89 protein-coding genes, 2 tRNA genes and 4 pseudogenes (1 of these 95 cut by a window edge) are annotated in these 115343 nt (G+C 60.9%); 58 read left to right on the plus strand and 37 right to left on the minus strand.

The window, feature by feature from the left end; all coding sequences use genetic code 11:
* A protein-coding gene (locus tag SJQ66_RS20140; RefSeq protein WP_407691565.1) for a hypothetical protein crosses the window boundary here: on the minus strand, window positions 1–312 show its 5' portion. The gene continues 153 nt to the left of window position 1, outside the view; 312 of the gene's 465 nt are visible here — the first part of the coding sequence; its start codon is at window positions 310–312; the stop codon falls past the left edge of the window.
* Between the two features lie 352 nt (window positions 313–664).
* On the opposite strand from SJQ66_RS20140, the gene SJQ66_RS20145 reads away from it, so the two are divergent.
* Entirely contained in the window at window positions 665–2254 is a 1590-nt protein-coding gene (locus tag SJQ66_RS20145) for an AMP nucleosidase (protein ID WP_051504214.1), read from the plus strand.
* A 1-nt stretch (window position 2255) separates the two neighbouring features.
* Here the strand turns inward: SJQ66_RS20145 and SJQ66_RS20150 are convergent, their stop codons facing one another.
* Window positions 2256–3014 carry an LOG family protein gene (locus tag SJQ66_RS20150; protein ID WP_046153994.1) on the minus strand — a complete coding sequence of 253 codons (759 nt, stop codon included), beginning with the start codon at window positions 3012–3014 and terminating at the stop codon, window positions 2256–2258.
* Here SJQ66_RS20150 and polA point away from each other — a divergent pair, their 5' ends adjacent.
* Entirely contained in the window at window positions 3015–5792 is a 2778-nt protein-coding gene (polA, locus tag SJQ66_RS20155; RefSeq protein WP_024902136.1) for a DNA polymerase I, read from the plus strand. It abuts the gene before it with no gap.
* A 24-nt stretch (window positions 5793–5816) separates the two neighbouring features.
* Here polA and SJQ66_RS20160 read toward each other — a convergent pair whose 3' ends face one another.
* Window positions 5817–6710, minus strand: coding sequence for a sulfurtransferase (locus SJQ66_RS20160; protein ID WP_096349214.1), 894 nt, complete (start codon window positions 6708–6710; stop codon window positions 5817–5819).
* A 125-nt stretch (window positions 6711–6835) separates the two neighbouring features.
* The gene (locus SJQ66_RS20165; protein WP_024902138.1) at window positions 6836–7939 is read right to left on the minus strand and encodes an aromatic ring-hydroxylating oxygenase subunit alpha; all 1104 of its coding nucleotides are present in this window, start codon (window positions 7937–7939) and stop codon (window positions 6836–6838) included.
* 579 nt (window positions 7940–8518) lie between these two features.
* Here SJQ66_RS20165 and SJQ66_RS20170 point away from each other — a divergent pair.
* Window positions 8519–9448 carry a polyprenyl synthetase family protein gene (locus tag SJQ66_RS20170; protein WP_036007790.1) on the plus strand — a complete coding sequence of 310 codons (930 nt, stop codon included), beginning with the start codon at window positions 8519–8521 and terminating at the stop codon, window positions 9446–9448.
* A 149-nt stretch (window positions 9449–9597) separates the two neighbouring features.
* A complete protein-coding gene (dxs, locus tag SJQ66_RS20175; RefSeq protein ID WP_024902140.1) occupies window positions 9598–11547 on the plus strand; it encodes a 1-deoxy-D-xylulose-5-phosphate synthase in 1950 nt (649 codons plus the stop codon).
* 163 nt (window positions 11548–11710) lie between these two features.
* Here the strand turns inward: dxs and tsaD are convergent, their stop codons facing one another.
* On the minus strand, window positions 11711–12862 hold the full coding sequence (gene tsaD, locus SJQ66_RS20180) for a tRNA (adenosine(37)-N6)-threonylcarbamoyltransferase complex transferase subunit TsaD (protein WP_024902141.1): 1152 nt from the start codon (window positions 12860–12862) through the stop codon (window positions 11711–11713).
* 118 nt (window positions 12863–12980) lie between these two features.
* Between tsaD and SJQ66_RS20185 the strand changes: the two genes are divergently transcribed.
* The 12 genes from SJQ66_RS20185 to SJQ66_RS20240 all read left to right on the plus strand — a co-directional run bounded on the left by SJQ66_RS20185 (window position 12981) and on the right by SJQ66_RS20240 (window position 30471).
* The gene (locus tag SJQ66_RS20185) at window positions 12981–14384 is read left to right on the plus strand and encodes a BaiN/RdsA family NAD(P)/FAD-dependent oxidoreductase (protein ID WP_320535230.1); all 1404 of its coding nucleotides are present in this window, start codon (window positions 12981–12983) and stop codon (window positions 14382–14384) included.
* 83 nt (window positions 14385–14467) lie between these two features.
* Entirely contained in the window at window positions 14468–14914 is a 447-nt protein-coding gene (locus SJQ66_RS20190) for a GatB/YqeY domain-containing protein (RefSeq protein ID WP_320535231.1), read from the plus strand.
* A 49-nt stretch (window positions 14915–14963) separates the two neighbouring features.
* Complete coding sequence (locus tag SJQ66_RS20195; RefSeq protein ID WP_024902144.1) at window positions 14964–17039, plus strand: DNA primase; 2076 nt, start codon at window positions 14964–14966, stop codon at window positions 17037–17039.
* 656 nt (window positions 17040–17695) lie between these two features.
* Window positions 17696–19762, plus strand: coding sequence for an RNA polymerase sigma factor RpoD (gene rpoD / locus SJQ66_RS20200; protein WP_024902146.1), 2067 nt, complete (start codon window positions 17696–17698; stop codon window positions 19760–19762).
* Window positions 19763–19843: 81 nt separating this feature from the next.
* A tRNA-Ile gene (locus tag SJQ66_RS20205) sits at window positions 19844–19922 on the plus strand.
* A 277-nt stretch (window positions 19923–20199) separates the two neighbouring features.
* A complete protein-coding gene (locus SJQ66_RS20210) occupies window positions 20200–21768 on the plus strand; it encodes a methyl-accepting chemotaxis protein (protein ID WP_320535232.1) in 1569 nt (522 codons plus the stop codon).
* 791 nt (window positions 21769–22559) lie between these two features.
* Complete coding sequence (locus SJQ66_RS20215) at window positions 22560–24002, plus strand: circularly permuted type 2 ATP-grasp protein (protein WP_024902149.1); 1443 nt, start codon at window positions 22560–22562, stop codon at window positions 24000–24002.
* Window positions 24003–24098: 96 nt separating this feature from the next.
* Window positions 24099–25052, plus strand: a complete 954-nt coding sequence (locus SJQ66_RS20220) for an alpha-E domain-containing protein (RefSeq protein ID WP_024902150.1) — start codon at window positions 24099–24101, stop codon at window positions 25050–25052.
* An 18-nt stretch (window positions 25053–25070) separates the two neighbouring features.
* Complete coding sequence (locus SJQ66_RS20225) at window positions 25071–25946, plus strand: transglutaminase family protein (RefSeq protein ID WP_024902151.1); 876 nt, start codon at window positions 25071–25073, stop codon at window positions 25944–25946.
* Between the two features lie 97 nt (window positions 25947–26043).
* The gene (locus SJQ66_RS20230) at window positions 26044–27102 is read left to right on the plus strand and encodes a proteasome-type protease (protein WP_024902152.1); all 1059 of its coding nucleotides are present in this window, start codon (window positions 26044–26046) and stop codon (window positions 27100–27102) included.
* A gap of 191 nt (window positions 27103–27293) precedes the next feature.
* Window positions 27294–28541, plus strand: coding sequence for a formate-dependent phosphoribosylglycinamide formyltransferase (gene purT / locus SJQ66_RS20235; RefSeq protein ID WP_320535233.1), 1248 nt, complete (start codon window positions 27294–27296; stop codon window positions 28539–28541).
* Window positions 28542–28752: 211 nt separating this feature from the next.
* A complete protein-coding gene (locus tag SJQ66_RS20240; RefSeq protein WP_024902154.1) occupies window positions 28753–30471 on the plus strand; it encodes a DEAD/DEAH box helicase in 1719 nt (572 codons plus the stop codon).
* A 260-nt stretch (window positions 30472–30731) separates the two neighbouring features.
* Here the strand turns inward: SJQ66_RS20240 and gluQRS are convergent.
* Window positions 30732–31574, minus strand: a pseudogene (gluQRS, locus tag SJQ66_RS20245) (tRNA glutamyl-Q(34) synthetase GluQRS); the annotation flags it as partial.
* A 34-nt stretch (window positions 31575–31608) separates the two neighbouring features.
* Window positions 31609–32385 carry a sulfurtransferase gene (locus tag SJQ66_RS20250; RefSeq protein WP_024902156.1) on the minus strand — a complete coding sequence of 259 codons (777 nt, stop codon included), beginning with the start codon at window positions 32383–32385 and terminating at the stop codon, window positions 31609–31611.
* A 162-nt stretch (window positions 32386–32547) separates the two neighbouring features.
* On the opposite strand from SJQ66_RS20250, the gene dnaE reads away from it, so the two are divergent.
* Both dnaE and SJQ66_RS20260 read left to right on the plus strand, forming a co-directional pair.
* The gene (gene dnaE / locus SJQ66_RS20255; RefSeq protein WP_320535234.1) at window positions 32548–36276 is read left to right on the plus strand and encodes a DNA polymerase III subunit alpha; all 3729 of its coding nucleotides are present in this window, start codon (window positions 32548–32550) and stop codon (window positions 36274–36276) included.
* Between the two features lie 26 nt (window positions 36277–36302).
* The gene (locus tag SJQ66_RS20260) at window positions 36303–37460 is read left to right on the plus strand and encodes a glycosyltransferase family 4 protein (RefSeq protein WP_024902158.1); all 1158 of its coding nucleotides are present in this window, start codon (window positions 36303–36305) and stop codon (window positions 37458–37460) included.
* A 4-nt stretch (window positions 37461–37464) separates the two neighbouring features.
* Here SJQ66_RS20260 and SJQ66_RS20265 read toward each other — a convergent pair whose 3' ends face one another.
* Both SJQ66_RS20265 and SJQ66_RS20270 read right to left on the minus strand, forming a co-directional pair.
* On the minus strand, window positions 37465–38367 hold the full coding sequence (locus SJQ66_RS20265; protein ID WP_082102609.1) for a glycosyltransferase family 2 protein: 903 nt from the start codon (window positions 38365–38367) through the stop codon (window positions 37465–37467).
* Window positions 38368–38386: 19 nt separating this feature from the next.
* Entirely contained in the window at window positions 38387–39913 is a 1527-nt protein-coding gene (locus tag SJQ66_RS20270) for an O-antigen ligase family protein (protein WP_046152889.1), read from the minus strand.
* Between the two features lie 250 nt (window positions 39914–40163).
* Here SJQ66_RS20270 and msbA point away from each other — a divergent pair, with 250 nt between their 5' ends.
* A complete protein-coding gene (gene msbA / locus SJQ66_RS20275) occupies window positions 40164–41969 on the plus strand; it encodes a lipid A export permease/ATP-binding protein MsbA (protein ID WP_320535235.1) in 1806 nt (601 codons plus the stop codon).
* A gap of 334 nt (window positions 41970–42303) precedes the next feature.
* A complete protein-coding gene (locus SJQ66_RS20280; protein ID WP_320535236.1) occupies window positions 42304–45960 on the plus strand; it encodes a hypothetical protein in 3657 nt (1218 codons plus the stop codon).
* A gap of 186 nt (window positions 45961–46146) precedes the next feature.
* Here the strand turns inward: SJQ66_RS20280 and SJQ66_RS20285 are convergent, their stop codons facing one another.
* The 12 genes from SJQ66_RS20285 to SJQ66_RS20340 form a co-directional block, all read right to left on the minus strand.
* Window positions 46147–47094, minus strand: coding sequence for an ABC transporter substrate-binding protein (locus tag SJQ66_RS20285; RefSeq protein WP_024902163.1), 948 nt, complete (start codon window positions 47092–47094; stop codon window positions 46147–46149).
* Between the two features lie 118 nt (window positions 47095–47212).
* Window positions 47213–48247 (minus strand): ABC transporter permease subunit, encoded by a 1035-nt coding sequence (locus tag SJQ66_RS20290; RefSeq protein WP_024902164.1) that lies wholly within the window; start codon window positions 48245–48247, stop codon window positions 47213–47215.
* A gap of 41 nt (window positions 48248–48288) precedes the next feature.
* On the minus strand, window positions 48289–49839 hold the full coding sequence (locus tag SJQ66_RS20295; RefSeq protein ID WP_320535237.1) for a sugar ABC transporter ATP-binding protein: 1551 nt from the start codon (window positions 49837–49839) through the stop codon (window positions 48289–48291).
* Complete coding sequence (locus tag SJQ66_RS20300) at window positions 49826–51076, minus strand: ROK family protein (protein ID WP_024902166.1); 1251 nt, start codon at window positions 51074–51076, stop codon at window positions 49826–49828. The genes SJQ66_RS20295 and SJQ66_RS20300 overlap by 14 nt, the downstream gene beginning before the upstream one ends.
* Before the next feature lie 196 nt (window positions 51077–51272).
* Window positions 51273–52739, minus strand: coding sequence for a ribonuclease G (rng, locus tag SJQ66_RS20305; RefSeq protein ID WP_024902167.1), 1467 nt, complete (start codon window positions 52737–52739; stop codon window positions 51273–51275).
* Window positions 52736–53530 (minus strand): Maf family protein, encoded by a 795-nt coding sequence (locus SJQ66_RS20310; RefSeq protein ID WP_024902168.1) that lies wholly within the window; start codon window positions 53528–53530, stop codon window positions 52736–52738. The genes rng and SJQ66_RS20310 overlap by 4 nt, the downstream gene beginning before the upstream one ends.
* A gap of 47 nt (window positions 53531–53577) precedes the next feature.
* Window positions 53578–54048 carry a 23S rRNA (pseudouridine(1915)-N(3))-methyltransferase RlmH gene (gene rlmH, locus SJQ66_RS20315; RefSeq protein ID WP_024902169.1) on the minus strand — a complete coding sequence of 157 codons (471 nt, stop codon included), beginning with the start codon at window positions 54046–54048 and terminating at the stop codon, window positions 53578–53580.
* Between the two features lie 33 nt (window positions 54049–54081).
* On the minus strand, window positions 54082–54783 hold the full coding sequence (rsfS, locus tag SJQ66_RS20320; protein ID WP_024902170.1) for a ribosome silencing factor: 702 nt from the start codon (window positions 54781–54783) through the stop codon (window positions 54082–54084).
* Window positions 54784–54828: 45 nt separating this feature from the next.
* Window positions 54829–55521 carry a nicotinate-nucleotide adenylyltransferase gene (locus tag SJQ66_RS20325; RefSeq protein WP_024902171.1) on the minus strand — a complete coding sequence of 231 codons (693 nt, stop codon included), beginning with the start codon at window positions 55519–55521 and terminating at the stop codon, window positions 54829–54831.
* A 7-nt stretch (window positions 55522–55528) separates the two neighbouring features.
* Window positions 55529–56512, minus strand: a complete 984-nt coding sequence (gene hemF / locus SJQ66_RS20330) for an oxygen-dependent coproporphyrinogen oxidase (RefSeq protein WP_253462870.1) — start codon at window positions 56510–56512, stop codon at window positions 55529–55531.
* Window positions 56513–56525: 13 nt separating this feature from the next.
* Window positions 56526–57833, minus strand: a complete 1308-nt coding sequence (purD, locus tag SJQ66_RS20335) for a phosphoribosylamine--glycine ligase (RefSeq protein WP_046152884.1) — start codon at window positions 57831–57833, stop codon at window positions 56526–56528.
* A 43-nt stretch (window positions 57834–57876) separates the two neighbouring features.
* Complete coding sequence (locus tag SJQ66_RS20340) at window positions 57877–58605, minus strand: YebC/PmpR family DNA-binding transcriptional regulator (RefSeq protein WP_024902174.1); 729 nt, start codon at window positions 58603–58605, stop codon at window positions 57877–57879.
* 274 nt (window positions 58606–58879) lie between these two features.
* Between SJQ66_RS20340 and upp the strand changes: the two genes are divergently transcribed.
* From upp to SJQ66_RS20355, 3 genes are all read left to right on the plus strand, one after another.
* Window positions 58880–59530, plus strand: a complete 651-nt coding sequence (upp, locus tag SJQ66_RS20345) for a uracil phosphoribosyltransferase (protein ID WP_024902175.1) — start codon at window positions 58880–58882, stop codon at window positions 59528–59530.
* 295 nt (window positions 59531–59825) lie between these two features.
* The gene (locus SJQ66_RS20350) at window positions 59826–60494 is read left to right on the plus strand and encodes a DUF4126 domain-containing protein (RefSeq protein WP_024902176.1); all 669 of its coding nucleotides are present in this window, start codon (window positions 59826–59828) and stop codon (window positions 60492–60494) included.
* A gap of 128 nt (window positions 60495–60622) precedes the next feature.
* Window positions 60623–63265 (plus strand): ABC transporter permease, encoded by a 2643-nt coding sequence (locus SJQ66_RS20355; protein WP_253556530.1) that lies wholly within the window; start codon window positions 60623–60625, stop codon window positions 63263–63265.
* 94 nt (window positions 63266–63359) lie between these two features.
* Here SJQ66_RS20355 and SJQ66_RS20360 read toward each other — a convergent pair whose 3' ends face one another.
* The 6 genes from SJQ66_RS20360 to SJQ66_RS20385 all read right to left on the minus strand — a co-directional run bounded on the left by SJQ66_RS20360 (window position 63360) and on the right by SJQ66_RS20385 (window position 68783).
* On the minus strand, window positions 63360–63944 hold the full coding sequence (locus SJQ66_RS20360) for an LOG family protein (RefSeq protein ID WP_024902178.1): 585 nt from the start codon (window positions 63942–63944) through the stop codon (window positions 63360–63362).
* Window positions 63945–64020: 76 nt separating this feature from the next.
* Window positions 64021–64833 carry a TetR/AcrR family transcriptional regulator gene (locus SJQ66_RS20365; RefSeq protein ID WP_024902179.1) on the minus strand — a complete coding sequence of 271 codons (813 nt, stop codon included), beginning with the start codon at window positions 64831–64833 and terminating at the stop codon, window positions 64021–64023.
* A gap of 123 nt (window positions 64834–64956) precedes the next feature.
* Window positions 64957–66621 (minus strand): dihydrolipoyl dehydrogenase, encoded by a 1665-nt coding sequence (locus tag SJQ66_RS20370; RefSeq protein WP_082102586.1) that lies wholly within the window; start codon window positions 66619–66621, stop codon window positions 64957–64959.
* Window positions 66622–66742: 121 nt separating this feature from the next.
* Window positions 66743–67729 (minus strand): DUF3106 domain-containing protein, encoded by a 987-nt coding sequence (locus SJQ66_RS20375; RefSeq protein ID WP_024902181.1) that lies wholly within the window; start codon window positions 67727–67729, stop codon window positions 66743–66745.
* Between the two features lie 26 nt (window positions 67730–67755).
* Entirely contained in the window at window positions 67756–68217 is a 462-nt protein-coding gene (locus SJQ66_RS20380) for a DUF3619 family protein (RefSeq protein ID WP_024902182.1), read from the minus strand.
* A complete protein-coding gene (locus SJQ66_RS20385; protein WP_320535238.1) occupies window positions 68214–68783 on the minus strand; it encodes an RNA polymerase sigma factor in 570 nt (189 codons plus the stop codon). The genes SJQ66_RS20380 and SJQ66_RS20385 overlap by 4 nt, the downstream gene beginning before the upstream one ends.
* Before the next feature lie 478 nt (window positions 68784–69261).
* Here SJQ66_RS20385 and SJQ66_RS20390 point away from each other — a divergent pair, with 478 nt between their 5' ends.
* The 5 genes and pseudogenes from SJQ66_RS20390 (at window position 69262) to pssA (ending at window position 74850) form a co-directional block, all read left to right on the plus strand.
* The gene (locus tag SJQ66_RS20390; RefSeq protein WP_081764785.1) at window positions 69262–71136 is read left to right on the plus strand and encodes an acetolactate synthase 3 catalytic subunit; all 1875 of its coding nucleotides are present in this window, start codon (window positions 69262–69264) and stop codon (window positions 71134–71136) included.
* 134 nt (window positions 71137–71270) lie between these two features.
* On the plus strand, window positions 71271–71762 hold the full coding sequence (gene ilvN / locus SJQ66_RS20395) for an acetolactate synthase small subunit (RefSeq protein WP_024902185.1): 492 nt from the start codon (window positions 71271–71273) through the stop codon (window positions 71760–71762).
* Window positions 71763–71852: 90 nt separating this feature from the next.
* Window positions 71853–72869 (plus strand): ketol-acid reductoisomerase, encoded by a 1017-nt coding sequence (gene ilvC / locus SJQ66_RS20400; RefSeq protein ID WP_024902186.1) that lies wholly within the window; start codon window positions 71853–71855, stop codon window positions 72867–72869.
* Between the two features lie 246 nt (window positions 72870–73115).
* Window positions 73116–73751 (plus strand): annotated as a pseudogene (locus SJQ66_RS20405) (phosphatidylserine decarboxylase); the annotation flags it as partial.
* A 247-nt stretch (window positions 73752–73998) separates the two neighbouring features.
* A complete protein-coding gene (gene pssA / locus SJQ66_RS20410) occupies window positions 73999–74850 on the plus strand; it encodes a CDP-diacylglycerol--serine O-phosphatidyltransferase (protein WP_046152914.1) in 852 nt (283 codons plus the stop codon).
* 92 nt (window positions 74851–74942) lie between these two features.
* On the opposite strand, the gene SJQ66_RS20415 is transcribed toward pssA, so the two are convergent.
* The gene (locus SJQ66_RS20415; RefSeq protein ID WP_244141663.1) at window positions 74943–75533 is read right to left on the minus strand and encodes a hypothetical protein; all 591 of its coding nucleotides are present in this window, start codon (window positions 75531–75533) and stop codon (window positions 74943–74945) included.
* 382 nt (window positions 75534–75915) lie between these two features.
* Here SJQ66_RS20415 and rpsO point away from each other — a divergent pair, with 382 nt between their 5' ends.
* From rpsO to SJQ66_RS20530, 23 genes and pseudogenes are all read left to right on the plus strand, one after another.
* Complete coding sequence (gene rpsO / locus SJQ66_RS20420; RefSeq protein WP_024902191.1) at window positions 75916–76185, plus strand: 30S ribosomal protein S15; 270 nt, start codon at window positions 75916–75918, stop codon at window positions 76183–76185.
* Window positions 76186–76451: 266 nt separating this feature from the next.
* Window positions 76452–78578, plus strand: coding sequence for a polyribonucleotide nucleotidyltransferase (gene pnp, locus SJQ66_RS20425; protein ID WP_320535239.1), 2127 nt, complete (start codon window positions 76452–76454; stop codon window positions 78576–78578).
* A gap of 608 nt (window positions 78579–79186) precedes the next feature.
* Entirely contained in the window at window positions 79187–79930 is a 744-nt protein-coding gene (gene tpiA / locus SJQ66_RS20430; protein ID WP_046152912.1) for a triose-phosphate isomerase, read from the plus strand.
* Window positions 79931–79974: 44 nt separating this feature from the next.
* Entirely contained in the window at window positions 79975–80355 is a 381-nt protein-coding gene (secG, locus tag SJQ66_RS20435) for a preprotein translocase subunit SecG (RefSeq protein ID WP_046152881.1), read from the plus strand.
* A 433-nt stretch (window positions 80356–80788) separates the two neighbouring features.
* Window positions 80789–80873, plus strand: a tRNA-Leu gene (locus SJQ66_RS20440).
* 179 nt (window positions 80874–81052) lie between these two features.
* Complete coding sequence (locus SJQ66_RS20445) at window positions 81053–81412, plus strand: NADH-quinone oxidoreductase subunit A (RefSeq protein WP_024902195.1); 360 nt, start codon at window positions 81053–81055, stop codon at window positions 81410–81412.
* A 341-nt stretch (window positions 81413–81753) separates the two neighbouring features.
* Window positions 81754–82233: a NuoB/complex I 20 kDa subunit family protein gene (locus SJQ66_RS20450; protein WP_024902196.1), complete on the plus strand. Its 480-nt coding sequence runs from the start codon at window positions 81754–81756 to the stop codon at window positions 82231–82233.
* 183 nt (window positions 82234–82416) lie between these two features.
* The gene (locus SJQ66_RS20455) at window positions 82417–83019 is read left to right on the plus strand and encodes an NADH-quinone oxidoreductase subunit C (protein ID WP_024902197.1); all 603 of its coding nucleotides are present in this window, start codon (window positions 82417–82419) and stop codon (window positions 83017–83019) included.
* 83 nt (window positions 83020–83102) lie between these two features.
* Window positions 83103–84356, plus strand: coding sequence for an NADH-quinone oxidoreductase subunit D (locus SJQ66_RS20460; RefSeq protein WP_024902198.1), 1254 nt, complete (start codon window positions 83103–83105; stop codon window positions 84354–84356).
* On the plus strand, window positions 84340–84561 hold the full coding sequence (locus SJQ66_RS20465) for a hypothetical protein (protein ID WP_024902199.1): 222 nt from the start codon (window positions 84340–84342) through the stop codon (window positions 84559–84561). Before SJQ66_RS20460 ends, SJQ66_RS20465 begins: the two co-directional genes overlap by 17 nt.
* Window positions 84562–84576: 15 nt before the next feature.
* A pseudogene (gene nuoE, locus SJQ66_RS20470) lies at window positions 84577–85047 on the plus strand (NADH-quinone oxidoreductase subunit NuoE); the annotation flags it as partial.
* A gap of 146 nt (window positions 85048–85193) precedes the next feature.
* Window positions 85194–86582, plus strand: coding sequence for an NADH-quinone oxidoreductase subunit NuoF (nuoF, locus tag SJQ66_RS20475; protein ID WP_024902201.1), 1389 nt, complete (start codon window positions 85194–85196; stop codon window positions 86580–86582).
* A 12-nt stretch (window positions 86583–86594) separates the two neighbouring features.
* Window positions 86595–88961: an NADH-quinone oxidoreductase subunit NuoG gene (nuoG, locus tag SJQ66_RS20480; protein ID WP_024902202.1), complete on the plus strand. Its 2367-nt coding sequence runs from the start codon at window positions 86595–86597 to the stop codon at window positions 88959–88961.
* Window positions 88962–90026, plus strand: a complete 1065-nt coding sequence (gene nuoH, locus SJQ66_RS20485; protein WP_024902203.1) for an NADH-quinone oxidoreductase subunit NuoH — start codon at window positions 88962–88964, stop codon at window positions 90024–90026.
* A 4-nt stretch (window positions 90027–90030) separates the two neighbouring features.
* Window positions 90031–90519 (plus strand): NADH-quinone oxidoreductase subunit NuoI, encoded by a 489-nt coding sequence (gene nuoI, locus SJQ66_RS20490; RefSeq protein WP_024902204.1) that lies wholly within the window; start codon window positions 90031–90033, stop codon window positions 90517–90519.
* 72 nt (window positions 90520–90591) lie between these two features.
* A pseudogene (locus tag SJQ66_RS20495) lies at window positions 90592–91236 on the plus strand (NADH-quinone oxidoreductase subunit J); the annotation flags it as partial.
* A 223-nt stretch (window positions 91237–91459) separates the two neighbouring features.
* The gene (nuoK, locus tag SJQ66_RS20500) at window positions 91460–91768 is read left to right on the plus strand and encodes an NADH-quinone oxidoreductase subunit NuoK (protein ID WP_024902206.1); all 309 of its coding nucleotides are present in this window, start codon (window positions 91460–91462) and stop codon (window positions 91766–91768) included.
* 97 nt (window positions 91769–91865) lie between these two features.
* Entirely contained in the window at window positions 91866–93914 is a 2049-nt protein-coding gene (gene nuoL / locus SJQ66_RS20505) for an NADH-quinone oxidoreductase subunit L (RefSeq protein ID WP_024902207.1), read from the plus strand.
* 14 nt (window positions 93915–93928) lie between these two features.
* Window positions 93929–95407 carry an NADH-quinone oxidoreductase subunit M gene (locus SJQ66_RS20510; RefSeq protein ID WP_024902208.1) on the plus strand — a complete coding sequence of 493 codons (1479 nt, stop codon included), beginning with the start codon at window positions 93929–93931 and terminating at the stop codon, window positions 95405–95407.
* Window positions 95408–95443: 36 nt separating this feature from the next.
* Entirely contained in the window at window positions 95444–96919 is a 1476-nt protein-coding gene (gene nuoN, locus SJQ66_RS20515) for an NADH-quinone oxidoreductase subunit NuoN (protein ID WP_036007839.1), read from the plus strand.
* 6 nt (window positions 96920–96925) lie between these two features.
* Window positions 96926–97234 (plus strand): DUF2818 family protein, encoded by a 309-nt coding sequence (locus SJQ66_RS20520; protein ID WP_024902210.1) that lies wholly within the window; start codon window positions 96926–96928, stop codon window positions 97232–97234.
* Window positions 97235–97266: 32 nt separating this feature from the next.
* Window positions 97267–97890, plus strand: a complete 624-nt coding sequence (locus SJQ66_RS20525; RefSeq protein WP_024902211.1) for an NUDIX domain-containing protein — start codon at window positions 97267–97269, stop codon at window positions 97888–97890.
* 106 nt (window positions 97891–97996) lie between these two features.
* A complete protein-coding gene (locus tag SJQ66_RS20530) occupies window positions 97997–98572 on the plus strand; it encodes a DUF1178 family protein (protein ID WP_024902212.1) in 576 nt (191 codons plus the stop codon).
* On the opposite strand, the gene SJQ66_RS20535 is transcribed toward SJQ66_RS20530, so the two are convergent.
* From SJQ66_RS20535 to SJQ66_RS20545, 3 genes are all read right to left on the minus strand, one after another.
* Window positions 98538–99416 carry a dioxygenase family protein gene (locus SJQ66_RS20535; RefSeq protein WP_222102710.1) on the minus strand — a complete coding sequence of 293 codons (879 nt, stop codon included), beginning with the start codon at window positions 99414–99416 and terminating at the stop codon, window positions 98538–98540. The two genes, SJQ66_RS20530 and SJQ66_RS20535, sit on opposite strands and share 35 nt — an antisense overlap.
* Before the next feature lie 148 nt (window positions 99417–99564).
* The gene (locus tag SJQ66_RS20540; protein ID WP_024902214.1) at window positions 99565–100737 is read right to left on the minus strand and encodes a pyridoxal phosphate-dependent aminotransferase; all 1173 of its coding nucleotides are present in this window, start codon (window positions 100735–100737) and stop codon (window positions 99565–99567) included.
* Window positions 100738–100900: 163 nt separating this feature from the next.
* The gene (locus SJQ66_RS20545; protein WP_046152910.1) at window positions 100901–101365 is read right to left on the minus strand and encodes a putative toxin-antitoxin system toxin component, PIN family; all 465 of its coding nucleotides are present in this window, start codon (window positions 101363–101365) and stop codon (window positions 100901–100903) included.
* A gap of 158 nt (window positions 101366–101523) precedes the next feature.
* Here SJQ66_RS20545 and yaaA point away from each other — a divergent pair, with 158 nt between their 5' ends.
* Together yaaA and SJQ66_RS20555 are read left to right on the plus strand one after the other, a co-directional pair.
* Window positions 101524–102306 carry a peroxide stress protein YaaA gene (gene yaaA / locus SJQ66_RS20550; RefSeq protein ID WP_024902216.1) on the plus strand — a complete coding sequence of 261 codons (783 nt, stop codon included), beginning with the start codon at window positions 101524–101526 and terminating at the stop codon, window positions 102304–102306.
* 15 nt (window positions 102307–102321) lie between these two features.
* The gene (locus SJQ66_RS20555; protein WP_046152877.1) at window positions 102322–103518 is read left to right on the plus strand and encodes a M14 family metallopeptidase; all 1197 of its coding nucleotides are present in this window, start codon (window positions 102322–102324) and stop codon (window positions 103516–103518) included.
* A 142-nt stretch (window positions 103519–103660) separates the two neighbouring features.
* Here the strand turns inward: SJQ66_RS20555 and SJQ66_RS20560 are convergent, their stop codons facing one another.
* The 3 genes from SJQ66_RS20560 to SJQ66_RS20570 all read right to left on the minus strand — a co-directional run bounded on the left by SJQ66_RS20560 (window position 103661) and on the right by SJQ66_RS20570 (window position 106995).
* Complete coding sequence (locus tag SJQ66_RS20560; RefSeq protein WP_024902218.1) at window positions 103661–104440, minus strand: BspC domain-containing protein; 780 nt, start codon at window positions 104438–104440, stop codon at window positions 103661–103663.
* Window positions 104441–104747: 307 nt separating this feature from the next.
* A complete protein-coding gene (locus SJQ66_RS20565) occupies window positions 104748–105482 on the minus strand; it encodes a hypothetical protein (protein WP_024902219.1) in 735 nt (244 codons plus the stop codon).
* Window positions 105483–105657: 175 nt separating this feature from the next.
* On the minus strand, window positions 105658–106995 hold the full coding sequence (locus tag SJQ66_RS20570; protein WP_320535240.1) for a helix-turn-helix transcriptional regulator: 1338 nt from the start codon (window positions 106993–106995) through the stop codon (window positions 105658–105660).
* Between the two features lie 534 nt (window positions 106996–107529).
* Here SJQ66_RS20570 and SJQ66_RS20575 point away from each other — a divergent pair.
* The 4 genes from SJQ66_RS20575 (at window position 107530) to SJQ66_RS20590 (ending at window position 112590) form a co-directional block, all read left to right on the plus strand.
* Window positions 107530–108390, plus strand: coding sequence for a fumarylacetoacetate hydrolase family protein (locus tag SJQ66_RS20575; protein WP_024902221.1), 861 nt, complete (start codon window positions 107530–107532; stop codon window positions 108388–108390).
* Between the two features lie 319 nt (window positions 108391–108709).
* Window positions 108710–110539, plus strand: a complete 1830-nt coding sequence (locus tag SJQ66_RS20580) for an SUMF1/EgtB/PvdO family nonheme iron enzyme (protein ID WP_253462885.1) — start codon at window positions 108710–108712, stop codon at window positions 110537–110539.
* A 32-nt stretch (window positions 110540–110571) separates the two neighbouring features.
* Window positions 110572–111654 (plus strand): L-histidine N(alpha)-methyltransferase, encoded by a 1083-nt coding sequence (locus tag SJQ66_RS20585; RefSeq protein ID WP_096335523.1) that lies wholly within the window; start codon window positions 110572–110574, stop codon window positions 111652–111654.
* Window positions 111655–111723: 69 nt separating this feature from the next.
* The gene (locus SJQ66_RS20590; protein WP_236693470.1) at window positions 111724–112590 is read left to right on the plus strand and encodes a 5'-methylthioadenosine/adenosylhomocysteine nucleosidase; all 867 of its coding nucleotides are present in this window, start codon (window positions 111724–111726) and stop codon (window positions 112588–112590) included.
* Here the strand turns inward: SJQ66_RS20590 and SJQ66_RS20595 are convergent.
* Complete coding sequence (locus SJQ66_RS20595) at window positions 112551–112766, minus strand: heavy-metal-associated domain-containing protein (RefSeq protein WP_024902225.1); 216 nt, start codon at window positions 112764–112766, stop codon at window positions 112551–112553. The genes SJQ66_RS20590 and SJQ66_RS20595 overlap by 40 nt on opposite strands.
* A 153-nt stretch (window positions 112767–112919) precedes the next feature.
* Here SJQ66_RS20595 and cueR point away from each other — a divergent pair, with 153 nt between their 5' ends.
* Entirely contained in the window at window positions 112920–113402 is a 483-nt protein-coding gene (gene cueR, locus SJQ66_RS20600) for a Cu(I)-responsive transcriptional regulator (protein WP_024902226.1), read from the plus strand.
* Here cueR and SJQ66_RS20605 read toward each other — a convergent pair.
* Window positions 113390–114259 (minus strand): 23S rRNA (adenine(2030)-N(6))-methyltransferase RlmJ, encoded by an 870-nt coding sequence (locus tag SJQ66_RS20605; protein ID WP_024902227.1) that lies wholly within the window; start codon window positions 114257–114259, stop codon window positions 113390–113392. The genes cueR and SJQ66_RS20605 overlap by 13 nt on opposite strands.
* 202 nt (window positions 114260–114461) lie before the next feature.
* The gene (locus SJQ66_RS20610) at window positions 114462–114917 is read right to left on the minus strand and encodes a universal stress protein (protein ID WP_024902228.1); all 456 of its coding nucleotides are present in this window, start codon (window positions 114915–114917) and stop codon (window positions 114462–114464) included.
* Between the last annotated feature and the right edge of the window lie 426 nt (window positions 114918–115343).

Consider the following 115343-nt stretch of genomic DNA (forward strand, 5'->3'; position numbering starts at 1 on the left):
CGTGATCTCGGTGCCCGAGCGGTCTCGCGTATGGAAGCTTGGCTCGCGGACCGTATTGAGCTCGACGCGCGACGATACCACGGCGCCCGGGCGGTTGATCTGTGCCAGATCAGGCAGGCCGGCCGCTTCGTTTGCCGACATCGGATGGGCTGCTGCTGCTTGACGCGCAGCGGCGGCGTTCTCGGCGGCCGCCGCGCGCTCGGCGGCGGAATCCGCTTGCAATGGGCTTTCAGAGAGCGTCGGTGGCGCATCGGAGACGCCCGATGTGACAGAGGTGGCGGGGGATTGTGCGAAAGCAGCACCTGAACACATCAAAGCGCCGACGATGAGGCCGGCCGCGAGGGATTTCATAGCGTATCTCCAGAAGCTTGCGGAATTCTAGCAAACTGTGGGCCTCTTGCGATGGCAGTCACGACAGCGATCAATGCCATCACGGTCAGATGTCGTGTTCGCGTCACGGTGCTACCCGGATAATGGATGGTTGGGGCTAGCACGATCTCAGTGGCTTCCGTGTTACTGTGGCGCCAGTGGGCGCCGGTGCGGGACGGTATGTCCGAGCCTGCGCAAGGCCCGCCGTGGTCGCGGGCCGGAACAAGCAAAAGCAAGGCAGAACAAGGATCATGAACCAATGAAGGAAGAGGCGCACAAGCATACGGCGATGCCCATGACATCGTCCCTCCCTGCCGTCGGCACGACCTCGAAGGGTGTCGACGCCGCTACGTCGCGAGAAACCGGCGGGGCACCACCGACCGGCGCTTGGGCACGTTTCGATGACCCGGCCAGTGCACTCGCGCGCCTGAGCGCGCTCTACGAGGAAAGCACGCACAGGCTGCAGTCTGCTTTTACGCGCTTCAAACGAGGGGAGGCGTTGCCGCCGGGCAAGATCCGGGCGTGCTATCCGATGCTGCGAGTGACCGTGGACGCGGCGAATGAGCTGGATTCGCGCCGGTCGTTCGGTTTTGTCGCCGGACCGGGTGTATTCGAGACCACGGTGACGCGCCCGGACCTGTTCGACCACTATTACACGCAGCAATTGTCATTGTTGCGACGTAATCATCCTGAAGGCCTCATCGAAGTGGGGATGTCGGATCAACCAATGCCGTTGCACTTCGCCTTCGCCGAGGGTATTCACCTCGAAGGCGAATTGGACCAGGCGCACTTGCGGACGCTGCGGCGGCATTTCGATACACCCGACCTGGCGCAACTCGACGATGCGATCGTCAACGGGACCTATGATCCAGGTCCCGACGCGCCGCGGCCACTGGCGTTGTTCACCGCGCCCCGCGTCGATTTCTCGTTGCATCGGCTGCGCCACTATACGGCCACGTCGCCAACGCATTTTCAGAACTACGTGCTGTACACGAACTATCAGTTCTATATCGACGAGTTCGTTCGCATGGGGCGCGCATTGATGGAGCGGGGCGACGATGCTGACGAGCGGTCAAGGCGTGCGGCCTATACGGCGTTTGTCGAGCCCGGCGATGTTGTTACGCCGAATGCGAACCGGATCGACGAATCCGTTCCGGCGGATTGCGAGGCGAGCGGCATGCCACCGCCGCGCTTGCCGCAGATGCCGGCCTATCACCTGAAGCGCCCGGATGGCAGCGGCATCACGATGGTCAATATCGGTGTCGGGCCATCGAATGCCAAGACCATTACTGATCATGTCGCGGTGCTGCGGCCTCATGCCTGGTTGATGCTTGGTCACTGCGCTGGACTACGCAACACGCAGCGCCTTGGGGACTACGTGCTGGCGCACGGCTACGTTCGAGAGGATCACGTTTTGGATGCTGACCTGCCGCTCTGGGTGCCGGTGCCGCCGCTCGCTGAAATCCAAGTGGCGTTGGAGCAAGCCGTGGCCGACGTGACGCGGCTCGAGGGACGAGAATTGAAGCGGGTGATGCGCACCGGGACCGTCGCAAGCGTCGACAATCGGAATTGGGAGTTACGCGATTATCGCGAGCCGGTGCAACGGCTGTCGCAAAGCCGTGCCATTGCACTGGATATGGAATCCGCGACGATCGCCGCCAATGGTTTTCGCTTCCGGGTGCCGTACGGCACCCTGCTTTGCGTCTCCGACAAGCCGTTACACGGCGAGTTGAAGTTGCCGGGGATGGCCGATTCCTTTTATCGCGAACAGGTGAATCAGCATTTGAAGATCGGCATGCGGGCAATGGAGTTGCTGCGCGAAAATGGCTTGGAAAAGCTGCACAGCCGCAAGCTGCGCAGCTTTGCCGAAGTCGCGTTTCAATAGATCAGAGATAGAACATCTGGTCGTCTTCGGACTTTGCTTTCGTGCGTTCGTTCTCGGCCTTGGCGTCCTTGCCGCTTTCGTAGAACTGCACGATGGCGGCCAGGATCTCGTCCGGCTCGTCGATGACCTGAATCAGCTCTTCCACGTCTTTTTCACCAATCAGCTTGCGTGTTTCCAACGTGTTCTTGAACCAGTCAAGCAGGCCTTGCCAGAACTCGGCACCCACCAGAATAATCGGCACGCGTCGTGATTTTTTTGTCTGAATCAGCGTCAGCACTTCGGCCAATTCATCGAGCGTGCCAAAGCCCCCCGGCATCACGATCACGGCGTCTGAATTCTTGACGAACGTCACCTTGCGCGTGAAGAAATGCCGGAAACGCAGCGAAATATCTTGAAAGGCATTGCCTGACTGCTCGTGCGGCAGTTCGATATTCAGTCCAACCGACGGCGATTTGCCGCGATGCGCACCACGATTCGCGGCTTCCATGATGCCCGGCCCGCCGCCCGAAATCACCGCGAAGCCGGCATCCGACAGCTTTTTCGCGATCTTCTCGGTGAGCTTGAAATAGGGGTCTTTCGCCTTGATGCGGGCGGAGCCGTAAATGCTGACGGCGGGACGCAATTCGGACAGGTATTCGGTGGCTTCCACGAACTCTGCCATAATCGTGAACATCTGCCAGGAGGCGCGTGCCTTCTTGGCCGTCGCGCGGTCGAGATCCGCGATGGAGCGCAGACTCGGAATCACTTTTCTATCGTTCATATGTCGGAACAACACACTCTGGACGGCAAGGTCCTGTTATTGGTCGATGGATCGAGCTACTTGTACAGGGCCTTTCACGCGATGCCTGATCTGCGCGGCCCCGGCGGAGAACCCACCGGCGCGCTGTACGGCATCATCAACATGTTGCGCCGTTTGCGGCGCGAGTACCCCGCAGAGTATAGCGCGTGCGTGTTCGATGCAAAGGGAAAGACGTTTCGCGATGTGATGTATGCGGAATACAAGGCGCACCGGCCTTCCATGCCGGAAGACCTTTCCGCGCAGATCGAACCGATCCATCATGTCGTGCGATCGCTGGGGTGGCCTCTCCTGATGGTCGACGGCGTGGAGGCCGACGACGTGATTGGTACCCTGTGCCGGCGGGCGGCGGCGCAGGGAATGAAAGTGATCGTTTCCACCGGTGACAAGGACCTGGCGCAGTTGGTCAACAGCAGCGTGACGCTGGTCAATACCATGAGCAACGAGACGCTCGACGTGCCGGGAGTCGAGCAAAAATTCGGCGTGCCGCCGGAGCGGATCGTCGACTACCTGTCGTTGATCGGGGATACCGTCGACAACGTGCCGGGTGTGGAAAAGTGCGGGCCGAAGACCGCCGTCAAGTGGCTGAGTGCGTATGGGGACCTCGATGGCGTGATCGCGCATGCCGATGCCATCAAGGGCGTGGTGGGAGATAACCTGCGGCGTGCCTTGCCGTGGCTACCCACCGCGCGCAAACTCGTCACGGTGGACACCGATTGCGATCTCGCGGCCCATATGGTTTCGATCGATGCGTCTCTGCTGGCGCGTCCCGAGGCACGCGATGAACTGCGCGACGTCTTCGGCAAATACGGTTTCCGGACGTGGTTACGGGAGGTGGAGGCGGCAGACGGGGGCACCGGCGCGGCATCGGCCGATAACGCGAAGGGTGCCGATGTCGATGCGGTATTGCCAGCGCCGATCGTCGGCGTGGAGATCGACCGTCACTATGAGACGATCCTGGATTGGGAGGCGTTCGACCGCTGGTATCACCGTATCGATGAAGCGGATCTGACCGCTTTCGATACGGAGACGACGGCGCTCGATCCGATGGTCGCGCGCTTGGTCGGCATGTCGTTCTCGGTGTCGCCGGGACAGGCGGCCTATTTGCCGCTCACTCATCGAGGGCCTGGCGCACCGGACCAATTGCCGCTCGACGAGGTGTTGGCGCGCCTCCGGCCCTGGTTGGAAGATCGGGACAAGCCGAAGGTTGGCCAGCATATGAAGTACGACGCGCAGGTATTGGCGAACTACGGCGTCGCGCTGCAAGGTGTGGTCCACGACACCTTGCTGCAATCCTACGTGCTCGAATCGCATCACAAGCACGATATGGACTCACTCGCGAGCCGGCATCTCGGCGTTACAACGATCAAGTACGAGGCCATCTGCGGGAAGGGTGCATCGCAGATCGGCTTCGACGAAGTGGACGTGCAACAGGCGTCGGACTATGCCGCGGAAGACGCCGATATTACATTGCGCTTGCATCAGGCGATGTACCCGCGGATCGCATCTCAGCCGGGCTTGGATTACGTCTATCGGCAACTCGAGGTTCCGGTTTCACGCGTCTTGCGCCGCATCGAGCGCAACGGCGTGTTGGTCGATACGGCGTTGCTCGGCAAGCAAAGCCACGAGATCGGCATGAAGCTGCTCGATCTCGAAAAGCAGGCTTATGAACTGGCCGGGGGTGAATTCAATATGAATTCACCAAAGCAGATCGGCGAGATATTTTTCACGAAATTGCAGTTGCCGGTGGTGAAGAAGACGCCTAGCGGTTCGCCCTCGACCGATGAAGAAGTACTGCAAAAACTGGCGGAAGACTTTCCGTTGCCGAAAGTGCTGCTCGATTATCGTGGCCTGGCGAAACTGAAGTCCACTTACACGGACAAGCTGCCGCGCATGGTCAATCCGGAGACACATCGCGTGCACACCACGTATGCGCAGGCGGTGGCGGTGACGGGGCGCCTGGCATCGAACGAACCGAACCTGCAGAACATTCCGGTGCGAACGGCGGAAGGGCGTCGTATTCGTGAAGCCTTCGTAGCCTCACCAGGATGCCGGATCGTTTCGGCCGATTACTCGCAGATCGAGTTGCGCATCATGGCGCATATTTCGGAGGATGAGGGACTGCTACGCGCGTTCGCTGCCGAGGAGGATATCCACAAGGCGACGGGCGCTGAAATTTTCAACGTGCCCGTGTCCGAGGTGCAGCCCGACCAACGTCGCGTGGCGAAGATGATCAACTTTGGTTTGATCTACGGCATGAGCGCCTTTGGGCTGGCGGCGAATCTGGATATCACACGAGAGGCCGCGAAGCTGTATATCGATCGCTATTTCGCTCGGTACCCGGGCGTTGCGCGTTATATGGAAGAAACGCGGATGCGCGCGCGCGAGGACGGCTTTGTGGAGACGGTGTTCGGTCGCCGTCTCTGGCTGCCGGAGATCAACGGCGGCAATGGACCACGTCGCCAGGCTGCGGAACGTGCCGCCATTAATGCGCCGATGCAGGGGACGGCCGCCGATCTGATCAAGTTGTCGATGATCGCGGTACAGGACTGGTTGGATAAGGAGCAAAGGCAGACCCGCATGATCATGCAGGTACACGATGAACTGGTCCTCGAAGTCCCGGAGAATGAGTTCGAGTCGGTCCGTACGACGTTGCCGGCGCTGATGTGTGGCGTGGCCACGCTCAAGGTTCCGCTGGTTGCCGAAGTGGGCGCTGGCGCGAACTGGGAGGAGGCGCACTGAGAGGGCGCGCGCGTGTCGGGCACTTCAGCGCGGCGTGGCGCCGGTGACAACGGGGCGGCTCGGATCGGCGATCCACTCGCTCCATGATCCGGCATAGAGCGCAGCGCCCGGAAGCCCGGCTACTTCCATTGCCAGCAGGTTGTGGCAGGCGGTCACGCCCGACCCGCATTGCATGATTGCGGCGTCCGGGGGCGTACCGTCCAATACGGACAGGAAAGCGCTGCGCAATGCGGCGGGTGACTGAAATTGACCTTGTTCGTCGAGGTTGTGCTTGAAGAAGCGATTCCGTGCGCCGGGAATATGTCCGCCCACTGGATCGATCGTCTCGTTTTCGCCGCGATAGCGGTCGGAGGCACGGGCGTCGATGACGAGATGGTCACCGCTGTCAATATTGCGCAACACGGTGGCTGTATCGACAGCCGATACCAACGGCGTGCCGGCAGCGAAATCGCCCGGCACGGTAGGGCGCGGCGCGCTGAACTCGACCAAGCCGCCATGAGACTCCCAGCGTGGCATGCCGCCGTCGAGTACCGCCACCGCTTCATGTCCAAGCCAGCGTAATAACCACCAGAGACGTGCCGCATACATCCCGCCTTGCGCGTCGTAGGCGACGACTTGCGTGTCCGCGCGCATGCCGAGCCGGGCTAACGTGGCGGCAAGCGTTTCGCGGTCGGGCAACGGGTGTCGTCCGCTACCCTGTGTCTTCGGGCCGGACAGGTCCGATTCGAGGTTCAGATGATGTGCACCCGGTAGGTGCCGTTCGGCAAAGACGCGGGGCCCCGCTTCGGGGTCCAACAAGTCGGCTCGACAGTCGATGATCAACAGCGAAGCCGCATCGGCGACGATGCGCGCGGACAGCGCTGCGGCGTCGATCAAGGTCGTGTAGCGTGGCAGGGCTTGCGTCTGGCTGCTGGGCATACGTTGTTCTCCGGTAGCGTGGCACGGCGGCGCGCTTGCACCGGGACAACGACCGATCGACGTCAGGGCATTCGACGAAGGAACGGATGCCAGCCGGCTTCGCATTGCGCGTCCACCGCGCGGTCTCAATACGTCAGGCGATTGCGCAGGTATTCATGGAAGCAGCGCATGCCGTCTTCCATCGGGGTTTGATACGGTCCCACTTCGGATTCACCGCGGTCCATCAGGGCTTTGCGGCCGGCATCCATCCGTTCGGCGATTTCATCGTCCTCGCGCGCGGTTTCCATGTAGGCTGCCCGTTCTGCCTCGACGAATTCACGCTCGAATAGCGCGATTTCCTCAGGATAATAGAACTCGACGATATTCGTCGTATGCTGCGGTCCGCGCGGAATCAGCGTGGAGACAACGAGCACGCCTGGATACCACTCAAGCATCAGGTTCGGGTAGGCGAGCATCCAGATCGCGCCGTGTGGTGGCTCCTTGCCTTGATGGAACGACAATACCGCGTCGTGCCATTTCCGATACGTTGGCGAACCGGGTTTGGATAAACTCTTGTGGACGCCGACGGTCTGGACGCTGTATTCGCGACCGAATTCCCATGTCAAGTCATCGCAGGACACGAAGCTGCCCAGGCCTGGATGGAAAGGCACCACATGGTAGTCTTCCAGATAGACCTCAACGAAGGTCTTCCAGTTGTAGCGGCATTCATGAACCTCGACGTGATCGAATCGATAACCGTCGAAGTTGAATTGGCGCACAGGGCCCAGGCCGGCAAAATCCGCATGTATATCGTGACCATTTGCCTCGAATAGCAGGCCGTTCCAGTTGACGAGCGGCGTGCTGCCCAGGTTCAGGCATGGCTTCTGCGGAAAATGAGGCGCCCCCAGGAGTTCGCCTTTCAAGTCATAGGTCCAGCGATGTAGCGGGCAGACGATGTTCTGCGCGTTGCCGCGGCCGTTGAGCATGATGGCCTGGCGGTGGCGACACACATTGGACAGCAGCGCGATCGTGCCGTCCTGATTGCGTACCAGCACACGACCTTCGTTTTCGCCTGGTAGCGCAAAGTAGTCGCCAGGTTCCGGCACCATCAATTCGTGTCCGATGTATCGGGGTGCTCTGGCGAATAACGTTTGTTTCTCCCGCTCCAGCAGTGCTGCATCAAAGTATGCCGAAACGGGAAGTTGCGACGGAACCGCTTTCAGTTCCGGGGTATTGCTGAGATTGGACATTCCCACTCCCATAAAACGTGGAAAGCAGCGAACAACCCAACCATCGAAAAATCGATTTAGGGAACCAGAGATTGTAGTCGTAATGGTGTAGATTGGCTATGTATTTCTGTCCGAAAGTGCCATGAAATGCGGTATTGCTGGATTTTTATCGGTGCTGCGGCAATATTTGTTTGTATGATGTCGCACCGTTACGCGTGGGAAGCAGGGTGAGGTCGAAATCGACTGCAATCGGTTGTTATATCGGAAAGCTTCGTGCAAACGCACGGCAAGCGCCCGTTTGCCGTAAAATGCCGGACTTATCCCTTACTATCCGTCAGGATTGCCCGTTTCCAATGACTTCGCGCTGTGATGGCGCAAGACCGATGGGAGCGCTCTATTCGGTCTGATAGTCGTGCGTCCATACGAGGCAGGCTGCGGAAACGCGCAATATACGGCGGTGCGATGCGTACGGCCGGCGCAATAAAAAACAGGCAAAAGAGGCGGTATGAGCTGCGCGACGACGCGATGCGAGCCGAGACGGGTGTGCGCACCATCGTCGACGTGGCCTACCGAAGCAACGACGAGATGACCCAAGAGACAATGCAATCCAGTGAGGCGCATACCGGCCAGTCTTTCGATGACTGGATGAAAGCGGTGCAGGCACGAACCGAGATGGCGCTGGACCGCTATCTGCCGCCGGCGGCCCAGGCACCCGAACGGCTTCATGAAGCAATGCGTTATGCGGCGCTGGGCGGCGGCAAGCGCGTCCGGCCGCTGTTGTGCCATGCGGCGGGCGAGGCGCTTGCCGCGCCTGTGGCGGCGTTGGACGCGGCAGCCGCGGCGCTTGAAATGATCCACGTGTATTCGTTGGTGCATGACGATCTGCCGTCGATGGACAACGACGCCATGCGTCGCGGCAAACCAACGGTGCATGTGCAATACGACGATGCCACTGGCCTGCTGGTTGGCGATGCGCTGCAGACCCAGGCGTTCCTTACCCTGTGCGACGAGGCGGTGCCGGCGTCGCGCCGGGCGGCGCTGGTCGCGGAGCTCGCGCGTGCCAGCGGTTCGCGGGGAATGGCGGGCGGACAGGCGATCGACCTGGCGTCGGTCGGGTTGAAGCTGCGCCGCGACGAGTTGGAAAACATGCACCGGCTCAAGACCGGCGCCCTGTTACGGGCGGCGGTCCGGTTGGGCGCAATGTGCGGGGCATTGTCGCTCGATGGCGACGATCAGGCCGCGGTAGCCAGTCGCGCCGCATTGGATGTCTACGCGGATGCGATCGGCTTGGCATTCCAGGTGGTGGACGACATCCTGGATGTGACCGCTGATTCGGCAACGTTGGGTAAGACGGCGGGCAAGGATGCCGCGGCGGACAAGCCAACGTATGTATCAATCCTCGGGCTGGATGCGTCACGCGATCTGGCCCGCCAGTTGCAGGCCGAAGCAACTCGGGCGTTGCAGCCGTTCGGCGCGCGTGCCCGGCGTTTGTCGGAACTGGCCGAATTGGTGGTTCAGCGCGCATACTAGGCGCAGATCGCCTCTTGCGGCATGTCGCCGCTGGCATATCCAGCGGCCGGCGATGTGCCATGCCTTGACAGGGTGGTCCTGCAGGTGCAGCACAACGCAGGTCCCTTGCTTTACAGCCGCCGAGACGGCGGCGTCAAACGAAAATTGTCATGTACGACTTGCTGAAAACCATCGACGACCCGGCTGCCTTGCGCCAATTGGACCGCGACGCGCTACGCCCCCTCGCCGACGAATTACGCGAATACGTGCTTCAGAGCGTGTCGCAGACCGGCGGGCATTTGTCGTCGAATCTCGGCACGGTTGAATTGACCATCGCGTTGCACTACGTTTTCAACACGCCGAATGATCGGATCGTATGGGACGTGGGGCACCAGACTTATCCGCATAAGATCTTGACCGGCCGTCGCGAGGCCATGCCGACGCTGCGTCAGTGGGGCGGGATCTCGGGTTTCCCGCGTCGGGTGGAGTCCGAGTACGACACGTTCGGCACGGCGCACTCGAGTACGTCGATTTCGGCGGCGATCGGGATGGCGGCCGCGAGCGTGCTGAAAGGCGAGGATCGACGGGCAATCGCGGTGATTGGCGATGGCGCGATGACCGCCGGGATGGCGTTCGAGGCCTTGAACAATGGTGGCGTATCGGATGACCTGCCCCTGCTGGTGATCCTGAACGACAACGACATGTCGATCTCGCCGCCGGTAGGTGCGCTGAATCGTTATCTTGCGCGCTTGATGTCCGGTCAGTTCTATGCCACCGCACGCAGAGGTGTGGAGCGGGTGCTGAGCGTGGCACCCCCGGTGTTGGAGCTTGCCCGTCGCTTCGAGGAGCATGCGAAGGGCATGGTCGGTCCGGCGACGATGTTCGAGGAATTCGGTTTCAACTACATTGGTCCGATCGACGGGCACGACCTCGATTCGCTGATTCCGACGTTGCAGAACATCAAGGCGCTGAAGGGCCCGCAGTTCCTGCACGTGGTGACCAAGAAGGGTCAGGGCTATAAGCTAGCCGAGGCCGACCCGGTGGCCTACCATGGACCCGGCAAGTTCAATCCAGCCGAGGGCCTGAAGCCGGCGCCGGCGGGCAAGAAGACGTACACCCAGGTGTTTGGCGAGTGGTTGTGCGACATGGCCGAGCTGGATAAGCGCATCGTCGGCATCACGCCGGCGATGCGTGAAGGCTCGGGCATGGTCGAGTTCGAGAACCGCTTCCCGGCGCGCTATTTCGATGTCGGTATCGCGGAACAGCACGCGGTGACGTTCGCGGGCGGTATCGCCACCGAGGGCATGGTGCCGGTTGTCGCGATCTATTCGACTTTCCTGCAGCGCGGCTACGACCAGGTGATCCACGACATCGCGTTGCAGAATCTGCCCGTGGTCTTCGCGATCGATCGCGCGGGCCTGGTGGGTGCGGATGGTGCGACGCATGCGGGCGCCTACGACATGGCCTTCATGCGGTGCATTCCGAACATCACGGTGATGGCGCCGGCGGATGAGAACGAATGCCGTCAAATGCTTTATACGGCGGTGCAGCTCGGGACGCCGGCGGCGGTGCGCTATGCGCGCGGCGCCGGCGCGGGCGTGGCCACGGTCAAGCAAATGACGGGCGTGCCTGTCGGCAAGGGGGAAGTGCGCCGCGAGTCGACTCTGCCTCAACGTGGTGCGAGCGGCAAGGCGGCAGCGCCCGTGCCGCGCATCGCGATCCTGGCGTTCGGTACGATGGTCACGCCGAGCGTTGCCGCCGGTGAGGCGATCGATGCGACAGTGGTCAACATGCGCTTCGTGAAGCCGATCGATGCGGATCTGTTGACGTCGTTGGCGGCTACGCACGATGCGATCGTCACGGTCGAGGAAGGCTGTGTCATGGGTGGGGCAGGTTCAGCTTGCCTGGAATTCTTGGCATCGATCGGTGCGGCATTGCCGGTATTACAACTCGGTCTTCCTGATCAGTTCATCGATCATGGCGATCCGGCAAAGCTGTTATCGATGGCGGGCCTGGACGCTGCCGGTATCACGGCATCCATTCGCGCGCGCTTCATCGAAACACCGGGTGCGACGGATAAGGGCGCCGATCAAGGCAAGAAAGCGAAGCTTGTCGCATGACGACCCGATCTGGGTAAGACGGGGCGCGACTGAGAAGAGGAAAGGCCGGATCGCCACGCACGATCCGGCCTTTTTCAATTGAGAGGGGGACGCGGTTGATCGCGATAACGACGTACGCGGTCTCATCGATGCATTACCGGATCCGCTCACCGGATAGTTGCATTCACCCGCGATTTTGTTCGCGCGGCTGTCCCAATTCCCATCGCGGACTGACGGAAAACCGGTAGTCGTGTACCGCTTCGTCTGGCCAGCGGGCGAGCCGAAGGGCCCCCGCCAATGCAATCATCGCGCCGTTATCGGTGCATAACGCCAACTCAGGATAATGGACGGTGAAACCGCGTCGTTTTGCCGCCAGGTTCAATCCGTCACGCAACTGCCGATTTGCACCCACGCCACCGGCCACCACCAGGCGCTTCATGCCGGTGCGCTTCAATGCGGCGATCGATTTTGCGACCAACACGTCCACTGCCGCGTCGACAAATCCTCGCGCGATGTCGGCGCGCGCCCGCGAATGGGGATGACTGTCGTCAACGGACGCCACCACGTGATCGACGTTGCCGCGGTTGTCGATCGCGCCGATGCGTTGCTTTACTTGCGTCAGGACGGCTGTTTTCAGCCCGCTGAAGCTGAAATCCAGGTCGCCTGAATGCAGCATCGGTCGGGGCAAGACGACGGCGCCAGGCGTTCCGGTCATCGCGAGCGCTGACACTGCCGGACCACCCGGATAGCCGAGCCCGAGCAGCTTGGCGGTCTTGTCGAACGCTTCACCTGCGGCATCATCCAGCGTTTCACCGAGAATCTCGTATTCCCCCACGTCGCGCACACTCATCAGTTGCGTATGGCCGCCTGATACCAGGAGGGCAACGAAAGGGAAAGCAGGGGGCACTTCCGCCAGCAGTGGTGACAGCAGATGCCCTTCGAGGTGATGGATCCCGATCACCGGCTTGCGCCAGGCAAAGCCCAGGCCATTGGCCACGCTGGCGCCTACGAGTAATGCGCCGGCCAATCCCGGCCCGGCGGTATAGGCGATTGCATCGATATCGGTGCCGGTGACGCCAGCTTCCCGCAACACGGTTTGCAGCAGTGGCAACGCGCGCCGGATATGGTCACGCGATGCCAGCTCCGGGACCACGCCGCCGTATTCGCGATGCATGTCGATCTGCGAATGCAGCGCATGCGACAGTAAACCAACCCGCATATCGGGCAGCGTCGCCGATTGCCCCGGCGCCTGCGCCTGCGTTGCGTCTACAGCGGGATGGCGGTACAGGGCGATGCCGGTCTCGTCGCAGGAACTTTCTATGCCAAGTACTAACATTGGGAAAACCGGAGCGGGGGGCAGCGAAAAAAACGAATTGGAAAGCAGAAAGAATCAAGCGTCGCCAGTATAGCAGCGGGCCACCCCGGTTTTCGTGCTTGGCGGCTACAATCCGGACATGGAATATTTTGATATCGCCGTGATCGGCGCCGGGGCGGCCGGCATGATGAGCGCCGCCGTTGCCGGTCAGCAAGGGCGGCGTGTGGTGCTGCTCGACCATGCCGAGCGCATCGGCGAGAAAATCCGGATATCGGGCGGTGGTCGCTGCAATTTCACGAACCAGGATGCGACGCCGGCGAACTACCTGTCGCGTAATCCGCATTTCGCCCGTTCCGCCTTGAGTCGCTATACGCCCGCCGATTTTCTGACATTGTTGCGCCGCCATCACGTGAAGTGGCACGAGAAACATCGTGGGCAATTGTTCTGCGATGACAGCAGCCAGGACATCATCGACGTTCTATTGCGCGAATGCGCGACCGGACGCGTGTCGGTGCGGCATCCTGTGCGGATCGCCGACGTTCGCCCAGTAGCGGCTGGCGCATCGTCGGGCGCGGCAGCGGGCGGGCGGGCGCCAGTCCGTTTCGTCATCGCCACCGATGGCGGGGAGCTGGGCGTCCATTCGGTGGTGATCGCCACCGGAGGGTTGTCGATTCCGAAAATCGGCGCGACGGGGTTTGCTTTCGCGCTCGCCACGCAATGGGGATTGCCGGTGGTGACCCCTGAGCCAGCGTTGGTGCCCCTGACGTTCACGTCCGCGCAGTGGTCCGCGTTTTCAGCGCTTTCGGGGTTGTCGCTTGAAGTGGGAATCACCGTCGTTGATGCGGGTATCCCGGACATCGCATCCGGGACGCGCCGAGGTACACGTGGCACGTTCAATGCACCCCCGCGCTTTATCGAGGACCTATTGCTGACGCATCGTGGGCTATCTGGCCCCGGCGTGTTGCAGGCGTCCAGCTACTGGCGCGCACCGGGGACATTGTCGATCGATCTGTTGCCAGGCGTGGATGCCGCCGAAGCCTTGCTCGCGCAGAAATCGGGTTCGCGACGGCAACTGGCGACGGTACTGGCCGAATGGCTGCCTGCCCGACTGGCGAATGCGTGGATAGACGACTGGCGCGGCGATGGTGTGTCCTCCGATACGCATGCAGGTCGTATCGCGAGCAGCGAGGGACGCGAGGGCGCCTGCGCGCAGGCCATGGGGCTTGCGGCTGACGCACGGCTTGCCGATATCGGGGACAAGGCGTTGCGTGATCTGGGTCGTCGGCTCAATGACTGGCGCGTCTTGCCGGCCGGCACCGAAGGGTGGCGCAAGGCCGAAGTGACGCGGGGTGGGGTGGATACAGAGGTGCTGTCCTCCGCGACGATGGAAGTCAAATCGATGCCTGGCGCTTATTTCATTGGGGAGGCGGTGGATGTCACCGGCTGGCTAGGCGGCTATAACTTTCAATGGGCCTGGGCTTCCGGCGTTGCGGCGGGACGGGCGGCGGCGGAAAGCGCCGCCGTGGCCGTGGGTCCCGTGTGATAACATAACGCGGCCTGATACCGCGCCGTGAGGGCATGGGTCACCGGTTTCCGTTGGATTTCTGTTTGCAAGGTGGATGCGCGATGAGCTTGAAGGATCAGATCACGGAAGACATGAAGGCGGCGATGCGCGCACGCGATACCGGGCGCCTGGGCACGATCCGCCTGTTGCTGGCCGCCATCAAGCAGCGCGAAGTCGACGAGCGGATCACGCTGGACGATGCGGCCGTTACGGCCGTGGTCGAGAAACTGATCAAGCAGCGCCGCGATTCGATCGCGCAATATACTGACGCCGGGCGCACCGATCTGGCGGAAATCGAGCAGGCCGAGATGGCCGTGCTGGAAGGGTATATGCCGGTCCAGCTGGATGACACCGCGATCGACGCGGAAGTGGCGGGTGCGATTGCCGCGCTGAGCGCCGCCGGTCCGCAGGACATGGGTAAGGTAATGGGCCGCTTGAAGCCGGCGCTTGCCGGGCGCGCGGACATGACCAAGGTCTCCGCACGGGTCAAGGCCGCTCTGGCCAGTTGACTCGGCTGAAGGGTTCACTTTTTCCTGGCCCGGTGCCATTGGTTGAGACGTGATTCCGCACGCTTTCCTGCAGGATTTGATCGACCGCGTCGACATTGTCGAAGTGGTGGGCCGCTACGTGCAGTTGAAGAAGACCGGTGCGAATTACTCCGGCCTGTGCCCCTTCCATAACGAAAAAAGCCCGTCATTCACGGTCAGTCCGACGAAGCAATTTTTTCATTGCTTTGGTTGCGGCGCGCATGGAACCGCCATCGGTTTCCTCATGGATCATGCCGGCCTGCCGTTCCCTGAAGCGGTGGAGTCGCTGGCGCAATCGCTCGGCATCAGCGTGCCCAACGAGCCGGGCCCGAATCAGGGGCCTGGCTATCGAGGAGGCGGCGGTGGCGCATCGCCGAACGATAGTCGGCAGGAAGCGCGAAAGTTGTCCGATGTCATGCGCGTCGCTTGTGACTATTACCGTGCGCAACTGCGGCAGTCGCCCGTGGCGATCGATTACCTGAAGGGGCGGGGCCTGACCGGCGAAATCGCGTTGCGCTTCGGCTTAGGCTATGCACCAGGCGGTTGGCAGAACCTGGAGTCTGCATTCGATGACTACCGCGATCCTCGCTTGGTCGAGACCGGACTTGTCATTGTTTCGAACAAGCGTGACGGTCGGGATGTCGAACCGCATGCAGTCACATTGGACCATGGGGCTGGCGGCGCGGAGGCGCGCTCCGAAGGGTCGCCAGGCGATCTCGACAAGAACGGCGATCCGCACGAGGCGGCACCGCCAGACCGCAACGCACGCCGTTATGATCGCTTCCGTGAACGGATCATGTTTCCGATTCGCAATGCTGCCGGTCACATCATTGGTTTTGGCGGTCGCGTACTGCACAAAGGCGAACCCAAGTACTTGAATTCACCGGAAACGCCGCTATTCAGCAAAGGTAATGAGTTGTACGGCCTTTTCGAGGCGCGGTTGGCGATTCGCGAGCGTCGTTTCGTGCTGGTGGTGGAGGGCTACATGGATGTCGTGGCATTGGCGCAATTGGGTTTTCCCAACGCGGTGGCGACACTCGGCACTGCCTGCACGCCTGTACACGTGCAAAAGCTGGTCCGCCAGACCGAGCGCATCGTGTTCAGTTTCGATGGGGATGCGGCAGGGCAGCGTGCCGCGCGCCGGGCGCTGGAAGCGAGCTTGCCGCACGCGGCGGATAACCGGGAAATGGCGTTCTTGTTTCTGCCGGACAAGCACGATCCCGATAGCTATATCCGTGAACATGGCGCCGATGCATTTGGCGAGGCCGTGGCTCGTGCAATGCCGCTTTCCGAATTTCTGTTGTCGGAAATAAGTGGCGACAAGGACCTGAGAACGCCGGAAGGGCGCGCCAAGTCGATGTACGACGCCAAGCCGCTGCTGCAGGCCATGCCGGCGAACGCGCTACGCTTGCAGATCATGCATGCGCTGGCGGATCGCCTTGGGGTGTCCGTGGGCGAGGTGGCGGCGTTGTGTGCTGTTGACGCCCGCGCGGTGCCCGCGCGGCCGCAGGCCCCTCCCGTGTCTGCACGGCGACGCGTTACCGGCAACGAACAGCGCGCATTGCGCAATCTGGTGATGTATCCGCGTATCGCATTGGCTCTGGACCAATCGGCCCTGGACATCATCGCTGATTGTGCTCAGCATGGGGCGCTCTTTGCAGAGGTGATTACCCATGCGCGCGCGTTGGGTCCACAAGCGGAATTCCGGTTTTTATCCGATGTCTTGCGCGAGTCCGAATATGCCCCCATGTTCGATGATGTATTCAAGGAAATCCTGCATTACGACGAAAACGTCCGCGATTTGATGGGTATTGTCAGCACCGGCCGTACCGACGATGCCGACGACGACCAGTCGCTTGTGTCAGCGGCACGACGGGCGGATGCGGCGCGGGAACGCATGGAAGCGGCGGAAGCCGGGGCGCAGGCGGAAGTGATGGCGGCGCTGGCGAACATGCGCGTGGACAGCGTGGCGAAACGGCTTGATCAACTGTCCCGTCAATCGCCGCTGACACCGGAGCAGATGGCCGAAATGTCTTCATTGTTCCGGTTAATGGCGGAGTTGAAGCAGGCCGCGGCGTCGGGTGCGAACCCGGAAGGAAGCGCTTGAACGGAAGGGCATGCCAGAAAGTGAAGATCCCAATTCATGCTATATAGGCGATATGGTGCTATACTTTCGGGTTTACGGTGCTGGTAAAATCACAAGCTTGCTGAATAAACCAAAGCAACTACTTGTTTTTACAGAATTTGGCACTATTTAGAACAATGCGGTTGTAGCAAGAAAGATGAACCAGAAACGCATGCTGGAACCCCGACAGCCTACAAATCAGGCCGGGTTCTTATAGGCAATGGGCGTGCCGCGGTCCCCCCGTGGCGCATCGAAGGCGTAGCAGGCGCCGCCCCGCGTTTCCGATATCTGCGAAAGATTTGCCGGCGGGCTTTGGCCTGTGTGGCGTCGTATGCGGCGTGGTCCTCGCCGGTACGGTGACCACGCGGGTCGAAGCCACTCATCAACGCAACGCGCGGACTGTCTGCGCGCCATCCCGTAAAGCGCGGGGTTGGCGACAGGTCGAGGCGCACGGCAAGTCCGTCACGCGGCGGCTGACGACGCGTGCGGCGGCACATTTTCGAATGGACGGCACAGCGGTGCGAAGCATTCGGTAAATGGGCGGCTGCAGCGATTCGCGGCACGTGCAACCCAAGGAACCCAGGGCCAATCGACGTACGCGACAGGCGTATGGAAGGCGGGCCGCTATGGCGAACTCCATGAAAAAAACGTTGAACGAAGTGTCCACTGTAGAAGATGTCGCGGCTGTTGAGGAACCCTCCAAAAGCGAAAAACCGGCATCTCCGACTCCTGCCAAGGCGCGTGATCGTCGTGCGAAAGAAAAGACGCTGCTGAAGGATGCACTGGCATCGCATCAGCCCGGCACGGCCGAGGAGCTTGAGGAAAGCCGTACGAAATTGCGCGCGCTGATCAAGTTGGGCAAGGAGCGTGGCTTCCTGACGTTCTCGGAAATCAACGACCATTTGCCTGACGGCATTGTTGAAAGCGATGCGATAGAAGGCATCATCGGCACGTTCAGCGATATGGGCGTGCGCGTGTACGAGCAAGCGCCCGACGCCGAAACGCTGCTGCTGAACGACAACGCCCCTGCCGCCAGCAGCGATGACGAAGTCGAGGAAGAAGCAGAAGTCGCACTGTCTACGGTGGACTCCGAATTTGGCCGCACGACGGACCCGGTCCGGATGTACATGCGTGAAATGGGCACGGTTGAACTGCTCACGCGCGAAGGCGAAATCGAGATCGCCAAACGGATCGAGGAAGGCCTGAAGCACATGGTGCAAGCCATCTCGGCATGCCCTACGACGATCGCGGATATTCTCGGCATGGCCGAGCGTGTGGCGAACGACGAGATCCGCGTGGACGAACTGGTTGATGGTCTGCTGGACGCGGAAGCCGCTGAAGCCGCCGCCAACGAAGCGGAGCTGGCCTCTGAAGACTCGGACGACATGGACGAGGAAGAAGAGGAGGAAGAGGACGACGCGGAAGATGACGAAGACGAGGAAGATGGCGACGAAGGGGCGCGCCAGGCATCGGCGAACGCAGCGCAGCTGGAAGCATTGAAACGCGCTGCGTTGGAGAAGTTTGGCAAGATCAGTACGGAATTCTCGGCGATGCGTGATGCTTACGAGAAGGAAGGCTATCAATCGCCGGCCTATCTGCACGCGCAGGAAGCCATTCAGCAGGAGTTGACATCGATTCGCTTTACCGCACGTACCGTCGAGCGTTTATGCGATACATTGCGTGCGCAGGTCGAGGAAGTGCGCAGCGTCGAGCGCCAGTTGCTGGCTACCGTGGTTGATCGTTGTGGCATGTCGCGCGCGGAATTCATCCAGCGCTTCCCGGGCAACGAGACAAACCTGGAATGGGCGCAAGCGATCGTTGACGAGCGTCATCCATATAGCGCGGTGCTGGAGCGGAATATTCCGGCAATTCGCGAACAGCAGCAGAAACTGATCGACTTGCAGGCCCGCGTCGTGTTGCCGCTGGGTGACCTGAAGGAAACGAACCGGCAGATGGCGTCCGGCGAGTTGAAGGCACGCCAAGCCAAGCGCGAGATGACGGAAGCGAACTTGCGTCTCGTGATCTCGATCGCGAAGAAATACACGAACCGTGGCCTGCAGTTCCTGGATCTGATTCAGGAAGGCAACATCGGTTTGATGAAGGCCGTTGACAAGTTCGAGTACCGTCGAGGCTATAAGTTCTCGACGTACGCGACATGGTGGATTCGTCAGGCGATTACGCGGTCGATCGCGGATCAGGCGCGGACTATCCGGATTCCGGTGCACATGATCGAGACGATCAACAAGATGAACCGGATCTCGCGTCAGATTCTGCAGGAGACCGGGCTCGAGCCGGATCCGGCGACGCTGGCCGAGAAGATGGAGATGCCAGAGGATAAGATCCGCAAGATCATGAAGATCGCGAAGGAGCCGATCTCCATGGAAACGCCTATCGGCGACGACGACGATTCGCACTTGGGCGACTTCATCGAGGACAGCAATACCGTGGCGCCGTCTGATGCGGCATTGCATTCCGGCATGCGTGATATTGTCAAGGATGTGCTGGACTCGCTGACGCCGCGCGAGGCGAAGGTGCTCCGGATGCGTTTCGGTATCGAAATGAGCTCGGATCACACGCTCGAGGAAGTCGGGAAGCAGTTCGACGTCACCCGTGAGCGAATCCGTCAAATAGAAGCCAAGGCGCTGCGCAAGCTGCGTCACCCGAGCCGTTCTGACAAGCTGAAATCGTTCCTCGAAGGAAATTGATGTCCGTTGTGAGCTGATGGCCGATTCGCAGAGGGAGGGCGCTTGGAAATTAGGCCTACCCCGTGCGATAATGCGTGCCCCGGGCCTCTAGCTCATGCTTGGTTAGAGCAGCGGACTCATAATCCGTTGGTGCCGTGTTCGACTCACGGGAGGCCCACCAAACACAGTAAGAAAAGCCACCTTCGGGTGGCTTTTTGCTTTGAGGCGTATTTGTGGCCCCCGTGGCGTCCTCCGGCGAGCCGATATCGACCGGACGGTAAGTGTTTTTCAGATACCTTTTTTATCTCATTACAGCGATCTTGCTGTTCGTGACAGGTGCATTGCGCCAGTCATTGTCTGCGCTCTTATACATATAAACCCTAAAGAAAAATTGCTCCAGCATTCAATTGGAAATGCCGTTAAGGAACCAAACAATTCTACTTGGCTTGGGGACGGCAATGCGCAATATGAAGGTATCCACGCGTCTTACTATCGGTTTCGGTTTGCTAACGGCGCTGGTGCTTACCGTGGCGGCAATCGCCTTCTATGGTTTGTTGCGGTTGGATGCCCAATTCGATGCCGTTGCACGCGTACACAACGCCGAAACGCGATTGGCCAACGAACTGCGTGCATCCATTCTGGATCGCGCGATTGGCGTCCGGAACATGGTCCTGGTTACCGACCGACGGGATAACGCGCAGGACGCCGAGCGCATCAAGAAACAGGAACAGGCCTACGCCGACGCGTACGAGAAATTATCGCGTCTGTTCGCGGAGGAACCCACGACAACGGAACGCCAACGCGCCCTTCTTGTGGCACTGAAGCAGGACGAAGCTGCGGCGTTGCCCCCGATGCGAAAAGCGATTGAACTCGCCCAGTCTAATGATTTCGCGGGCGCTACCCGAGAACTCCTTCAGAATGCGCGTGCCCCGCAACGCGTTTGGCTCGACCGCACGATCGAATTGGCCAGTATCGAGGATCAGTTGAATGTTAAAGCGCAGCAGCAAGCGGAGGAGACCCTCTCGAGCGTTCGCAAATCTATTGCCCTTATCGTGACGATTGCCGTGGTAATTGCGAGCGTGACCGCAACGTTGATCACCCGTAGCATCTTGCGGCAGCTCGGTGGTGACCCCGCACTCGCCCAGCATGCTGCAGCACAGATCGCAGAGGGCAACCTGATGATTGATCTGCATTTGACACGCGGTGATTCCCGCAGTCTCATGGCCTCACTGGAGGCGATGCGTGTCAGGTTGACGTCGATTGTCCAGGACATCAAGATCTCCGCCGAGTCGATTTCAGTCGCGGCGGGCGAAGTGGCGCAGGGAAATGTCGATCTGTCGCAACGCACCGAAGAGCAGGCTGCGTCGCTGGGTGAGACCGCTGCCAGCATGGAGGAGCTGACCGCCACGGTAAGGCAAAACACCGATAATGCCCGTCAGGGCAGTACGCTGGCGGTGACCGCATCCCAGACGGCGCTGTCGGGAGGGGACGTGGTCAAGCAGGTGGTCAGCACGATGGACGATATTTCCACGAGTTCGAGCAAGGTCACTGAAATTATCTCCGTGATCGAAGGTATTGCATTCCAGACAAATATCCTGGCGCTCAACGCCGCTGTCGAGGCGGCACGCGCCGGCGAGCAAGGCCGGGGGTTTGCCGTGGTCGCTGGTGAGGTGCGCACCTTGGCGCAGCGCAGCGCGGTGGCGGCGAAGGAAATCAAGGAGCTGATCGAGAAATCCGTATCGGATGTGAACAATGGCTCCGGGTTGGTGCGGGACGCCGGGCAGACGATGGGTGAAGTCGTACGGTCAGTGAAACGCGTCACCGACATCATGGGCGAAATCGCTTCTGCATCAACGGAGCAAGTAACGGGTATCGAGCAAGTGAACCAGGCGGTGGCGCAGATGGACAGTGTCACGCAGCAGAACGCAGCGCTGGTCGAGCAGGCATCGGCGGCGGCGCAGTCGATGGCCGATCAGGCAAAAAACCTGAAAGCCGTGGTCTCCGTGTTCAAGGTCGATGCAAGGTGACGTGCGGTATAGACGCCTGGTTGTTGGTGTGAAATGGTTTCACGTCGATGCGAGATGCCTGCCGGTTCCTGGCTTCGACAAACAACATGAAGTGACGTATAAGGCACCTGGACGGGTGCCGTGGCAGTACGACTGTCAGGTCACGTTGACCGAATTGGAAAAGCATGGGCATGCTTACCGATCGCATCCTACGCGGAAAGGCTGATCAGCCTTTCCAATGATCTATCCGGGAAAATTCTTGCTCTCTCCTGAATTGCTTCGTTATCCTCTATAAATGAGGTGCGCCGTCACAGCGTGCCGTTTAGGCGTCGTGGGCCGATCGATCCGCGCGTGCAGGCGACGGCAATAAGCAAATGAGAGGCCGACGGACGGGATGCAGATTTACGGTGCCATAATGGGCTACCTGATAGCCATGCGCGGCTTTACCCGCGCAGCCTGGCAGCGTTTGAAGGCGAGGGGGCGCAACAGCCGGAACCATGTCAATCCATGGCGTATTGGCACGTTGATTCTGCAAAATGACGATATCCGGCCTGCCCTCTTTGGATAGCGCCCGGGAAACGATGGCGCGGTACGATGCCGCCCAGGTTCGCGCCAAAATGGTGCGGCAAGGCGCTGCGTCTTGTCGGAATTTGCCGTAAATTGGCGAGATGCGATGATCGGATGGGATAAGGTTGGCTAAAAAATCTCAAAATTGCCCCATCTTGGTGAATGACGGGCTCGTCCAGGCGGGCATGCCTTTCGCTTAGACAGGACTCTCCATGCAAGGCAGGCCACAGGCCAAAGGCGTAACGATGCGAATTTACGACGAAATGCAGGAGACCGGCGCCGCCATGATCGCGGGCCATGTGAACACGGAAGGAGGGATCAGGCGGCACTACCAGCGTTTCCATCAGTGGTTGCAAGCGCAGCCTGCCGAAACGATTGCCCGGAAACGGGCCGAGGCGGATCTGCTGTTCCGCCGCGTAGGTATCACGTTCGCGATGAACGGGGACTTGCAGGGCACTGAACGCGTCATTCCCTTCGATATGATTCCGCGGATCATCCCGGGTGACGAGTGGCGCCGACTGGAAGCGGGGCTGCGGCAACGTGTCAAGGCGCTGAACCTGTTCATCCACGATATCTATCACGACGCCAATATCGTCAAGGCGGGTATTGTTCCCGCGGATCAGGTCTTCACCAACGCGCAGTATCGCCCCGAGATGCAAGGTGTGGATGTGCCTCTCGGCATTTACGCCCATATTGCGGGTGTCGACGTTGTCCGCAACGGCGATGACGGCGAGTTCTATGTGTTGGAAGATAACCTGCGGGTGCCGTCAGGTGTCTCGTACATGTTGGAAAATCGCAAGATGATGATGCGGTTATTCCCCGAGCTGTTCGTGCAGAACCGTGTTGCACCCGTGGCCCATTATCCGGATCTGTTGCTCGAAACGCTCCGGTCCGTTGCGCCGCCTGGCGTCGACGAACCGGTAGTGGTCGTGCTGACGCCGGGCATGTACAACTCGGCGTATTTCGAGCACTCGTTCCTGGCGCAGCAAATGGGCATCGAATTGGTCGAAGGCAAGGACCTATTTACCGAGGATAACTACGTATTCATGCGGACCACGCAAGGTCCGCGCCGCGTGGATGTGATTTATCGCCGGATCGACGATGATTTTCTCGATCCGCTCGGGTTCAGACCGGACTCCGCACTCGGGGTGCCGGGACTGCTGACATCCTATCGCGCCGGGAAGGTGGTTCTAGCGAACGCGATGGGAACCGGTATTGCCGATGACAAGTCGATCTATCCGTATGTTCCGGAGATGATTTCGTTCTATCTGAACGAAGCACCGATCCTGAAGAATGTGCCGACGTTTCAGTGCCGCAAGCCGGAAGATCTGGCATACACGCTTGCGCATTTGCCCGAACTCGTCGTCAAGGAAGTACACGGCGCGGGTGGCTACGGCATGCTCGTCGGCCCGGCATCGACGCACGAGGAAATCGAGGCGTTTCGTGCGCTTTTGCTGGCAAAGCCCGCCGGATATATTGCGCAGCCGACGTTGTCATTGTCAGCTTGCCCTACCTTCGTCGATGCCGGCATCGCACCGCGGCATATCGATCTGCGACCGTTCGTGTTGTCGGGGCGTGATGTGACGATGGTCGCCGGCGGCTTGACCCGTGTCGCGTTGAAGGAAGGGTCTCTGGTGGTGAATTCGTCGCAAGGGGGCGGAACGAAAGATACCTGGATGGTCGACTGAGCCGATTCGCGACGCCGCTCACGCCTTACGCACGCAGCGGCAATACGCGCGCTATTCTGCGCACCGACAGCAAGAACAGAGACAGGAAAGACGACCATGCTGAGCCGAACAGCGGACCACTTGTTCTGGATGGCGCGCTACATGGAGCGCGCTGAAAATACCGCCCGGATGCTCGACATCCACTTGAAGGGGGCGCTGTTGCCACAAACCGCGGAAGCGGAAGCCGAAGCCCAGCGCGAAATGCTGCGGATATCGGAACTCGAGGGCGCGTTTGCCGAGCGCCACGGTGATGCCCCGCCGACGTTGGCGGCGGTATTGGAGTTCATGGTCGCCGATGCGTCGAATCCGTCGAGCATCCGTTCGTGCCTGTATGCGGCACGTGAAAACGCCCGCGCGGTGCGGGGGTCATTGACGACGGAAAGTTGGGAAACGCTGAACTTCACCTGGCTGGATTTCTCGGACCGCCTGGTGCGTGACGAACTGACGGCCAATCCGGAGGCGTTGTTCGAATGGGTCAAGTATCGCTCCCACCTGACCCGCGGCGTGATTTCCGCAACGGCGCTGAAGGATGATGCGTTTTATTTCATACGACTCGGTATCTTCCTGGAGCGGGCCGACAACACCGCGCGTATCCTCGATGTGCGCTTGTCGGACAGCACCTTGACGCGCGACAACGCGCGTCAATTGGAGGATTTTTACTATTGGACGTCGGTGCTCAGTTCCGTGTCGGCGCTGGAGATTTACCGAAAGGTGTACCGTGATGTGGTGACGCCGTCGCGCGTGGTGGAATTGTTGATTCTCAACGCGCAGATGCCGCGCTCGCTGCTGGCGTCGCTCGACGACGTATGCGAAATGTTGGCCCTGCTTCGGACGCCGGGTTCCGCGGAGTGCGAACGTTTTGCCGGAAAGCTCCGCTCGGAACTGTTGTACGCGGATATCCAGCAGATCTATGCCACCGGCCTGCACACCTACCTGACCCAGTTTCTGAAGCGTGTCGATGAACTGGGCATGCGTGTGATGCAAACCTACTTGATGTTGCCGCTGGTGTAAGCGGCAGGAGACGGAACCATGCAGTTGAACATTCGTCACGATACGCGTTACCGTTATGCCACGCCCGTCCAATACTCTATCCAGCAATTGCGCCTGACGCCGGAAACGAACAGCGCACAGCATGTACGGCACTGGTCGATCGACGCGCCCGGAAAGCTGGACGCCACGCGCGATGCCTATGGCAATATCCTGCACACCCTGGTGTTGAACCGTCCGCATGAACAGATCGTCTTTGCGGTCAGTGGCGAAGTGGAGACGGTGCCGCTGCGTGACGGCTGGCTATCGGACGGCCCGGGTCGCATCCCGATCGCGCACTACACCTGTGCCACGCCTTTGACCGAAGCCGACGATGCCATCCGGGCGATGGCAAGTACGCATTCGTCGCTGCGCACGCCGGCGGATCTGATCGCGCTCGCCGAAACGATCTCGGGGCGCGTGCGCTACATGCCAGGCGTCACGATGGTCACCAGCACCGCCGCGCAGGCCCTGGCGTTGGGTAACGGCGTCTGTCAGGATCATGCGCATTTGATGTTGGCATGTTGCCGGGAACGGGGCGTGCCGGCACGCTATGTCAGTGGCTATATCGATCCGGGCGATGTGCCCCATGCCGCAAGTCATGCATGGGTCGATGTCTGGCTTGACGGCGGTCCACAGGGCGCGGGTTGGGTGACCGTGGACGTGACACATGCGGTATTTGCCAGCGAACGCTATTGCCGCCTTGCGGTAGCACGCGATTTCCAGCCCGCCTCGCCGGTGCGAGGCTCGCGCATCGGTGGAAGGGATGAAACACTTGAGGTGGCAGTGTTCGTCGACGTCGGAGGGGCGGCGCGCAATCCCGCCGCGAACGGCCTGGGCAACGGGATTGGCAGTAGCGTCGGCATGGCGCAACAGTGATCGCTTCACGCGAACGGCAGTTGCGCATCGCGCCTGTGATGCATCGGCGCGCCGTTCTACAATACCGGATTGAACGAAGGCGGCGAGGTAGGCGGAGATGACATATTGTGTGGCGCTGTGTGTGGATGAAGGGCTGGTCTTCCTGTCCGACACGCGCACCAATGCGGGCGTGGACAATGTAAGCGCGGCGCGAAAGATGGCTGTGTTCGAGCAGCCCGGTGACAGGGTGCTGACATTGTTGTGCGCCGGTAACCTCGCATTGACGCAGGCTGTCGTGCAGCGGTTGACCGAGGGCGCTTCTCCGGAAGCGTTGCAGGATGGCGAGCGGGCAATGCGCCGGACTGGGCAGGGCAATGCGCCGGTGTCGATGGCACCATTGGGTCAGCAAGCGATCCCGACGGAGGCGGTCACCGTGGCGGTCAGCACCACGGATGCCTCGTCTTCCCTCCCGGCGACCCCGGTGACGTTGTGGACGGCTTCGTCGATGTTTGAAGCTGCCCGGGTCGTGGGGCAGGCCGTTCGCGATGTCTATAAGCGTGATGCGCAAGCGCTATCCGAATTCCAGGTCGAATTCAACTGCAGTTTTATCCTGGGCGGCCAGATCGGTAGCCAGAAACCCCGTTTGTTCATGATTTACGCCGCGGGCAATTTCGTCGAGTCCACGGACGCCTGCCCGTTTTTTCAGATCGGCGAGTCCAAATACGGCAAGCCGATCATCGATCGCGTGGTGACGCCGAAGACTTCATTGGACGAGGCCGCCAAATGTGCGCTGATCTCCATGGATTCGACGCTGCGCTCGAATTTGTCGGTAGGTTTGCCGTTGGACCTGCTGGTCTACGAGCGCGATGCGTTGCGGGTCAGCCGATTTGCGGTATTGGACCAGGACAACGCGTATTACCAGATGATTCATCGCAGTTGGGGCGAGCGACTGCGACAGGTGTTTGGTGAAATTCCCAATCCAGTCTGGACCGATGTCGACAGCGCACCGTTCCATGAACGACTTGACGGCGGTGTCAGCCAGGCACTGCGCTCTCACACCGGCCATGCACCGCAGGATCCCGCGGTACCAGGCGGTGCCCTGGCGAACGGCGGTGAAGAGAGTGCCCCGGCGCAAACACTGGCGCAATCCGAGCGGGGTCTGCCCACGCAGAGTTGAGCAATCGTCATCTGGTCGATCGCCTTCGATTACCCATGGGCAATGCTATCGAGCCCGCCGCGAGCGTGTCAAAAGGCGGGGTGCCTTGTCGGTGGCCTCGCGCCAGCGGCGACGACGCGCATACGCCCACACGCGTCGACCGGGTACAATCCCGCCATTCCGAACCCTTCCTTGATCACGCTATTGTCGCCATGAGCCAATCGACCCTTTCCGCCGCTCCCACCCCATCCGTCTTGCCCGCGTTTGGCACACCATTGAGCGGGTCCGCGTTGCGCGTCATGCTGCTTGGTTCCGGTGAATTGGGTAAGGAAGTGGTCATTGCGCTGCAGCGCCTGGGCGTGGAAGTGATCGCGGTCGATCGCTACGAGAACGCGCCGGCCCATCAGGTCGCCCACCGGTCGCATGTCATCGCGATGACCGACGGCGCGGCGTTGCGCGCGGTGATCGAAGCGGAGCGCCCCCATCTGATCGTGCCGGAGATCGAGGCAATCGCCACCGACATGCTTGCCGAGATCGAGCGTGAAGGGCTGGCGCGCGTGGTCCCTACCGCGCGTGCCACGCAATTGACGATGAACCGCGAGGGGATTCGCCGCTTGGCCGCCGAGGACCTGGCGTTGCCGACCTCGCCTTATGCGTTTGCCGATACGCGCGAAGCGCTCGAAGCGGCGATCGACGCCGGCATCGGCTATCCGTGCGTGGTGAAGCCGGCGATGTCGTCATCGGGCAAGGGGCAATCCGTGCTGCGCTCCGCGGCCGATCTGGACCCTGCGTGGGCGTATGCGATGGCAGGTGGACGCGTTGCCGGTACGCGGGTCATCGTCGAGGGCTTCATCGACTTCGATTACGAAATAACGCAACTGACGGTACGCGCGGTAGGGGCGTCGGGTGCCGTTGAAACCTTCTTCTGCGAACCGATCGGGCATCGCCAGGTGGACGGCGACTACGTGGAATCCTGGCAGCCTCAACCCATGAGTCCGGTCGCGCTTGCCAAGGCCCGTGATGTATCGCACAAAGTAACCGAGGCACTGGGTGGCTGCGGTCTATTCGGCGTGGAAGCGTTTGTAAAAGGCGACGATGTCTGGTTCTCCGAAGTCAGTCCGCGTCCGCATGATACCGGTCTGGTAACGCTGTGCACGCAACGCTATTCCGAGTTTGACCTGCATGCACGCGCGATCCTGGGCTTACCGGTGGACCCGTCGCTGCGTGAGGCTGGCGCGTCCGCGGTGATCTATGGCGGCATGGAAGCGCAAGGGATTGCCTACGATGGCGTCGCCGATGCGTTGAAGGTGCCAGGCGCGGACCTGCGGTTGTTCGGCAAGCCGGAAAGCTTCAAGAAGCGCCGCATGGGCGTGGCGGTTGCCACCGGGTCGACGACGGATGAGGCACGCGAGCGTGCCCGCACTGCCGCGGCTCGGGTCAAGCCGCGCCGTGTCGAATGACGCCAGCGCGGGGCGGGGAATACCCCCGCGCGCAAGTATTTGAAATTCCCGGTGTTACAATAGCCTCCATGTGCCGCATGCCACCGGCATGCCCGCGGCCGTCCACCAGGACAGCGCGCGATTTTGATGATTTCAGGGCCGGCGCCGATCTTTTCACGCTTCGACTGTGAAGCGTCGTTGATCCACCGCTGACCGCCCTATACCTATTTCCATGTCCGAGTCAGGAATTTTTCCGGTTCACGGCAGCGGCGAGAACGCCACGCCGTCCGAGACCGATAACACGAACGCCGCATCCGCATCGTTTGTAAAGGCCGCTCCGTCCACGGTTGCTCCTCCACCAGAGACGGGTACCGAACTGCCTGCCAGTCCGGCCGCGGATGACGTGGCGCCAGTGATCTCGCACGTTGGGGACGTGGTGGAAACCGTCCCGGCGGTGGTGCCCGATGCGGTGACGTTCGCAACGTTCGGCTTGCATCCGAAACTGCTCCAGGCGGTGACCGAGCAAGGCTACACGAAGCCCACGCCGATCCAGGCGCGCGCGATCCCGGTGGTGCTGACGGGCAGCGACCTGATGGGCGCGGCGCAGACGGGTACCGGCAAGACGGCCAGTTTCTCGTTGCCGATCATCCAGCGGTTGATGCCGCAGGCGAACAACAGCACCTCTCCCGCGCGCCATCCGGTGCGCGCGTTGATCCTGACGCCGACGCGTGAGCTCGCGGACCAGGTGGCGGACAATGTCGCGGCCTATGCAAAGCATACGGACCTGCGCAGTCTTGTTGTGTTCGGCGGTATCGACATGCAGGGCCAGGCGCAGGCACTGCGAGGCGGTGTCGAGATCCTGGTGGCAACGCCGGGTCGCCTGCTTGATCACGTGCAGCAGCGTAATGTGCAATTGGGCCAGGTACAGATGCTGGTGCTGGACGAGGCGGACCGGATGCTCGACATGGGCTTCCTGCCCGACCTGCAGCGCATCCTGAATCTGTTGCCTGAAAACCGCCAGACCTTGTTGTTTTCAGCAACCTTTTCGAACGATATCAAGAAGCTGGCGTCGACTTACCTGCGTAATCCGACGACGATCGAAGTGGCGCGTAATGCGACCGCATCGACGGTCCGCCAAATACTGTTCGAGGTGGACGAAGCGGACAAGCCGCGGGCGGTGACGCAGTTGATCCGCGCGCGCGATCTGAAGCAGGTCATTGTGTTCTGCAACAGTAAGCTGGGAGCGGGTCGTCTGGCGCGGACCCTCGAGCATGACGGCATCGTTGCTTCGGCGATCCACGGCGATAAGTCACAGAGCGAACGCATGCAGGCGCTGGAAGCGTTCAAGAAAGGCTCGTTGGCGGTCTTGGTCGCCACCGACGTGGCGGCACGTGGACTGGATGTGACCGATTTGCCCGCGGTTATCAACTACGATTTGCCGTTCAATGCGGAAGATTATGTGCACCGGATTGGCCGCACCGGTCGCGCCGGTGCGTCGGGCGACGCGTTGTCTTTGTGTTCGAGCAAGGATCTCCGCCTGCTCGCGGACATTGAAAAAATGATTGGACGTCCGCTCCAACGCGAGACGCTCATGCTGCCCGCATCGCCTGCGCGTGAGCGCGGTGATCGATCACCGCGCGATGGCCGAGCGAGCAGTCTGCGCGAACCCCGTGACGGCGCCGATGCCCATTCGCGCCGCGAGGGTGCGTCTGGGCATCAAGGCCGTGGCCTCTACGGGGATGGGTCGGGCCGTGGGACGGATCGTCGTCCGCGACGTCACGCTCCCATCGACGACATCTTCACTCGGCCGTATGAGCCGATGGTGAAGCCAACGGATGCATCCAGTGCAACAGCGTCTGACGCGTCGCTGGATCACGGCAAGCGCACCACCGCGAAGCGGCCGCTGGCGGCCTTGCTCGGCGGCCTGGGTATGCCGCGCAAGCCGGACTGATCGGCGCTTCGCCGCCGGGTTCCGATCCATTTCGCGGATGCGGGCTGCAACGCCCCTTCTGATCACGCCGAGGGGGAAGGCATTGGGGGGGGTGTCTCCCCGGATGACCTTGGTATTGCCACGACGGTAGCACCTCCGAAGCGTTGTCGCCATGCGATAACGGCTTCGTCCAGTAGACGCGTTCGACCCTCCGCCATAATTGCTTCAGCATGGGGTGGCGTGTTCGCGTTCCATTCCTCTAGCAACGGTATCGTCGGCAAGCCCATTTCCTGCTGTAGAAAACGCAATGCGTCGCGTAATGCCGCATCAATGCCGGTGGCGTCTCGCGGTAGCGCCTCGGCACCTGTTTGCTTGCTCAATTTCTCGCCGCGTGCGTCGTTCAGCACTGGCACATGAAGATAACGTGGCGTGGGGACGCCCAGACATTGCTGCAGGTAGATCTGCCGGGGCGTGGAATCGAGCAGGTCGGCGCCTCGGACCACATCGGTCACACCGGCGGCCGCATCGTCGACAACGACTGCCAATTGATAGGCCCACAACCCGTCGCCACGCCGCAGCGCGAAGTCGCCAACCTCGGCGGCGAGATCCTGTGACTGCGCGCCATGCCAACGGTCGACGAAGTGAAAGCATGCCGCGGTGCCTTCCGGTACGCGCAAGCGCCAGGTACGCGGCGCGCGACCATGCAAGCCATGGCGGCATGTACCCGGATAAGCCAGCGTTGCGTGTCGATGGCGCGTGTCATGGTGCGCCAGCGCATCCGCGATCTCGCGTCGGGTGCAGCCGCAGGGATAAAGCAGGCCGCTCGCGCGCAATTGCGCAAACGCGGTTTCATAGGCCTGGTCGCGATCGTGCTGCCATACTGGCGGGGCGTCGGCGTGCAGCCCGTAGGCGGCCAGCGTGGCGAGGATGTCGTCGGCGGCACCAGGGACGCTGCGCGGTTGATCGACGTCCTCGATGCGCACCAGCCAGGTGCCGTCGTGTGATTTTGCATCAAGCCAACTGGCAAGCGCGCTGATCAGTGAACCGGCGTGCAATGGCCCTGTCGGGGAAGGGGCGAAGCGTCCACAATAGGGGCGCGGCGCGGTAGACCGCGATGACGGCATGCGGGCCCCCGGCACGCCGTCATCGCGGTGCGGATTACTGTTCGAATGCATCCGAGGTTGCCGCTGCGCGGGAGACGGGTTGCAGTGCCGGCGTCAGCGCTTCCCGCTCATCGAAGACAAAGCAGGCGCCGTTGTAATGCGCGCCGCCGACGTGTTCGAAATAACCGAGAATGCCGCCTTCAAGCTGGTACACGTCATTGATGCCGTTGTTAGCCATATGAATCGCAGCCTTTTCGCAGCGAATACCACCAGTACAGAAAGAGACGACCGTTTTGCCGTCGAAGGTGTCCCGATGCGTCTCTACCGCGTCCGGGAAGTCACCGAATTTCTCCAGTCGCCAGTCGATCGCGCCCTCGAACGTGCCGTGATCGATTTCAAAGCCGTTACGCGTGTCTAGCAGGACCACGGGCCGGCCGTTGTCGTCGTGTCCGCGATCGAGCCAGGTGCGTAACGTCTCAGGCGACACGGACGGTGCACGACCGGCTTCGGGGCGAATCGTTGGGTGCCGCATCGTAATGATTTCACGCTTCAGCTTGACCCGCATTTTTCCAAAAGGCGGATGTTCCGAAAGGCTTGTCTTGAACGTCAACGGCGTGAGACGGCCTTCGAACAGCGGATCGTCGCGCAGGTAGCCGATCAGGGCATCCGTCTGCGGCTGCGCGCCGGCGATAAAAAGATTGATGCCCTCGGGGGACAGCAGGATCGTGCCGCGCAGTTGCAAGGCATCACAGCGTTCGCGCAGCGGCGCGCGCCATGCGGCGGGGTCCGGAATGGACACAAAGAGATAGCCGGCGAGGTTGACGGTACGCATCGGTAAGAAGCAGTAAACGGGGTTCAATTCGACATTATCTCGCAACAAGACCACGCATGGGATCGGATTGGAGCCCTACGCGCTGTCCCGGCGTCGGTACGCCACGCGCGCATCACGCTGAAAGTATGTTCCGGTGATGTGCCGGCAGGTACAATACGCGCTATGTCAGAACCTCGTTTTATTCATCTCCGCCTCCACTCCGAATATTCGATCGCAGACGGTATCGTCCGCCTCGATGACGCGATCGCTGCTGCCGCGAAAGACGGCCAGGGCGCGCTCGCGCTGACGGATCTCAGCAACGCGTTCGGTCTCGTTCGCTTCTACAAGGCCGCGCGCAGTGCGGGTGTCAAGCCGATTGCTGGCGCCGACGTCTGGATCACGAATCCGGCCGATCGGGACAAGCCGCATCGGCTGCTGCTCCTGGTACGCAATCGGCAGGGATATCTGAACCTGTGTGAGCTGCTGTCACGAGGCTCACTGACGAACCAGTATAAAGGCCGTGCCGAGATCAGGTCGGAATGGCTGGCGAACGGTTTTGCCGAGGGTCTGCTGGCGTTGTCCGGCGCGCAGGGCGGCGATATCGGGGCGGCGTTTGCCGCGGGCAATCCCGAGGCGGCGCGGCGTTGCGCGACATATTGGCAAACGGTGTTTCCGGATGCGTTTTATATTGAATTGCAGCGTGCCGGACAGCCAGGCGAGCAATCGTACATCGCCCAGGCGCTCGCCCTTGCCGCCTCGCTTAATCTGCCCGTTGTCGCCACGCACCCGGTGCAGTTCATGACGCCGGACGATTTCACGGCGCATGAGGCACGTGTCTGCATCTCGGAAGGCGATCTGCTGGCGAATCCAAAGCGCGGCAAACGCTTTACGCAGACACAGTATTTCCAGACGCAGGCCGCTATGGCGGCGTTGTTCGCCGATTTGCCGTCCGCGCTCGACAATACGGTTGAAATCGCCAAGCGGTGTAATCTGACACTCGAACTCGGCAAACCGAAGCTGCCGCTGTTCCCTACCCCCGATGGCGTGTCTCTCGACGACTTTCTCGTGGCGGAGTCGCGCGCGGGCCTAGAAAAGCGGCTGGCGTTCCTGTATCCAGATGAAGCGCGGCGTGAATCCGAGCGCCCGCGCTATGCGGCGCGTCTCGAATTCGAGGCGAATACCATCATCAAGATGGGCTTTCCGGGTTACTTCCTGATCGTTGCGGACTTCATCAATTGGGCGAAGACCAACGGCGTGCCGGTGGGACCGGGTCGAGGATCGGGTGCGGGTTCGCTGGTCGCGTACGCGTTGGGGATCACGGACCTCGATCCCCTCGAATACAACCTGCTGTTCGAGCGGTTCCTGAATCCGGAGCGGGTATCGATGCCCGACTTCGACATCGATTTCTGCCAGGAAGGCCGCGATCGTGTGATTCAGTATGTCAAGCGCAAGTACGGTGCCGACGCGGTGTCGCAGATCGCCACTTTCGGGACGATGGCGGCAAAGGCCGCCGTGCGCGACATCGGGCGGGTGCTGGATCTCGGCTACAACTTCACCGATAGCGTCGCCAAGCTGATACCGTTCAAGCCGGGCAAGCACGTCACGCTAGAAGACGCGATGAAGGAAGAGCCGCAATTGGCCGAGCGGTATGACGCGGAAGAAGAGGTGCGCCAGCTGTTCGACCTTGCCCAGCGCGTCGAAGGACTGACCCGAAATGTCGGCATGCATGCGGGCGGCGTCTTGATCGCGCCGGGCAAGCTGACGGATTTTTGCCCGCTTTACACGCAGGGCCCCGCCGGCGAAGGCGAGGAGAGCGGGGTCGTCAGCCAATACGACAAGGATGACGTCGAAGCGGTGGGGTTGGTCAAGTTCGACTTCCTGGGTCTGACCACGCTGACCATCCTGGATTGGGCAGAGCGCTATATCCGCCGACTCGACCCGTCGAAGGCAGATTGGTCGTTGGCACAGGTGCCGCTGACGGACCCTGCGTCGTTCCATATCCTGAAAAAGGCGAATACGGTCGCCGTATTCCAGCTGGAAAGCCGCGGCATGCAGGGCATGCTGAAAGATGCGCAGCCGGACCGTTTCGAGGACATCATCGCGCTGGTGGCGCTGTATCGTCCGGGCCCGATGGATCTGATTCCGAGTTTCTGCGCCCGAAAACACGGTCGCGAGAATGTCGATTACCCGGACCCACGCGTGGAGTCCGTGCTCAAGGAGACCTATGGGATCATGGTCTACCAGGAGCAGGTGATGCAGATGGCGCAGATCATCGGAGGCTACTCGCTGGGTGGCGCCGATCTGCTGCGTCGGGCGATGGGGAAGAAGAAGGCCGAGGAGATGGCGGAGCATCGGGCATTGTTTGCCGATGGTGCCGCGAAAAACGGCCTGAGCGCGGAAAAGGCCGGTGAAATTTTCGATTTGATGGAAAAGTTCGCCGGCTACGGTTTCAACAAGTCGCATGCCGCCGCCTATGCCTTGCTGGCCTATTACACGGCATGGTTGAAGGCGCACCATCCGGCCGAATTCATGGCGGCCAATATGAGCCTCGCGATGGACGACACCGATAAGGTGAAGATCCTGTACGAGGACTGCATCAGCGCCACGAACAACTTGAAGGTGCTCCCGCCGGACATCAACCTTTCCGCCTATCGCTTTGAGCCTGTCGCGGAGGCGCAGGACGCGGATGGCAAGCTGCAACGGTCGCGAACCATTCGATACGGTCTGGGTGCGATCAAGGGTAGCGGGCAAAACGCCATCGAGGAAATTATCCGTGCGCGTGATGAACGGCCGTTCCGCGATCTGTTCGATTTCTGCGAGCGCGTGGACCGACGCGTCGTCAATCGTCGAACCGTTGAAACGTTGATCCGCGCGGGCGCCTTCGATGCATTGCACGACAACCGGGCGCAGCTACTGGCTTCCGTCCCGTTGGCGATGGAAGCCGCCGATCAGGCGGCGGCCAACGCCTTGCAGGTTGGGTTGTTCGATCTGGGCGGGGAAGCGCCGCCGCACGAACTGATTAAAACCGCGCCATGGAACGACAAGCGCCGCTTGCAGGAAGAGAAGTCATCGCTTGGCTTCTACTTGTCGGGGCATTTGTTCGACGCGTACAAGACGGAGGCGCGTCGGTTCACGCGTCAGACCATCGGCGAGTTGACCGAAGGGCGCGACAAGATCATTGCCGGGATCATCGTCAGCTTGCGTACCCAGATGACGCAACGTGGAAAAATGGTGGTGGCGCTGCTCGATGACACCACCGGTCAGTGCGAAATCACGATTTTTAACGAGCTTTTCGACGCAAATCGTGAACTGTTGAAAGAAGACGAGTTGCTGGTGGTCAGCGGCACTGCACGCAATGACGCATTCACGGGTGGTCTTCGCTTTACCGCGGAGTCGTTGATGGATCTCGAGCGCGCACGAAGCCGCTATGCCCGGGCAGTACGCCTGTCGGTGCGTGGTATCGGCGCCGCAGGCGAAGCATGCAGCATCGGTGGCAAATGCACCACAGTGGTGAATGGCGAGGTGGGAAGTCGATCGGGGAGCGGAAACGTGCAGCCGACCGCGGACATCGCACGTCTGAAGGATATTCTTGTCACCTATCGCGCGCCCGACATGATGGTCACGGCAACAGAGGGTACGTTCGCCAAGGCGGATGCAGGCGGCTATCGAGCCGGTGGGAATGGGTTGGGTGGCAGGCAGGGGGGCGGCTTTGGTGGCGGGGCGGGACGTGGCCGACAGTCGCGCGATGTTGCGCCGGCGCGCACGGGTTTGCGGGTTGAGATACGCTATGTAGGCAAAGACGCTTATACGGAGCTGGCGCTCGGCCACGCGTGGTGCGTGAAACCGAACGATGAATTGATGTCGGCGCTGGCGGTGGCATTCGGCCGGGATGCAGCGGAAATATCCTATTGACCCCCTCTCGGATCCGCGAGGCACGCATGAATATTGCAATCGCATGCAACGCTTTCAAACAAAGCGGTGGGCTTGAACGTTATGCGTTGGACGTGGTGCGCGGGTTGAATCGCGCAAACGTTCGACCGATCGTCTTCGCGCGCAGCTTTGATGACAGGCTCCTTCGCGAGTGCGCCGTGGACCCTGTGCCGATCAATGTGCGATGGCTGCCCGGGAAGCTACGTGACCAATTTTTCGCCCGCCGCGTTGCTGCGCTGCGACAGCAATATCGGGTCGATCTTCTGATCGGTGTCAATCGGACCGACTGTGCTGAAATTGCGATTTGCGGTGGCACGCATCGGGGCTATCTGCGCTCGCTCGATCGAGAGCCAACGTGGAGCGATCGACGGCAGATCGCCCTAGAGTCGTCACAATACGCCCACGCCCATACGGTGGTTGCCCACTCGGAAATGATGGCGCACGAACTCCGTAGTCTCTATGGTATGCCGGATGAGAAGGTCAAGGTGCTTTATCCGCCGGTCGATCAAGTAAATTTCCGAACCCTCGATAGCGTGGCGGGGCAAGCCGAACGTCAGGCTTGGCGCGCCCGGCATGGCATTGGTGACGACAAGATTGTCTTCCTGTTTCCCTCGAATAGCCACCACCGCAAGGGCTATGCTCGCCTTGCCGCGTTTTTTGCGAAAACCTCGCTGCCAATTGTGCTGGCGGTGGTGGGCCGACCGATACCGGACACATCCGACGCCATCCGGTATCTCGGTTATGCATCGGATATCGCGGAAGCCTACCGCGCCGCGGACGTGACGATCCTGGCATCCCGTTACGAACCTTTCGGCCTGGTCGGTGTCGAATCGTTATTATGCGGTACGCCGGTTGTGCTGGATCGCCGTATCGCATGTACCGAGGTGTTGCCATCGTCCGATTGCTACGTCTTCGATGGTGACATTCCGGATGATCTGGCGCGCGCGGTCACCGCGGCAATGCAGCGATGCCTCGCCCGTCGCACGAAGGTGCGTGATATGGATACCCAGGCATCGTTGGACGATTCGACAAGCCTGCCGGTGGGATATGACCCCAATATCGATCAGCACGTCGCCGCCTTGCTGTCCTTGATTCCGCCGCGTCGACATACTCCTGTGGGGCATCACGGTGAATCGAACGCATTCCGGCCACGTGCCACCGCTTGACGTACTAAGACATCGACTTTTTATCGTCTTTCAGTTTGGGCACGCTCTCCGCGCTGGGGTCGATGCCGGACGCATCGGGATGAACAGGCGACCTGACCGCGATCAGTTGCTCGCGTAAGCGCAGGAAACGATAGAAAACCGTCTGCGCGTTCATTACCGCAATCGTCAGTCCCGCGCCGCCATCGAGAAATCCTCGCTTCAAAAGATAGGTACGGGTGAAGGCCCACACCGCGCGCCACCACGCTTTGCCGATGCTCGGTGGGCGTGCCCCCGGCGCACGTTCGAAACGTTGGCGAGCGCCTTCCGCTGCGTATTGGTCGATCTTTCGTAATACGGTGTCGACATTGTCATAGCTGAAGTGCAGCAATTCGCCATCGAGCGTCCGGACAGGGGCGTCGTACAGCAAGCGCTCGTGTACACGGTCGTCGGAAAAACAGGCATTTCCACGCCGGAATACGCGCGGGATGACGTCAGGACGCCACCCGGAATGCTGAATCCATTGGCCGCAAAACGACGACACGCGATCCAGTGCATAAACAACAGGCGGCGCGTTGTCCGGTACCTCCATCGTGGAGTGGACGGACTGACAGTGTTGCTGTAACGAAGCGCGGAGCGTCTCAGAGACGATTTCATCGGCATCGAGGAGGAGAATCCAGTCGGTTGCGAGTAAAGCAATCGCGCGGTTCTTCTGTACCCCAAAGCCTGGCCAGTCCGGGGCCGTGATCACGCGTGCGCCACGGGTCCTGGCGATGTCCACGGTGTCGTCGGTACTCGATTGATCCAGCAGGACGATATCATCGGCGAAGTCAATCGCGTCCAGGCAGGCGGCAAGGTGCCGTGCAGCGTTACGGGTAATCAGCGCCACACCTAACGTGCTGCGTTCCGGTGCGCTCGCGGGCACTTCCATCGGTGGCGTCGGCATCGGCTTACCGGGGGTGTCGCGAGGATTCGACAGCACCAGCGTCGTGCGCGGCATCGCTATCGTGATAGGCCTGCACGGCGGTGAAGCGCCCCTCGCGATCACTGCCGGAATGGGCGATTTTTTCGAGGGTCGCGGTCATCGTCGTTCGCGCCACGGCGAGGAAGACAGCTGTCATGAAGACAAATATGGCGGTTTCCATCGAAATGATGAACATCGTCTCGGTCAACCCGAAGATGAGGTAGGAGAGTGGCGTGACCACGCCCATGGCCATGACGCATCGGACCTGACGAAATCGCGCATCCAGCAGCCAGCGCAGGCATGTCGCAAACGGCACGAGATACAGACATAACAATCCCAGGCCCCCGAAAGCGCCCGCCGTCGACAAGGCGAACAACATGTCGTTATGCGAATGTGGCAATCCGAGCAGCACGTCTGGAACCCGTCTGGCATGAACCATTTCGTTCAGCACGGGTATGAACTGATCGGTGCCAATGCCAAAAAGAGGATGCGCGGCGAACATCATCACGGAGGCGTGCCATACTTCGAAACGGATGCCGACGGGTGTGTCGAAGTGGTCGTAATGCAGAAATACCGCGATGTTGGAGAACGCCTCCGTCAGTCGCGGCCAGGCATGCCAGACACCGAGCGCTATCAGCGCGAGGATGGCGGCCGCAAGTCCGGCGCGTTGCACCCGAGCGTAGGTTGACGACGCGTGCGTACCGCTGCCGCCCTGATGCTCCGCATCACGGGAGCCAAGTGCCGCCAGCGCATACCAGCACAGCAAGCCAAGGAAAGGAATCGTCAACCAGCCGCCACGAGAGCCGCTTGCGATCGAACCACCCAGGGCCAACGCGAACGCAAGCAGTTTGAGTGTGTTTTCCACGAAGACGAGCCAAGGGCGGCGCTGATCCGCCAGCGTCCACCCAAGCGTCAGCAGGGAGAGGAAGCCGAACATCAAGGCGATATCGCTATACGGGATCGTATTGATCAGACCGATCTGCGCGACCCGGTCGACACCGTAATTCAGATAGATCTCACGGCTACCGCCGGCGATCGCCCCAGCGATCAGCCCCCATTGAAGGTGACGGACATGCTTCGCGCCAAGACGGCAGGCACAGGCCATGCAGGGGCCGAGCAGTGCGAAGCGTAACGGCAAGTCGAGATTGCGGGGCACCCATTGCCCACGCGCAAGCTCGCTGGCAACTGCGGCCGTGAATGGCAGGCAACCCAGGATCGCGATGTGCAGCAACGAGGGTCGCGTGAGTGAACCGATGTCCTTGCTCACAAGCATGGGCAGGCTGAACAGCCCGATGAGCGAGAACAGGAAAAGGCCGCCATTGGCCGCGCCTGGAATGTTCAGACTGGCGGCAGGGTAAAGCGTCGCCAGCACCAGCAAAATGATTGGTAAGGTCTGAGGCACGATGCGGCCAATTGTCGACGTGTGTCTACCGCGTTTGCCTTCGTATCGGTCGGCCGCGCTCCGCGATGTACGCTCTCTGGCATCGGCGGCGCGCGCGGGATCGCTCGTCAAAAATACGCCGGCAGGCGGAACGGGGAGCGTTTGGGGACTAGTCGCGGGCGAGTTCCGCGACGCCGAGCGAGGCAATAGAGAGGTTGTTTTACGGATCATGCGTTGGTCTGTTATCCACACCAAGTGTAGCATGGGCGTAATACGCGCAGCGCGCCGCATTACCGCATGGGATTGCGCTGATAGGGGTGACCGATATAATGGGCCTCCTTTTGTTTGGCGCGTGCCGCGGCACGCGCGCTGGCCGACACCGATGACTACAAGCGCCTCATCTCCCGCCCGTAGCGCCACGGCAAAACCCATTGCGAACACCGCCGTGTTCCGCCGCCTGCGAAGCTACGTGCGCCCGCATCTGGCCGTCCTGATCGGGGCAGCCTTGGCGATGGGCCTGGTTGCCGCGAGTGAGGCGGGCATTCCGTGGTTGCTGAAGCCGTTAGTGGACAACGGGTTTGGCGACACCAAGGGTGCGCTTTCCAAATGGGCCATTCCGATCGCCGTGGTTGTATTGGCGTTGGTGCGTGGGGCGGCGCAATATGCGTCCGGCTATCTGCTGAATCGGATCAGCACCCAAATACTGCTGAAATTGCGTCAGGAAATGTTCGAGAAGATGCTGCACGCGCGTGTTGCATTTTTCCAACGTGAGACGGCCAGCACGATCATCAACGCAATCGTGTTCGAGGTGAACAACATCCTCAATACGCTCAGCGGGGTCATGGTCACGTTGGTGCGTGACTCGATGACAGTGCTGTGCCTGCTCGGACTGCTGTTCTATCGGAACTGGCAATTGACGTTGATCATCGCGGTCATTCTGCCGGTGATCGCGTGGCTCGTCCGGAGGATCAACCGTCGCTTACGGCGTCTGAACCGTGACTTTCAAACGCAGACCAATCAACTGTCCTATATCGTCGAGGAGACCGTCGGGGGCTACAAGGTTGTCAAGGTCCATAACGGGGAAGCCTACGAAATGGACCGCTTTCGCGAAATGAGCAAGATCCTGCGTGGCTACGCCATGCGCATGGCGGTAACCGGCGGGCTGGCGCAGCCGATCACGCAATTCATTGCGTCGATCGCACTCGCGGTGGTGTTGGCGATCGCGATGATCCAATCCGCGCACGACCAGACCACAGTGGGCGGCTTCGTGTCGTTTGTGACGGCGATGCTGCTGATCATCTCGCCGCTGAAGCACCTGACGGATGTGAACCAGCCGCTGCAGAAGGGGATGACGGCTGCAGAATTGATCTTCGGCCTGATCGACGAACCGCCGGAGACATCGGGTGGCGACAAACCGCTGATACGATCCGGTGGCGCCGTTCGCTTCGAGCGGGTGGGATTCCGCTATGGCGAGACGGTCCGTCCGGTGTTATCGGACATCACCTTCGAGGCGCGTCCAGGCGAGATGATCGCGCTCGTGGGGCCATCCGGCAGCGGTAAGACGACATTAGTGAACCTGTTGCCGCGTTTCTTCGATGCAACGGAAGGCACGATCTCGATCGATGGCGAGCCGATCAACCAGTATCGCCTGGCGGACCTACGCAGGCAAATCGCTTTCGTCAGCCAGGATGTCGTGTTGTTCAACGACACGATCGCGGCGAATGTCGCCTATGGTCAGGAAATCGACGTCCCGCGCGTTGAAGCCGCATTGGCCGCGGCGAACCTGACCGAGGCCGTTGCCGGTTGGCCGGAAGGGCTCAGGACGCAGGTGGGTGACAACGGCATGCGCCTGTCGGGTGGTCAACGGCAGCGACTGGCCATCGCGCGGGCAATCTACAAGGATGCCCCGATTCTCATCCTCGACGAGGCGACATCGGCGCTGGATTCGGAATCGGAACGCCATGTCCAGGTTGCGCTCGAGAAATTAATGGAAGGGCGCACGACGCTGGTGATCGCACACCGTCTGTCGACCATCGAACGGGCCGACCGCATTCTGGTCATGGAAGCCGGACGCCTGGTGGAAGAGGGCAGTCACGCCGAGCTACTGCGCAAGGATGGCCTGTACGCAACGCTGCATCGTATCCAGTATGAACGTGCCGGCGACATGGCTGCCGCTTCCGCGGACTGACTGCCTGAAGCGGAGGTTCGACGGTTCACCACATCGGTAGCATGGCGACCGAGGCCCCTTAGCGCATCTTCACGAAGGCAGACGGCTTCAGAGAGAGTCACTTGATCACTGCTTCGTTTTTTTAAAAATAAGGATAACGAAATAAAATAAGAGGTAAAGCGCGCCATGAATCTGGAAACCCGGCGCTGCCCTTGAGACAAGAATCCGGTTTCCCGCAATCCGACCGAATGGAAGACTACGCAACCTTTGGCGCATGTCTTATTGTTTGTAAGTAACAAAGCGTGCGATGGCGTGTACGCCGCCAGAACTGTCGATCACACTATAGGAGCAACATATGGGCGCGATCCAGTCGCATCTCTGTCCTGGGCGCGATAATCCCGTGGTTCCTAGGCCGCGGTCATCCGGTTCAGTTGCCGCGGAGAACGCGCGCGTGCAGATGTCGATGGCGGAGGGTGAACGGTCGGACGATGCGGAAAACCGCCTTGTCGGCGCGCGGGCGCGGGCCGAAGATGAGAAAACGATGTTCTGCAGCGTTGCCCCGAACGACGATGAGGTATGGCTGCAGGAAGGGCGTGACCTTCTCCATCTCTGGCAATGGCATGAACGCCAAGGTCACGGCCATGCCACTGGCCACCGATCGCGACGAGAAAACTGGCGGGCACCCGCGCTTTTGCTGGCGGCATCTGGTCCGCACTTGTCTGATCTGTTCAATATACCGATCGTGGCGTTGAATGAAACGTCTCGTCACGAAGCATCGGTCCCGCTCCAGGGATTACAGTTTTCGGGTGTGCAGGAGGAGTCCTCGCCTGGAGGAAGCGTCATTGAAGTGCTGAGCTATCTTCGCAACGTGACCGCCAATATGGATCCGGGCTTCATGACGCCAACCGATGAAGCGGCGTTTGAATCGGATACGGTTGAGATGATGACGGTACCTGACCTTTGGCCTGCGAATGCCACCCAGTCGAGCGTGTCGCCCGTGGAGCAAGAAGATGTCTCAACATCGTCATTCGCCAATGAGGAGGCAAGCACACCATCCGTTATTGACTTCTTAGATGACAGCAATGTCACCGTTTCACCCGCGCATTTTCCGGATATGGTGAATGGTAGCGCGTGGGGGCCATTAACGGCGTTGGCGTCTTTTTGGGATGAGGCCGACGATGCCGAGGAACCCGGCATGGACGATGATCTGTACCCTGAGATCTTCACGGAGAAGCAGCAGAATGTCCATCCGGTGCCTAGTAATGGATCGATCTTTCGAGAGAACGACGATCATTTGTCGGGAAACGTCACGGCGGCAGAAACACTGCTGGATGATGCGCCGTATATATTGTCGTTGGTTAGCAACAGCGGTTCCGCAGTCGAATTCGATGCTGCTATCCAAAGCGTTCCAGCGCTGCGTTGCGATCTACGCAGCCGTTATCGACGAGTGATCGGCCTGGTGGATCAACTGGCCACCTACGTCGCGGCCCAGGATCAAGCGAGTGAAGACCGGATTAAGTCTATTGGCTTGACGGAGCTGATGCGGGCCGTGGACGTTGCGTCCAATACGACCTCGTCACCGATGCGGGAAAATGCGATGGTTGAGGGGGGGCGGAGTGGTGCTACGGAGCCGATTACGCTTGCGTCTGCGCCGGATTTTGCAAGCAACCTGACACAGGCGATACCCGACAGATCGATGTGCGATCAAGTCGCGTTCGCTTTAACGAATGACGTACGCTTCACGCGCAATCTACTGGAGGCGATCCGGGACGAAATACATCGGGGAGTTAGCCTGATCAGTGATGCTGTCTTGGATCTGCGTCTTGCCGGGTGGAGGCCGCATCGCGGCGAAGAGGGTGCGAGATCGCTATCCTTGGCGCACTTTACCGAAGCGGCATTGGCCGCCTTTCGACAAACCCGCCTCGCCAAGACCGCAGACTTGGTTGATGCAACGGAGCAGGCTCTGGCCGAGCGTGCCCTCGACTTGTTAAGCGATGGTGCCGGGGAACGCTTTGATACAGCGTCAGGGAATGACGAGAGGAACGCGACGCAGCATCTCGAATTGCGGCAACGCTATGCCGCGAACTTGCTTGTCATGCGGTTCGACATGGTTCACTGGCTTGGCGTTGATGACGACCATTTCCTGGGCCAATTACTACGCTATATCGTGAAGTTGAAACCGGAGCCGGTGTGGGAGGCGTCGGATCGATTGCCTACTACCGGTGCGTTGCTTCGTTATGTCGCGGCATTGAGCGACGCTTATGAGGAAAAGCAACGAGCCATGCAAGCGATATCGTTTTTACCGATGAAGTATTACCGTGCGCGGTGTTTCGAAGAAGGGACCAAGCATCTGCGCGTCAAGCGTCTGTGGAATCCGATACCGCTTCGTGACCGGATACGGTCCGCTGTCTATCGCCGTTGCTTTTTCTCGACGGACCCCCATTATCGCGTTCAATATCATCGGCAATTCACGCTCTATCGTGAACGCGACGCCGAGCGTCATGCGCTTTACCTGGCGGAGACCCTATTGCAGCGCGGTGGTATCCACCCGCTTCTCTGGCGCAGTCAGGGGCATGTCTATGATCTGTCGTATGACAGGCGCGAACGAAAAGAAAAACTAAATGCCTTGCCTTACCACGTGCTCACGCACCAGTGGCGAGCAACGGTGGTGCGTTTCGATGGTACGGCGCTCATCGTTTGTAAAAGCAAAGAAGATCCCAATTCGCTTGCCGTGTCACTCCTGACAGAGGATGGGGAATGTCAGCAACAATTAAACGCGCTTTCAAAACCGCGTCGCTTTCCGTTAAGAAATCAGCTTGCAATGGTGGCGCACACCGGGAAATTGGCGCTAGGATGGTTGCCCGAGCGCGATGGTAGACGCCGGTTAGCGTACGAATGGCATCTGGTTATCGCGAGCCGTTCGTCAGAGGAATCGTCCGGAATGCCGGAACGTGTCAATGCCACCGCTTCCGGGACCCCGTCCAGGCCGACATCAACGACCAGTATCCTGACGGAATTGCAGACTGCCGCGACGGGTGTGCTCCGGGAGTATGTCGATTCATTCGAGCGAGACCAATACACGCCTGGAAGTGCGGAGTGGCTGGAGAATTGGCTGCCGTTTTATAATGCGATAGAAATGGAGCGTGGCACGGACACCTATCGTGTGCGCTGGCGTCGCGTAGCGCTTGATACGCTTGAGGTCGTCGCCGTATTGGCGATGTTTGGCTTGCCTGTAAAGGCCATTGGTAACGCTGCACTAAAAGCTGGCCGCGCGGCCATTCAATCTGCCAGAAGAGCACGCTTGCTTCCCTTGGCGCGAGCGTATCAGGTAATGCGCAGCGCTTTGCCGCATTTGCGCAGGTTGTCCCGACCAGCGCGGCACTGGGCAAACCGATTGAGATTAGGCGTTCGTCGCGGCAGTAATGACGCATGGCGCTCAATGCGACGTCTATATTGGGATCGCGCTGCGGCATGGTCGCTTGCGGGCAGAGCGCGTGCGCCGGCCTTGACCCCGACACCGCTGAGGCGAATCGATCAGATCTATCTCTCCTATATACAAAGAGTATTTGATAGCCATGTCGGCATGCGGGCGATGATCCGTCAACCTGCCGGCATGTGTCACGACGCGGCTCTTTTGGGGCGTGAATTGATACGCCGCGACTCACTACGCGTGTCGTATCGCGGTGTGTTGATTTGGCGGGAAGGCATCGCACAACCGGCAAATCACGTTGTCATGGTGATAAAAAGGGGCGGTCAGACGTATGTGCTTGATCCAACCGCTGCGCAATTCAGGCGTTTCAGCGCCAGTTTCGAGAACGCGCTTTATGCTACTGATACGCAATGGCAAGCCATGTATCGGCACGGCTTCTATAATGAAGTCGTCAAGTTCTCCGATTTCAAAGCGCTTGCGCAAACCGAGCGACTGTTCGGAACCGTCCCACGTGCGGTTGGTGAATCTCTGCCGTCCAGCACGACCTTGGTAGCGCCAACCTGGTACCGTGCAAGGGTATAAGTGTGCGTCAGCATGCCATGCACCATGCACCATGCACCATGCACCATGTGACGTCTGCCGTCTGCCGGCCGTCCGGAGAAGGCGCTTCGACACGCCGCTTTTTCCCAAGGGACGCGGCACTTTGATGCGATCGGGCTTGCTGACCCGATCGTGAATTACGGCGCGCGGCGCCGCGAGTCAGGCGTGTCAGTGCGAACTCCAGCCCTTGTAGCTATTCACGTTGTCGCGCGTGACCAGCACCGGATCGAGCAGGATCGTCGGATTGTCCGGCTTCTTGCCGTTCATGATGCCGTAGCCGATGGATACGGCTTTCTTTGCCATGGCGAACGGATCCTGGCTGGCGGATGCTTGCACGAGCGTATTCGACTTCAGGGCGGCCTCGATGTCCGGCGCACCATCTACCGATGTGATGACAATGCCGTTGCGATTGAATTGCTTCGCGGCGAGGTCACTCCCGATCGCTTGCGGATCATTGATCGTGAACACGCCGTCGAGCTTCGGAAAGCGCGTCAGGTAACCTTGCATCGCGGCCATCCCACCTTCGCGCGATCCTTTCCCATCCTGATCGGAAGACAGGATCTTGATGCCGGGGATCTTCGCCAACACGCTCTTGCAACCATTCACGCGATCGGTGACCGCCGATACCTGCGGGCCGTTCTCGATGACGACATTGCCTTTGCCGCCGATCTTCTTCGCCAGGTAGTCACACGCCATCGCGCCGGCCTTGACGTTGTCGGTCTCCACGGTCGCATCGGCACCTGCGGCCGCGACGTCCACGGCAATCACCGGAATGCCGGCCGCCTGCGCTTTCTTCACGGCCGGCTCGATCGCCTTTGGATCGGAGGCATTGAGCAGGATCAGGTCGACATGCGCGGAGATGAAGTTGTCGATTTGCGTGAACTGTTTGTTGAGGTCGTAGTCGGCGGACACCGCGGTGATTTTCGCGTTCGGGTTGATCGCCTTCGCCTCGGCTTCCGCACCCTTGACCACCGTCACGAAGTACGGATTGCCGAGCGAGCCGACGGTGATACCGATCAACTTCAGCGGCTTGTCCGCGGCATGCGCGGCGCATGCCGAGACAGCAAGTGCGCACGCGAGGCCTGTTTGAAGGGCTTTGATCTTGAACTGGAACATGTCGTGTTGTCTCCGTTGGGTCCCGTTGGTCGAGAAGCGCGCGAGGACCCGCGCGCGCTCCGGTGTGCAGGCTGCCCGGATCAGGGGGAAGTTCTACCGGACAGCGGGCCGTGGCCTATCAGGTGCGTGCGGAACCGCTCTGGCGATAGCGGTCCAGCGCGACGGCGCCGATGATGACAAGGCCTTTGATAATGTACTGCCAGATGTCCGATACGCCCAGCAGCACGAGGCCGTTCGACAGTACCGCGATGATCAGTGCGCCGATCAGCGTGCCGACGATCGAGCCGACACCGCCGACAAAGCTGGTGCCGCCGAGAATCACCGCGGCGATGGCATCGAGTTCATATGATTGGCCGAGCTGGAGGCCATTGGCTGCGTAAAGGCGGGCAGCGGACATCAGCGCGCCGAGGCCGGCAAGCAGCCCGGAAGCGGCATACACGAACAGTTCGATGCCCCGCACGTTGATACCGGACAGACGTGCGGCTTCGCGGTTGCCGCCGACCGAATAGATGCGCATGCCAAGCACTGTACGGCGCAAGATGAACCACGACAAGGCGACCACCGCCAGCGCGATCACGACGAGCCACGGCACGCCCAGGATCGCGCCGTTACCAATAAAGGCGAACGGGAGATGGGCGTTGAAGATCGTCGTGTCGTCCGCCATCAGCCGGGCAATGCCGCGCACGGCGGTCAGTGAGCCCAGCGTGACGATAAACGGCGGCAGACGCAGGAACGTGATCAATGCGCCGTTGACGAGGCCGAACAGGAGGCCAACGAGCAGGGCGACGGGAACGCCGACCCATCCCAGACCGGGAAGGTTCGACGCCAGCAGCGCACCGACCGCCGCCGCCGCCAGGATCGAACCGACGGACAGGTCGATGCCGCCCGTGAGGATGACGAAAGTCATGCCGGCGGCAAGCACGATGTTGATCGATGCCTGCTGGGCGACGATCGACAAATTCTGCATGGTCGCAAAACTGTCGGTCATGAAGCCGAAGCCGATGCAGAGCAGTAGCAGCACCGGCAACATTCCGGCCGTGCGCATCAGTGATTGCATGCGGGCACGGCGGTCAGCGCCGCGGGTCTGCGTGCCGGGCGTTGCTGCGGGAGTAGCGGCCGCGGTGGCCAGGTCGCGCTGGTGAGGTTGGTTCATGTCGTTGTCCTGTATCTTGAATGACTGGTCGGTGGCGTGACTCAGTGCGTCTCCGCCGTCTCCGTTTGCGAACCGGTGGCAAGCGCGATGATCGATTCTTGCGTGATCGGCGCGCCGCTACGTCCGCCGAGTTCGCCGGCGATCCTGCCTTCGCGCATGACAAGTACGCGGTCGGCCACGCCGATGATCTCGGGCAACTCGCTTGAGATCACAATGACCCCGACCCCCGAATTCGCGAGCGCATTGATGATTCGATAGATTTCCGACTTGGCGCCGATGTCGACACCGCGTGTCGGTTCGTCGAGAATCAGCACCCGCGGTTTCGTCTCCAGCAAACGCGAGAGCAGCACCTTTTGCTGATTGCCCCCCGACAAGGCGCCGGCATTGACGTTTGCATGCGATACCCTGATCGACAACGCCGCGATCGCGTCACGGGCACGTTGCACACCGCGCGCCAAGTCGAGCACGCCAGCACGCGCGTCATTGCCCGCGACTGAAATATTGATGTTGTCCCGCACGCTCATGTCGAGAAAGAGACCTTGGTGTTTGCGATCCTCGGTCAGATAGACAAGGCCGGCATCGATGGCGTCGCGCGGTGAGTGCGCGCCCAGCGTGCGATCTCCCACCCGCACTTCGCCCGTGACGCGCGGCTCCGCGCCGAAAATCAGGCGAGCGAGTTCGGTGCGTCCGGCTCCGACGAGTCCCGCGATGCCAAGGACCTCGCCGGCATGGAGATCGAGGCTGCAACCCTTTACACGACCGCTGTCCGCGATGTCGCGCACGGATAGCAAGCAGTGTCCCGGATCGTATGGTGCATGCGCCTTCTTGTAGAAACCGGAGATGTCACGGCCAACCATCATCGACACGAGTTGATCGGCCGACAGCGATTCGCGGTCGAGGGTACCAACGTAGGTGCCGTCCCGCAGTACCGAAACGCGATCGGACAGTTCGTAGATCTCCGCCATCCGATGGCTGATATAGATAATCGCCAGCCCTTCCGCGCGTAATTGGCGTATCAGTTTGAACAGGTGCTCGGTCTCGCGCGACGACAGCGGCGTTGTCGGCTCGTCCATCACGAGGATGCGTGCTTTCGTATGCACCGCCCGCGCGATCTCGACGAGTTGCTGCTCGGCAATCGACAATGTGCCAACCACTGTCTCTGGACCGAAGCTGGCACCCAGGCGCGTCAGCACGTTCTCGCAGCCGTGCGCCATGGCGGGCCGGTCGATCATGCCCCACCGGCCGCCGCGTCGCAGTTCACGGCCCACGTAGATGTTCTCCGCGACGGTCAGGTTCGGCGCCAGGGATAGCTCCTGGTAAATCACCGCGACGCCTGCCGCGCGCGCGGCGAGCGGATCGTCGACGACGATCGCATCGCCATCGATCAGGATCTGCCCGCCGGGGTCGGCTTGATAAGCGCCCGACAGAATTTTCATCAGGGTGGACTTGCCGGCGCCATTTTCCCCCATCAATGAATGCACTTCACCGGGATAGACGGTCAGGCTCACGTCGTCGAGCGCGCGTACGGCGGGAAACGTCTTGCTGATTCCACGCATTTCGAGCAACGGGCGGCCCGGCTCAGAATGAGACATAAGCGATCTCCTGCGTTTCCACGCTTGCGCCTTTGAGAATACTGGCGCGCGGGGAGAAGTTGAAAAACATGGGAAGCGTCGCGGCACCGATCGCGCCGGCGTCCGGACCGAACGAACCACGGACGAAAGTCGGCATATCCCTGGATTCGGGCGTAATGGCGGCAAGGGCCGCATGCAGACGGGTCATTACCTTGTCGATCAGCCCTACGTCTATATCGGCATCCAGTACGACGACCGGCGAATCGAGTACCGATAGCACCGAGCGCAATACGGAGGCGAGCGCCTCGACGCAGTCGTCGATCCATTCTTCGACGGCCGGCACCTCCCGCGCGATGCAGGCCTCGAGGTCCGCCCGGTTGTCGACGGCCTCGCCTCTGTAGCGCAAATGGCGGATCAATGCACGCAAGGACGCGCGGGTTAGCAAGATATCCCAGGTCCCCTGCGGGGCCGGTGCCGACGGCAGACGGCTCGGGAGCACCGGCATCACCGCGAAATCGCCGCCATTGCCTGTACGGCCACGCAGGCAGTCGCCGTCGACTGCAATACCGCCGCCGATCACCGGTCCCAGGAATAAATAGACGAAATCATCGTGATGGCGCGCGCGCCCGTAGAACAACTCGGCGATCGCGGCTGCATTGCCGTCGTTTTCGCTGAAGACGGGCAACGCCAGCGTGCGGTCCAGCTCGGACGCGAAGTCGACCTCGCTCCATGCACGAAAAGCGTCTGCCGGCAGTTCCAGCTCGCGCAGCCAACTGCCAAGATTGAATGGCTGGGCGACACCGACACCTCTCAGGCGTTCGCGATCTTCAGCGGGCAGCATCTGCTGCATTGCCTCGATATCGCGGCCAACCATCGCAAGCACGGTCTCGGGCGGCGGGAGCAGCGTGTCATGCGATCGGCGGCCGATGACGTCGCCGGCGAAGTTGACCAGCGCGGTCTCGATCCGCATTCGATCAAGGCGTACGCCGATGCCGAACGCGCCGCGTGGATCAAGGCGGATCAACGACGCGGGCTGACCCCGCTGGCCCTCGACGCGGCGGCCGGTAAATTCGATCAGCTTCGCATCGGCAAGCGACGCGATGATGCTGCCGACCGCCGTGCCGGTCAGGTTCGCGACGCGGGCGAGATCGGCTTTCGATGCGCTGCCCGCCTGCCGCAGCGCCTTGAGCAGCAAGCGTTCGTTGTAGCGGCGCACATTGGCCGAATTGCTGCCTTGGCCGACGTACGAACTCGTCATGGCGGCGTCTCCTCCGGGTGGCACCCCTGTTTGGCACCATTAAATTAATCAAGTTGATTTATTTAAACCCGGGAGCGGCGGCCTGTCAGCCTAGGAATATCCCGAAGGTGGCGCAAGACGCGCGAGCGATTCGCCTGCCCGTTGCGGTGCGGGAGGTATTCCAGCGTTCTGTCTAGCGGCCTCGTTTCGCGAGGCGTTACATCAGCACGATATCGTATGATTCCTGATTCAAGTGCGTGCCGACACGCAGCGAGATGGGCTTCTGGATGGCGTCCTCGAGCAGCGCCAGATGGGCGGCTTCTTCGTCTAGCAGCATATCGATGACCACTTGCGATGCAAAGATCCGGAACTCTTTCGGATTGAATTGCCGTGCTTCGCGTGTGACCTCGCGCATGATTTCGTAGCACAGGGTGCGGGGTGTCTTGATCTGCCCCTTTCCCGTGCAGACAGGGCAGGTTTCGCACAAGATATGCGCCAGCGATTCGCGCGTACGCTTGCGCGTCATTTCCACCAAGCCCAGCTGCGAAAAACCGCTGACCGTCACGCGGGTACGGTCGCGAGCGAGCGAGCGATTCAGTTCGGTGAGCACCGCCGCGCGATGCTCGGGGTTTTCCATATCGATGAAATCGATGATGATGATGCCGCCCAGGTTCCGCAGCCGCAGTTGCCGCGCGATCATGTGTGTGGCTTCGAGGTTGGTCTTGAAGATCGTCTCATCGAAGTTGCGCGCGCCCACGTAGCCGCCCGTATTGACGTCGATCGTCGTCATTGCCTCGGTTTGATCGATCATCAGATAGCCGCCAGATTTCAGATCGACGCGTCGGGACAAGGCCTTCTGGATTTCCGTCTCGACGTTATACAACTCGAACAAGGGCCGTTCACCGGTGTACTGGTGCATCAACGGCGCCACCGCCGGCATGAATTCCGTTGCAAACGCTAGCAGGCGCGCGTGCGCATCGGACGCATCCACCTGAATTCTGCTGGTCTGCTCGGTGACGAAGTCGCGCAGGACCCGTTGTGACAGATCGAGGTCGTTGTACAGTACCGATGCGGGTGGCACACGCAAGGCCTGTTCAGCAATCGTCGCCCAGGTCTTCCGAAGATAGGTGACATCGCTGGCCAGCGCCTCGCTGCTGGCGTCCTCCGCCATGGTCCGGACGATATAGCCGCCTTTCTCATCGGCCGGCAGGACGGCAAGCAGACGTTTGCGCACAGCCTCCCGTTCGGCTTCGCTGCCGATCTTCTGCGAGACGCCGATATGCGGTTCCTGTGGCAGATAGACGAGATTGCGCCCGGCAATACTGATTTGCGTCGACAAGCGCGCGCCCTTCGTGCCGATCGGGTCCTTGATGACCTGCACCATCAAGGTCTGTGCCTCGAAGACGATTTTTTCGATTGGTTGTTGGTTGTGGTGACCGGGATGACCGTCGACGCGTGCTTGCCAGATGTCGGCAACATGCAGGAAGGCCGCTCGTTCCAGGCCGATATCGATAAAGGCCGATTGCATCCCCGGCAGGACACGGACGACCTTGCCAAGGAAGATGTTGCCCACGCGACCACGTGACACGCTTCGCTCGATGTGCAATTCCTGGACCGCACCTTGTTGTACCAGGGCAATCCGGGTTTCTTGCGGTGTCACATTGATAAGAATCTCTTCGTTCATTGGTTCGAATCGCGATGGGACAATGCGACATCGTAAGCCATCGGTGCCGTATCGCGCAAAAGAGATGCCGTTTCAAACAAGGGGAGCCCCATCACACCGGAATAACTGCCGTCCAGATGCGCGATAAAGGCCGCAGCTCGCCCTTGGATGCCGTACGCGCCTGCCTTGCCGAATGGTTCTCCGGAAGCGATGTAGTGAGCAATGTCGGCGTCATCGAGCGTGCGAAACGTAACCGTCGACGTCGAGAGCACGCAGCGGATGGACGGGGGCAGGGCTGCCTCGGACAGGGCCGTCGACGTGCATGTTGATGTTGATGCGAACCATGGTCCGGACGCCGTGGTCTGCGGTTGCGGTGCGGCTGGCGTCGATGACACGCGGCGTGTGGCTTGCCCGGTGGGGGCAGGGACGACGGCCACCGCCGTCATCACCTCATGACGGCGGCCTGATAAGCGCGACAATATCGCCACGGCCTCGGTGGCATCGGCAGGCTTGCCGAGGATGGCGCCATCGAGTGATACCGTGGTGTCGGCGCACAGTATGGCGGCGGACGGCCAACCGCGCCGGGCGAGCCGCTCGGCGGCGGCGCATGCCTTGGCTTGCACCACGCGCATCACATAATCGTGCGCGTGCTCGCCTGAACGTGTTGCTTCGAGCGCTTCCGCATCTTCATCGGCATCGGGGAGCAACAGGCGATATGACAGGCCGAGTTGTTCCAATAACTGACCGCGTCGAGGACTTTGTGACGCGAGATACAAAAAAGCAGAATCGGAAAGACGGGGCGTGGACGTCATGGTATGCGGCGAAGTACGCGGCCATGACGACGAACCGAAGAGCGGCGTCAGGCCCGGTGATAAGGGTGATTTTGCGTGATGGTCCAGGCGCGGTACAACTGCTCGGCCAGCAGCAAGCGCGCGACGCCGTGCGGCAGGGTCATGCTCGATACGCGCAGCAGGGTGTCCGCGCGGCTTTTCAACGTGGGGTCGAGCCCGTCGGCACCGCCGATCAGGAAGACGACATCACGACCTTCGCGTTGCCACTCGGGCAATGCACCGGCAAGTTTCATCGTCGTCCAGTCGGCCCCACGTTCATCGAGTGCGATGATCCGCGCCTGCCTGGGCAGCGACGCCTCGATCCGCTGCCGCTCGACGGCCATCACCTGCTCCGCCGGTCGATTGGCGGTACGCGGTTCCGGCTTGATTTCCCGCAACGCAATGCGCAGTTCCGGGGGCATCCGCTTCGCGTACTCCTCAAATCCGGTGGCGATCCAGTCAGGCATCTTATGGCCCACCGCGATAATCCACAGTTTCATGACGGCACGCTTTCAGACAGTACGGGACACGACTCAGGCATTGGATGCCGGTGTGGCGCGCTTGCGCGCCGGTGCTTTCTTTGCCGCCGGTACGCGCTTTGCGGCCGGGGCCTTGGCCGCGGCGGAGGCCGTGCCCGCACTTTTGCGCGCGACGGTCTTGCGTGCCGGAGTGGTTTTTTTCGCCGCCACTTTTTTTGCCGCGGTCTTGCGCGCTGCCGTCTTGCTTACCGGTAGCGGCTCGTCTTCGGTCGTTTGTGCGGCCAGTCCGGCTGGCGTTTCCGGGGCCAAGGCCGGCTTCGCCGTACGGGAACGTGTGACGGCCGGCGCCGGCGTATCGTCGTCGTCCGCTGCATCGGTGCTTGCCTTGCGGCGGCTCGTTGCCTGCTTGGCGGAGGCGGTCGTGACGCGCACTGCCTTGCCGCCCCACAGTTCTTCCAGGTTGTAGTACTGACGCAGTGCCGGTTGCAGAATGTGGACGATGGCATCGCCGCAGTCGACCAGTACCCACTCACCGGTGTCACCGCCTTCGACGCTGACGACCTTGCCGCCGTTTTCTCGCACCTTGTCCGCGACGCTGGACGCGAGCGCCCGTGTCTGGCGGTTCGACGTGCCGGAAGCGATGATCACGCGATCGAACAGTGACGTCAGGTGCGTGGTGTCGAACACCTTGATGTCCTGACCCTTGACGTCTTCCAGACCGTCGACGATCGCCAGTTGCAATGTTTTGATATCCATGAGGTCTCTGTAATGCAAGCAGTGCGCCACGCCGGGCGCTGCTGCTTAATCCTTGTATAAATGATGGTCGCGAACGTAGTGCCAGACCGTATCGGGCACATGTTCGCAGGCTTTTGCGCCATCGGCCAGTCCGCGATGGGCCGAATCGCGAATTTCGGTCGCCGATATGGGCATATCCAACGCCTGGTCGATGAAAATGCCGCCGCACGGACGCTGTTGGATTGCATCGGCATCGCATTGTCGATGCGCCAACTGGGCCGCTACGGCGGGCGACACCGCTGTCAGATCGAAGCCGGGCCGTGCCTCGACGCAGACATGCGCATAGTCGAACAAGTGCAGCCAGTCATGCCAGCGATCCAATCCGACCAATTGATCGGCTCCGATCAGTAGTGACAATGAGGCCTCGTCGCCAATTCGCGGCCGCCATGCGCGCAGTGTTTCCACTGTGTACGTATTGCCCTGGCGATCGACCTCGTCGGTGCCGACGCTGACGTGCGTTGACAACCGAGACTGTTCTGCAAGCCGCCGCGCCAGTTCCGTCGCCGCCAGTCGTGTCATCGCGAGACGGTGGGCAGGCGCGGACACACCAGATTTCTGCCACGGTTGACCCGCGGGCAGCAGGACCAGCTCGTCCAGGGCGAGCAGGCGCGAAAACCGGCTGCCCAAGGCCATATGGCCCTCATGAATCGGATCGAAGGTGCCGCCCAGGATCGCGATGCGCTTTGGTCGCTCGCTCATCGAATGCTCAATTCCTTGGCGTGGCCGGTTCGTCCAGCCAATCGCGCGCGACCAGGAAATCACGCGTCAGGCGCGCCTCGGGCGAGCCTGTTTCGGGCGTCCAGTTATAGCGCCATTGCACGCGCGGTGGCATCGACATGAGGATCGATTCGGTCCGGCCGCCACTCTGCAGGCCGAACAGCGTGCCTCGATCGAATACCAGATTGAATTCGACGTATCGACCACGCCGGTAGGCCTGGAAATCACGTTCGCGCTCGCCATACGGGATATCGGCGCGACGTGCGAGTATGGGTTGGTAGGCCGGCAGGAATGCATCGCCCACGCTGCGCATCAAGGCAAAGCCATTGTCGAAACCGAGTTCGGTCAGGTCGTCATAGAAAATGCCACCTACGCCACGGGGTTCGTTGCGATGTTTCAAAAAGAAGTACGCGTCGCACCACTGCTTGAAACGCGGATAGAGATCCGCGCCAAACGGAGTCACGGCGTCATGGCAGGCTTGGTGAAAATGCCGCGCGTCTTCTTCGAATCCGTAATACGGCGTGAGGTCCATTCCGCCGCCGAACCAGCAGGCCGCAGGGGCCGCGTCCGCGGCCGCACCCGGATGTCGCGCGATAAAGCATCGGACATTCAGGTGTACGGTCGGGCAGTACGGATTGCGCGGATGCATGACCAGCGACACGCCCAGCGCTTCAAAGCCGCAACCGGTCAGTTCCGGGCGATTCGCCGTGGCGCTGGGTGGCAACGATGTGCCGCGGACGTGCGAAAACCCAACGCCACCGCGCTCGAACACCGCGCCGTCTTCGATGATCCGGGTACAGCCGTCGCCTTGCAGCCGTTCGCCCGGCGCACGGGTCCATGCGTCCCGTGCGAACGGCCGGTCGTCCAACGCGCCCAGCGTGTCGGCGATACGTGTCTGAAGGTCGAGCAGATAGGCGCGTACCGCGTCGGTGCGCCAACCGGCAGTGGACTGATCGATGGAAACGTTTGCCAAGTAAAAGGCCTGCTCAGGACGTTTGTTTTCGGTTCAGCGCACGGTAACCGATGTCGCGGCGGTATTGCATGCCGTCGAACGAGATCTGATTGATCACGTCGTAGACTTCGGATTGCGCGCCGCGCACGGAGTCGGACAGACCGACGACGCATAGCACGCGGCCACCGGTGGTCACCAGCTTGCCGTTTTCCAGTGCCGTGGCGGCATGGAACGTGACGGTGCTGTCGGTTTCGCCGGGAATGCCGGCAATCAAGTCCCCCTTTTGTGGCGTTTCCGGATAATGGCGCGCGGCCAGAACCACGCCCAGGGCTGTGCGCCGATCCCACTCGATCTCGGCCATATTCAATTGGCCTGCGATGGCCAGCTCGAACACCTTCGCCAGATCGCCCTTGACGCGGGCCATGATCGGTTGCGTTTCCGGATCGCCCATGCGGCAATTGAATTCGAGCGTTTTCGGCGTGCCCTGCGCGTCGATCATCAGGCCCGCATACAGGAAGCCGGTGTAGCGCATGCCGTCCGCTTCCATGCCCCGGACCGTCGGCAGAATGATTTCTCGCATCACGCGCGCATGCAATTGGGGCGTGACGACTGGCGCGGGGGAGTAGGCGCCCATGCCGCCGGTGTTCGGGCCCTGGTCGGCATCGAGCAGCCGTTTGTGATCCTGGCTGGTCGCCAGTGCCAGCACGTGTTTACCGTCCACCATGACAATGAAACTGGCTTCCTCGCCAGCGAGGAACGCCTCGATGACGACGCGCGCACCGGCGCTACCGAGCTTGTTGTCGGCAAGCATCATATCCACCGCGTCGTGCGCTTCCTGCGTGGTCTGCGCCACCACGACGCCCTTGCCGGCCGCGAGCCCGTCAGCCTTGATCACGATCGGCGCGCCCTTGCTGTCGATGTAGGCATGGGCGGCGGTCGCGTCGGTAAAGGTCTCGTAGTCGGCGGTCGGGATCGCGTGGCGCTTCATGAAGGCTTTTGCGAAATCTTTCGAGCTTTCGAGCTGAGCTGCCTCCTTCGTCGGCCCGAAGACCTTCAGGCCACGGGCACGGAACACGTTGACGATACCGGCTGCCAACGGCGCCTCGGGTCCCACCACCGTGAACGCGATCTGCTCGCGTTCGGCGAAATCCGCCAATGCGTTCAGCGCAGCCGGCGTGTAGCCGTCCTTCAGTTCCGGCAGGTCGACGTTGCGCAGGCGGTCGTCCAGCGCGGTGCCGCCGTTACCCGGAGCAACATGGACCATCTGCACGCGCGGCGACTGGGCGAGCCGCCATGCCAGCGCGTGTTCGCGGCCACCGGAGCCGACTACCAATACATTCATGCTATTTCCCCGAATCGCAATTGCCATGGGTGTCGAGGGCGTTTCACGCTTCCTCGATCACCGCGTTCGTATATACATTCTGGACGTCGTCCAGATCCTCTATCACGTCGAGCAGTTTCTGCATCCGTGCGCCTTCGTCGCCCGTGAGCACGATGTCGTTGCCGGCTTTCATCGTGACTTCCGCCAGTTCCGCCTTGAATCCGGCGGCCTCCAGGCTTTGCTTGACGTCCGAGAACACGTCGGGATTGCACAGCACCTCGATGCTGCCGTCATCGTTTGTCGTGACGTCATCGGCGCCAGCTTCCAGTGCCGCTTCCATCAGCGCATCCTCGGACGTGTCCGGGGCGAAGAGGAACTGACCTACCGACGTGAACAGGAATGCCACCGAGCCTTCCACACCCATATTGCCGCCGTACTTCGAAAACGCGTGCCGTACTTCGGCCACGGTCCGCGTGCGATTGTCGGTCATCGTGTCCACGATAACCGCGGCGCCGCCGATGCCATAGCCTTCGTAGCGGATTTCCTCATAGTTGGCGCCCTCGGCGCCACCGACACCACGATCGATCGCGCGCTTGATGTTGTCCTTCGGCATATTCGCATCGGTGGCCTTGTCCATGGCCAGTCGCAGACGCGGATTGCTGTCCGGATCGCCGCCGCCCATCCGGGCCGCAACCTGGATTTCCTTGATCAGACGCGTCCAGACCTTGCCTCGCTTCGCATCGGCCGCGGCCTTCTTATGCTTGATATTGGCCCATTTCGAATGTCCCGCCATGTCCGGAAGTTCCTCGTTCGTTTCCTGATTCGTTAGCCGCATCCGGTCGACGGGATGCGGCAAAGACCGCTATTTTACCGGTGGTTGCGCGCTGGCGGGGCGGTTTAGCGCGACGGACGTGGCACTGAGAGGGTGAAAGGGCGATCCGGTGGGTGGGTGGGGCGCATTTGAACGGGTCTTGCAGGCGTCGCTACCGTATACTGCGACTCGTCGCCGCGCGCCGCCGACCCGGTCATGGCGCGCGTTCCATCCGACCGATCCGAGATTTTCGCCAATGACGACCGATCCGCGCTTTCCCGCGCTGCGCATCCTGAATCATCCGTTGATTCAGCACAAATTGTCGCATATGCGCGACCGCCACACGTCGACCCGGACCTTTCGCGAATTACTGCGGGAGATCACGTTGCTGATGGGCTATGAAATCACCCGCAATCTAGAATTGACCACCCGGGAGATCGAGACGCCGCTGACCCGAATGGATGCGCCGGTCATCGCCGGGCGCAAGCTGGCCATCGTGCCGGTACTGCGCGCCGGGGTCGGCATGTCGGACGGTCTGCTCGAATTGGTGCCCTCGGCGCGGGTCGGGCATATCGGCGTGTATCGCGATGAAAATCAGCGACCCGTCGAATATATGGTCAAGCTGCCCGATGTCGAGGACCGCACCTTCATCCTTTGCGACCCGATGGTCGCCACCGGATACTCCGCGGCGTACGCGGTGGATGTACTGAAAAAGCGCGGTGTGCCGGCATCGCGTATTTTGTTTCTGGCATTGGTGGCGGCGCCGGAAGGTGTGGCGGTTTTCGCGCGGCAACATCCGGACGTCCACCTTTTCGTGGCGTCGTTGGACGAGAAACTCGATGACCACGCCTACATCGTGCCGGGCCTGGGCGATGCGGGTGACCGGCTATTTGGCACAAAGAACTGAATCCTGCGCCTCAACCAATATGGTCGCGTATTGGAGGGCCGGCGACCCTGCGATGGAACCGGTCCATGTACCGGCCAGCGCATCGTTGCCCGCGCTCTGGCGCCTTGGCGTATTGTCTGGCCGGATGGCTGGACGATGCGGATGTCTGATTCGTGACACGAATACGATCGGCTCATGATAAAACCGTCAGGGTTCTCCCGCGCCGATTTCGATGCGGGGCTATAATGAAATCGACAGGTCGGCGCCCTTGGCATCTTCTTCGATGCGGGACGTCGCGACCGACATGGAGAACGCGATGATCCTGGCTTACGCGCTGGCGGCGGCCCTGGCATGGTCCAGCGGCTTACGGCTGTATTTGGCCGTCTTTCTGGCGGGCCTCGCGGGCAGGAGCGGCTTGGTCGTATTGCCAGGCGCGCTGCATGTGCTCAGCTCTCCCTGGATCATTGGCGCGGCCGTGGTGCTGGCTACCGCGGAGTTTGCGGCTGACAAGATCTCGCCACTCGACTCCCTCTGGGACGCGCTGCATACCTTTATTCGGATTCCCGCCGGCGCCGTGATGGCCTGTGCCGCATTCGGGCATGCGGAGGAAAGCTCGACGCTGATCGCGGCCGGCGCGCTCGGCGCATCGCTGGCCGGCGCGTCGCATCTGACCAAGGCCGGGGTTCGCGCGCTGATCAATCTCGCGCCGGTGCCGGTGACCAATGGCATGGCCTCGTGGTTCGAGGAATGCATCGTGGTAGGGGGACTGACGCTGGCGCTGTTGGCGCCGGGTGTGTTCCTGGCATTACTCTTTGCGTTCCTTATCGTCTCGGCGTGGGTACTGCCGCGGTTATGGCGGGGTGTACACCACGGCTATCACGCGATGTCGACCCGAATGGTCCCGGCGCGGATCCGCACCGATCGCGGCTATCGCTCGCCGCCGACCGGTGAGCGCGATACGGCACGTCGCCGTTCCGGCGACTGATGCCGGACCCCGTGTCTGGCGCCGATCCCCGGCAATCGCGACCGTCCTCCGGTCGTTCTCCTTCTCCTGAATCCGCGACGTGGCCGCTATCCAAGGTAGCGGATGCGTCTTCTCATGACCCGGTCCGAATGCGTCGCCGCACCCGCGTTGGGTGGCGTTTTCTTTTCAGGATGGCGCTGACGCTGTCATTCCGGGATGCGCGCGCCGGCGAGTTGACCACGCTGTGGGTCGCCGTGGTACTCGCGGTCGCCGCCTTGACCAGCGTGGCCTTTGTCGCAGACCGCATGCACGCCGGACTCGACCGCGAGGCGCGTCAGATGCTGGGCGGCGACCTGCGTCTCCGCGCAGATCATCCGATCGATCCTGCGCTGCTCGCCGAGGCACGGGTGCGCGACTTGCGAATCGCGTCGACGGCCGAATTTCCGAGCATGGCGACAGGCGACGCCGCCCCATCCACCCATGCCGCGCCACCGCCCGCACGCCTGGTCGCGGTCAAGGCGGTATCGGCGAACTACCCGTTGCGCGGCACGGTCTTGTTGGCACCGCAGCCGAATTCCCCGACGCGTGAAGACTATGCTGCCACGGGCGGGCCGGCACCCGGTACGGCTTGGGTTGACGCGCCCTTGCTTGATGCCTTGGACCTGAAAGTAGGGGGCAATCTGCAACTGGGGGGCCGCATATTGCGGATCGCCGCGGTGATTGTCCGGGAGCCTGATCGGGGTTTCTCTTTCATTAATTTCTCGCCTCGCGTAATGCTTGCCGACACCGATCTGGCCAGCACCGGGTTGATCGGCCGTGGCAGCCGTGTGACTTACCGCACACTGCTGGCTGGCCCGGATACGGCGAGTGCCGATGCGTTCGGTGCATGGGCGCGAACGACGATTGCTCAGCGCGGGATTCGCGGCACCCAGGTTGAGACCCTGCAGGCCGGGCAACCGCAGTTACGCCAGACACTGGATCGCGCGGATCATTTCCTGCGGCTGGTGGCATTGTTGACATCGTTGCTCTGTGCGGTTGCCATCGCTTTAGGCGCACAGCGCTTCGCGCGACGCCATATCGATGGTTGCGCCGTGCTGCGTTGTCTCGGAGCAAGCGAGGGACTGCTACGCGGCGTCTTTCTCATAGAGCTGGCCGGGCTGGCGGTGGCGGCATCTGTCGTGGGTGGTTTGCTCGGACTGGCCGGTCATGCCATGTTGTTGCATTGGCTTGGCGGTTTGATTCGCGTTGATCTGCCCTGGCCGTCGATGTGGCCCCTGTTGCAAGGGTTGGCCGCGGCGCTCGTGCTATTGCTCGGATTCGGGCTGCCCGCCTTGTATCCGTTGACGCGAGTGCCGCCGGCGCGGGTGCTGCGGCGCGATGGCACCGGCGTGGCGGCCGCGCTGACGCAAGAGGACGAGGCGCGCCAGGAGCAGTCGGCGTGGCGTCAGGCCTGGGGACATGTCTATTCGCTGCGAGGCTATGCCATCGGTCTGCTGTTATATGCCGGCTTGCTGGTGTGGGCGGCCGGAGCGCTGCGCCTGGGCGTGATCGTGTCAGCCGGATTCCTGATCGGCGTGGGTGGTTTTGCTTTATGCGGACGCGGGCTGCTTCGCGTGCTGGCATGGTGGGGGCGCAAGCCCGGTGCCCCCGGCTTCGGTTGGCGGTATGCGGTGGCATCGCTGGAACGCCGCAGCGGCGCCAGTACGTTGCAGATTACCGCATTGGGGGTAGCGCTGATGTGCCTGTTGCTATTGTCGATGACGCGCAGCGACCTGATAGCTGGCTGGCGTCAATCAACCCCGGCCGATGCACCAAATCGCTTCGTCATCGATATCCAGCCCGACCAGGCCGACGAGGTCGCGCGCCGCCTCGCCGCGGCCGGCATCAGCGCGGCACCGCCGGCGCCGATGATCCGCGGGCGCCTGACCGCGCGCGATGGCAAGCCCGTATCTCCGGATCAATTCAAGGACGCGCGAGTCAAACGTCTGGTCGATCGGGAGTTCAATCTGTCTTATCGGATGACATTGCCGGACGACAATCGCGTGGAGCAAGGACAGTGGTATGGTCCGGCAGGCACGCCCAAGCCGCAGATCTCGATCGAATCGGGATTGGCACGCGACCTCGGTATTCGTCTTAACGACCTGTTGACGTTCGACGTGGCCGGACAGCAGATTACCGCGCCCGTCACCAGTATTCGGCGTCTGGACTGGGGCACGATGCAGGTCAATTTCTTTGTGCTGATGCCGCCGGACGCGTTGCGCGGTTTTCCGGCCACGTTCATCACCAGCTTTCATCTGCGCGCGGATCAGCAGCGCGCGCTGGATGACATGGTACGGGCCATGCCAAGTTTGACGATTATCGATACGGCTGCGTTACTTGGGCAGGTGCAGCGCATGCTGGATCAGGTCATCGCGGCGGTCCAGTTCCTGTTTCTGTTCACGCTCGCGGCCGGTGCGGTGGTGCTGTATGCGGCCCTGGCCGGGACCAGGGACGAGCGGGCCCACGAGTCGGCATTGTTGCGAGCGCTTGGTGCATCGCGACGTCAGGTGCAGGCCGTGCAATGGACGGAGTTTGTCGTGGTGGGCGCGCTGGCCGGGCTGATGGCGGCCATCGGTGCCGAGGCGGTGGGGTGGACATTGGCGGTGCGAGTGTTCTCGTTCGCTTTTACCGTCAATCCTTTGATTCTGCTGACCGGTGTCGCAGCCGGATTGGTCTGCGCCGTGGCCGGTGGTTGGTGGAGCCTGCGTAGCGTTTTGCGTCGCCCGGTGCTGGTGACGCTGAGAGAAGGATAAGTCTCGGGTCGACGGTGAAACGGATGCACGGCCCGCCCCGGTCGTCGTCAGCGTCGGGCACGGTCCCGTCCAGCCTCGATGGCCGCCAATCGCGTCAGACTGCGTTGCGGCCGTCTGCCCATTTGTCCTGCTTGACGCGGCCCCGCATGTGCAGCGCGTTTAGCAGCGCAGCCGGATCGTGGTAAGACTGCAGCAGATCGAGATAAGCAGGGCGAATAAAGCCTTCGTCCGCCGTATGCTGGAGCATCGTGACAAGGGGGTCATAGAAACCCGCGATGTTCAACAAGCCCATCGGCTTGTCGTGATAACCCAACTGTGCCCAGGTAAAGACCTCGAATAATTCCTCGAGCGTGCCGCCGCCGCCAGGCATCGCGATAAAGCCTTCTGCCAGATCGGCCATTTTCTTTTTGCGCACATGCATGTCGGGCACGACATGCAATGCTGTCAGACCCGTATGCGCCACTTCCTTGTCGACCAGCAATTGCGGGATGACGCCAATCGCACGTCCACCCGCAGCCAGAATGGCATCGGCGATCGTGCCCATCAGCCCGACCCGTCCACCGCCATAGATCAGCGCGATATCGCGTTCGGCCATGGCTTGCCCCAACGCTTGCGCGCCGGCTTTATATTCGGAACGCGTACCGTAGGACGATCCGCAATAAACACATACTGATTGCATTATCGATAAATAGCGAAACGAAGAAATAAAAAAAGGAAGCGACCAGACCCAGGCTTCTCGGTCCGCGCGGCGCGCGCTATGCGCCCACGTGGCTGCCGTGACTGGCCGCGCCCGGCACGCCGACGCCGAACAACGCGGGCGTGGCGTCGGGCGGTGCCTGGCGCACCAGTTCATCAAACATCTGACGCGATTTGCCACGCAGATAAGGCGCCAGGATGGACAGGATCTGGCGGCTGACGCGCCGCAAGTCCTTGCCAATGGCCTGCTGATCATTGTACTGCCGGGGATTCATGACAAATTGATACGAGAGCCAATAAGTCGCAATGATGCCAATATTGGTTGCTATTTGGTCGATCTCCGCAGGCGATGCTTCCATTTCTCCGTCGCTCACCAACTGTTCGCACAGTTGCTGGGCGAAGTGCACCTTGCGTTCGACGATTTCCTTGAAATGTTTCTCGAGTTTTCGATTTCGGGCCAGGAGGTCGTTCAAGTCGCGATAAAAGAAACGATAGGTCCAGAGGAAATCGGCCATCTGTTCGAGATAATGCCATACCTCAGTAATGGTTGGTCGTTCGCGGTTGCTCTGCGTCTCATCGCGCGGGCGATGTTCCGCCGGCGGCAGCGATGCGTCAGACCTAGCCGGGGCGTTGCTCGCCGAACGGGGCGCGAGAAATTGCATCCGGGTGTCGAGTTCTTTCTCGAACTGCCGGAAAATGCTCTCGATGATGTCGTCCTTGTTGCGGAAATGGTAGTACAGATTTCCCGGACTGATTTCCATTTCCTCGGCGATCGTCGTCGTCGTGACGTTCGGCTCGCCGATATCGTTGAACAGCTTCAACGACAGCTCGAGAATGCGCTCGCGGGTGCGTCGTGGCGGTTTGGCTTCCATATAAATGTCGATACACTCGATGCGTCCGATTATACGCTCGGCATCTGGGCGGATCTGTGTATTACAGTGTCATTCGGAATTTACCGCGTTCGTGTACCGACGTATCGGAGTGAGCGATACGATTCATGTGCCAATCGCGTTGCTGAGCGGGGTTTCCGTTACCGCGTCGGCGCAATTGGCGGTGGCGCGCCGGGCCACGGTACGCGCCCGCATCGCCTCGCGCAAGGCGGTGCGTAATCCTTCCTCGAAGACCGGGTGATAGAAGGGCATGGCGAGCGTATCGTCGACGCTGAGGTTCTGTTGGATCGACCAGGCGAGCAAGTGCGCGAGGTGTTCCCCGGCAGGTGCGATCCCTTCCGCGCCGAGCAATGCGCCGCTATGAATATCGACATAGACGTGCAGCAGGCCGTGGGCGCGTTGCACGACCTGGCTGCGGCCCTGGTGCGCGAAATCGATCGAACCGGTCACGAAGCGGCGAGGGTCCAGCGACGCATACCGGGCGCCCACGCTTAATATCACCGGATCGCAGAATACCAGCGACATCGGGGTCGGCAGAGGCTGTGGTGCCACGACGCCATCCGGCGCGGCGACCCGCGCGGCGTTGTCGCCGGCGATGTGACCCTCGTTTGCGGCGTCGTTCAGCCAGGGACGCTGGCCGTCGACATCGCCCGCGATGAAGATGGGAAGCCGGGCCGGATGGGACGACGCATCGTCGCCGCTGGCGGCACGGCCGAGGCATTGCATCGTGCCCCCGTCGAAGAGGGGGACGCCGCGCTTGTCGGTGGCTACCGAGGTACGTTCCAGGTCGAGACCGTCGAAAACCGGTACGCGGCCGGTGGCCAGCAGCACACGATCGACATCGACATGCCGCTTGATCGTCGGTGCGTCACGGTCGCCGTGCGAGCCCGTCGTTGCGTTCTCTCCGGACGACGTCCAATGCAGCCGCGCGCCGCCTTTGGCGAGCCGCTCCGCATGCGGGGCGGTATGCGCGTGGATTGGCATCTGCGTGCGTAACAAGGCGAAAGCCGCGTCGCGCACGGCAGGGTCCTGGAGCGCCGCCAGATTGCCGTCCCGCCCGAACATCGTGACGGCTACCCCGAGCCGCGACAACGCCTGGCCAAGCTCCAGCGCAATCACACCGGTGCCAATGACGGCGAGACGGCGCGGCAAACTCGGCCATTCGAAGATATCGTCGCTGGTGCAGAGTGCCTCGCCAAGGGGCCGATATGCATCCGGAATCAGGGCTTTCGCGCCGGTGGCGATGACGGTGGCGCGGGTCTCTATATGATATCTGGGCCCATTGGGGTCGGCGAAGGGCGCTTCCGGTGTTACCAGCAGCGCGCGGTCGGAGAGAAAGCGCGCGCGCCCCTTCAACTTGTCGCTCGCTGGAAAATCATCGACGTCATCGATCACCGATGCCACGAAACGGTCGCGCTCCTTGCGCACGCGCGCCAGCACGCGCGCTCCGTCGCCCACCTCCGGAGCTTGCGGCAGCGTCACCCCGAAACCGTCAAGCAGTGTTGTGTCGTACATCGCGTTGGCCGCGGCGATCAGAAGTTTCGAGGGCATGCAGGCGCGTTGCGCGCAGGTGGTACCGTAGCTCTGGGCTTCCACCAGCATGACGCGTGCACCGCGTTTTTTCGCCGCGCGGTAGGCGGACATACCCGCCGAGCCTGCACCGATGACCACCACGTCCACCGCGAGTGAGACCGTCTCCTGGCTATCGGGCGCGTCAATGGGAGCGTGGGGCGGCACTATATGGTCGCGGGAATACGGCGCAGGGGGCATGGTGGCTCCAATGTGACAGGTGGTGGGCGTCGCGGTGGATGCCGTCCATGCGTGACGCATACGGAACGGGGATCACCCCTCATCACTTTGCCACGAATGGCGTAAATCGTCGGTCGGCGACTTAGTGCTGTTCGACCGAGGGTTCCGGCGAGGAAGGTGCTCGTGCCGGTTGCGCGGGGGGAGTGCCAGGGGCAACCAGGCTGGAGGCCGGGGCCGTTACGCCATTTGAATCACCCACCCGTTTCGCGAGATTCGGTGTACCACTGGCGGGTGTAGCACGCGTGCTGGAGCCAGGGCGACCAGAGTGCCGCGCGGGCCGCCGGGGTTCGGACGGCGGCGCGCTGACGACCGATGGTTGGCGACGCTTTTCCGCTGCGGCGAATTTCGCGCGTTGGGCCGGGGGTAAGGCCTCATAGGCCCGCCACGCCTGTTGCCGCGCGTTCGGCGGCAACACCCGCGACATCTCATAGTTTTCTCGGGCCAGGCGGCGCTGTTCCGGTGTCATTTGCGTCCAACGCAGCATCCGCTCATGCAATCGCTGCTGGGCATCGGGCGACATTCTGGGATATACCGACGCAATGGCAATCCACTTGCGTTTCTGTAGATCCGACAAGTGGGGCCAACATTCCGCAAAGGGCTGGAGTGCGTCCTGCTGTTGCGGCGTCATCGCTTGCCAGGTTGCGGGAACATCGTCGCTGACAGGTACTCGCACGATCGTTGGACGTCGCCCGGTCTCGCGCTTGGCACCGGTAGTGGGCGCGGTCGTGGCGTTCCCGATCGCGGCGCCGGGCGCTGCCAATGTCGAAGGCGTCCCGGATATCGCGCCTGGCGTCGTCGAGGGCTTGCCGTCGCCCGGCGTAACGCCTTGCGTTTCCGGCGCGGGAGCTATCGTCCCATCGCGGGCCACCTCGATGGCCGTCGCACCGGCTTCGTTTTCCGGCGGCAATTGCACGGTGACCACCGCTGGATGCCAGCGCGGCCACGTTGCAAGCACACAGACGGCCACCACGCACACGACACTGATGACGATGGTCGACAGGCGCGATGGCGCGAGCCCGACCGGGTCGCTCACCTTGGTGGCCACGCTGTCGGGCGGCTCATTCGCCATCCGTCGCCGATCGTCAAGGCGCTCGCTCACCGGTTGCGCGCCAGATATTCGTTGAAGCCGTGATCGAGGTAGGCATCCAGCGGCAGTGTGTCGCTCAACACCTCGGCGTCGAGGCTCGCCAGCTCAGCGATCTGGCGTTGATCTTCCCAGTGCGCGATGGCGGCAAGCGACGCAAGCAGCAGGGCGATCGGTACCCATAATTGCAGTCGAACACGGAAGGGCCGTGGTCCGCGCGCGCTGTCGAGGCCGGGCAGGCTACCCATTCCGGCACCCGCGAGCGCCGGCACGAACGTCGGAACGGGCGCGGCGGCGGTCTCCGGCTTCTTGCGTGCAAGCGCCATGCGCCGCGCCGCGGCAAGGCGCGCCGTCGTGTCGTTGGGGAGTGCGCGGGCGCCTTCGTCCAATGCCCGACGCACCTTGTAGGCAAACACCGCCTCGTTCAGTGGATCGCGTGATGCGCGACTAGACGGCTCTGCGACGTGGTTCATAATGTGATCCCCTTGGCGTGGAGGGCCTCGGCCAGCGCGCGCACTGCGCGCGAACAATGCGTTTTCACGCTGCCCTCCGAGCATCCCATAGCAGCCGCCGTTTCGGCGACATCCATATCTTCCCAATAACGCATGACGAACGCCTCCCGTTGACGCGCCGGCAGACGTTGTATCTCTGTTTCGATCACACCGACGATCTGGTCCTGGCTGACCTGATCCTCGCTGCTCGCCGAAAAAGACGTTGCCTGGGCATCTATGCGTTCCGCCGCGTCGTCCTCTCCTTCCTCGCGGGCCGCGGCGGAACGGAAGCTTGAAAACAACGTGATACGGGCGTCTCGGACTTTTTTACGGCGAAAGTAATCGAGCGCCGCCGTTTGCAGAATCCGTTGAAACAGAAAGGGTAGTTCCGCGGCGGGCTTGTCACCGTAATGCTCCGCGAGCTTGATCATCGCGTCCTGGACAATATCCAGCGCGGCGTCTTCGTCGCGGACGGCAAATAGCGTCTGCTTGAATGCGCGACGTTCCGCGCTTTGCAGGAAATCGCCTAATTCCTTATCACTGGCCATCCGCAGAGCTTAGCAAGACTTTCGGGAAGTTGGGGCAAACGTCTGAATTCATTGCGTCACCACGCGGCGGTCGCCTCGTCGTGAATTCACGTCAGTGGTCATGGTGACGCAGGGTGCGCCAAGTAACGCGCATGATCCGGCAAATGCGGGGATGGTACCAAATTTCGTCACCATTTCCCGGCGACGGGCAGTGTAGGAGGGCGCTGCGACGCCACGCCGCTTTTGATCCGCCTCTGGTGGGGCGGGTCGTTGGTGCGGCAGCCATATACACGCATTGTAGGGCGGACAAAAATAACTTGACTGAATGCGGTCATCTGACTATTGTGTTGGACTGTTTATCGCATCCATGTCCCGTAGTCGATCCGCCTATCCGGCTGATCAGCGCACTGGACGCCTCGTTCAAACCCGCGCCACAAGCGCGTGGAGAGAGCACCCGATCAATTTTTTGCCGAAAATTGCAAAGGCGACTTTAATGAATATGCCTCGCGCGGATATCGATCCGCACGCCGACAGCGTCCCAGCGCCTGCTTCCGCGAATCGGAACGCGCCCACCGCTGCACACGCTACCGCAACGAACCAACGTGATTCGTCGGTACGCTCCGCTTCTCTCCCGGTCTCCTCGGTGTCCGCAGAACCGTCAGACGCCTCTATCGGCGCCACGGTGTTACTGCGCGCGTTGCAGGAAGAAAACGTCGAATATCTCTGGGGTTATCCCGGCGGCTCGGTCCTGTATATCTACGACGAGCTGTACAAGCAAGACAGTATCAATCACCTGCTGGTGCGTCACGAGCAAGCCGCCGTGCATGCCGCCGACGCCTATGCGCGGTCGACCGGCAATGTCGGTGTTTGCCTGGTGACATCGGGTCCCGGAGTGACCAATGCCGTCACGGGGATTGCGACCGCCTATATGGATTCCATTCCGTTGGTGATCCTGTGCGGCCAGGTGCCGACGGGCAGCATCGGCCAGGACGCATTTCAGGAGTGCGATACGGTTGGCATCACGCGGCCGTGCGTCAAGCACAACTTCCTCGTGAAGGATGTGAAGGACCTTGCCGCCACGGTGCACAAGGCGTTCTACATCGCCCGTACCGGTCGACCCGGCCCGGTGCTGATCGACATTCCGAAGGACATTTCCCGCACGCCGCACGAATACGAAACGCCGAAGAATATCGCGCTGCGTTCCTACAACCCGGTGGTGAAGGGGCATGCGGGTCAGATCCGCAAGGCGCTGGCGCTGTTGATGACTGCGAAGCGGCCATATATTTATAGCGGCGGCGGCGTGATTCTGGCCGATGCGTCACGCGAGTTGAACCAGTTCGCGGACCTGCTCGGCTTCCCGGTGACCAATACGCTGATGGGCCTCGGTGGCTATCGTGCCAGCAGCAAGCAGTTTCTCGGCATGCTGGGCATGCATGGCACCTACGAAGCCAACATGGCGATGCAGCACTGTGACGTGCTGATCGCGATCGGCGCGCGTTTCGACGATCGTGTTATCGGCAATGTCGCCCATTTCGCCGAAGTCCCGCGCAAGATCATTCATATCGACATCGACCCCTCGTCAATCTCGAAGCGCGTCAAGGTGGACATCCCCATCGTGGGTGACGTGCGTGAGGTGTTACGCGAGATGATCGACCAGATGCGCGCAATGTCGGCCGGCCCGGATGGCACGGCGCTGGACGCGTGGTGGCAGCAGATCACGCAATGGCGTGACATCGACTGCCTCAAGTTCGATCGCGACAGCGAGATCATCAAGCCGCAATACGTGGTGGAGACGCTGCACCGCTTGACGAAGGGTGAGGCGTTCGTCTGCTCCGACGTCGGGCAGCACCAGATGTGGGCCGCGCAATACTATCCTTTTGATCAACCGCGCCGTTGGATCAACTCCGGCGGTCTGGGTACGATGGGATTTGGCTTGCCGGCGGCGATGGGCGTGAAAATGGCGCACCCGGACAGCGATGTCGTCTGCATCACGGGCGAAGGCTCGATCCAGATGTGTATCCAGGAGTTGTCGACGTGCAAGCAACACAACACGCCGATCAAGATCGTGTCGTTGAACAACCGTTACCTGGGTATGGTGCGGCAATGGCAGCAGATCGATTATCGCAAGCGGTATTCGCACTCCTACATGGATGCGTTGCCTGACTTCGTCAAGCTGGCCGAGGCGTATGGTCACGTTGGCATTCGTATTGAGCGTACGGCCGACGTCGAGCCGGCGCTAAAGGAAGCGCTGCGGCTGAAGGATCGCACCGTGTTCCTCGATTTCCAGACCGACCCGACTGAAAACGTCTGGCCGATGGTTCAAGCGGGCAAGGGCATCACGGAGATGCTGTTGGGGTCCGAGGATCTGAACTGAGGGTCATCAGCGGGGATGGCGCGTTGGCCCGCGGTATGGGAGTGGTTTGCCGGCAAAAGGCACAACGCCCGACCGCGGTCTCCGGCGCGCCGTGGACGCCCTTCGTGGCGGTTGACGGAAATAACGGGTGTGCGATGAAACACATTATCTCTATCTTGCTGGAGAACGAGCCGGGCGCGTTGTCACGCGTGGTGGGCCTTTTTTCGGCGCGCGGCTACAACATCGAGTCGCTGACGGTGGCCCCGACCGAGGACCGGTCGTTGTCACGGATGACAATTACGAGCATCGGCTCGGATGACGTGATCGAACAGATCACGAAGCACTTGAACCGCCTGATCGAGGTGGTCAAGGTGGTCGACCTTACCGAGGCCGGCCATGTGGAGCGGGAACTGATGCTGATCAAGGTCAGGGCGGTGGGGAAGGAGCGCGACGAGGTCTACCGGATGGCGGATATTTTCCGTGGCCGGGTCGTCGATGTCACCGAAAAGACGTACACGATCGAGCTGACCGGAGACAGCGCGAAGCTCGACGCGTTTATCGACGCGCTGGACCCGGCATCGATCCTCGAAACCGTGCGTACCGGATGCTCCGGCATCGGTCGCGGTGAACGAATCTTGAAGGTCTGACCGGCAGCGAACATCGGTGCCGGACACGCGGTCTGGTCCCGTTTCTGCCGATACTCGTATAACAGATTATTTATTTAGCGGAGCATGACAATGAAGGTTTACTACGACAAAGACGCCGACCTGTCCCTTATCAAGGGCAAGCAAGTGACGATCATCGGTTATGGCTCGCAAGGCCATGCACACGCGCTGAATCTGAAGGAAAGTGGCGTGAACGTGACGGTCGGCTTGCGAAAGGGTGGCGCGTCGTGGTCGAAGGCCGAGAACGCCGGCCTGACGGTCAAGGAAGTCGCCGATGCCGTGAAGGGCGCGGACGTCGTCATGATGCTGCTGCCGGATGAGCAGATCGCGGCCGTCTACAAGACGGAAGTCGAAAAGAACATCAAGGATGGCGCGACGTTGGCATTCGCGCACGGCTTCAACGTTCACTACGGCCAGGTTGTGCCGCGCAAGGACCTGGACGTGATCATGATCGCGCCGAAGGCACCGGGCCACACGGTGCGTTCGACGTACTCGCAGGGCGGCGGCGTGCCCCACCTGATCGCCGTGGCACAGGACAAGTCCGGCGCTGCGCGCGACATCGCGCTGTCGTACGCCACCGCCAACGGCGGCGGCCGCGCCGGCATTATCGAGACGAACTTCCGCGAAGAGACCGAAACCGACCTGTTCGGCGAACAAGCCGTGCTGGCTGGTGGGACCGTCGAATTGATCAAGGCGGGTTTTGAGACGCTGGTGGAAGCGGGCTATGCGCCGGAAATGGCGTACTTCGAATGCCTGCACGAACTGAAGCTGATCGTCGACTTGATCTACGAAGGCGGCATCGCCAACATGAACTACTCGATCTCGAACAATGCCGAATTCGGCGAATACGTGACGGGTCCGCGGATTGTGACGTCGGCGACGAAGGATGCGATGCGCGCGGTGCTGAAGGATATCCAGACCGGCGAATACGCGAAGCAGTTCATCCTGGAAGACCGTGCCGGTCAACCGACATTGCAGTCGCGTCGCCGTCTGACCGCCGATCATCAAATCGAGCAGGTGGGCGAGAAGTTGCGTGCGATGATGCCGTGGATCGCGAAGAACAAGTTGGTTGACCAGTCGAAGAACTAAGGCGAAGGCTTAGAAACCGACCGGCCGGGAGGCCTTTCCGGCTTTGCGATGGACGCGTCCTAACGCGCGTCAAGATGCCGTTCAGCGAATGCTGGATGGCATTTTTTTTCTCGTATCGCGTTTGCACGCCAACCCGGCCCGCCTTTTGCTATCCTTGAGCCTGGCGTCGCGTGTTGGCGCGTGACGGGGAATTGTTGTCGGTCCCGTCACGCCCGACTGCACCGATCAACACTCACCTCGATTTATATGAACTATCCTCATCCGATCATTGCCCGCGAAGGTTGGCCGTTTATCGGTATTGCCCTGTTGCTGGCGATACTGGTCCATGCACTGGGGGGCTTTGGCTGGGCTTGGCCGTTCTGGCTGCTGGTCGTGTTCGTCGTGCAGTTTTTCCGTGATCCGCCGCGGTCGATTCCAGCCGACCCGAACGCCGTGTTGAGCCCCGCCGATGGGCGAATTGTCGCCATCGAGACCGTGCTTGATCCGTATGCGCAGCGGGAAGCGATGAAAATCAGCGTGTTCATGAATGTGTTCAACGCACACTCGCAGCGCTCACCCGTAGATGGGACGGTGCGTCGCGTGCAATATTTCCCGGGTGCATTCCTGAATGCGGAGCTCGACAAGGCATCGCTGCAGAACGAACGCAATGCGCTGATATTTGACTTGCCGGGCGGCGTGGTGATCAGCTGCGTCCAGGTGGCGGGCCTGGTGGCGCGGCGCATTCTCTGTTACGTCCGGGAGGGTGAGACACTGAAGCGCGGTCAGCGTTACGGTTTCATTCGCTTTGGCTCGCGCCTGGATGTGTATTTGCCGCTGGGCGCACGTCCACGTGTTTCGATCGGCGAAAAGGTGTTCGCATCGTCCACGATTCTTGCGGAATTGGGGGAGCCGATAGCGGTCACGCCGGAAGCACCGTTCGCGACCGCACCGGCCGGTGCCACCGTGACGGATACGGTGGCCAGCCCGGTCAGTCCGACGTCACCGGTTCAGCCGACCAGCCCACTGACGTCGGCGGAACCGGTGGGTCAGGGCGTGGCGACCGCGCCGTTGGCGGGTGCAGCAGGTATCGCATCGGAGGTGGGGATTGGCTCTGAAGCCGCGCCGAAGTAAAGCCAAGCCCGGCGCGGAGCTGCAGGGGACGTTCCGTCGTCGCCCGCGCGGCTTCGGTCGGCGCTATGTCGATGACGCCGCACGGGGGGAGCCGCTTACGCCCCGTGAGCAGCGTCGTCTGGCGCGCCAGCAGTTCCTGCGCAAGCGTGGCATCTACCTGTTGCCGAACGCGTTCACGACGGCCGCCCTGTTTTGCGGCTTTTATGCGATTGTCCAGGCGATGAACCTGCGGTTCGAGTTTGCCGCGGTCGCGATTTTCGCCGCGATGGTGCTCGACGGAATGGACGGTCGCGTGGCCCGGATGACGCATACGCAGAGCGCGTTCGGTGAACAGTACGACAGCTTGTCCGACATGGTGTCTTTTGGTGTCGCGCCCGCGCTCGTGATGTACGAATGGGCGCTGCGGGATCTCGGGCGGTGGGGCTGGCTGGCGGCGTTTGTCTATTGTGCCGGTGCGGCCTTGCGGCTCGCCCGGTTCAACACCAACATCGCCGTTGTCGACAAGCGATTCTTCCAGGGGATTCCGAGCCCCGCGGCTGCGGCTCTGGTCGCGGGTTTCGTATGGCTGTCAATCGATAACCGATTGCCGGTCAGCTCGCACTGGGTGCCCTGGGTCGCCTTCGTGTTGACGATCTATGCTGGCGTAACCATGGTCTCCAACGCGCCGTTCTATAGCGGGAAGGCCCTGGATGTACGCTATCGCGTGCCGTTTGGCGTCATGGTGCTGGTGGTGGTCGCGTTTATCGCCATCTCGTCTGATCCGCCGATTGTCCTGTTCGGGCTGTTCGTGTTGTATGGATTATCCGGCTATGTATTCTGGGTCTGGTCCAAATTGCGTACGCGTGTGAAAGCGCCGGACGCGAGCGCTTGACCGATTATCCCGCAGTCGTCTAGCAGGCTGTGTGCAACGAAAAACGGCTCGCCATCATCGATGGCGAGCCGTTTTTCATGTGGCAATGCGTTTCAGCAAAGCTCGCCGAACCCAAAGCGTCGATCTGGATCATGCAGCGGATCGGGCGACTTTTGTGTGCCCTTCAGCACGCCGTTGTCGTCGAACAGGAAGACGAACATCGAATACCAGACTCCGGCGTCCATATACCGATAACTCCAGGCGGCCCGGTGCGAGAGCTGGAAGTATTGCTTGCAGACGGGCTGTCCAAAGTGGGAGAGCACATCCTGTTGCGTCCATTTGTCCGGGACAGCCTGATAAAAGTACGCGTTGTCGAGCACCTGCGCCACCTGTACCACCTTGCCGGACGCATCGATATCGACGGCGGTCGTGGTCTCGCCAAACGGCTGTGTTGGCCAAAGCAGGCGGGTAACGCCGTTGTCCAGCGGGTAACGCTCGCGCGGCTGTCCCAGCGTGGAATAGACTCGCGCCACCGGTGTGCCAGGCGGCAATTTCTGCTGTGGCAAGGCGCAGGCGGCCAGCGTGGCAAGCGCCGCGGTAGCGACAGACCACTGCATGACGCGCCGCCATCCCCGCAATCGCGGCGTGCGTTTGACGGCGTTGAAGACCTCGGGTGCGGTGGAATACCGCGACGGCCGGGTCATGCAACACGGGGAATCCCTGAAAAAGCGGGTCGCTACGCGGGAAATGAGCGGGCGGGCAATCGACATGGCTGGCCTGTTATTGTTGTCGGTCGGAATCGGATGCCTGCGCTTCGCGTACCCGGCATACCGTCGGCAATGGCTTTCCGGCCAATGGACGATGGCGACGTCGAAGCGGCATCTAACACACATCTTCGCATGATAAATAGCCTTTAGCCGGAAGGCGAGTTGTGGTAGACTCGGCGATTCAGTTTTGACCGATTTATGTCAGCGCGCGAAGTGTGGGCGGTTGATTCGCCAAGGCGCCGGCTCGGAAAAGCTGATACTCACGGCACGGCCTTTTCTTCCGTGACCGCATGTCCCTATAGGAAAACGAAGGAATATCATGTCTGTATCAGAGATCAATAAGACCGAAATTGTTGCGAAGTTCGCACGCGCGCCGAAGGACACCGGTTCGCCGGAAGTACAGGTTGCGCTGTTGACGGCACGTATCAATGAGCTGACGGTGCACTTCAAGGAACACAAGAAGGACCACCACAGCCGTCGTGGCCTGTTGGCCATGGTCAGCCGCCGTCGTAAGCTGCTGGACTACCTGAAGAAGGGTGATGCGGACCGTTATCGCAACCTGATCGAAAGCCTCGGCCTGCGTAAGTAAGTGATGAAGCGCGGTTGCCGGCGCTGAAATGAGTGCTCAATGCCTGTGTCAGCCTCCTGATACAGGCATTTTGTTTTTTCCAGAACGAAAACGCGCGTCCGCGGCATATTGCATCGCGGCGTCATGGCTAGCTTGCGCCAGTGCGCGGGCAGCGGACGCCTCCGAGCAGGTCGCGCGCCGGGGATTCCCGGTCGCCTGGGCAACAGGGCACGGTGGTTCCGCGTCCGATCGAGGGCGCCGCGCAGCCGCATATAAAGGAGTGGTACATGTTCAATAAAGTCGTGAAGGAATTCCAATGGGGCCAACACAAGGTCCGTCTGGAAACCGGTGAAATAGCACGTCAGGCAAGCGGCGCCGTCATCGTCGACGTCGAAGACACCGTCGTGCTGGCAACTGTCGTAGGTGCCCGTAGTGCAAAACCGGGTCAGGATTTCTTCCCGCTGACCGTCGATTACCTTGAGAAGACGTATGCCGCCGGTCGTATCCCCGGCGGTTTCTTCCGTCGCGAAGGTCGCCCGTCGGAGGGTGAGACGCTTATTTCGCGTCTGATAGACCGTCCGCTGCGTCCGCTGTTCCCGGAAGGTTTCTACAACGAAGTACAGGTCGTCATTCACGTCCTGTCACTGAATCCGGATGTGCCGGCCGATATCCCGTCGATCATCGGTGCGTCGGCGGCATTGGCGATTTCGGGCCTGCCGTTCAATGGTCCGGTGGGTGCGGCGCGCGTCGGATATATCGACGGTCAGTACGTTCTGAATCCGAACCGTTCACAATTTTCGTCATCGGACCTCGATCTGGTGGTGGCGGGGACGGAGACAGCGGTGCTGATGGTCGAGTCCGAAGCGGATCAGTTGCCGGAAGATGTCATGCTGGGCGCGGTGGTGTTCGGTCACGAGCAGATGCAGACCGCGATCGACGCGATCCATGAACTGGTCAAGGAAGGCGGCAAGCCCGAATGGGATTGGCAGCCGGCACCGAAGGACGAGGCCCTGATCGCAAGCGTCACCGAGATCGCGGATGCGCCGCTGCGCGCCGCTTATCAACTGCGCGACAAGCAACAACGCACGGCAAAGCTGCGTGAGGCGACGGCATTGGTCGAGCAGACGCTGAAAGAGCGAGCGGCGGCGTCGGGTACAAGTGCGCCAGACAGCACTGCCATTGGCAATGTGCTGTTCGATCTGGAGTCGAAGATCGTCCGTGGCCAGATCCTGAATGGCGAGCCGCGTATCGACGGTCGCGATACGCGCACCGTGCGTCCGATCGAGGTCCGTACCGGCGTGCTGCCACGGACGCATGGTTCTGCACTGTTCACGCGCGGTGAGACGCAGGCATTGGTCATCGCGACATTGGGCACGCAACGCGACGAGCAGATCATCGACGCGCTCGAAGGCGAGCAGCGCGATCACTTCATGCTGCACTACAACATGCCCCCGTTCGCGACGGGCGAAACCGGCCGTGTGGGTTCGCCGAAGCGCCGCGAAATCGGCCATGGCCGCTTGGCGAAGCGTGCGCTGGCTGCCTGCTTGCCGACGAAGGAAGCGTTTCCGTACTCGATCCGGGTCGTCTCCGAAATCACCGAATCGAACGGTTCGTCGTCCATGGCATCGGTCTGCGGTGGTTGCCTGGCAATGATGCATGCCGGGGTGCCGTTGAAGGCGCACGTCGCGGGCATCGCGATGGGCTTGATTCTGGATGCCGACACCAAGCGTTTCTCGGTGCTGACGGATATTCTAGGCGACGAGGATCACCTGGGCGACATGGACTTCAAGGTTGCCGGCACCGATGCGGGTGTCACGGCGCTCCAGATGGACATCAAGATCCAAGGCATCACCAAGGAAATCATGCAGGTGGCGTTGGCGCAAGCGCGCGAGGGCCGGATGCATATCCTGGGCAAGATGCGCGCGGCGGTGGATGGTGCAAATACGGAGTTGTCCGATTACGCGCCGCGGATTATCACGCTGAAGATTAATCCGGACAAGATTCGTGACGTGATTGGCAAGGGTGGCTCGGTCATTCGCGGACTGTCTGAGGAGACCGGCACGAAGATCGATATCAGCGACGAGGGCAATGTCACCATCGCCGGCACCAGCGCCGAAGGGATGGAAGAGGCAAAGCGCCGTATCGAAGCCATCACGGTCGATGTGGAAGTCGGCAAAACCTACGACGGTACCGTGTTGAAGCTGTTGGACTTTGGTGCGATCGTCAATATCCTGCCGGGCAAGGATGGTCTGGTGCACATCTCCGAAATCGTCCACGAGCGCGTCAACAAGGTCGGCGATTACCTGAGCGAAGGGCAGCAAATCAAGGTCAAGGTGATTCAGCTCGAAGAAAAGGGTCGAATCCGTTTGTCGATGAAGGCCTTGCTGGATGTGCCGACGCCCGCTGGCGAGTAATCGCGCGGCGACCGCTCCCGCTCCCGTCTACCCAAGTTGGGTGCAGGCCGGGGCCGGGCGTCGGCTGCGGTGGTCTGTCTGCCTGGCGATGCGTTGCGCGGATGCTGCGCCAATGAGGCAAAATAAGGGTCCGGGTCGACAGGTCCGGCACCCTGAATATCGGTTAGAACGCCGGTGTCGCAAGGTGCGGACACCGGCGTTTTATTTAGGCGAATGTCCCAGACTGTCGGGTCGTGCCGTCTTGTCGCCGAGACGGAGAACGCGTGCCCGGCGCCGGAGAACGTCCATCGATCGGAAAGGTGGCGTTGTTGACGTGTCGTTGAACGTTGAATTGACCAGCCCGGTTCCGGCGTCTTACAATGCCGTGTTTTGGTCCGGATTTTGTGCCCGCCTGCCGCAAAGGGCGTTGCGATCGTGTCCGTCGCAACGTTTGTGGGTCTTGCGAAGGCTTGGGTCCGGCCGCCGCGAACCGCGCTTCCCCGATTTTTAATCAGAGAGAGCGAATCGCCATGTCCGAACAAGTCAAGAGCCCCCAGACGTCCGTTGGTCACGCTCATGCGCATCCCGCCGATGCGGGGCGTACCCGCTGGGTGGTGGGTAACTGGAAGATGCACGGCAGTCTTGCATCAAATGCCACGCTGTTGTCGGCACTGGCCGATACTGTCGGCAGGCAGCCGGCGGCGGAGGCCGGCGTTGCAGGCGGCGTCAAGGTAGGCGTCTGTGTGCCGTTTTGTTATCTCTCGCAAGCGCAGCAAGCGCTTTCCGGGTCCGCGGTTCGATTGGGCGTCCAGGATATTTCCGGCCACGCGCTCGACAAGGGTGCTTATACCGGTGAGATCTCCGCGGCGATGGTGCGGGAATTCGACGTGACATTGGTCATCGTTGGTCATTCCGAGCGCCGCACGTTATTGCGTGAGAGCGATGCCGCGGTGGTCGCGAAGACCCGACAGGTGTTGGATGGTGGCATGACGCCGGTGGTGTGTGTGGGCGAGACCCTGGCGGAGCGGGAGGCGGGGCGTACCGAAGCGGTTGTGGGCGCGCAGCTCGATGCGCTGCTGTCGGCATTCGATGCCGGCCAATTGCGACGCATGGTGTTTGCTTATGAGCCGGTCTGGGCGATTGGTACCGGCAAGAGCGCAACGGCGCAACAGGCGCAGGACGTGCACGCATTTCTGCGCGCGCGGCTCGTGGCGAAGAATGAAGTGTTGGAACAGGTGGCGTTGCTGTACGGTGGCAGCGTGAAGCCGGGGAATGCCGCCGAGTTGTTCGGACAACCGGACATCGATGGTGGCTTGATTGGCGGTGCGGCGTTGGTGGCAGATGATTTCATTGCCATCTGCCGTGCGGCATAGTGTGATTTTTACTTGAGGCATTCGACACGTCGAATGACATACGCATGGTGTTGTTGAAGTCCCTGATCATCGTCATCCAGGTTTTGTCCGCCCTTGGCGTCATTGGCCTCGTGCTGGTGCAGCACGGCAAGGGCGCCGATATGGGGGCGGCGTTCGGCAGCGGCTCTTCCGGCAGCCTGTTCGGCGCCTCGGGTTCTTCGAACTTCCTGTCGCGCACGACGGGCGTATTGGCCGCGCTGTTTTTTATCTGCACGCTGGCGTTGACCTACATGGGTAGCGCCAATCGTGAAGTGGCGTCGGTCGGCGTGATGGGTGCCGCGCCTGCGCCGGTGACGTCAGTGCAGGCAGGTTCCGCGCCTGCGGCGGCCAGTGCCGCAGGTGTGGCCCCGTCGTCGACCGTGCCGGGCCAGGATGTGCCGAAGTAAGGGGTGCATGTGTTCATTCCGCGTCGTAGCGGGCGTCAGGTAAATATGGTGCCTGCCCGTTTTCTTCGCCGGATCAAGGCGATCCGTCTGGTGTGTATTTAACGATCTCGTTCCGATGTAAAAATTGCGGATTGTGATTGAATAATCATACGAGAGGCGCTACAATTTTGGTCTTGTCGCGGAGCGAAGACGGTTCGTTAGACACAGATTGTGCGTAGATGCGGAAAGATCCGGATTGCCTGTGCAAGGCGAGAACGATTCAAGCGCGGTGCTTGATATGGTCTGAAGGTGCTTGCTGCTGCCGTTTGTATCGCAATCGAAAATGGATTATTAAGCGTTGCGATGCAGCAAACCGTCGCGCATCGGAGTAAGATACCCGTGGCTTTGCAAGATCATGGGTAGCAGCAAGTAGCGCAAGTAGTAGAACGTTTTAGCCGACGTGGTGAAATTGGTAGACACGCTATCTTGAGGGGGTAGTGACGCAAGTCGTATGAGTTCGAGTCTCATCGTCGGCACCATGATTCAGACAATGCCAGCCTGTTGCAGAGACGCTTCGGCTGGCATTGTTTTGTGAGGCGTAGGATCATTTGCCCGAAGTGGGTGAATGGTGTCAGGGTGGTGCGGTCTAGGCCGTGACCATCATTACGCGCCGAAGCGCTTTGCTGTCAGCGCGCACTACTATCAAAAGAGGATTGCCGTGAACCTCGCACCCTATTTCCCCGTATTGTTGTTCATAATCGTGGGTGTCGCACTGGGTGGTGGTCTCATCACTGTCGGCAAACTTGTCAGTCCTCATAAACCAGATGTCGAGAAAAACGCACCATACGAGTGCGGCTTCGAAGCATTCGAAGACGCGCGTATGAAGTTCGACGTGCGCTATTATCTGGTCGCCATTCTCTTCATCATCTTCGATCTCGAGACCGCTTTCCTGTTCCCATGGGGGGTATCACTGCGCGACGTCGGTTGGCCCGGGTTTGCTGCGATGATGGTGTTCATCCTTGAATTCATCCTGGGTTTCGTCTTCCTCTGGAAGAAGGGCGCGCTGGATTGGGAGTGAGCAGGATCGTGGGAAGGGGTGATAATAAACGTGTCGGCCGTATGACGTGTCGCGGTGCGGGAAACGCAAGGTAGGCTGTTTCTTTAAGCGGCCTGCGGTATTGCAGCGCAATACGCTGCGCGTTGTAGTGGGCGGGCAGGCGTCGTGCCGGATCCTGGGCGACGAGTAGAAAGTGAGGGACGGTATCGCCAACCGATGTGAGCGAAGCGCACGCATCGGTTCGACGGACCGGCGGCAGAGTCGGCCGGTTGCATACGACGTGAGTAGACCACGAGTCGACGACGGGCCGCGGCGTGTGTTTCGCGAGATGCCACCGCATCTTGCGGTACCAGGAGTCAGGAATGAGTATCGAAGGGGTCTTGAAAGAGGGGTTCGTCACCACCTCCGCAGACAAGCTGATCAATTGGACGCGTACCGGCTCGTTATGGCCGATGACGTTCGGGCTTGCCTGTTGCGCGGTGGAGATGATGCATGCCGGTGCCGCGCGCTACGATCTGGATCGTTTTGGCATCGTGTTCCGCCCCAGTCCACGTCAATCCGATCTGATGATCGTCGCCGGCACGCTGTGCAATAAAATGGCGCCAGCATTGCGGAAAGTCTACGACCAGATGGCCGAGCCGCGGTGGGTGCTCTCGATGGGCTCCTGCGCGAATGGCGGCGGCTACTATCACTACTCCTATTCGGTCGTCCGTGGTTGTGACCGCATCGTACCCGTGGATGTCTATGTGCCCGGTTGTCCGCCCACTGCTGAGGCGCTGATCTACGGCATCATCCAACTTCAGGCGAAGATCAAGCGGACGGCGACCATTGCGCGCCCATAACGCACAGCAGGCAGGTGGCCGGGCGGTAGTGTGCGCATTGTCAGCCAGGTTTCCCGCGCCGACGCATGCGATCGTCTCGTCACGCGCGATTGCCTGTTGGCGTCGTACAGGACCGCCGGCGCGTTGCTTCGCCGCGTATCGGCCGCATGATGCTCGTGGCCCAAAACAGCGTCTGTTTCCACTATGACAAACAAACTCGACACTCTGCAAGCCGCGCTCGAAAGCGCTTTGGGCGACAAGATCGTTCATCTCGTCTCATCGCTGGGACAAGTGACGCTAACGGTAAATGCCGGAGATTACCTGAAAGTTGCTGAGACTTTGCGCGACAATTCGTCGCTGGCTTTCGCGCAGCTGTCGGATTTGTGCGGCGTGGATTACTCTGCCTACGGAGACGGGGCCTATGAAGGGCCCCGTTTCGCCGTGGTCGTACACCTTTTGTCGCTAGAGCATAACTGGCGGCTGCGTGTCCGGGTGTTTGCCCCGGACGATGATATGCCGATGGTGCCGTCGTTGATCGACGTCTGGCGTTCCGCGGATTGGTACGAGCGGGAAGCCTTCGACCTGTTCGGGGTGGTCTTCGACGGTCATCCGGACCTGCGCCGGATCCTGACGGACTATGGGTTTGTGGGTCATCCGTTCCGCAAGGACTTTCCGATATCGGGTTATGTGGAGATGCGCTACGACCCCGACCAGAAGCGCGTGATCTATCAGCCGGTGACCATCGAGCCGCGCGAGATCATTCCGCGTGTGATCCGCGAGGATCTGTATGGCGGGCTGAAGCATTGAGTCGTGGGATGGAGAAGCGCGCGGGATGATGGCGTACGCCGCAAGATGAATACAACGCGGCTGAATTGGAAGTGGGGCCTCGCATGGCAGATATCAAGAACTACACGTTGAACTTTGGACCGCAGCACCCGGCAGCGCACGGGGTGCTGCGCTTGGTGCTGGAGTTGGATGGCGAGGTGATCCAGCGTGCCGATCCGCATATCGGCCTGCTGCATCGCGCAACCGAGAAGCTCGCGGAGTCGAAGACTTTCCTGCAGTCGGTTCCGTATATGGATCGTCTCGACTATGTGTCGATGATGTGCAACGAGCACGCCTATGTCATGGCGATCGAACGGCTGTTGGGTATCGACGTGCCCATCCGTGCGAAGTACATCCGTGTGATGTTCGATGAATTGACGCGCTTGTTGAACCATTTGATGTGGATTGGTTCGCACGGCCTCGATGTCGGCGCGATGGCGTTGATGCTGTATGCGTTCCGCGAGCGCGAGGATCTGCTCGATATCTATGAGGCCGTGTCGGGCGCGCGGATGCACGCAGCCTATTACCGTCCGGGCGGCGTATATCGTGATCTGCCGGAGTCGATGCCACAGTACAAGGCATCGAAGGTGCGCAACGCAGCGGCGTTACGCCGCTTGAATGATCAACGTAGCGGCTCGGTACTCGATTTTATCGAGGACTTCACGAATCGCTTTCCGCATTACGTCGATGAATACGAGACACTGCTGACCGACAACCGGATCTGGAAGCAGCGGTTGGTGGGCATTGGCGTGGTGTCACCGGATCGGGCATTGCAACTCGGCTTGACCGGCGCGATGCTGCGCGGCTCGGGCATCGAGTGGGATCTGCGTAAAAAGCAGCCATATGAGGTCTACGACAAAATGGACTTCGACGTGCCGGTGGGTACGAATGGGGATTGCTATGACCGTTATTTGGTGCGAATGGAAGAGATGCGCCAGTCGAATCGGATCATCAAGCAGTGCATCACCTGGCTGAGGGCGAATCCGGGGCCGGTGATGATCGACAACCATAAGGTGGCGCCGCCGTCTCGGGTAAACATGAAGAGCAATATGGAGGAGTTGATCCACCATTTCAAACTCTTCACCGAAGGTTTCCATGTGCCGGCGGGTGAGACCTATGCGGCAATCGAGCACCCCAAGGGCGAATTCGGCATTTACCTGATTTCGGATGGTGCAAACAAGCCGTACCGCCTGAAGATCCGTGCCGGCGGTTTCGCGCACTTGTCGGCATTCGACGAGATGGCGCGGGGGCATATGATCGCGGATGCGGTCACGATCATCGGCACGCAGGATATTGTGTTCGGTGAAGTCGACCGCTGAGCTGCAGGTCGGCGTGGCGGTATGGCAGGCGGTGAACAAGAGCAGCATTGTGGCTTCGTGGGGTGCGGGTCCGGTTCGGCAGCAGATGCCGTCGGACCGTCGCGAAGAGAATCAAACCAGGGCAGCAAACCAGGAATGCAAACCGGCGCGCGCCACCGTCCATGAGGCGGTGGCGAGGTGCAGCGGGGAGCGCCTGACTGAATAGCGAAAGAAGACGATCATGCTTTCTGCTGAAGCGATGAAGGAAATCGACCGCGCGGTCGCCAAGTATCCGCCCGAACAGAAACGCTCGGCGGTGATGGCCTCGCTTGCGGTGGCCCAGGACGAACTGGGCTGGGTATCACCCGAGGTGATGCGATTCGTTGCCAACTATCTCGGCATGCCGGCGGTAGCGGTGCAGGAGATCGCGACCTTCTACAACATGTTCGATACGCGTCCCGTCGGACAATACAAGATCACCCTGTGTACGAACCTGCCATGCCAGTTGCATGATGCCGATGACGCGGCAACGTATCTGAAACAGAAATTAGGGATCGATTTCAATGAGACCACGGCCGATGGCCGGTTCACGCTGCGCGAAGGTGAATGCATGGGCGCTTGCGGCGATGCGCCGGTCTTGCTGCTGAACAACCAGAAAATGTGCAGTTTCATGAGCCGCGAAAAGATCGACGCGCTGCTGGCCGAATTGTCTGCCGCGCCGTTGAGGACGACGGCCGGTGGCGGGCATCCGGTTGATCATGCCGCGGACGCGCGGCTTGCGGATCATGCCGACCATGATGGTGCACATGCAACGCTGAATGAGCGTCCGGCTCCCATGCCGCGCGAGGAGACGGCACGATGACCTCCCTGCACGATCGACATATCGCCCCCTTGATTCTGGCGGGCCTGACCGGTGACAACTGGGATTTGAAGGGTTATGAAGCGCGTGGTGGCTACAAGCAACTGCGCCGGATATTGGAAGAGAAGATCCCGCCGGAGCAGATCATTGCCGACCTGAAGGCATCGAGCCTGCGCGGTCGCGGCGGCGCGGGCTTCCCGACGGGCCTGAAGTGGAGCTTCATGCCACGTCAGTTTCCAGGGCAAAAATATCTGGTATGCAATTCGGATGAAGGTGAGCCGGGCACGTTCAAGGACCGCGACATCCTGCGCTACAACCCGCACGCCCTGATCGAAGGCATGACGATCGGCGCATATGCGATGGGCATTACCGTCGGCTATAACTACATCCACGGCGAGATCTTCGAGGTTTACCGCCGTTTCGAGGAAGCGTTGGAGCAGGCGCGTGAAGCAGGGCTGCTGGGAAACAACATCCTTGGTACCGGTTTTTCGTTTCAACTGCATGGGCACCACGGCTATGGTGCATACATCTGCGGTGAGGAAACGGCGCTCCTCGAGTCACTGGAAGGCAAGAAAGGCCAGCCCCGCTTCAAACCGCCGTTTCCGGCCAGCTATGGCCTGTTCGGCAAACCGACGACGATCAACAACACCGAAACATTCGCGGCGGTGCCGTTCGTGCTAGGCGTGGGGCCGCAGGCTTACCTGGAGATGGGCAAGCCGAACAATGGCGGCACGAAGATTTTTTCGGTGTCTGGCGATGTCGAGAAGCCGGGTAATTACGAGGTGCCGCTCGGTACGCCGTTCGCCAAGCTGCTCGAACTGGCCGGCGGCATGCGCAACGGCAAGAAGTTGAAATCGGTGATTCCCGGTGGATCGTCGGCACCGGTGGTGCCGGGTGCGCTGATGATGGAAACCGATATGGACTACGACGCAATCGCGAAGCAGAAGTCGATGCTCGGGTCGGGTGCGGTGATTGTCATGGACGAAACCCGCTGCATGGTGCGCGCACTGCTGCGGCTGTCGTACTTCTATCATGAGGAATCGTGCGGTCAATGCACGCCCTGCCGTGAAGGTACGGGCTGGCTGTATCGCATCGTCAACCGGATCGAACATGGCAAGGGCCGCAAGGAAGATCTCGATCTGTTGAAGTCTGTTGCTGACAACATATCGGGTCGGACCATTTGCGCGCTCGGTGATGCCGCCGCCATGCCGGTCCAGGGAATGCTGCGTCACTACTGGGACGAATTCGAATACCACGTCGCGAACAAGCGCTGCCTGTGCGGGCCCGGTGCCGAGGGCGCCTTCACCGGATTGGTGGGGGCGGCCGGGGCGGAACCGGCGGCATCGGACGCGAGCAAGCAGTCGGCGCTCGCCACTGCGCAGGCCTAACTGAGTTGAGCCATGGTTGAAGTTGAAATCGACGGAAAGACCGTAGAAGTACCGGAAGGCAGCATGGTGATGGAGGCCGCGAAGCGTGCCAACACCTACATCCCGCACTTCTGCTATCACCGCAAGCTGTCCATCGCGGCAAACTGCCGTATGTGTCTTGTCGAAGTCGAGAAGATGCCGAAGGCCGTGCCCGCCTGCGCGACGCCGGTCTCGTCTGGCATGATCGTGCGGACGAAATCGGACAAGGCGATCAAGAGTCAGCAGGCGGTCATGGAGTTCCTGCTGATCAACCACCCGCTGGACTGCCCGATATGTGATCAGGGTGGCGAGTGCCAGTTGCAGGATCTGGCCGTCGGCTATGGCAAGTCCGCGTCGCGCTACCAGGAAGAAAAGCGTGTCGTGTTCCACAAGAATGTGGGGCCGCTGATCTCGATGGAAGAAATGTCGCGCTGCATCCACTGTACGCGCTGCGTGCGCTTTGGCCAGGAAATTGCCGGCGTGATGGAGTTCGGCATGTTGGGCCGTGGCGAGCACGCCGAGATCACTACATTCGTGGGCGCAACGGTCGACTCCGAAATGTCGGGCAATATGATCGACCTCTGCCCGGTGGGTGCGTTGACGTCGAAGCCGTTTCGTTTCAGTGCGCGAACCTGGGAGTTGACGCGGCGCAAATCGGTCAGCCCGCATGACGGCACCGGCGCGAACCTGATCGTTCAGATGAAGAACGGTAAGGTCAAGCGCGTGCTGCCAATGGAAAACGAAGCGGTCAACGAATGCTGGATATCAGACAAGGACCGCTTTGCCTACGAAGGCTTGAACGGTGAAGACCGGTTGACGTCGCCGATGATCCGCCAGAATGGCGAATGGCATCAGGTCGACTGGCAGACGGCGCTTGACTATGTCGTCGACAGTTTTGGCAAGATCGCCGCGCAGCATGGCAAGGACGCCATCGGCATGCTGGGTAGCCCGCATAGCACCGTCGAGGAACTGTTCCTGTTGAAATCGCTGGCAAATGGCATTGGCACGCCCAATGTCGACTACCGTCTGCGTCAGAGCGACTTCGCTGGCGAGGTGCGGGGCGGCGGCGCGAATGGTGGCGGGGTACGCTGGCTTGGCATGCCGATCGCGGACCTTGCGTTGGTCGACCGTGCGTTGGTGATCGGCGCGCATCTGCGGCGCGACCAGCCGTTGCTCGCGGCGCGCTTGCGCCAGGCGGCGCGGGGTGGGGCGCATATCGCGCTGTTGGGTGCCAGCAGTGACGATTCGCTGATTCAGAACGCGCATGCGGTCGTGGCGGCGCCGAGCGAATGGCTTGCGGAATTGTCATCGATCGCGCGCGCGGTCGCGTCGGTGCGCGGGGTCGACTTGCCCGCGGCGTTCGTGCAGGGCGATGCCGCCGAAGCGCCTGGCGATGAAGCACGGCGCGCGGCGGAGTCGTTCGTGGCGGGCGAAAAGATCGTCGTGCTGCTTGGCAATGACGCGGTACATCACCCGTCATTCACGCAGTTGCACGCATTGGCTGCCTGGATTGCCGAACAAGCCGGTGCCGCGTTCGGCTTCCTGACCGAAGCGGCGAATACGGTGGGCGCACAGTTGGTCGACCTGTTGCCGGGCGAGGGCGGACTTGCCGCGGCCGAACAGTTCACGCAACCGCGCAAGGCCTACCTGCTGCTGAACACCGAGCCTGAATTCGATACCGCAAACCCGGCGCAGGCTGTCACGGCATTGCGAAACGCGGACCTGGTCGTCAGTCTGACCGCGTTCAAGCATGCAACCGACTACGCCGATGTGTTGTTGCCGATCGCGCCGTTCACGGAGACCGCGGGTGCCTTTGTCAACTGCGAAGGCCGTGTGCAGGCGTTTAACGGCGTCACCACGCCATTGGGCGAGACACGTCCCGGGTGGAAAGTGTTGCGCGTCTTGGGCAATCTGTTCGGCATGTCCGGTTTCGAATACGACAATGTCGAGCAGGTGCGTCAAGCGGCGTTGGGCGAAATCGACGTTCCCAGCCGCCTGAACAACGCCACATCAACGCCAATCGTAGAAGGACGACGTTCTGCGCGTGTACCGGGCCGTTTCGAACGGCTGGCCGATGTGCCGATCTACCATGCTGATCCGCTGGTGCGTCGTGCGCCATCGTTGCACCTGACCGTGGCGGCGAAGCAGGCGGTGCGGGCCGGCTTGCCGGCGGCGCTGTTCGATACGCTGGGTCTGAAGCAGGGTGATGCGGTCCGTGTCACGCAGGACGGGTTGTCGGTGACCTTGCCGGCATTCCGCGATGCGGCGCTGGCCGAGACGGTCGTTCGGGTGTCCGCAGCCACGCCGGCATCCGCCGCGCTCGGTAGCCTGTTCGGTGAATTGGTGGTGGAGAAGGCATAAATGAGCTTGTTCGATACGATCAACACGGCGGGACTCGGGGTATTCGGCGTCGCATGGCCTACGATCTGGGCGCTGGTACGCATCGTCGTGCTGTCGGTCGTGCTGTTGCTGTGTGTGGCTTATCTGGTGCTGTGGGAGCGCAAGCTGATCGGCTGGATTCACGTGCGCCTGGGTCCGAACCGGAATGGTCCGGGCGGGATGTTCCAGACGATTGCCGACGTGCTGAAGCTGATCCTGAAGGAAGTGATCACACCGGCCCAGGCTACGCCGTGGCTCTACCTGCTCGCCCCGATCATGGTCGTGATGCCGGCGTTTGCCGTCTGGGCCGTGATTCCGTTCCAGCCTGCCGCCGTACTGGGCAATATCAACGCGGGCCTGCTGTATGCCATGGCCATCTCGTCGATTGGCGTCTACGGCGTCATTCTCGCCGGATGGGCCTCGAATTCGAAATATGCGTTCCTTGGCGCGATGCGCGCGTCCGCGCAGATGGTGTCGTACGAAGTGTCGATGGGGCTGGCGCTGGTCACGGTGTTGATGGTTACGGGCTCGTTGAACCTGAGCGACATCGTCACTCAGCAGACTCAGGGCCGGTTCGCGTCGCATGGCCTGAACTTCCTCTCGTGGAACTGGCTGCCGTTGTTGCCGATGTTCATCGTCTACTTCATCTCGGGGCTGGCTGAAACGAATCGCCACCCGTTTGACGTCGTTGAAGGCGAATCGGAAATCGTCGCCGGTCACATGGTCGAATATTCGGGGATCGTTTTCGCGTTGTTCTTCCTGGCCGAATACCTGAACATGATCGTGATTTCCGCGCTGACGGCCACGATGTTCCTTGGTGGCTGGAACGCACCGTTCGGTTTTCTCGAATTCATTCCGGGTGCGTTCTGGCTCGTGCTGAAGGTATTCATGCTGTTGTCTGTGTTCGTGTGGGTCCGTGGCACCTTTCCGCGTTACCGTTATGACCAGATCATGCGCCTGGGCTGGAAAGTGTTCCTGCCGCTGTGCCTGATCTGGGTCATCGTGACCGGCTGCTGGATCATGTCGCCGCTGAACATTTGGAATTGATGCGATGAATGCGATAAGAGATTTTTTCCGTAGTTTCCTGCTGCTTGAATTGTTGCGTGGCATGGCGCTGACTGGGCGTTATGCGTTCCGGCGCAAGATCACCGTGCAGTTTCCCGAGGAAAAAACGCCGATTTCACCGCGTTTTCGGGGGCTGCATGCATTGCGACGGTACGAAAACGGCGAGGAACGGTGTATTGCTTGCAAATTATGCGAGGCCGTGTGCCCGGCGCTGGCAATCACGATCGAGTCGGAAACGCGGGCCGACAATACGCGTCGAACCACACGGTATGACATCGACCTGACCAAGTGCATCTTCTGTGGTTTCTGCGAAGAGAGTTGCCCGGTGGATTCGATTGTCGAGACGCAGATTCTCGAGTATCACGGTGAGAAGCGCGGTGACCTGTATTTCACGAAGCCGATGTTGTTGGCGGTAGGCGACCGATACGAGAAGGACATTGCCGCAGCGAAAGCGGCGGATGCACCGTATCGCTAAGACGTGGGGGCTTGACCGCACGACGCAGGCCTTCCCTGGGCACTGCACACGAAAGATCAGCAAGCAGACAACATGGCATTCACGACCGTACTGTTTTATCTCTTTTCGATCCTGTTGGTAGGCAGTGCCTTCCGCGTGGTCACGGCGCCCAATGCGGTGCAGTCGGCGCTCTTCCTGGTGCTGGCGTTCTTCAACGCCGCCGGGATCTGGATGCTGCTCCATGCCGAGTTCCTGGCGATTGTCCTGGTCCTGGTCTATGTCGGCGCCGTGATGGTGTTGTTCCTGTTCGTCGTGATGATGTTGGATATCAACATCGAGGGACTGCGCAAGGACGTCCGACGCTTCGTGCCGTGGGCGACCGTTATCGGCGTCATCATCGTCGCGGAGCTGGCGCTGATCATCTGGCATGGTTATGGCGGCACCGCGACGCCGCTGGATGGCAACCCCGCGGATATTGGCGTGCCGAATACCGTGGTCATCGGCCGACTGCTCTATACGAAGTACATCTTTGCGTTTGAAATCGCGGGACTTATCCTGCTGGTGGCTATCATCGCCGCCGCCGCGTTGACGATGCGCAAGCGCGAAGGCGTCAAGCGCAACGACCCGTCGCAGCAGGTCCGTGTCCGGGCGAAGGACCGTCTTCGGATCGTCAAGATGGCGGCTGTCGTCGATGCGCCTGATGCCTCGACCGACCCGGCAACGCCAGGCAATGCCGGCGCCGGCTTGACGCAGACCGCGGGTGCCGCGGCGGGCTCGACCGCACCCGCATCGTCGGCGACGCCGTCCGGTCCGGCCCCGGCGGCAACGACGACCGGCGGCGCGGCGAGCGCGGCGGGCAATGCGTCAGGTGGTGCGACGCGGACGCCCCCGCACGCGTCACCCGAGAATCCACCGAAAGACGCACCGAACAACAAGCAGTCATAACACGGAGGAGACAACGATGACCCTCACCCTGGCGCACTATCTTGTCCTTGGCGCGATCCTGTTTTCGATTGCGATCGTCGGCATCTGGTTGAACCGACGCAATGTGATCATCATCTTGATGGCCATCGAGCTGATGCTGCTCGCGGTCAACACGAACTTCGTCGCGTTCTCCCGTTATCTGGGCGATCCGAACGGTCAGGTCTTCGTGTTTTTCGTGCTGACGGTGGCCGCGGCGGAAGCGGCGATCGGCCTGGCGATCCTGGTGGCGTTGTTCCGCCGTCTCGACACCATCAATGTCGAGGACCTCGATCGCTTGAAGGGATAAGCATGAAACGCAAGAGGGAAGTGAGAAGGGAACGGTACGCGGGTGGCATGCGCCACGCGTATGTCATCGGAATTCAGGGATAAAGGCAGGTGTCGTCATGGCAAATACATTAAGCCCAACCATCTTGTCGGTGATCGTGCTCGCACCGCTGCTGGCGGCCATCGTCGCCGGGTTGTTCGGTCGACAGATCGGCCGCGTGGGCGCGCACTCGATCACGATCCTGGGCGTGGGCATCTCGTTCGTGCTGTCCGCGATCGTCTTCTCGAAGGTCATCGCGGGTGCCAGCTTCAACGGGACGATGTATGAATGGATGAGCGTGGGCGCGTTGAAGCTGGAAGTCGGCTTCCTCGTCGATACGCTTACCGCGCTGATGATGTGCGTGGTGACGTTTGTCTCGCTCATGGTCCATATCTATACCATTGGCTACATGGCCGATGACGACGGGTATCAGCGATTCTTCTCCTATATCTCGTTGTTCACGTTCGCGATGTTGATGCTCGTGATGAGCAACAACTTCCTGCAGCTGTTCTTCGGTTGGGAGGCGGTGGGGTTGGTGTCTTACCTGCTGATTGGCTTCTGGTACACGCGGCCGACGGCGATCTACGCGAATATGAAGGCGTTTCTCGTCAATCGCGTGGGCGACTTCGGTTTTCTGCTCGGCATCGGGTTATTGCTGGCCTATGCGGGTTCACTGAACTACGGCGACGTGTTCGCGCATCGTGAACAACTGGCGGCGTTGACGTTCCCAGGCACGAGCTGGGGGTTGCTGACCGTGGCGTGCATCTGCCTGTTCATCGGCGCAATGGGGAAGTCGGCGCAGTTCCCGCTGCATGTGTGGTTGCCTGACTCGATGGAAGGCCCGACGCCGATCTCCGCGCTGATCCATGCGGCGACGATGGTCACCGCCGGGATCTTCATGGTTGCCAGGATGTCGCCGCTGTTTGAACTGTCCGATACCGCGCTGTCGTTCATCCTGGTGATCGGGGCGATCACGGCCTTGTTCATGGGCTTCCTCGGCTTGGTGCAAAACGACATCAAGCGGGTTGTGGCGTATTCGACGTTGTCGCAACTGGGCTATATGACGGTCGCGTTGGGTGCATCGGCTTATCCGGTCGCGATTTTCCACCTGATGACGCACGCGTTCTTCAAGGCGCTGCTGTTCCTTGCGGCGGGCTCGGTGATCATCGGCATGCACCACGATCAGGACATGCGCAACATGGGTGGTCTGCGCAAGTACATGCCCATCACCTGGATCACGTCGCTGGTGGGCTCACTGGCATTGATCGGTACGCCGTTTTTCTCCGGCTTTTACTCAAAAGACTCGATCATCGATGCGGTACGCGAATCGACGTTGCCGGGTAGCGGCTTTGCTTATTTCGCGGTGGTGGCCAGTGTGTTCGTGACGGCACTGTACGCGTTTCGGATGTACTTCCTGGTGTTCCACGGCAAGGAGCGGTTCCGCGCATCGCATGCGGCGCACGACACCGACGGGTCGGCGCATGCCCATGGCGATCACGGTCATGGCGACGCCCATGCGCATGGCGCACATACACCGCATGAGTCGTCGTGGGTCGTGACGTTGCCGTTGGTGTTGCTGGCCATTCCTTCGCTTATCATTGGGGCGCTGGCGATCACGCCGCTGCTCTATGGCCGATTCTTTGGTCAAGGCGTTGCATTCGACAAGGTTATTTTCATCGGTGAGAACCACCCGGCCATGGCCGACCTCGGCGCGCATTTCGATGGGTGGGTGGGCATGGCGCTGCATTCGGTGACGGGCCTGCCGGTCTGGCTCGCGTTGGCCGGTGTCCTCGTCGCGTGGTGGTTCTACTTGCGTCAGCCGGCCATTCCGGCGGCGATCAAGCAACGCTTCCTGCCGGTCTACACGGTGCTTGATAACAAGTATTATTTCGACAAGTTCAACGATACCGTCTTTGCCAAGGGCTTCGTGGCGATCGGGCGTGCGTTGTACAAGGAAGGCGATCAGGCGGTCATTGACGGCGCGGTGGACGGCAGTGCGAATGCGATGCGGTGGCTTGCCCGCTCGTTGCGCCCGATGCAGACCGGATATGTGTATCACTACGCGTTCGCGATGATCCTCGGTGTACTCGCGCTGCTGACGTTGTTCGTGGTGATGAGCGGCAATTAACGGGAGGGCGCCTCATGCATACACTTCCGTTACTTAGCCTGGCGATCTGGGTTCCGATCATTTCAGGCATCGTTGTTCTGGTTCGTGGCTCGAATCGCGATCCGCACATTGCACGACGACTGGCGCTGGGTGGATCGGTGCTGGGATTGCTGGTGACATTGCCGTTGATCTGGGGTTTTGACCGCAGCAGCGCGGCGTTGCAATTCGTCGAGCACGCGGACTGGATCGATCGATACAAGGTGGCGTATTACCTTGGCGTCGATGGTATTTCCATGTGGTTCGTCGTGTTGACCGCGTTTATCACCGTGGTGGTCATCATTGCCAGTTGGACGTCGATCACGTCGCGGGTGGCGCAATATCTGGGCGCCTTCCTCGTGCTGTCGGGTTTGATGATCGGCGTCTTTACCGCGGCCGACGGCCTGCTGTTCTATGTGTTCTTCGAAGCCACGTTGATTCCGATGTACCTGATCATCGGTGTGTGGGGTGGTCCGAACAGGGTGTATGCGGCGTTCAAGTTCTTCCTGTATACGCTGGCCGGCTCACTATTGATGCTGATTGCGCTGATCTATCTGTATCGCGAGTCGCATACGTTCGAGATTGCCGCATGGCACGGGATGGCACTCGGCATGACGCAGCAGATCCTGCTGTTCATCGCGTTCTTCTTTGCCTTTGCGGTGAAGGTGCCGATGTGGCCGGTGCACACGTGGCTGCCAGATGCGCACGTCGAAGCGCCTACCGGTGGGTCGGTGGTGCTGGCGGCGATCATGCTCAAGCTGGGTGCCTATGGTTTCCTGCGGTTCTCGATGCCGGTAACGCCGGACGCCTCGCATACGCTGGCACCGGTCATGATCGCGTTGTCGCTGATCGCGGTGATCTATGTCGGTGTGGTGGCATTGGTGCAGACCGACATGAAGAAGCTGGTGGCGTATTCTTCGATTGCCCATATGGGGTTCGTCACGCTGGGTTTCTTTATTTTCGACCCGTTGGGCGTGGAAGGGGCGATCGTGCAGATGATCTCGCACGGCTTCGTATCCGGGGCAATGTTCCTGGCCATCGGCGTGTTGTATGACCGGATGCATACGCGCGAGATTGCGTCGTACGGCGGTGTGGTGAACCGGATGCCGCGTTTTGCGGCGTTCGCCTTACTGTTTTCCATGGCGAATGTCGGCTTGCCCGGTACGTCCGGTTTTGTCGGCGAGTTCATGGTGATCCTGTCGTCGGTCCATTTCAACTTCTGGGTCGGCGGTCTGGCAGCCACCACGCTGATTCTGGGCGCAGCCTACACGTTGTGGATGTATAAGCGGGTGTATTTCGGTCCGGTGGCGAACGAGCAAGTGGCGGCGCTCACGGATCTGAACGGTCGGGAAATGGGGTTGATGACCGTGATGGCGATACTGGTGCTGGCGATGGGCCTGTATCCGAAGCCGTTCACGGATGCGATGCATGAGTCGGTGGCGAATCTGCTCGCGCACGTCAGTCAATCGAAGTTGTAGGGAAGGTCCAAAAGAGGACAGAAGCGAAGAATAGCTATGCAAAATGCGAACATGACTGTCTTGCTGCCAGAGGCGCTGCTGTTGGTGGCAGCCCTGCTGACGGTGCTGAACGACGCCTTTACCACGGGGCCCGGCGGCCGCCGGATCACCTACGGCATCGCGTTGTTCTCGTCGTTGGCGGCAACGGTCTGGTATGCGGCCATTGCGACTCAGCCGCAGGTGGGGCGCTTCTTCTCCGATATGTATGTCGTCGACCAGATGGCGAGCGTGTTGAAAGCGTTCGTCTGTCTTGGTTTCGCCTTGACGCTGTTGTACTCCCGGCGTTATCTGGTCGATCGCGATCTCGACAATGGCAACGTGTACATGCTCGGCATGTTCTCGCTACTTGGTCAGATCGTGATGATCAGCGGCAACAATATGCTGACGCTGTATCTCGGCCTGGAAATGATGTCGTTATCGCTGTATGCGTTGATCGCGCTGCGGCGGGATGACGCCACGTCTGGCGAGGCATCGATGAAGTACTACGTACTCGGTGCCTTGGCTTCCGGTTTCACGTTGTACGGTATCTCGATGATGTATGGCGCGACATCGTCCTTGGACCTGGGAGAGATCTCGCGTACGCTGGCGTCCGGCCGGGTGCCGAATACCGTGTTGTTGTTCGGTGTCGTGTTCGTGGTTGTTGGCGTGACGTTCAAGCTTGGTACCGCGCCGTTCCATATGTGGGTGCCGGACGTCTACCAGGGCTCGCCCACGGCGATGACACTGCTGGTGGCGGCGGGCCCGAAGGTCGCGGCATTCGCCTTTGGTTTCCGCTTGTTGATCGACGGCATGCTTCCGCTGGCGACGGACTGGCAGCAAATGCTGACGATTGTCGCCGCCCTTTCGCTGATCATCGGTAACGTGATGGGGTTGGTGCAGACGAATATCAAGCGGCTGCTGGCCTATTCGGCGATTTCAAACCAGGGTTTCGTGCTGCTCGGGCTGATCGGTGGCGTGGTCAACGGCAATGCCGACGAAGCGGCGAGCGCGTATGGTTCGGCGATGTTCTACAGCATTGTTTACCTGATCACCACGATCGCGGTCTTCGGTATCCTGTTGATTTTGTCGCGCCGCGGTGTGGAAGCGGAGAATATCGACGATCTGAAGGGGCTGAACCAGCGTAACCCCTGGACCGCGTTCGTGATGTTGGTTTTGATGTTCTCGTTGGCCGGGATTCCGCCTACCGCCGGTTTTTATGCGAAACTCTCCGTCTTGAGCACAGTGGTCAACGCAGGCATGGTCTGGCTTTCGATCCTGGGCGTGCTGTCCTCGTTGGTCGGGGCGTTTTACTACCTGCGGATTGTCAAAGTGATGTATTTCGATACGCCGCTGGATGAAACGCCGGTCGAGACGCACACCGTGGCGCGGGTGGTCTTGACGCTGAACGGCCTCGCGGTACTGGCGCTTGGGATCATCCCAGGCCCATTGCTGAACGTCTGTCTGCACGCAATGCATCAAATTTTCGGAGCGTAGGGAAACATGTCCGCAGCAGGGTGGTTTATCGTTTTGGTTGCCGTGTTTTTCGCGAACCTGCCGTTCGCCAACCAGCGCCTGTTTGCGGTCATTCCCTTGCCGTTGAAGCCGGGCAAAGCCAAAAGCGCCTGGATCCGCCTGGGCGAATTGCTTGCCGCGTATCTCCTTGTTGGCGTGTTCGGTCATCTGCTGGAGGCGCGTGCCGGTAATGCTTTCGACCAGGGCTGGCAGTTCTACGCGGTGACCTTCAGTTTGTTTGTGGTTTTTGCCTTCCCCGGCTTCACTGCACGTTATCTGGTCAAATATCGCGTGTAGGCTGAAAACTCCTTCCGATATTCAGACTTCCGATGACCCTCCATTTCACCGATTCTCCTGATTCGCTTTCCCCTGATACCGACGCGGCAAAGCAGGCCGATCAACGGCTGCGCGAGCATTGTGAGTCGAGCACATTGGTGCATCAGGGGGTCTTCCTGACGGTAAAATGCGACAGTGTACGTTTGCCCGATGGCAAGATCGCTACGCGCGAATACGTTCAGCATTCCGGGGCAGTGATGATCTTGCCGCTGTTCGACGACGGTACCGTGTTGGTGGAGAAGCAGTTCCGCTATCCACTCGGCAAGGTACTGACGGAGTTTCCGGCCGGGAAGCTGGATCCTGGCGAAGACCCTGTTGTTTGCGCACATCGTGAGTTGCTGGAAGAAACGGGCTATAGTGCGAGCCAGATGACGTTTCTGACTCGCATCAATCCGGTCATTTCCTATTCGACCGAATTCATCGATCTTTACCTGGCGCGCGGTTTGACACCTGGCCAGCAGCAGCTCGACGACGGTGAATTCCTCGAACTCGAGATTGTATCTCCGGCACGCATGATGGAAGCCGTGCGGCGCGGTGAAATCAGCGATGTCAAGACGATCATTGGCACGTTCTGGCTTGAAAAGATCCTGTCTGGCGCATGGCCTTTGTCTGCTTAGCGCGATCTGGGCGCACACTGTGGGTTGAAGGTGTCCTTGCGATGTGAGAGGCATTGCCTCGCCGGAAACAATGCCGTGTGCCGGCTCAGATGAGTTTCGTTACAGCATGAAAGTTTTCGATTTGCAGTGTGAGCACGAGCATCGCTTTGAAGGGTGGTTTGGCTCCGCTGCCGCCTATGATACGCAGCGCGAGCAAGGCCTCGTGCAATGCCCGATGTGTGGCTCCCCCGTGGTGCAGCGGTTGCCGTCGGCGCCGCATTTGAACGTTTCATCGCTGCGTGATCCCGGTGCGATGCAGGCGCGGGCGGCGGTTACGCAACCCCATGGTTCCGATCGCCACGCCGCTGTTGACGGGGACGCTCGCGCGGCTGCCGAGCAGGGCGCGGGGACGGTGGCGGGTCGGCGAGCAAGCGGTCAGCGTATCGACGACAGCACGCCAGAGGCCAGGATGGCCGACGCATTGCAGGCAGCGTGGCTGAAAATGGCGCGCGAGGTGATTCGCCAGACCGAGAATGTTGGCGCAGCCTTTGCGGACGAGGCGCGCAAGATACATTATCAAGAAGCGCCGGCACGTGCGATCCGTGGTCATGCAACCGCCGAGCAGGTCGCTGAACTCGCCGACGAAGGCATCGACGTATTGCCGCTGCCTATACCGGACTCGGCGAAAGAGACGCTACAGTAGCGGGTTGCGCGAATAAGAAGGCGTCCATGGACAGTACGCCGTAGCTTATCCCCCCCTCGATGCAGGTGATCACGTCGGGCGCGGGTGAACCGTCTACGTTGGCCGCACCGAGCGCTACGTGCAGCGGCAGCAAGTGGTCGTCAGTTGGATGTGCCCGCTCGGCATAGGGTGCCAAGACGCGGTAATCGAGTAGGGCGGGCACGTCGCTGCGTACCACCGCGGCACGGATCCAGTCTGAGAATGCCGTGGCATAGGCGGCATCGGCATCTGCTTCCCGTCGAATATCACCGAGATTGTGAGTCAGGCTGCCGGACGCCATGATCGCAATTCCCTGCTCACGCAGCGGCGCTAGCGCGCGACCTAACGCAAATGCCTCGGCCGGCGTCGCGGGCCATGGCAGCGACACCTGGAAAACGGGGATATTCGCGTCTGGCACCATATGCCGCAGCGGCACCCAGGCGCCGTGATCGAGGCCGCGGTCCGGGTCGATCCACGCGTGCACGCCCGCCGACTCCAGCGCGTTCATTGCTAATGCCGCGGCGTCCGGTGCGCCCGGTGCCGGATAGCGCAGTTCGTATAACGCGCGCGGAAAGCCACCGAAATCATGTATGGTCTCCGGTGCGCGGGTTACGGCAACGGCAACGCCCCCTCGCGTCAGCCAGTGCGCGGATACGACAAGAATGGCATGAAGGCCGGACATGGCGCCCTGATGCAATTGGGCACTGCCTAGCGCAGCCAGGCGCGGGCCAGCGACGCCAGGTTCCAGGGCGAACGTGGGAGCGCCGTGAGAGATGAACATCGCCGGCATTCGCGAGCGGGTCGCCGTGGAGGATGGGGAACGCATGATCGGGTTTGCTCCATGTCGCGCGCGACGGTCTCGGGATCGATTGATCGCTCAGGCTCTACTGTATGAGCCCGTCGAGCATTGATAAATGAGGCAAAAAGGAATGGATTGTCTCGGTAATCGTGCCAATCATGCGATTTCAGCGTTGTTATAACCGGGAGAGTCGACCGATGGCGTCACGAAGCGTGTCGTCTTTCTTGGCAAAACAAAAACGCACGACGCCGGATTCCTGGTTGTTTTGATAGAACGCCGACATGGGGATCGCGGCCACGCCCGCCTCGTTGATCAACCATCGGCAGAAGTCGACTTCATTCAAGTCGCTGATCGCGGTGTAATCGACGCATTGGAAAAACGTGCCTTCGCACGGCAACACCGTGAAGCGTGTCTGCGCAAGCCCGTCTCGGAAAAGATCGCGCTTGCTCTGGTAGAACTGCGCGAGGTTCGCGTATGTCGATGGATCTTGCATATACGACGCGATACCGGCTTGCATCGGTGTATTGGCGGTAAAGACGTTGAACTGGTGGACCTTGCGGAATTCCGCCGTCAACGGCGCGGGCGCTAGTACATAACCGAGCTTCCAGCCGGTAACGTGGAACGTCTTCCCAAAACTCGATACGATGAAGCTGCGCGCGGCCAGCGCCGGATGCCGGGCGATGCTGGCATGCGACTGGCCATCGAACACCATGTGTTCATACACCTCATCGGACAGCACCAAGACATTGGTGCCATGCAGAATCTCCGCCAGTTTCTCGATGTCTTCTTGTTTCCACGTCCGACCGGTGGGATTGTGCGGGGTATTGATGATAAGCATCCGCGTCCGATGCGTCAGCGCGGCCTGGATCGCATCGAAATTCAACATATAGTCCGGAGCGGAAAGCGGGACCCGCACCGGTTTACCGCCCGCCAGTTCGATCGCCGGTACGTAGCTGTCGTAACTTGGCTCGATGACGATTACCTCGTCGCCCGGTTGCACGGCACACAGGATGGCGGACAGCAAGGCCTGGGTCGCGCCGGATGTTACGGTAATCTCATTGGTGGTGTGATAGCTGCGACCATAGACGGCATCCACTTTGTTGGCGATCGCTTCGCGCAACGCCGGCCAGCCAGCCATCGGCGGATACTGATTGTGCCCATCGCGCATGGCTTGCGATACCGCGTCGATCAATGCCGGATCGCAATCGAAGTCCGGAAAACCCTGCCCAAGGTTGATCGCTTTTTTTTCCGCGGCAAGCGCGGACATCACCGTAAAGATGGTCGTGCCTACCTTCGGCAACTTTGACGGAAAGGATGGCGTGTGATGAGCGAGGGCGGCCGAGGTCATAAAGCGTAAGGTTTTAGAAAGTAAAAAGAAGCAAGGTCCCGCCGGATGGCGGGATGACAGGTGTATTTTAGAGGTTCTGCCTCGCAAACATGGATTTTGGCCGTTGTTTCGGCTGCTCGAGGAGATGAATCGCGTCTCGATGGTAGGCGCGCCGTGTGTCCGGTCAAGTGACGCCGAGCGCTTGCGCGGTGAACACGGTGGGCAATACGACGTGACATCCAAAATCGCGCAGCATCCGGCGATGCAATTTCAGCAACGCCTTGTCCTTCGTCACCAACCAGCGTGCCCCGGTTGACGCCGCGAGCGCTAGGAATTTCTGGTCGTCCCGATCGCTGCAGCGCGGTAGCACCGGCTGCAGTGGCAGTGCGGCGCCGGTGGTCGGGCCGGCTTCCTCGGGGACGATTGGTGTGACGTGATGCGTCCAGGCCCGAGTTTGCGCTAGCGCTTTCGCATCATCAACGGCGTAGGGTACGAATTGGGGATACAACAACACGCGCGCCAGCTCCCGGAGGCAGGCGTCGTCGATGACGGCGTGCAGGGTGCCGGCACGCAACGCCTGGCGGATCGGTTCGACGTCAGGATCGGCGAAAACGTGCAGGTCGATCCACACGTTCGAATCGAGGATGATCGGCGTGGTTGGCCCGCACCGTGCGGTGCGCCCGGTCGTATCTTCCTTGGCGTGGTGCGTGCCGGGATTATTGTTGTCGGCGGGGCCGGTTACAATCACGTTTGCTCTCCGCGTCTGGCGGTCCTTTTGTCAGTCTTTCATGCGTCTTTCTGCCCCACATGATAATCGTTTTGTCCCCCGCGAAGTCGCTCGACTTCGACACGCCAGCGCATGTGCGCACCCATACGCAACCCGCCTTTCTTAAGGAATCGGCTGAGCTGATCAAGACATTACGTACGCTTTCCCCGGCGCAAATCGCCAGCTTGATGAGCATCTCGGACCCGCTTGCGCACCTGAACCACGCGCGTTTTGCCAGTTGGCAGCCGACGTTCGACGAGACCACGGCGAAGCAGGCGGTACTGGCGTTCAATGGCGATGTTTACGAGGGACTCGACGCGAAATCGTTGCACGGCGACGATCTGGCGTTTGCGCAGCAGCACGTCCGGATTCTTTCTGGTCTGTACGGCCTGCTGCGCCCCCTCGATCTGATCCTGCCGTACCGGTTGGAGATGGGGTCGAAGTTGGTGAATCCGCGAGGGCGCGACCTGTACGCTTTCTGGGATGGCAAGCTGGCGGATGCATTGAACGCGGCGTTCGAGCAGCAGAAGGGCGGCGAGCGCGTGCTGGTCAATCTGGCATCGGAAGAGTATTTCAAATCGGTCAAACGCGGCAAGTTGGCTGTTCCGGTTGTCACGCCGGTGTTCGAGGATTGGAAGGGGGGCCGCTACAAGATCATCAGTTTTTATGCGAAGCGCGCGCGTGGATTGATGACGCGCTTCGTGACCACGCAGCGGATCGACAGCGTCGAAGGCCTGAAGGGATTCGACCTGGATGGCTATGCCTTCGCACCAGAGGTGTCCGGCAAGGACAGTTGGGTGTTCCGCCGTCGGCAAGCAGACTGAGACCAGGAAGAGACGATGACAATCAGTATCAATAGCCGGTTCGATAGCGGTGCGGTCGACGTGGTCGACGCGAGCCGGCCGGACGATGTCCGCCTGCGACTGCGCCCTGATAACGCCAGCGCCTTCGCGCAATGGTTCCATTTTCGCGTGAACGGCGTGTTGGGCAAGGCGTGCCGCTACACGTTCGAAAACGCATCCGAAGCGGCCTATCCGGATGGATGGCGTGATTATCGCGTTGTAGCCAGTCACGACAGCGTGAACTGGTTTCGTGTTGTGGACACGCGGTACGATGGCCAGGTGCTGCAATGGCACTATACGTCACCATCGGATACGGTCTGGTTCGCCTATTTCGAACCGTATGGCGAAGCGCGACACCATGCGTTCCTTGGCGAAGTCGCGGCTAGTGGTCATGCGCGTTGCACGGATCTCGGCATGACGTTGCAGGGGCGGCCATTGACCTGCGTGCGTGTGGAAACCGCCGACGCCGGGAGCCCAGGTGATGTGCGTGATGCACGCGGCGCGGACGCGACGGCAACCGCCGTGCGGGCGCCGATCTGGATGATTGCCCGGCAACACCCGGGAGAGACCATGGCGGAGTGGTTTGTCGAGGGATTTCTACGACGGCTGCTGGGGCTGGGCGAGTGGGCGGGCGATCCGGTGGGCCGTCAGTTGCGTGAGCGCGCGACGTTTCATATCGTCCCGAATATGAATCCGGACGGCGCAGCGCTGGGCAACCTTCGCACGAATGCGTGCGGCGCGAATCTGAATCGCGAGTGGATGCAACCTAGTGCGGCGCGCAGCCCGGAAGTGCTGGCGGTGCGTGATGCGATTGCCGCAAGTGGTATCTCGATGTTTTTCGATATCCACGGTGATGAGGCGCTGCCGTGGAATTTCGTCGCGGGCAGCGAGATGTTGCCTGACTTCAGCGACGCACAGCGTGCGGAGCAGGATGCATTCATTGCGCGTTTCAAGGCGGTCAGCCCTGACTTCCAGAATGTCCATGGCTACGAAGCCGGCCATTACAACGCGGACGCATTGACGCTTGCATCCAAATACATTGGCAATCGGTATCGTTGCCTGTCACTGACGTTGGAGATGCCGTTCAAGGACAATGCCGATCTACCCGATCCGGTGCATGGCTGGAACGGTGCGCGCAGCATGGCGTTGGGTGCCGCGATGTGTCTTGCCATCTTGCGGCAACTCGGCGACTGAGCGATGGGGCGCGTCAGATCAGCACAGTCCGAGCGTGCCGCGTGGCGGCGCGCGGACAGATCATTCCGCCCCCGATGCCGTCGCGCCATGTGATTCGAGACTGGGTGGTCGCGGCCCCCCATTCCGCGGGGGCCTGACATCATCACTGCGCCGTGCGCGATTTGCCGGTGTTTTTCGCCTTCGAGGATTTTGCCGGAGCCTTGGCGCCCGATTTTGCCGTGGACTTCGCGGACGAACGCGTCTTCGTCGTCGTGCCACGCCGGCTGGTCGCGTGCGCCGCCTTGCCACGGGTAGCGTGGCGTGAGGACGACGCGCGATTCCGGGTGCCGCGGCTTCGCGATACGGGCGCACCCGCAGGCGGACTCGCTTGCTCGGGCTCGTTATAGCCGAACGCCAGCAATTTGTCCTGGACATACCCGCAACGGAAGTGCAGCAGGTCGGGTTGGCCCGCTTCGCCCGCGTTTTTGCGGTAGCCGAGCCCGCTGACGCGTACCAATGTTTCGACGTTTACGCGCTGCTTACGGTCATCGAACGGCTGGTTCCACGCCTCGATGCTGGCATGCTGATCGTCCAGCTCGGCCGGCAAGAATTCCACGTGGTCGTACAAATGCGATGTTGGCACGACAAAGGCGGCATGCGCGGCGCAATCGGCCACCAATGGATTGGCGTGTTGCTGTTCGATCAATTGCTGGACCATGACGTCGTGGTCCAGGATCGGATCGGCGTGGGCTATCGTGAGGGGCAACAGCGTCGCCAGGGCGCCTGCCCTGAGGCGGGTTGGTCCGAATCGAACGACCGTCAATCCAGCAGGAGACGAGAAAGACGCGGACGATGGGAGGGCGCGAAGGGCACGGTCGGGAATGGCACCCAACCACGCCAAGGCACGGGCGTACCAACGGGAATACGAATCGGATTGCGGCATCTTGCTAACGAAAAACTAGGAAGTCCGAGACCAGATCGCGATCTTTCGGAACAAATAAGAGTCGATGCGCGCGGAAGCGTTCACTTCTGCCAGGGCTTCACGGCAATGGCGAGAGCGGAAACGTCTCACCGCCATCTTTCGACGGGGCGAGTCGCACACAGCTCGTACCAGACACGCGCGCAACGCTGAATGATTATACGGATAAATCGTCTCAGCTCTGCCCAATTGGCGCGGTACCGTTTGAGATGGTGACCTGATTTCGCGCGTGCGCGGATTGTCGTGGGGACCAGGAGAGGGGTATTGCCGCTTACTGATCGATACGATTGAGTCGCTTGTCGAACGTGGTCATCCAGGCAGGTTTATAGACCGCTATGATCGCTGTCATCGCGCAGGTGAACATCGCCTCCCCGCAAGCCTGAATCGACGTCACCATCACGAAGGATGGATCGATCCAGCGCCAGGCGACCCCGAGTAACCCGACATGACCGAGAAGGACCGTCGATGACGATGCGGTCACCGCCAGTACTGGCGTCAGGACGCCGTGCCCTAGCACGAAAGGAGCACGCTTATTCGGGAAGTACCGGGTAAGGATGTTCTCGACGAAGGCGGACACGAGTACCGGGACGACACTGAACGCCAGTAATGTGAGCCCGATGCCGTCCAACGGCGTACTCAGCATCACGGCAACCAGCAACACGACGATACTTGTCCCAATCAGCGCCAACGCCCAGCCGAACAGCGTGACCATCAAGGTCGCACCCAGCAAGTGGAACACGGGACCGTATTGCGACCAGATATCGAAAGTCCACAGCACCGATAGCGTTACGACGCACGACAGCCAGAGGTGCTGCAGCCCGTCGGTGTTGAGTTTCGCGAACGGGGTACTGAACGAAGCGCGCAGCCGGCCAGCCCGGCTTCTGCCCGCGTGCTGAAGATGCGGGAATGGTGTCTTCCGCACCACCGCCGCTGCGAGCACCACCATGGCGACGATCCATCCGCCTATCGATGCCCACAACGGTAAGGGTGAGTAAAGGAAGCCCATGCGCTAAATCTTACCCGCTGCGACGCAACAGTGGTAGCGCGGCACGGCATTGCCGCGCGGACTGTTGTCAAAATCCCGCGTCGCGACGCCGGCGATTCCCGCCATACGGAGCCTGGATAGCCGTGACGGAGGCGTGCAAAATCCGTTCCGATCGCGGCTATATGGCGGATGCGCCTTACCATGTCGAGTGGATATTGTTGTGCGTGGTCAGATCGCGTTCGGCATCGCCGTCTTCCGGGAACGGTACGGTGGACATCGGGGGCAGTGGTGTCTCGGGGGTGTTGTGTCGTTGCGATTCATTGAAGCGTTTGTCAGGGTTGGGAAAGCGCGGCGACGACGGCCAGCGCGGAATGGCACGTTCGGCGCGAGGAGAGCGGATTGGTTCGGTGGGCGACGATGATGCCGTGCCGTTTTGATCATGCTGTGGAAGCGGGGTGCCACGCGGCGGCGACAACGCCTTCGGACCCGGAAAGGGGCTGGCGGGCGTGCTGGGTGGGGCAGGAGGTTCATCCCCATGCATGTCAGGGCGCTGGTCCGGCACCGCATCAGGATGCGCATCGACGCGCCGGTCCTGGAGCGTGTCGGGCACCTGATCGGGGGTTGAATGCGGGCATGCCTCCGGACGAAGGACATAAGGGCGCCGATCGGGCGGCGTGATCGATGGCGTTTCCGGAAACGGTGACAGCGGCGCCCGGGGCGCAGATGTTCCTCGTTCAATCGATGCCGTCGACGCTTCCGCATCCCCTTCACCGGTCAGGTTTTCCACGCTGGGCCGTCCAAGTCGTAACACCGCCGCTACGTCCTGCGACTGGGGCAGGCGCAGCGGCTGTCCAGGCGTCGCCGCTACCGAATCGATTTGCTCAAACATCCAGCCGTTATAAATGGCGACGGCGGCAGCGCGATTGCTTGCTCCCAAAGTCTTGAATACGGTAGCTAAATGAATCTTTACCGTGCCTTCGCTGATGCCTAGCGCACGTGCGATGCCCTTGTTGGTACTTCCCATATGAACAAGGCGCATGATCTGTTGCTGGCGCGGTGACAGCAAAGGCGCGTCCCCAAGACCACGTCGACGGTATGGCAGGCGTCGCTCCGAAATTTCCGGCGATGTCGCCTCCGGACTGTGCAAGCTGATTGCACTAGGCGGCACGTAATGGGTCCCGAGTAGTACCAGTTCAAGCGCACGCACCATCGCGCGGATGCCCATCGAATGCGGCATGACGGCTTTTACGCCCGCGCACATCAGGTCACGGATCAGTTGTGCGGGAAGTTCCCTGCACGTACCGGCGAGCACCAATGTACCCTTATGTTCGGCGATGAGACGCAGTGCCTCGGTTTGGTTTGCTGTACTACCCAAATCACAGAGCAGAAGATCGCGCGCTTCGTGAGATAGCGCACGCCGTGCCTGCAGCCAGTCACGGACATCACTCATCTGTGCACGTCGGTCGAGTTGCCGAAGAAGGGTTTTCATCTCCTCTCGTTCCTGCGCATTGTGGCTGACTACGAGAAATTTCATTGCATCACCTGTATTTCGATGGACTGCGATCAAGCGCAACGTCGTGTGCGTTCGAAACGTCCTCGGAACTGTGGGGCCGTTTTAAAGCGCCGACACGTGCATGACCTGAGTCAGGACTGGCGCGCGGCGCAGTATTCGGTGCGACCCTTCAGCATTGCGGTCGGCCGTGCTGTTTTAGCTGCGTCCGACCCGCATTGCGAAAGGCAGTGGAAGTCAGGCCCATCATTGCAAATTCGGGGATTCCGCGCGTCCTCTCCGAAAGAGATAGGCGGTGGAACAGGATCGACTAGGTGCAACGGATAGTGATGGGCGGTATAAATATTTAGTAATAGGTGCGATGCTTAAGCCTTATAAGATTTTTCGATTAATCTCATGAGGCTAACGGTTTGCCACGCAGGGTGGCGACCTTGACTTTTTCACGGTGCGTGCGGTGCGCGACATGGCGGATCAGCTGACATTGCGCGGACCATGAGACAGGTAATAATGAGATAGGGTGCCTACGGGTCACCCAGGACGATGACAAGGAGAAATACGTTGAAATTGTTGCGTTATGGCGCGAAGGGGCAAGAACGTCCGGCGGTGCTGGGTGCGGACGGCATCGTGCGTGATTTGTCGTCCGTGATCACCGACATTGGGCCGGAGATGCTATCGCCGCAGGGTTTGCAGCGGCTGGCGGGAATCGATCCGGATACGCTGCCGCCCGTGCCTGAGCCCGAGCGGCTGGGCGTACCGTTTATCGGGATGGGCAAATTCCTTTGCGTGGGTTTGAATTACGTTGACCATGCGGCGGAATCAGGCGTGCCCGTCCCGACGGAACCGATCCTGTTTACCAAATGGTCGAGCAGCCTGTCGGGCCCCAACGATCCCGTGGTGCTTCCTCGCGGGGCCGTCAAGGCGGATTGGGAGGTGGAGTTGGGCATCGTCATTGGTACCAAGGCGCGCCATGTATCCGTCGAAAACGCCCTGTCTCACGTGGCCGGCTATACGCTCGTCAATGATGTCTCCGAGCGAGCCTTTCAAATGGAGCGTGGCGGAACCTGGGATAAGGGCAAGGGTTGCGACACATTCGGTCCGGTGGGTCCGTGGCTGGTCACCGCGGATGAGGTGCGCGATCCGCAAGCGCTGACGCTTTGGCTGGACGTCAACGGCGTGCGCCGCCAGATTGGAAATACCAAGGCGATGATTTTCGACGTGGCGTACCTGGTTCACTACATCAGCCAATTCACGACGCTGCACCCGGGTGATCTCATTTCCACGGGAACACCGCCAGGTGTCGGCATGGGATGCAAGCCACCCATCTATTTGCGGCCGGGAGACGAGATGCACTTAGGTATCGATGGCCTCGGGGAACAGCGTCAACACGTCTACGCATGGGATGAACGCCTGCTTGATTGAGGGCGTTGTCCCCACCGCGCACGACGGGATGCCGCGCGGCGGAGTCGATCAGATTGACGTACGGGCATGATGCCTGCTTGTTGCTTTTTTATCCGTACCACGCCGCTTTCCCTTCCGAGGTGACCGGTTGCGGACCGGGTGTGGCCGACAGGATGGGCTTGAGTCGATGCTGTCACCCGGCCCGACGTCACAGAAATGTGCGATTCGGTTGCCATGTCGTGCGATTCGGCCGTCCGACTAGGGCGCGCGGCGGGGTCGCGGATGCGTCCGGGTTGCTGACGGCCTGGATGTATCGCCCGTTTCCGAGGAGCTTGCCCCCATGCCAGACAAGTTGAACGGCGCCAGCCACGGCACGGCAGTCGCGCCGCGCGCCGCCGGTTTCACCCGGTCATCTACCCACAAAGATCGGATACACCCGTCTCGCGTCGACGGCAGTATCCATTCGCCGGCGCAGGCCGCGGCACGGTCAACCGCGTGGCGCGCAGCCATCGGTGATGCTTCGTCCTTCCTGATGCAATATCGGGATGCTTGCGCCGAGACCGACCGTCTGTTCGCCGCTGTCCATCCAGATTTCCTGACCAGCCGTCCGGTCCTGGAACGGCACCGCCTCTTGTTTTATATCGGGCACCTGGAAGCGTTCGACTGGAATTTGTTGGCGTCCCGTGTGCTCCGTCAGCCGTCGTTCCACCCGGTGTTCGACCACTTGTTCGCGTTTGGGATCGATCCCGTGGGAGGCGGCTTGCCCACGGATGTTCCGGAGGATTGGCCGGCGCTCGATGAGATTCGCCGCTATCGCGACATGGTTCGGGACCGTATAGAAACCGCCATCGCGCATGTCGATTTTTCCAGTCCTATCCAGCAGGTTCCCGCGGACAGCCCTGGAAATCGACCGTCTGCGTCCACGATGCCCGCGGGGGTGCCATTGACGCGTGCGGAAAGCCCGATCTCCGGCGGCGGCAATATCCACTCTGACGCCGGTGATGGCATCGTCTCCGTTGGAACATTGTGCCTGGTGGCATTGGAACACCGGCAGATGCACGCCGAGACCCTGGCCTATCTGATTCATCAGATGCCTTACGAACGCAAGCGCATGCCGCCGGATGCGGCACCGATGGTCGTTGCCTCAGGCCGGGCGCGTCCCCGCGCGGCTGATCCGGATGCGCCGATGTGCGTGATACCGTCTGGCACGGTGACGGTGGGGCTCCCTGGGCGCTTTGCAAGCCGCTCACCGCATCGGTCGCCTGAAGTGGACACGGATCGCCATTCGACATCCAACCACGCGTCACCGGACGTGGAGGCGGCAGTCACGCGCCGTGACGATGAACACGACGACCCATCACGGACGCCACGTTTCGGCTGGGACAACGAATGGGTGGACCCGGCAGCCGCCCAGGTACCGGTGCCGTCGTTCGAAATCGACCGGTGGATGGTGACGAACGGCGCTTTCCTGCGATTCGTCGAGGCCGGCGGCTATTACGAACGGTCATGGTGGCGCGACGAGGATTGGGCATGGCGGCAAACGGCCGGCATTGTCCACCCGGCATTCTGGGAGGCGGATGCGCACGCGGCGGACGGGTGGCGGTGGCGTGGCATGTTTGCTTCCTGCGCGCTACCACTGGATTGGCCAGTGTATGTGAGCCGAGCGGAAGCGGCCGCTTACGCGCGCTTTGCGGGAAAACGTTTGCCGACCGAGGCGGAGTGGCTTCGTGCGGCCGAGGGCGTCCCAGGACTGCCGGACATGGAAAGCCGGCCGCCCGGGGAGGAGGGCGACAAGGTGCGCGACCGGTTGTCGCCAGCGGGTCCGGCCGAGTGGGCGTCGAAGCCCACGTCCGGCTTTACCGGCAACGCCGATTTCCGGCGATGGGACCCGGAGCCCGTCGACGCAGCGCCGTTGAATCGCAGTCGCTTTGGTGTGGAAGGACAGTTTGGCAATGGATGGGAATGGATCGCGGACCCGTTTGCGCCGTTTCCAGGATTCACTGCATTTCCATTCTATCGGGGTTATTCAGCCGACTTTTTTGACGACAAGCATTTTGTGTTGAAAGGCGGCTCCCCGCGCACGGCGGCCCGCATGCTGCGGCCATCGTTTCGCAATTGGTTTCAGGCGCATTACCCGTATGTATATGCCGGTTTTCGCTGCGTGCGATGACCGCACGCCTTAAAAGGACAAGGAGAGACTGCATGGCAATGACTTCAAGCGATGTGCATGAGCGGGCGATGTTTGCGCGGGCCGTGCGAGACGGGTTGGGGCAGGAAGGGCAAAAATCGCTGCCGCCCACGTATCTATACGATGCGCTGGGCTCGGCGCTGTTCGATGCCATCACACTGTTGCCGGAGTATGGCGTGACGCGCGCCGAAGAGCGTGTGCTGGTGCGGCATGCCGCGCGTATTGCAGCGCAGGTACGTTCGACCACGCCGCGCACGAAGGCGCTGCGCGTCGTGGAGCTGGGCAGCGGCTCTGGACGAAAGACGCGCGCCCTGCTTCAGGCGTTGACGCGTGAAGGACCGGTTCATTACTGCCCGATCGATGTGTCGGGCGCGGCGCTGGCGCAATGTGCGCAGGCTTTGTCGGATTTGCCCGGCGTGACGATCCAGCCCTTCGAGGGGGATTATCTCGATGGTCTCGCACACGTCGGCCGCGAACGGATGCACGCCGACACGGACGAGGCGGTGCCGGCAAGGCAGGGCGCGGTGGGGCTGCAGCCGCCACGCGGGGATGTCGCGGCGCTAGGGTCGCGCGACTTGCGGGGAGCGCCGATGTTGGTGCTGTTCCTGGGTAGCACGATCGGCAATTTCCCGAGACTTGCCGCGCAGCGCTTCATGATGGCGCTGCGCAGCGCCATGTGCGCGGGAGACGCCCTGCTGCTTGGCGCGGATCTGCTGAAGCCGATCGATACCCTGCTGAATGCTTATGACGACGCGACAGGCGTTACTGCTGCCTTCAACCTGAACGTGCTTGGGCGGATCAATCGGGAACTGCAAGGCGATTTCTTGCTGTCCGCATTCGAGCATGTTGCCCGTTTCAATCCGCAGGCACGCAGTGTCGAGATGCATCTGCGCGCCAAGCAGGGACAACACGTCAATATCCCGGTGGCGGGGCTGCAGGCGGGCTTCGTGACGGGAGAGACGATCTGGACGGAAAGCAGTCACAAATACCTGCCGGAGGAAGTCGTGCGCCTGGGGACCGATGCCCGGTATCATGTCGTCGATCAATGGACCGACGACACATGGCCCTTTGCCGAGACGCTGATGGCAGTGCACTAGCTGCTGTCACATCGCACCGTTCCGGGCGTGTGCGGCAAGGCGCTGGGCCGTTATGAGAACACCTCACCGATGCCTGCTTCCCTTGCGCCTTCATCCTCGCTTTCTGATATGACATCGACGTTGGCGGCAGAGGCGCAGTCGCACCATGCGCCCGTGTCTCGCGATGCCGGTCCGATCGGCGTTATCGGCGCCTTACCGGAGGAGATTGCCGGCTTGCTTGCCCGGTTGTCTTCCTATGGCGTTACGCTTGGCGGTCGGGATTTTCACCGGGGTTACGTCGCGGGCGTCGATTGTGTCGCCGTGCTGTCACGTATTGGCAAGGTCGCCGCGGCGACAACCGCGAGTGTCCTGATTCACCGGTTCGGCGTGCGCGCGATCGTTTTCGTCGGGGTGGCGGGCGGGATCGGTGATGCGGTGCGGGTTGGCGACATCGTGATTGGCGAAGGCTTCGTCCAGCACGATATGGACGCGTCGCCATTGTTTCCGCGTTTCGAGGTACCGCTGTCGGGGGTGTCCCGTCATGCGGCCGACGCGCATTGGTCTGCCGCGCTGCGCCGTGCAGCCCAGACCTATCTTGCCTCGCGCCGGGGGCGCCCGGGCGAGGCGCAACCACGGGTACATTGCGGACTGATCGGCAGTGGCGACCGATTTGTGTCGGGCTTAAATGAGCGCATACTGCTAAGTGAGGCGATACCCGGGTTGCTGGCCGTGGATATGGAAAGCGCCGCCGTCGCGCAGGTGTGTCATGAGCATGACGTACCGTTTGCCGCGATGCGATCGATATCGGACAGCGCGGATGACGGAGCCGCGATCGATTTTCCGGTTTTTTTGCGTGAGGTGGCCGCCGTGTATGCCGATGGCGTCCTGGATACGCTATTTGCGCAAGTGTCGAGCGCTCACGACCCGGCGGCGTCCTGCAACGTCGCCGCCGGATAACCGGCGTCATCGATTGCAGCCCGCAAGGTTTCGGCCGAACGATCGCTTTGCACCTTGACCCGTCCGCTGCCTAGGTCAACCTGCACGTGCGCATTCGGGTCCACGTCCTGGACTGCTTGCGTGACGGCCTTGACGCAATGTTGGCAGGTCATGTCGTTCACTTGAAACTGGGGCATGCTACCTCTCCTGGTTGGGGCGCGATTCATGCAGGATCGGCGTGGCGGGGGAGGCACGGCGGACCACCATGCCTGGTGCCCGCATGCGTCATGCATGCGTCGGGTGTTCATGATAACCCTAGCCTCATGAAAAAGTTGATACGGAGGACATGAATGAATATCGGTGTGGTGGCGAAGGCGTCGGGCGTGAGCGCGAAGATGATCCGGTACTACGAGGACATCGGATTGTTGCCGGAATCGGCGCGGAGTTCAGCTGGGTATCGCTGTTATGGCGAGCGCGATCTGCATGTCCTGCGGTTTGTCCGGCAATCGCGAGACCTGGGATTCAAGATTGATGACATCCGGCGCTTGCTGATGTTATGGCAGGATCGGTCGCGCAATAGTGCGGACGTCAAGGCTATCGCGCTCGATCATGTGCGGGCGTTGGACCAGCGGATTGCCGATTTGAGCGAGATGCGTGCCGCGTTGGCGAACATGGCCGATGCCTGTCAGGGCGACGATCGGCCGGATTGCGCCATTCTCGATACGTTGGCCACTACCCCGTGTTGCGCGGCCTCGTCCAACGAGACCGCATTCGCAGCGCGTCCGGATGTTGCGCCGGGGCCCTCGATGTCGGTTTCTCGTCAGGGAATATAAGCTTCGAGTGACCACGCCGCGCCATCGTCGCCTGCCAGCGTATCGCACAGCCAGGGCAGTGCTTCCTGCAATAGTCCTTCCAGCAGGTAGGGGGGGTTGACGATGAACATGCCGCTGCCGTGCAGGCCAAAGCCGTCGCTGGATGGCCGGGCGACGCGCAACGTGGCGTGCAGCCACGCACCTGCGCCAAGGGTGTGCAACTGCTTGGGGAATGCAACGGACTCCGGTCGCGAAACGATCGGATACCAGATCGCATAAACGCCGGTGGCGAAGCGCTTCATGGCATCGGAGACAGTGGCCAGGGTGCGTGCGTAATCGGATTTGTCTTCATACGACGGATCGATCAAGGTCAGCGCCCGGCGTGATACGGGTGGCATCACACTGCGTAGCGCGTCGAATCCGTCTGCCTTGGTGATCACCGCCCGCTTGTCCGCACGGGAGAAATTGTCTGCAAGGATATCGATTTCACTCGGATGCAGTTCGAAAAGCCGCATCCGATCCTGCTCGCGCAGTAACTGCCAAGCGAGATACGGGGACCCTGGGTAGAATCGCAACTGCCCGTCGGTATTCATCGCGGCAACCTGGTCAAGGTAATCGACGATCAGGGTGGGCGGCGGTGTCAGGGCCGAAGCCCCGGAATTCTGACCGGTCCACAGGCGGCCGATGCCGTTATTGAATTCCTCGCGTTTCGCCGCGAACCCATCGGTCAATGCATAGGCGCCCGCGCCCGCATGCGTATCGACATACCAATACGCCTTGTCCTTGCGCGCCATATAGCGCAGCAGGGCGACCAGCATGGCGTGCTTCAGGACATCGGCGTGATTGCCGGCATGAAAACCGTGGCGATAACTGAACATGATGCAAGCGGGAAGAAGGAGATGGCCGACGTGACGGTAGGGACAGGGATACCGTCGCCGCACCGTGTTGCACAATGCGACGACGGCGAGACCGGACCTCGGCAACGCCCCGGCTTCCCATCGCATCGTGTAAAACAGGGAAGCGATACTATCCGAACCCGGCCGTTCTGGCTATTTTCGCCGCGTCACGGCCACGGCCGCATCACTCGTCGGCGGCGTAGCGTACCAACAGTACTGGCACCGGCGTCACCCGCATGAACTCCTCCGCGACGCTGCCCAGCAAGGCCCGCTGCATGCCGCGTCGGCCATGTGTCCCGAGAACGACGAGGTCGGCGCCCCAGCGGTCGGCTTCCTGCGCCAGTGCATGTACCACGTCGCCATTGGCGCCTTGGGCATCGACGATCGCGGTGTCGCCCCGCACACCGGCCGCCTGCATAGACTCCTCCGCTTCCCTTGCCAGAAGCGCACCTTCCTCGACAAATGCTTTCTTCAGTTCCGCGGGATCGTAGAATCCCACGCCGTAAAGCATCGCAGGGCTGTCCACCACGTAGACGACATGCAACAACGCATCCTGGCTTCTTGCAAAGCGCATCGCTTCATCGAATGCCCGCTTCGAAGTGTCGCTGCCGTCGATCGCGGCCATGATTTTCTTGTACATGGTGAGCCTCCCTTCAGTGGTCATCGTGCGGTTTCATTGTACAGCCACACGTTCGGCGGATGTGTGCACCATCGTCATGTATTCGGGTTAGGAAAGCCCTGATTCGCGTTGTATAGTCACAGGTCAATGAGACCTTCCTAAGCGATTGCCAAATCCTGTAAATCCCCGCACACTGGAACGGCGACAGCCATTCGGAGGGGACAATGACCAAGGAATTCGACGAACGCCGTGGGGTGGAGGAAGGACCGGCTGATCCGCTCGATGATGTATTGATGGGCAGGGCTGACACCGTCCGGGCCGCGCGACCGCATGCCGATGTGCACCGACCGCCGGCGCATGCCGAGACGCCGCACCGGACCCCTGGCACGCCGGGCGAACCCGCTGGTAATGCCGAGATAGTGGCTGCGCAGGATGGTGATCTGACGC

Origin of the sequence: Robbsia andropogonis (assembly GCF_034047095.1) — a bacterium.
Classification (GTDB): Bacteria; Pseudomonadota; Gammaproteobacteria; order Burkholderiales; family Burkholderiaceae; genus Robbsia; species Robbsia andropogonis.

Bases quoted from the DNA above. Each gene is read 5' to 3' on its own strand.
- SJQ66_RS20145 (WP_051504214.1), top strand. From the start codon at position 665: ATGACATCGTCCCTCCCTGCCGTCGGCACGACCTCGAAGGGTGTCGAC.
- SJQ66_RS20150 (WP_046153994.1), bottom strand. From the start codon at position 3,014: ATGAACGATAGAAAAGTGATTCCGAGTCTGCGCTCCATCGCGGATCTC.
- polA (WP_024902136.1), top strand. From the start codon at position 3,015: ATGTCGGAACAACACACTCTGGACGGCAAGGTCCTGTTATTGGTCGAT.
- SJQ66_RS20160 (WP_096349214.1), bottom strand. From the start codon at position 6,710: ATGCCCAGCAGCCAGACGCAAGCCCTGCCACGCTACACGACCTTGATC.
- SJQ66_RS20165 (WP_024902138.1), bottom strand. From the start codon at position 7,939: ATGTCCAATCTCAGCAATACCCCGGAACTGAAAGCGGTTCCGTCGCAA.
- SJQ66_RS20170 (WP_036007790.1), top strand. From the start codon at position 8,519: ATGCAATCCAGTGAGGCGCATACCGGCCAGTCTTTCGATGACTGGATG.
- dxs (WP_024902140.1), top strand. From the start codon at position 9,598: ATGTACGACTTGCTGAAAACCATCGACGACCCGGCTGCCTTGCGCCAA.
- tsaD (WP_024902141.1), bottom strand. From the start codon at position 12,862: ATGTTAGTACTTGGCATAGAAAGTTCCTGCGACGAGACCGGCATCGCC.
- SJQ66_RS20185 (WP_320535230.1), top strand. From the start codon at position 12,981: ATGGAATATTTTGATATCGCCGTGATCGGCGCCGGGGCGGCCGGCATG.
- SJQ66_RS20190 (WP_320535231.1), top strand. From the start codon at position 14,468: ATGAGCTTGAAGGATCAGATCACGGAAGACATGAAGGCGGCGATGCGC.
- rpoD (WP_024902146.1), top strand. From the start codon at position 17,696: ATGAAAAAAACGTTGAACGAAGTGTCCACTGTAGAAGATGTCGCGGCT.
- SJQ66_RS20210 (WP_320535232.1), top strand. From the start codon at position 20,200: ATGCGCAATATGAAGGTATCCACGCGTCTTACTATCGGTTTCGGTTTG.
- SJQ66_RS20215 (WP_024902149.1), top strand. From the start codon at position 22,560: ATGCGAATTTACGACGAAATGCAGGAGACCGGCGCCGCCATGATCGCG.
- SJQ66_RS20220 (WP_024902150.1), top strand. From the start codon at position 24,099: ATGCTGAGCCGAACAGCGGACCACTTGTTCTGGATGGCGCGCTACATG.
- SJQ66_RS20225 (WP_024902151.1), top strand. From the start codon at position 25,071: ATGCAGTTGAACATTCGTCACGATACGCGTTACCGTTATGCCACGCCC.
- SJQ66_RS20230 (WP_024902152.1), top strand. From the start codon at position 26,044: ATGACATATTGTGTGGCGCTGTGTGTGGATGAAGGGCTGGTCTTCCTG.
- purT (WP_320535233.1), top strand. From the start codon at position 27,294: ATGAGCCAATCGACCCTTTCCGCCGCTCCCACCCCATCCGTCTTGCCC.
- SJQ66_RS20240 (WP_024902154.1), top strand. From the start codon at position 28,753: ATGTCCGAGTCAGGAATTTTTCCGGTTCACGGCAGCGGCGAGAACGCC.
- SJQ66_RS20250 (WP_024902156.1), bottom strand. From the start codon at position 32,385: ATGCGTACCGTCAACCTCGCCGGCTATCTCTTTGTGTCCATTCCGGAC.
- dnaE (WP_320535234.1), top strand. From the start codon at position 32,548: ATGTCAGAACCTCGTTTTATTCATCTCCGCCTCCACTCCGAATATTCG.
- SJQ66_RS20260 (WP_024902158.1), top strand. From the start codon at position 36,303: ATGAATATTGCAATCGCATGCAACGCTTTCAAACAAAGCGGTGGGCTT.
- SJQ66_RS20265 (WP_082102609.1), bottom strand. From the start codon at position 38,367: ATGGAAGTGCCCGCGAGCGCACCGGAACGCAGCACGTTAGGTGTGGCG.
- msbA (WP_320535235.1), top strand. From the start codon at position 40,164: ATGACTACAAGCGCCTCATCTCCCGCCCGTAGCGCCACGGCAAAACCC.
- SJQ66_RS20280 (WP_320535236.1), top strand. From the start codon at position 42,304: ATGGGCGCGATCCAGTCGCATCTCTGTCCTGGGCGCGATAATCCCGTG.
- SJQ66_RS20285 (WP_024902163.1), bottom strand. From the start codon at position 47,094: ATGTTCCAGTTCAAGATCAAAGCCCTTCAAACAGGCCTCGCGTGCGCA.
- SJQ66_RS20290 (WP_024902164.1), bottom strand. From the start codon at position 48,247: ATGAACCAACCTCACCAGCGCGACCTGGCCACCGCGGCCGCTACTCCC.
- SJQ66_RS20295 (WP_320535237.1), bottom strand. From the start codon at position 49,839: ATGTCTCATTCTGAGCCGGGCCGCCCGTTGCTCGAAATGCGTGGAATC.
- SJQ66_RS20300 (WP_024902166.1), bottom strand. From the start codon at position 51,076: ATGACGAGTTCGTACGTCGGCCAAGGCAGCAATTCGGCCAATGTGCGC.
- rng (WP_024902167.1), bottom strand. From the start codon at position 52,739: ATGAACGAAGAGATTCTTATCAATGTGACACCGCAAGAAACCCGGATT.
- SJQ66_RS20310 (WP_024902168.1), bottom strand. From the start codon at position 53,530: ATGACGTCCACGCCCCGTCTTTCCGATTCTGCTTTTTTGTATCTCGCG.
- rlmH (WP_024902169.1), bottom strand. From the start codon at position 54,048: ATGAAACTGTGGATTATCGCGGTGGGCCATAAGATGCCTGACTGGATC.
- rsfS (WP_024902170.1), bottom strand. From the start codon at position 54,783: ATGGATATCAAAACATTGCAACTGGCGATCGTCGACGGTCTGGAAGAC.
- SJQ66_RS20325 (WP_024902171.1), bottom strand. From the start codon at position 55,521: ATGAGCGAGCGACCAAAGCGCATCGCGATCCTGGGCGGCACCTTCGAT.
- purD (WP_046152884.1), bottom strand. From the start codon at position 57,833: ATGAATGTATTGGTAGTCGGCTCCGGTGGCCGCGAACACGCGCTGGCA.
- SJQ66_RS20340 (WP_024902174.1), bottom strand. From the start codon at position 58,605: ATGGCGGGACATTCGAAATGGGCCAATATCAAGCATAAGAAGGCCGCG.
- upp (WP_024902175.1), top strand. From the start codon at position 58,880: ATGACGACCGATCCGCGCTTTCCCGCGCTGCGCATCCTGAATCATCCG.
- SJQ66_RS20350 (WP_024902176.1), top strand. From the start codon at position 59,826: ATGATCCTGGCTTACGCGCTGGCGGCGGCCCTGGCATGGTCCAGCGGC.
- SJQ66_RS20355 (WP_253556530.1), top strand. From the start codon at position 60,623: ATGCGTCGCCGCACCCGCGTTGGGTGGCGTTTTCTTTTCAGGATGGCG.
- SJQ66_RS20360 (WP_024902178.1), bottom strand. From the start codon at position 63,944: ATGCAATCAGTATGTGTTTATTGCGGATCGTCCTACGGTACGCGTTCC.
- SJQ66_RS20365 (WP_024902179.1), bottom strand. From the start codon at position 64,833: ATGGAAGCCAAACCGCCACGACGCACCCGCGAGCGCATTCTCGAGCTG.
- SJQ66_RS20370 (WP_082102586.1), bottom strand. From the start codon at position 66,621: ATGCCCCCTGCGCCGTATTCCCGCGACCATATAGTGCCGCCCCACGCT.
- SJQ66_RS20375 (WP_024902181.1), bottom strand. From the start codon at position 67,729: ATGGCGAATGAGCCGCCCGACAGCGTGGCCACCAAGGTGAGCGACCCG.
- SJQ66_RS20380 (WP_024902182.1), bottom strand. From the start codon at position 68,217: ATGAACCACGTCGCAGAGCCGTCTAGTCGCGCATCACGCGATCCACTG.
- SJQ66_RS20385 (WP_320535238.1), bottom strand. From the start codon at position 68,783: ATGGCCAGTGATAAGGAATTAGGCGATTTCCTGCAAAGCGCGGAACGT.
- SJQ66_RS20390 (WP_081764785.1), top strand. From the start codon at position 69,262: ATGCCTCGCGCGGATATCGATCCGCACGCCGACAGCGTCCCAGCGCCT.
- ilvN (WP_024902185.1), top strand. From the start codon at position 71,271: ATGAAACACATTATCTCTATCTTGCTGGAGAACGAGCCGGGCGCGTTG.
- ilvC (WP_024902186.1), top strand. From the start codon at position 71,853: ATGAAGGTTTACTACGACAAAGACGCCGACCTGTCCCTTATCAAGGGC.
- SJQ66_RS20415 (WP_244141663.1), bottom strand. From the start codon at position 75,533: ATGACCCGGCCGTCGCGGTATTCCACCGCACCCGAGGTCTTCAACGCC.
- rpsO (WP_024902191.1), top strand. From the start codon at position 75,916: ATGTCTGTATCAGAGATCAATAAGACCGAAATTGTTGCGAAGTTCGCA.
- pnp (WP_320535239.1), top strand. From the start codon at position 76,452: ATGTTCAATAAAGTCGTGAAGGAATTCCAATGGGGCCAACACAAGGTC.
- tpiA (WP_046152912.1), top strand. From the start codon at position 79,187: ATGCACGGCAGTCTTGCATCAAATGCCACGCTGTTGTCGGCACTGGCC.
- secG (WP_046152881.1), top strand. From the start codon at position 79,975: ATGGTGTTGTTGAAGTCCCTGATCATCGTCATCCAGGTTTTGTCCGCC.
- SJQ66_RS20450 (WP_024902196.1), top strand. From the start codon at position 81,754: ATGAGTATCGAAGGGGTCTTGAAAGAGGGGTTCGTCACCACCTCCGCA.
- SJQ66_RS20455 (WP_024902197.1), top strand. From the start codon at position 82,417: ATGACAAACAAACTCGACACTCTGCAAGCCGCGCTCGAAAGCGCTTTG.
- SJQ66_RS20460 (WP_024902198.1), top strand. From the start codon at position 83,103: ATGGCAGATATCAAGAACTACACGTTGAACTTTGGACCGCAGCACCCG.
- nuoF (WP_024902201.1), top strand. From the start codon at position 85,194: ATGACCTCCCTGCACGATCGACATATCGCCCCCTTGATTCTGGCGGGC.
- nuoG (WP_024902202.1), top strand. From the start codon at position 86,595: ATGGTTGAAGTTGAAATCGACGGAAAGACCGTAGAAGTACCGGAAGGC.
- nuoH (WP_024902203.1), top strand. From the start codon at position 88,962: ATGAGCTTGTTCGATACGATCAACACGGCGGGACTCGGGGTATTCGGC.
- nuoI (WP_024902204.1), top strand. From the start codon at position 90,031: ATGAATGCGATAAGAGATTTTTTCCGTAGTTTCCTGCTGCTTGAATTG.
- nuoK (WP_024902206.1), top strand. From the start codon at position 91,460: ATGACCCTCACCCTGGCGCACTATCTTGTCCTTGGCGCGATCCTGTTT.
- nuoL (WP_024902207.1), top strand. From the start codon at position 91,866: ATGGCAAATACATTAAGCCCAACCATCTTGTCGGTGATCGTGCTCGCA.
- SJQ66_RS20510 (WP_024902208.1), top strand. From the start codon at position 93,929: ATGCATACACTTCCGTTACTTAGCCTGGCGATCTGGGTTCCGATCATT.
- nuoN (WP_036007839.1), top strand. From the start codon at position 95,444: ATGCAAAATGCGAACATGACTGTCTTGCTGCCAGAGGCGCTGCTGTTG.
- SJQ66_RS20520 (WP_024902210.1), top strand. From the start codon at position 96,926: ATGTCCGCAGCAGGGTGGTTTATCGTTTTGGTTGCCGTGTTTTTCGCG.
- SJQ66_RS20525 (WP_024902211.1), top strand. From the start codon at position 97,267: ATGACCCTCCATTTCACCGATTCTCCTGATTCGCTTTCCCCTGATACC.
- SJQ66_RS20530 (WP_024902212.1), top strand. From the start codon at position 97,997: ATGAAAGTTTTCGATTTGCAGTGTGAGCACGAGCATCGCTTTGAAGGG.
- SJQ66_RS20535 (WP_222102710.1), bottom strand. From the start codon at position 99,416: ATGCGTTCCCCATCCTCCACGGCGACCCGCTCGCGAATGCCGGCGATG.
- SJQ66_RS20540 (WP_024902214.1), bottom strand. From the start codon at position 100,737: ATGACCTCGGCCGCCCTCGCTCATCACACGCCATCCTTTCCGTCAAAG.
- yaaA (WP_024902216.1), top strand. From the start codon at position 101,524: ATGATAATCGTTTTGTCCCCCGCGAAGTCGCTCGACTTCGACACGCCA.
- SJQ66_RS20555 (WP_046152877.1), top strand. From the start codon at position 102,322: ATGACAATCAGTATCAATAGCCGGTTCGATAGCGGTGCGGTCGACGTG.
- SJQ66_RS20560 (WP_024902218.1), bottom strand. From the start codon at position 104,440: ATGCCGCAATCCGATTCGTATTCCCGTTGGTACGCCCGTGCCTTGGCG.
- SJQ66_RS20565 (WP_024902219.1), bottom strand. From the start codon at position 105,482: ATGGGCTTCCTTTACTCACCCTTACCGTTGTGGGCATCGATAGGCGGA.
- SJQ66_RS20570 (WP_320535240.1), bottom strand. From the start codon at position 106,995: ATGAAATTTCTCGTAGTCAGCCACAATGCGCAGGAACGAGAGGAGATG.
- SJQ66_RS20580 (WP_253462885.1), top strand. From the start codon at position 108,710: ATGCCAGACAAGTTGAACGGCGCCAGCCACGGCACGGCAGTCGCGCCG.
- SJQ66_RS20585 (WP_096335523.1), top strand. From the start codon at position 110,572: ATGGCAATGACTTCAAGCGATGTGCATGAGCGGGCGATGTTTGCGCGG.
- SJQ66_RS20590 (WP_236693470.1), top strand. From the start codon at position 111,724: ATGCCTGCTTCCCTTGCGCCTTCATCCTCGCTTTCTGATATGACATCG.
- SJQ66_RS20595 (WP_024902225.1), bottom strand. From the start codon at position 112,766: ATGCCCCAGTTTCAAGTGAACGACATGACCTGCCAACATTGCGTCAAG.
- cueR (WP_024902226.1), top strand. From the start codon at position 112,920: ATGAATATCGGTGTGGTGGCGAAGGCGTCGGGCGTGAGCGCGAAGATG.
- SJQ66_RS20605 (WP_024902227.1), bottom strand. From the start codon at position 114,259: ATGTTCAGTTATCGCCACGGTTTTCATGCCGGCAATCACGCCGATGTC.
- SJQ66_RS20610 (WP_024902228.1), bottom strand. From the start codon at position 114,917: ATGTACAAGAAAATCATGGCCGCGATCGACGGCAGCGACACTTCGAAG.